The following is a 115,343-nucleotide window of genomic DNA, read 5'->3' on the forward strand; positions in this document are numbered from 1 at the left end:
GCCAGCACGCCCACGACCGAACAGGCCACGATGACCTGCCGCTTGACCTTCGCGCGCTTGGCCTGGCGCTCGCGCTCCAGACGCAGCCGCTCACGGGCCGCCGTCTTCGCCGCCTGGCTGTTCCGCTTGCTCATGTTCGTGATCTCCATGGGGACGCGCACACCGTCGTGTGCGGAAACGTAAAGGGGGACTGCTCGGTGCTCGGGTGCCTTTCAGGGGAAGGCGACGGGGCACGGCGGTCCACGACGTCCCAGGGAGTGCACGAGGATTCTGTCGCGCACGGCGGTCGGACGGCCGCCGGGATGCGCGGGTCGGCGCACCACCGGGGTGTCTCGGACCGTCACCGCGGCGACCGCCAGCAGCAGCGGCCGGAAGGTGGTCGCGGCCATCGCGCCCAGCACCTGGGCCAGCGCCCGTTCGCCGCGGCGCAGCCAGGCGGCAGCGAGGAGTCCGACCCCCACGTGCGCGCCGAGCAGCAGCCAGGCGACGCCCGGGTCGGCATGCGCCACAAGGGCCGCGATCCGGTCGGTGTCGGTGTCGGTGCCGGTCACCCGGGACAGCGGGGTGCCGACGTCGGTGCCGCCGGCGCACAGCACGTCGAAGCCGACCGAGCGCAGGGGGCCCGCGACCGGGCCGCCCGCCTTGCCGTAACAGACGTGCTGGCCGGTGGTGAAGACCGTGTCGGCCGCCAGCTCCAGTGGGATCAGCAGGGCGGCGATCCGCCCGAAGCCGCGCTCGCGTCCGGCGAGCGCGTAGGCGACGACGAACACGGCGACGGCGATCGCCGCCACCGTGTTCAGCGGCAGGGGAGCCCGGGACAGCAGCACGTGCGCGGCGGAGCTGAGCGTCACGACGACCGCCGTGAACAGCGCCGCGCGGAGCGCTCGCAGCTGGGTCCCGGATATGTCCATAGCAGGAGAGAGTCTGTCACGTGTGCCGGTAAGAGACTCTTAAAGGGTCCCTGTGAGAGGCCGGACCGTGACCAGACCGACAGCGGACCGTCAAAGACCCGGGATCCGGCCGTTGCGGAACAGGTCCACGAAGATCTGGTGGTCGGCACGCGCGCGTGCGCCGTAGGTGTGGGCGAAGTCGACCAGCAGCTGCGCGAAGCCCTCCTCGTCGGCGGCGATCGCCGCGTCGATGGCGCGCTCGGTGGAGAAGGGCACCAGCGACTCGCCGGAGGTGTCGTCCGCCGCCGCGTGCATGGTGGCGGTGGCGCGGCCCAGGTCGGCGACGACCGCGGCGATCTCCTCCGGGTCGTCGATGTCGCCCCAGTCGAGGTCCACCGCGTACGGCGACACCTCGGCGACCAGCTGGCCCGTGCCGCTCAGTTCGGTCCAGCCCAGCCACGGGTCGGCGTGCGCCTGCAGGGCGCGCTGCGAGATGACCGTGCGGTGGCCCTCGTGCTGGAAGTAGTCGCGGATCGCCGGGTCCGTGATGTGGCGGGAGACCGCGGGGGTCTGGGCCTGCTTGATGTAGATCACGACATCGTTCTCCAGGGCGTCGCTGTGGCCCTCCAGGAGGATGTTGTACGACGGCAGACCCGCCGAGCCGATGCCGATGCCGCGCCGGCCCACCACGTCCTTCACCCGGTACGAGTCCGGGCGGGACAGGGAGCTCTCCGGCAGCGTCTCCAGATAGCCGTCGAAGGCCGCGAGCACCTTGTAGCGCGTGGCCGCGTCCAGCTCGATGGAGCCGCCGCCGGGCGCGAAGCGGCGCTCGAAGTCACGGATCTCCGTCATCGAGTCGAGCAGCCCGAAGCGGGTGAGGGAGCGCGCGTCGCGCAGGGCGTCCAGGAGCGGGCCCTGGGCGGTGTCCAGGGTGAAGGGCGGCACCTCGTCCCGCTTGGCGCCGGCGGCCAGGGCGTGGACCCGCTCGCGGTACGCGCCCGCGTACACCTTCACCAGCTCGGTGATCTGGTCGTCGCCGAGCGCCTTCGCGTACCCCACGAGTGCGATCGAGGCGGAGAAGCGCTTGAGGTCCCAGGTGAAGGGACCGACGTACGCCTCGTCGAAGTCGTTGACGTTGAAGATCAGCCGGCCGTTGGCGTCCATGTACGTGCCGAAGTTCTCCGCGTGCAGGTCGCCGTGGATCCACACGCGCGAGGTGCGGTCGTCCAGATACGGGCCACTGAGTACCCTCCCACCGCCCCGCCCTGCGTTCTCGGCGTCCAGGTCGTGATAGAAGAGGCACGCCGTCCCCCGGTAGAAGGCGAACGCCGAGGCCGCCATCTTCCGGAACTTGACGCGGAACGCTGCCGGGTCGGCGGCCAGGAGCTCGCCGAAGGCGGTGTCGAAGACGGCGAGGATCTCCGCGCCGCGCTGCTCGTCGTTGAGCTGGGGTACCGACATCGCTGGGTGCCTCCTGGTGCATGACATGTACGACAGCGTTTCTGCCGTCTCCAACGTCCGAAGGTACGTGGGAGTGCCCGCCCGGTGTCAGTCCCGCGGCATAGACTTCGACGCTGACCCCCGGACTGTCCGCCCACCCGTCGTCGAGCGTTTCCCTTGGAGGCCACGCCGTGTCGAAGCCGCCGTTCACGCACCTGCACGTCCACACCCAGTACTCGCTGCTGGACGGTGCCGCGCGGCTCAAGGACATGTTCGACGCGTGCAACGAGATGGGCATGACCCATATCGCCATGTCCGACCACGGCAACCTCCACGGGGCGTACGACTTCTTCCACTCCGCGACGAAGGCCGGAATCACCCCGATCATCGGTATCGAGGCGTATGTCGCGCCCGAGTCGCGGCGCAACAAGCGCAAGATCCAGTGGGGTCAGCCGCACCAGAAGCGCGACGACGTGTCAGGTTCCGGTGGTTACACGCACAAGACGATCTGGGCGGCCGACGCGACCGGTCTGCACAACCTCTTCCGGCTCTCCTCGGACGCGTACGCCGAGGGCTGGCTCCAGAAGTGGCCCCGGATGGACAAGGAGACCATCTCCCAGTGGTCGCAGGGGCTCATCGCCTCCACCGGCTGCCCCTCCGGTGAACTCCAGACCCGGCTGCGCCTCGGCCAGTTCGACGAGGCCCTGAAGGCGGCCGCCGACTACCAGGACATCTTCGGCAAGGACCGCTACTTCCTGGAACTGATGGACCACGGCATCGACATCGAGCACCGGGTCCGCGACGGCCTCCTCGACATCGGCAAGAAGCTCGGCATCCCCCCGCTGGTCACCAACGACTCGCACTACACGTACGCGCACGAGGCGGGCGCCCACGACGCGCTGCTGTGCATCCAGACCGGCAAGAACCTCTCCGACCCGGACCGCTTCAAGTTCGACGGCACCGGCTACTACCTCAAGTCCACGGACGAGATGTACGCCATCGACTCCTCGGACGCCTGGCAGGAGGGCTGCCGCAACACCCTCCTGGTGGCCGAGCAGATCGACACCACGGGCATGTTCGAGAAGCGCGACCTCATGCCCAAGTTCGACATCCCGGAGGGCTACACCGAGGTCAGCTGGTTCCGCGAGGAGACCCTGCGGGGCATGCACCGCCGGTTCCCGAACGGCATCCCGGACGACCGCATGAAGCAGGTCGAGTACGAGATGGACACCATCATCTCGATGGGTTTCCCGGGCTACTTCCTCGTCGTCGCCGACTTCATCATGTGGGCCAAGAAGCAGGGCATCGCGGTCGGCCCCGGGCGTGGCTCCGCGGCCGGTTCGATCGTCGCGTACGCCCTCGGCATCACCGACCTCGACCCGATCCCGCACGGCCTGATCTTCGAGCGGTTCCTCAACCCCGAGCGCATCTCGATGCCCGATGTCGACATCGACTTCGACGAGCGCCGGCGCGTCGAGGTCATCCGGTACGTGACGGAGAAGTACGGCGCCGACAAGGTCGCCATGATCGGCACGTACGGCACCATCAAGGCCAAGAACGCGATCAAGGACTCCGCGCGCGTGCTGGGCTACCCGTACGCGATGGGCGACCGCATCACCAAGGCCATGCCCGCCGACGTCCTCGGCAAGGGCATCCCGCTGTCCGGCATCACCGACCCGCAGCACCCGCGCTACAGCGAGGCCGGCGAGGTCCGCGGGATGTACGAGAACGAGCCGGACGTGAAGAAGGTCATCGACACCGCGCGCGGTGTGGAGGGCCTGGTCCGGCAGATGGGCGTCCACGCCGCCGGCGTGATCATGTCCAGCGAGACCATCACCGAGCACGTCCCGGTCTGGGTCAGGCACACCGACGGCGTGACCATCACGCAGTGGGACTACCCGAGCTGTGAGTCGCTCGGCCTGCTGAAGATGGACTTCCTGGGCCTGCGCAACCTCACGATCATGGACGACGCCGTCAAGATGGTGAAGGCCAACAAGGGCGTCGACATCGACCTCCTGGGCCTCGCGCTCGACGACCCCACGACCTTCGAACTGCTCCAGCGCGGCGACACCCTCGGCGTCTTCCAGTTCGACGGCGGCCCCATGCGCTCGCTGCTGCGGCTGATGAAGCCCGACAACTTCGAAGACATCTCCGCCGTGTCGGCCCTGTACCGCCCGGGCCCGATGGGCATGAACTCCCACACGAACTACGCGCTCCGCAAGAACGCGCAGCAGGAGATCACGCCCATCCACAAGGAGCTCGAAGAGCCCCTCAAGGAGGTCCTGGACGTCACCTACGGCCTGATCGTCTACCAGGAGCAGGTGCAGAAGGCCGCCCAGATCATCGCGGGCTACTCGCTCGGCGAGGCCGACATCCTCCGCCGCGTCATGGGCAAGAAGAAGCCCGACGAACTGGCCAAGAACTTCACCATCTTCCAGGCCGGCGCCCAGAAGAACGGCTACAGCGACGAAGCGATCCAGGCCCTGTGGGACGTGCTGGTCCCGTTCGCCGGATACGCGTTCAACAAGGCGCACTCGGCCGCGTACGGGCTCGTGTCGTACTGGACCGCCTATCTGAAGGCGAACTACCCCGCCGAGTACATGGCCGCCCTGCTCACCTCGGTCAAGGACGACAAGGACAAGTCGGCCGTCTACCTCAACGAGTGCCGGCGCATGGGCATCAAGGTGCTCCCACCGAACGTCAACGAGTCGGAGTCGAACTTCGCCGCCCAGGGCGACGACGTGATCCTCTTCGGCCTCTCCGCCGTCCGCAACGTCGGCACGAACGTCGTCGAGGCGATCATCCGGTGCCGCAAGGCCAAGGGGAAGTACGCCTCCTTCCCCGACTACCTCGACAAGGTCGAGGCCGTGGTCTGCAACAAGCGGACGACGGAGTCGCTGATCAAGGCCGGTGCCTTCGACTCCATGGGGCACACCCGCAAGGGCCTCACCGCGCAGTACGAACCGATGATCGACAACGTGGTCGCCGTGAAGCGCAAGGAGGCCGAGGGCCAGTTCGACCTCTTCGGCGGCATGGGCGAGGAGGAGACCAGCGAGCCCGGCTTCGGACTCGACGTCACCTTCACCGACGATGAATGGGACAAGACGTATCTGCTCGCCCAGGAGCGGGAGATGCTCGGTCTGTACGTCTCCGACCACCCGCTCTTCGGTCTGGAGCACGTGCTGTCCGACAAGGCGGACGCGGGCATCGCCCAGCTCACCGGAGGTGAGCACGCGGACGGCGCCGTGGTGACCATCGGCGGCATCATCTCCGGTCTCCAGCGCAAGATGACCAAGCAGGGCAACGCCTGGGCCATCGCCACGGTCGAGGACCTCGCCGGCTCCATCGAGTGCATGTTCTTCCCGGCGACGTACCAGCTGGTGTCGACCCAACTCGTCGAGGACGCCGTGGTGTTCGTCAAGGGCCGTCTCGACAAGCGCGAGGACGTACCCCGCCTCGTCGCGATGGAGCTGATGGTCCCCGACCTCTCCAGCGCCGGCACCAACGCGCCCGTGATCCTCACCATCCCGGCCACCCGGGTCACGCCGCCGATGGTCAGCCGTCTCGGCGAGATCCTCAGCCACCACAAGGGCGACAGCGAGGTCCGGATCAAGCTCCAGGGGCCCACCAGCACGACGGTGCTGCGCCTCGACCGCCACCGGGTGAAGCCGGACCCGGCACTCTTCGGCGACCTGAAGGTCCTGCTCGGGCCGTCCTGCCTGGCCGGTTGAGCAACTGACGGTCACATATGGCGAGTGAGCCGAAGGGGCGCGTCGGTGTCGAGGGTCCGAGCGCGCGGAGGCCCGAAGGGCTGAGCACGGTCGGACCCTCGACACCGGCTCTGGCGCCCCGGAGGCGAACCGAGCCCCAAAAAGAAGGGGGGCGCACCTGGTACCCGGTGCGCCCCTCGGTGTGTCGGGGCTTCAACAGCCCTGGGGGCTCACCAGCCCCTTGCGCAGCTGATCAGTTGTGACCGAAGCGCTTGTGCCGGTCCTTGCGGGCCATGGCCATGTCGCCGGGCGTCACCTGCGGGGCGCGGTGCTCGGCCGGCGGCTCCAGCGTGGTCGTGGACTGCTGTGTCTGCTGCCGGCCACGCTCGGACTTCGGCTGCTTGCGCTCACGGTTCTTGTTCTTGGCCATGGGTTCTGCCTCCTGTTGGGGGTCTAGGGGCCAGGGCCGCGACCAGATTCACATAGGCTGACAACGAGTGCATTTCGGATAATTACCGTGCGTGACGGTCTATGTCGGGGAGCGAGATCCCGAAACGCCACGCCGAAGATCGAGTTCGGGCCGTTAACCCCCGCGTGGTCGGGCAGACTCGAAGCAAGCCCGAAGCAAACCTCCCGGAAAGTGGGTGGATCGCGTGGACCGCTGCATCGTCCTGGTGGACGCCGGGTATCTGCTGGGGGCTGCCGCCAGTCTTCTCGCCGGGGAGCCCTCACGCTCCCGGATCACCGTCGACCACGCCGCCCTCATCCAGGGGCTGCGCGAGCGGGCCGAGTCCGACACGGAACGCCCCCTGCTGCGCATCTACTGGTTCGACGGCGCCCCCGACCGCGTTCCGCAGCCCGAGCACCGCAGGCTGCGGGTGATGCCCCGGGTCACCGTCCGGCTCGGCGCCCTGACCCGCAGCGACGGCCGCTGGGCCCAGAAGGGCGTGGACGCCGCGATGCACGCCGAGCTGACCGAGCTGGCCCGCAACCGTGCCTGCTCCGACGTCGTCCTGGTCACCGGCGACGGCGATCTGCTGCCGGGCATGATGGCCGCCAAGGAGCACGGTGTCGCCGTCCATCTGTGGGCCGTACAGGCCGCCGACGGGGACTACAACCAGTCGGAGGACCTGGTCGCCGAGGCGGACGAGCGGCGCGTGCTCGACCGTACCTGGATCACCAAGGCCGTACGGGCCAAGGAACTCGGCGGGGTGTGCGCTCCGCCGCCCGTGCCGCGGCCGGAGATCGCCGCGATCCTGTCCGCGCCGCTGCCCGACTCCGCGCTCGCCCCGCCCGCCGAGCGGCCCGCCGGCGAGGGGGAGCACGCCGCCGCCCGCGCCGCCTCGGACAACGGCACCCAGGAGCGCGTGCCTGCACCCAAGGGCGTACCCACCCCGAAGGACCTTGCGGCCCTGCGCGCCCCCGGGGTACAGCCCGCGCAGCACCCCGCCACCGCCACCCTGCGCTGGTCCTCCGACAAGGGCTGGGTGGACCGCCCGGGGGTCGCGGCGGAGCCCGCCGAGGCCGCCTCGATGCCGACGCTCGCCCAGCTGACCACCGCCGAACAGCGCTGGGCCGACCGCGAGGAGGACATCACCACGGTCGGCGGCGACCCCTACGAGGTCGGGCAGGTCTTCGCGCGGCGGTGGATGGAACGGCTCGGGGACCTGAGCCATCTGCAGAAGCTGTCCGGGATGTATCCGCGCATCCCGCACCGGATCGACGGCGAGCTGCTGCGGTACGCCGCCCGGTTCGGGCTGCTCGCGCACAAGGACGACCAGATCGACGAGCACGACCGGTATGCGATCCGGGCCGGGTTCTGGCGGGAGATCGACGTCCGGACGGCGGCGGAGCATGCGCCTGCCGGCGAGTGAGCGGTGTGCGGTGGAGGGGGCACCACCGCGCCGCGTCGTCGGGGTTGACCGCCGTTGCGGGGGACATGTGGTGTGCGGCGGATTCGGGCCCGCCAGGCGCCCCGGGGGCCGGTCGAGCCTCCGGACCCCGTAGGCTCGTGCCTTGTGAGTACGCGCGCGGCACAGGCACTTCGGCACGGTGGGGATGTCGTGTGCGCGGTGCGCGGACTGACCAAGACCTATCCGGCGGTGCGCGCACGGCGCGGCGCCCCGGGAACACCCGAGGTCCGGGCCACCGACGACGTACGGCTGGACATCCGGCGGGGTGAGATCTTCGGGCTGCTCGGGCCGAACGGCGCCGGCAAGTCCACCCTGGTCCGGCAGATCACCGGGCTGATGCGGCCCGACCGGGGCAGCGTCGAGATCCTCGGGCACGACATCACGCGCCATCCCGAGCGGGCCGCGCGGATCCTCGCCTACCTCGGCCAGGAGTCGAGTGCCCTCGACGAACTGACCGTGTCCCTCGCCGCCGAGACCACCGGACGGCTGCGCGGCCTGGACGCACGGCGGGCACGGGCCGAGCGGGACGCCGTCCTCGACGAACTCGGGCTCGCGCCGCTCGCCGGACGGCCCCTGAGGAAGCTGTCCGGGGGCCAGCGCCGTCTCGCCTGCCTCGCCGCCGCGCTGGTCGGGGAGCGACCGCTGCTCGTCCTCGACGAGCCGACCACCGGTATGGACCCGGTGGCCCGGCGGGCGGTGTGGTCAGCGGTCGACCGGCGCCGGGCCGAGCACGGAACGACCGTCCTGCTCGTCACCCACAACGTCATCGAGGCCGAGACCGTCCTGGACCGGGTCGCCGTCCTCGACCGGGGCCGGGTGATCGCCTGCGACAGCCCCTCCGGGCTCAAGGAGCGGGTCGCCGGGGAGGTGCGGGTCGACCTCGTGTGGCGCGAGGCGGCTCCGCTGCACGTCCCGGAGGTCGCCGCGCTGCGTGAGCGGGCCGTGGAGTCCGGCCGCCGCTGGACGCTGCGGCTGGCGCCCGAAGAGGCCCGCGCGGTCGTCGCCACGGTCACCGGCGGGGCCGCCTTCGCCGCACTGGACGACTTCACGCTGGCCACGCCGAGCCTGGAGGACGTGTACCTGGCGCTGGGCGGCGACACACAGGGGCTGGTGAAGGCATGAGCATGTGGGCCGTCGGATCCGTAGGGGACAGGGCGACTGCCGAGGCGAGAAGGAGCTGCGCGACGTGAGTGTCGTACCCGCCGAGGCTCTGCCGGACAATGCCCTGGCCGCCGAGGAGACCGCCGAGCGTCCCGCGGCCGAGCTCGGGCCGCGTGCGCGGCTGTGGCCGTCGCTGGTGGCCGTCTACCGGGCGCAGCTGTCCCGGGCGCGGGTCGCCCGGATCCCGCTGCTGTTCGTGGCCACCTTCCAGTCGATCGGGATCATGGTCCTGATGCGCGGGGTCGTGGACGGCGGGGGAGAGGCCAGGGCCGTGGTGGCCGGGTCCGCGGTCCTCGTCGTGGCCTTCGTCGCGCTGAACCTGCTGGCGCAGTACTTCGGCCAGCTGAGGGCGAACGGCGGGCTCGACCACTACGCGACACTGCCGGTGCCGCCGGCCGCCGTGGTGCTGGGGGCGGCCGGCGCGTACGCGTCCTTCACCGTGCCGGGGACCGTGGTGACCGCGGTGTTCGGCTGTGTGCTGTTCGGGCTGCCGCTGGCACACCTGTGGGTGCTCGCTGCGGTGATCCCGCTGGCAGGCGCCGCGCTGGCCGGGCTGGGCGCCGCGCTCGGACTGCTCGCGCCGCGCCCCGAGCTGGCCACGCTGCTCGGGCAGCTCGGCATGTCCGCAGCACTGCTGCTGGGCGTGCTGCCGGCGGACCGGATGCCCGAGGCCGTACGGTTCGCCCGGGACCTGCTGCCCTCCACCTACGGCGTCGAGGCCCTGGCGCGGACCTTCGGGGCCCGCCCCGACTGGGCCGTCGTGCTCGGTGACCTCGCCGTGTGCGGGTGCGTCGGCGTGGTGTCGCTGGCCGTCGCCACCTGGGCCTACCGTCGGGCAGCCGTCCGGTGACGCGCGGCACAGGCGCGCCTGGCACGATGTCAGGGTGACCGCACCGTTGACTCCGCCACCGCACGAACAGTCCCCGCACGACCCGTGGCAGCCGCCGACTGCCGGGCAGATGAAGCCGGCGCCCCAGGACGCCTGGCTCGGTGGCCAGGGACAGGACGGGCCCGGGAGGAAGGCCGAAGCGCGGGAGGCCGCCGTCATCACGGTGGCTGTGGCGCTCGCCGGGGCCCTGCTGGGAGTGCTGTGGTGGTGGCTGTCGCCGAAGGTGCCGCTCGTCGGTCAGGTGGTGGATCAGAAGTGGGTCGTCTACCTCAAGGACACCGAGGGGGAGCAGGCGATCGGGGTGGACGGAACGTTCACTCTGCTTGCGCTGGCGTTCGGCGTGGTGAGCGCCGTCGTCGTCTTCCTGGTGCGACGGCGCGGGGGGGTGCCGGTGGTGGTGGCGCTGGGGGTCGGAGGGCTGCTGGGCTCGCTGCTGGCGTGGCGGGTCGGGGTGTGGCTCGGGCCCGAGCAGGATGTGATCGCCCATGCGAGGGCCGTGGGCAAGGGGGTTACGTTCTCCGCGCCGTTGAAGCTGGGTGCCAAGGGGGCGTGGCTGGCTTGGTCGATGGCGGCGTTGCTGGTGCATCTCGGGCTGACGGCGTTGTTCGGGCCTCGGGATCCGGAGCCGGAGCACTACGGCGTTCCGCCGCGTCAGTAGGGGCGCGGCGCGTTGTGGTGCGGCGGGGGTGGTCGCCCCCGCCGTCCCTGCCCTTCGGGGGATGGTGCACGTGCGCTCAGAGAGCTCGGAAAGCTGAGAAAGCACCTATGCCGGTCGGTGGCCGTGGTTCGAGCGGCCCTTCTTGATGCGCCACTTGCGTTTCCTGGTTTTCTTCGACATGTCCTCAGACTTAACCGACGAAGCAGACGGCGTCGAGGGGTCACGCACGGCCGATGGGGGCCAGGACCGCTTCCGTGAGCTTCGCCAGGTCGTCGGGGGCGAGCTCGACCTCCAGGCCGCGGCGGCCGGCCGACACGCAGATCGTGGTGTGGGCGGACGCCGAGTCGTCGAGGACCGTGGGGAGCCTCTTGCGCTGGCCGAGGGGCGAGATGCCGCCGCGGACATAGCCCGTGGTGCGTTCCGCCAGAGCCGGGTCGGCCATCGCGGCGCGCTTGCCGCCGACCGCCGCCGCCAGGGCCTTGAGGTCCAGCGAGCCCGCCACCGGGACCACGGCCACCGTCAGCGTCCCGTCGACGTCGGCCACCAGGGTCTTGAAGACCCGCTCCGGTGAGACGCCCATCGCCTCGGCCGCCTCCTCGCCGTACGAGGGGTGGGCGGGGTCGTGGTCGTAGGAGTGGACCGTGTAGGTCACACCGGCGGCCGTGAGGGCCACGGTCGCGGGCGTGCCGCCCGGCTGCTGCTGCTTCTTCGACTTCTTCGCCATCCGGCCTGTACCCCAGAGGTCGTGCGTCAGTTGAGATTCGTCGGGCCGCGCGTCAGGTCCGACGCCGGCAGTGACGGCAGATTACGGATGATCGCGGTCTCCGCGCGAAGCAGTTTGAGTTCGTCGCGCAGCCGGGACGCGGTGTCCGGTGCCTGGAGCAGGCGCTGCTTCGTCGGGGTGTCCAGCATCATCGCGGCGGCCACCAGGTAGGACACCACGGAGGGATCGTCGGGCAGGTCGGCGCCCGTGGACAGGGAGCGTTCGCGCGCCCCGGCCAGCCGCTTCTGGTAGTGGCGGAACGAGCGCAGCACCCCCTCGGCCAGCGCGCCGGCCTCGTCCCCCGCCTCTTCGGGCAGCTCCTCCAGTTCAGCCGTCAGGAACGGGCCCGAGGCGTCGACCGAGGCCAGCCGCGCCCGGGTGGTGCCCGTCGCCAGCACCTCGAAGGTGCCGTCGGCCCGCTCGCGGATCGTCGCGGCGTCCGCCACACAGCCGGTCGCGTAGAACGCCTTGGCGGGGTCGGGGCCGAAGCCTGCCGTGGGTCCGCGCTCCGGGACGGCCGTCGGGTCCGGCATGCCGGGCGCGCTGGGCGCCACCTCGTGGCCGTCGCGGATCGCCACGACGGCGAACCGGCGCGGTTCGTCCTCGGGTGTCTTCAACAGCTCGCGCATCATGGCGCGGTAGCGCTCCTCGAAGATGTTGAGAGGAAGCACGAGCCCCGGGAACAGCACCGAGTTCAGGGGGAAGAGCGGAAGCCGGACGGTGGTCACGGCGCAAAAGCCTAATGGTCGCGGGAGTGTGCACGGACGGTGCGCCCACTTGGTGGATGCCCGGCCGGCCCGGACGGCGGTGTCGACCGGATGTCGGCGCGGACCCGCAGGAACAGACCCAGCGGGTCGTCCGACATCCGGTCCCAGGGGAAGGACGTGGCGTACGGGCCGATCAGACGCAGCTGGACGAGCGCATCGTCCCAGCGTTCCAGCCGTACGAGGACGTACATCAGCTTGTTGCGGATCTCGGCGGGCCAGGGGTCGGCCCCCGGGAAGCGGGCGGAGAGCGCGACGGCGCGGTCGGCCGCCGCGTCCAGCTGCCCGCGCGGCACGTCCGGGCCGCAGCCGTCGCCGAAATAGCCGAGGGCCGCCCGCGCGGGCAGCGCCTGGATGAGCGAGGCCGCCGGAGCGTCCTGCGCGGCCAGCTCGGCGAAGGCGAAGCACTCGCGGTGGGACCCGTGCCAGGAGGACGCCAAATAACGCAGGGCCGCGACATGGCAGCCGTAGTGGTGCGGGGTTCGGCGGACCGCCGCCTCCCACAGCTCCCCGAACCATGCGTGCCCGGCGTGCGTGCCGCGCGCATGGTCCAGGGCGAGCCGCCACGGCACCGGGTCGCGTTCGTTCTCGTGGGCGGCGGCCGTGATCAGCGGGCTCACCTCATGCAGCAGCTCGGCCCGTGCCGGGGACCGCCACGCCCGGTCCACCGCCCGCTGCGCCCTCACGAGCAGCAGGTCCGGGTCGTGCGGGGCGGCGGCGGACCACCGCTCGAACCACTCGTCGCGCGCGTGGGCGAAAGCCGCGAGCCGTCTGACGTACCGGTCGCGGTCCTCCCATTCGGTGCCCTTACGGGTGGCGGCGAGCAGGGCGGCCGCGGGCCCGTACGCGCCCTGCGCTGCCGCGACCAGCGCGGGGCCGAGCCGGTCGTCGGGCGCGTCGAGCACCACCTCGTCGTCCGTGGGGAGGCCGGTGGCACGGTGGGGGGTGGTGTTCCTGGTCATCCGGGCCGTACGGAGGAAGGGGGGCAGCAGAGCCATGGTGCCGACAATTGAAAGTCCGCAGGTCAGGTACGCGCCAGGGGGAACACCCAACCGGTGAAAAGTTGTACGCGGCCCGGTCAAGGGCAGGTAAAACGTGGTGATCCGACGACTGCCGGACCGCCCTGAGCGGATCAGTTCCGCCGCAGCAGCCGTGTCGCCCCCGCCGCCACTGTCGTCGCCAGCACCCAGCCCACCAGGATCATCGCCGCGGCCATCCACTGCCGGACGCCGCTGAGCTGCCACTGGCCGACCTGGCCCAGGTCGATGACCGGCAGCAGCAGGTCCAGGGAGAACAGCGCGGGGTTCCACGAGGGGTGCCCGGTGCCGTTGGCCGGCGGCTCCCCGGCCTGCGCGAAGGCGACCGAGGCCGCCGCCCACAGGACGGCCATCCACACCGCGGCCCGGCCCGGCCGGTACCCGTAGGCGACGATCCAGTCCTGGACGTATCCCCAGAGCTTCGGCGCCAGCGGCAGCGTCTCGCGGCGCCGGCGCTGCTTGCCGAGCAGCACCTCCCGCGCGGCCTCGTCCTCGCCGGAGCCCCGCAGCGCGGTGGCGAGGCGCTCGTACGGCTCCGGGTTGTACTCGGCGGTGGCCGCCGCGACCCAGTCCAGACGCCGGCCCAGGGAGAACGACCCGTACGGCACCAGGTTCTGGTACGAGAAGCCCAGCATCTGCAGCCGCCCGGGACCCGGCCAGCTGTCCGCCCGGTCCACGAGGTTGACGACCCGCGCGCCCGACAGCACCACCCTCCCGCGCTGCGGCTGCTCCCCGAGGAAGCGCAGCTCGAACGTCTGCAGCCGGCGCAGCGCCAGCTCCTGGTCGTCGGTGAGGACGAACCGCGCCCGGTCGAGGTCGACGGCCTCCCCGAACCGTCCGTCGTCGAGCCGCATCCCGCCCTGGCACTCGAACCGCTGGATCCGTGTCCCGCTCGTGGGCGTCGTGCCGGTCAGCAAGGGGCTGCCCAGGCCGGCCGGGGTCAGATACAGGGTGCGCTCGATGGTCAGCTGGGGAGCGTTGAGGGCGAACCGCGTGTACGGGTTGATCAGCCGGGCGCCGCGCAGGCTCAGCGAGACGCCGATCTTCGCGCCGCGCAGACTGATCTCGCCGTGCGACTCCAGCAGCTCGGCCTGGAGGTCCTGGCCCACGGTCAGACCGTCCGCGGCGATCGAGCGTCCGTTGCGGTCCCGGTACACGATCGCCTGGTTGAGCAGCAGATCCGTACCGATACGGGCGTCGGTGAGCCGGACGCCGTTGTGGAAGCGGCAGCGCGGCAGATGCAGATCGCCCTCGCACCGCAGCCGGGCCGCCTCCATGCGCGGCACCGCGCAGTCCATCAGGCGCACGGTGGTGAAGTGGGCCTCCGACAGCACGACCTCTTCGTCGAAACGGCAGCTCCGCAGCTCCACATACGGAGTGATGATGCCGCCCGCCAGGTCCAGGGAGCCGGTGACATGGACGCCGCGGAGCTTCAGGGACGCCACCCTGCCCACCAGCGCGGGCGGTCCGTCGAGCAGCAGCCAGGCGATGACCCGCGCCCGTACGGTCCGCTCCGGCCCCCAGGCCGTCCCGCCGTGCGGATCGTCGACGACCTCGTCCCCGGTCCTCAGGTCGTGGACGGCGCCCATGCGGAAGGCCTGCCACATGCCGGCCTCGGCCGCGGTCAGGTCGTCCGGCAGATCTCCGGTGCGAACGCCGGCCCCCTCGGTCACGCTGGTTCCTTCCTCCCCGACTACTCGCGGGTTCGCCCCGCCGGTACAGCCTTGATGCCCGCTCGGTGACCCGGCGAACGCGGAAAGTGAGGGATGGTTCCCCGGGTTCCGTCCGGGATCCGTATCAACCATTGATACGTGCGGACGGCGTGCGAACCCCGTCTGCGAGAATTGGCTGTGTGATCTCCCGAATCGATCTGCGCGGCGACGCCCTTCCCGAGGGCCCCGCCCTGCGCGACCTGCTGCCCCGAGCCGACTTCGACGTCTCGGCCGCCCTGGAGAAGGTGCGTCCGATCTGCGAGGCCGTGCATCATCGGGGCGACGCGGCGCTGATCGACTTCGCCGAGAAGTTCGACGGCGTCAGGCTCGACCAGGTGCGGGTGCCCGCCGAGGCACTCGAAAAGGCCCTCCAGGAACTCGACCCGGCGGTCCGCGCGGCCCTGGAGGAGTCCGTCCGCCGCGCCCGTCTCGTCCACCGCGAGCAGCGCCGTACCAGCCGCACCACGCAGGTCGTGCCCGGCGGTTCGGTCACCGAGAAGTGGGTGCCGGTCGAGCGGGTCGGGCTGTACGCCCCCGGCGGCCGCTCCGTCTACCCGTCCTCCGTGATCATGAACGTGGTGCCCGCGCAGGAGGCCGGCGTCGGCTCGATCGCCCTCGCCTCCCCGGCCCAGGCCGAGTTCGGCGGGCTTCCGCACCCGACGATCCTCGCCGCGTGCGCACTGCTCGGCGTCGACGAGGTGTACGCGGCCGGCGGCGCCACCGCGGTCGCGATGTTCGCGCACGGCACCGAGTCCTGCCCGCCCGCCAACATGGTCACCGGCCCCGGCAACATCTGGGTCGCCGCGGCCAAGCGCTACTTCACCGGCAAGATCGGCATCGACGCCGAGGCGGGCCCGACCGAGATCGCCGTCCTCGCCGATCACACGGCCGATCCGGTGCACATCGCCTCCGACCTGATCAGCCAGGCCGAGCACGACCCGCTGGCGGCCGCCGTGCTGGTCACGGACTCCGTCGAGCTCGCGGACGCGGTCGAGCAGGAGCTGGAGCCGCAGGTCGCCGCCACCAAGCACATCGAGGACCGGATCGTCCCGGCCCTCAAGGGCAGGCAGTCCGCGATCGTCCTCGTCGACGGTGTCGACGAGGGGCTGAGGGTGGTCGACGCGTACGGCGCCGAGCACCTGGAGATCCAGACGGCCGACGCGGCCGCGGTCGCCGACCGGGTGAAGAACGCGGGCGCGATCTTCATCGGCCCCTGGGCCCCCGTGTCGCTCGGCGACTACGCGGCCGGCTCCAACCATGTCCTGCCCACCGGCGGCTGCGCCTGCCACTCCTCGGGCCTGTCCGTCCAGTCCTTCCTGCGCGGCATCCACATCGTCGACTACACGCAGGACGCGCTGGCCGAGGTCGCCCACCACGTGGTGACGCTGGCGGAGGCGGAGGACCTGCCCGCGCACGGCGCGGCGATCAAGGCGAGGTTCGGCTGGAAGGTACCGACGAGCAAGTGAACTTCGGAATCGACGATCTTCCCGTACGGGACGAGCTGCGCGGCAAGTCCCCCTATGGCGCGCCCCAGCTCGACGTTCCCGTACGGCTGAACACCAACGAGAACCCGTACCCGCTGCCCGAGCCGCTGGTCGAGCGGATCGCCGAGCGGGTGCGCGAGGCGGCCCGGAACCTCAACCGCTACCCCGACCGGGACGCCGTGGAGCTGCGCACACAGCTCGCCAAGTACCTGACCGACACATCCGGTTACGCCGTCGGCCCGGCCAACGTGTGGGCGGCCAACGGCTCCAACGAGGTCATCCAGCAACTGCTGCAGACCTTCGGCGGACCGGGCCGCACCGCGATCGGCTTCGAGCCGTCGTACTCGATGCACGGCCTCATCGCGCGCGGTACCGGAACGGGATGGATCTCGGGCCCCCGCAACGAGGACTTCACCATCGACCTGGCGGCGGCCGGCCGGGCCATCGCCGGGCACCGCCCCGACGTCGTCTTCGTCACCACGCCCAACAACCCCACGGGCACCGCGGTCCCGGCCGAGACGGTCCTCGCGCTGTACGAGGCCGCCCAGGCGGCCAAGCCGTCGATGGTGATCGTGGACGAGGCGTACGTCGAGTTCAGCCACGGCGACTCGCTGCTGCCGCTGCTGCAGGGCCGGCCGAACCTCGTCGTCTCCCGGACGATGTCGAAGGCCTTCGGCGCGGCGGGCCTGCGCCTCGGCTACCTCGCCGCGCACCCGGCCGTCGTCGACGCCGTCCAGCTCGTACGGCTGCCGTACCACCTGTCGGCCGTCACCCAGGCGACCGCCCTGGCCGCCCTGGAGCACACCGACACGCTGCTGAAGTACGTCGAGCAGCTGAAGAAGGAACGGGACCGGCTGGTCACCGAACTGCTGGCGCTGGGCTACGAGGTCACGGCGTCGGACGCCAACTTCGTGCAGTTCGGGCGCTTCGAGGACTCCCACGTCACCTGGCAGAAGATCCTCGACCGGGGCGTCCTGGTCCGGGACAACGGCGTACCGGGATGGCTGCGGGTGACCGCCGGAACCCCCCAGGAGAACGACGCGTTCCTCGACGCGGTCCGTGAACTGAAGAAGGAGCAGAGCGCATGAGCCGCGTGGGACGCGTGGAACGCGTGACGAAGGAGACCTCGGTCCTCGTCGAGATCGACCTCGACGGGTCCGGCAAGGTCGATGTGTCGACCGGCGTCGGCTTCTACGACCACATGCTCGACCAGCTCGGCCGGCACGGTCTGTTCGACCTGACCGTGAAGACCGAGGGCGACCTGCACATCGACTCGCACCACACCATCGAGGACACTGCCCTCGCGCTCGGCGCCGCCTTCAAGCAGGCGCTCGGCGACAAGGTGGGGATTTATCGATTCGGCAACTGCACGGTCCCGCTGGACGAGTCGCTCGCCCAGGTCACCGTCGATCTGTCCGGCCGTCCGTACCTCGTGCACACCGAGCCCGAGAACATGGCGCCGATGATCGGCGAGTACGACACCACCATGACCCGGCACATACTGGAGTCCTTCGTCGCCCAGGCCCGGATCGCGCTGCATGTGCACGTGCCCTACGGACGCAACGCGCACCACATCGTGGAGTGCCAGTTCAAGGCGCTGGCGCGGGCCCTGCGCTACGCCAGCGAGCGCGACCCGCGCGCTGCCGGCATCCTCCCGTCCACGAAGGGCGCGCTGTAAACCATGAACGGTCTGTCCACCGTCCTGATCGTCGTCGGACTCTTCCTCGTCGGCGGCATCATCTCCTTCGTCAAGCAGAAGATGCCGACGAGCCTGATCGTGCTGCTCTCGATCGGCGCGGCGATGTGCCTGGTCGCGGGCGTGATGCGGCTGGAGGTATGGAACTGATGAGCGCGCCGAAGAAGGTCGTGGTCTTCGACTACGGCTTCGGCAACGTCCGCTCCGCCGAGCGCGCCCTCGCCCGCACCGGGGCCGAGGTCGAGATCACGCGCGACTTCGACACGGCCATGAACGCCGACGGTCTGCTGGTGCCGGGCGTCGGTGCCTTCGCCGCCTGTATGCAGGGCCTGCGCGCGGCCCGCGGTGACTGGATCATCGACCGCCGGCTGTCCGGGGGCCGCCCGGTGATGGGCATCTGCGTCGGCATGCAGATCCTGTTCGCGCGCGGCATCGAGCACGGCGTCGAGACCGAGGGCATGGACGAGTGGCCGGGCTCCGTCGAGCCGCTCCAGGCCGACATCGTGCCCCACATGGGCTGGAACACCGTCGAGGCACCGGCCGGCTCCGAGCTGTTCGCCGGGCTGGACGCGGACGCGCGCTTCTACTTCGTGCACTCCTACGCCGTCCACGAATGGACCCTGGAGACCGCCAACCCGACGATGCGCGCCCCGCTGGTCACCTGGGCGACGCACGGCAAGCCCTTCGTGGCCGCCGTCGAGAACGGCGCCCTGTGGGCCACGCAGTTCCACCCCGAGAAGTCCGGCGACGCCGGAGCCCAGCTCCTCACCAACTGGATCGGAACCCTGTGAGCAAGCTCGAACTCCTCCCCGCCGTCGACGTCCGCGACGGCCAGGCCGTCCGCCTGGTGCACGGCGAGTCCGGCACGGAAACGTCCTACGGCTCCCCGCTGGAGGCCGCCCTCGCCTGGCAGCGGGCCGGCGCGGAGTGGCTGCACCTGGTCGACCTGGACGCCGCGTTCGGGACCGGCGACAACCGGGAGCTGATCGCCGAGGTCGCCCGGGCCATGGACATCAAGGTGGAGCTGTCGGGCGGCATCCGCGACGACGCCTCCCTGGCCGCCGCGCTCGCCACCGGCTGCACCCGGGTGAACCTCGGCACGGCCGCGCTGGAGACCCCTCAGTGGGTCGCCAAGGTCATCGCCGAGCACGGTGACAAGATCGCCGTCGGTCTCGACGTCCGCGGCACCACCCTGCGCGGCCGCGGCTGGACCCGCGACGGCGGCGACCTCTACGAGACGCTGGAGCGCCTCAACCAGGAGGGCTGCGCCCGCTACGTGGTGACGGACATCGCCAAGGACGGCACCCTCCAGGGCCCCAACCTGGAGCTGCTGCGCAATGTCTGCGCGGCGACCGACCGTCCGGTGGTGGCCTCCGGCGGCGTGTCCTCGCTCGACGACCTGCGGGCCATCGCCGAGCTGGTGCCGCTCGGTGTCGAGGGCTCCATCGTCGGGAAGGCCCTGTACGCGAAGGCGTTCACTCTGGAAGAGGCCCTGGAGGCGGTAGCCCAGTGAGCGATGTACGACGCGTCACGACCGGCGCGCCCTGGGAGGAGACCTTCGGTTACTCCCGCGCGGTCGAGCTGCCGAACGGCATGGTGCTGGTCTCCGGCTGCACCTCGATAGTGGACGGCCAGATCGCCGGAGGCGGTCCGTACGAACAGGCGGTCAACGCATTCAACGTCGCGCTCGCGGCACTGGGCCAACTGGGGCTCGGCCGTGACGACGTCGTGCGTACGCGCATGTACATCACCCATGCCCGGGACGTGGACGACGTCGGACGCGCCCACAAGGAGCTGTTCGACTCCGTCCGGCCCGCCGCGTCCATGATCATCGTCTCCGGCCTCGTGGACCCGAGTCTGGTCGTCGAGGTCGAGGTGGAGGCGTACCGCCCCGGCGGAGAACACGGAGTGTCCGCATGACCCTGGCCGTACGAGTGATCCCCTGCCTGGACGTGGACAACGGCCGGGTCGTCAAGGGCGTCAACTTCCAGAACCTGCGCGACGCGGGCGACCCCGTCGAGATGGCCAAGGTGTATGACGCCGAAGGCGCCGACGAGCTGACGTTCCTGGACATCACCGCCTCCTCGGGCAACCGGGAGACGACCTACGACGTGGTGCGCCGCACCGCCGAGCAGGTGTTCATCCCGCTGACCGTCGGCGGCGGCGTCCGCACTGCCGAGGACGTGGACAAGCTGCTGCGGGCGGGCGCGGACAAGGTCGGCGTCAACACCGCCGCCATCGCCCGCCCGGAGCTCATCCGCGAGATCGCGGAGCGCTTCGGCCGACAGGTGCTGGTGCTCTCGGTGGACGCGCGGCGCACCCCGTCCGGGAGCTTCGAGGTGACCACGCACGGCGGCCGCAAGGGCACCGGCCTCGACGCCGTCGAGTGGGCGCACCGGGCCGCCGAGCTCGGCGCGGGTGAGATCCTGCTGAACTCGATGGACGCCGACGGGACGAAGGACGGCTACGACCTGGAGATGATCGCGGCCGTCCGCAAGCACGTCACGGTCCCGGTGATCGCCTCCGGCGGTGCGGGACGGCTCGCGGACTTCCCGCCGGCGATCGAGGCGGGCGCGGACGCGGTGCTGGCCGCCTCCGTCTTCCACTTCGGCGATCTGCGGATCGGCGAGGTGAAGCAGGCGCTCAGGGAGGCGGGCCACCCCGTCCGATGACGACGGCGCTCCACAGGCTCTCAGATACCGAGCTGCTTCGTCTCCTGCAGCCGGGCGATCGCGTCCTTCTCGCCCTCCAGCTCCACGTTCGCGGCGTTCTGCCGGCCGTAGAGGAACAGCAGCAGCTCCGACGGCTCGCCCGTCGCGGTGACGACCGGAGTGCCGCGGCGGGCGACCGCCGTCTGGCCGTCGGGGCGGCGCAGCACCAGCCCCGTCGCGGCGCCCCGCCCCATCAGGCGCGAGGTGCGCTCCAGCCGTGACCACAGGGCGTCCTGGAAGACCTGGTCGAGCTCGCGCGGCGTCCAGTCGGGCCGGGCCCGGCGGACGTCCTCGGTGTGCACGTAGAACTCGATGGTGTTCGACATCTCGTCGACCTGCTTGAGGGAGAACGGCGAGAAGCGCGGCGGGCCGGTACGGATCAGCTGGATCAGCTCCTCGTACGGCTTCGCGGCGAACTCCGCCATCACCCGCTCCAGCCGGGGCTGGAGCTGCTTGATCAGGATGCCGCCGGCGGCATCGGGCCGGCGCTCGCGCACCACCACGTGCGCGGCGAGGTCACGGGTCAGCCAGTTCTCGCAGAGGGTCGGGGCCTCGGGGCCCTCGGCCTCCAACAGGTCGGCCAGAAGAAGTCGTTCACGCTTGGCGAATGTCGACATGAGTGCCAGCCTACGACCGCCCCGCAGGTCCGCCCACCCGTCGCCCGGCCTCCACCCCTCACCGAGGCGCTTCGCGTCGCTGTTTTCAATGGGTGGACGACCGCCGGGCGCATGTCGTCACGCGCGGCACAATGGCACACATGACCAGCACGCCCCTGCCCAGCAGCCTGGACCCCGAGATCGCCGCGCGCCTCAAGCGCAGCGCCGACGGGCTCGTCCCCGCCATCGCCCAGCAGTACGACACCGGGGAGGTGCTGATGCTCGGCTGGATGGACGACGAGGCGCTGCACCGCACGCTCACCACCGGCCGCTGCACCTACTGGTCGCGCAGCCGCGGGGAGTACTGGGTCAAGGGCGACACCTCCGGTCACGTCCAGTGGGTCAAGTCCGTCGCCCTCGACTGCGACGCCGACACCGTGCTCGTCAAGGTCGACCAGGTCGGAGCCGCCTGCCACACCGGCGCGCGTACCTGCTTCGACGCCGACGTGCTGCTCAAGAACGCCGATTCCGGCGTGTCGTCAGTGGATCAGTAAGGTCAGCCGCCATGGACCTCGAGACGTTCCGCAAGCTGGCCACCGACCGCCGTGTCATTCCGGTCACCCGCAAGCTCCTCGCCGACGGCGACACCCCGGTCGCGCTCTACCGCAAGCTCGCCGCCGAGCGCCCCGGCACGTTCCTGCTGGAGTCCGCGGAGAACGGCCGCGCCGCGTATCAATGGTCCCGCTACTCCTTCGTGGGAGTGCGCTCGGACGCGACCCTCACCGTGCGGGACGGTCAGGCCCACTGGCTCGGCTCCCCGCCCGTCGGCGTCCCCGTCGACGGCGACCCGCTCGCCGCGCTGCGCGCCACCATCGAGGCCCTCCACACGCCCCACCAGGAGGGCCTGCCGCCCTTCACCGGCGGCATGGTCGGCTATCTCGGCTACGACATCGTGCGCCGGCTGGAGAAGATCGGCCCCGGGGAACGGGACGACCTGCAGCTGCCCGAGCTGACCATGCTGCTCACCAGCGATCTCGCGGTCATGGACCACTGGGAGGGCTCGGTCCTGCTGATCGCCAACGCGATCAACCACAACGACCTCGACACCGGCGTCGACGAGGCGTACGCCGACGCGGTGGCCCGCCTGGACGCGATGGAGGCGGACCTGTCCCGCGCGGTCGCCCAGCCGCCCGCGGTCCTTCCGCCGTCCGAGCTCCCCGAGTACACGGCCCTGTGGGGCGGCCCCGACTTCCAGGACGCCGTCGAGGACATCAAGGAGCGCATCCGGGCGGGCGAGGCCTTCCAGGTCGTACCGTCGCAGCGCTTCGAAACACCGTGCGCGGCGAGCGCGTTGGACGTCTACCGGGTGCTGCGGGCGACGAACCCGTCGCCGTACATGTACCTGCTCCGCTTCGACGGTTTCGACATCGTCGGCTCGTCCCCGGAGGCCCTCGTCAAGGTCGAGGACCGGCAGGCGATGGTCCACCCCATCGCCGGGACCCGGCCCCGTGGCGCCACCCCGCAGGAGGACCAGGCCCTCGCCGACGAACTGCTCGCCGACCCCAAGGAGCGCGCCGAGCACCTCATGCTCGTCGACCTCGGCCGCAACGACCTCGGACGGGTCTGCGAGCCCGGCTCCGTCGAGGTCGTCGACTTCATGTCCGTCGAGCGGTACTCGCATGTGATGCACATCGTCTCGACGGTGACCGGAAAGGTGGCCGAGGGGCGTACCGCCTTCGACGTCCTGACGGCCTGCTTCCCGGCCGGCACGCTCTCCGGCGCGCCCAAGCCGCGCGCGATGCAGATCATCGACGAACTCGAGCCGTCCCGGCGCGGGTTGTACGGCGGCTGCGTCGGCTACCTCGACTTCGCGGGCGACTCCGACACCGCCATCGCCATCCGTACGGCCCTGCTGCGCGACGGCACCGCGTACGTCCAGGCGGGTGCCGGAATCGTCGCCGACTCCCAGCCCGTCGCCGAGGACCAGGAGTGCCGCAACAAGGCCGCGGCGGTCCTGCGGGCGGTGCACACGGCGAACCGGCTGGGCCGACAGGGCGTTTCTCACCGGAAGGCCGACCCGGACCCCGAGTGACGGTTCGCCCGCGGTCCGGGTGATAGTGGAGTACGTGACTGCCGTACCTCACCCCCGTTCCGAAGCCGCAGGACCCGCAAGGGCCGGCCGCCTCAGCCTCGCCCTGGCCCTGCTGTCCGGGGCGCTCGGCGCGGCCGTGGCGCTGCTGGCCACCCGCCAGCGGTGGTCGCAGGGCACCGCGACGGTGGCCGGCGGCGACTTCCCGCTGACCGCCAAGGGCAGTGATGTCACGGGCGTCCCCGCGTCCCTCGCCATAGTGGGCCTCGCCGCGCTCGTCGCCGTCTTCGCCGTCCGCAGGGCCGGCCGAGTGCTGGTCGCGGGCCTGCTCGCGCTGTCCGGCGCGGGCACGATCGCCGCCTCGCTGTTCGGCGCCTCCGACAGCTCCGCGCTCGACGAGAAGGCCGCGCAGGCCACCGGCGACACCGCGGCCACCGTCGACACGCTCACCCACACCGCCTGGCCGTATGCCGCGGCGGCCGGCGGCATCCTGATCCTCCTCGCCGGACTGCTCGCCCTGCGCTACGGCCGCGGGTGGCCCGCGATGTCCGGCCGCTACGAGCGCGCCGGAGCCCCCCGTCCGCGCCGCAAGGCGCCCACCGCCGACCCCGACCGCCCCGAGGACATCTGGAAGGCGCTCGACCGGGGCGAGGACCCGACCGGCGCATAGCCACGAGGTCCGCCGCGGCGTGGTGCGACCCCCGAGGACCGCACGCGTGCGCGTGCGGGACAATGGACCTTGAGCGTCCGGCTCAGACACGAATACAGCAACGAGGAGCAAGTCATGGCGGGCAGCAGCCACGGTCACACCCCGGCCGCCTGGACCGGTGTCACAATCGCCTTCATCGGTTTCTGCGTCGCGGGCGCCTTCATGGTGATGGCCCAGCCGGCGGGCTTCTGGGCCGGTATGGCAATGGTGATCCTCGGCGGTGTGGTCGGCTGGGTCATGAGCAACATGGGCCTGGGCATGCCGAAGGACGCCCAGGCGCACCGGACCGCGGAGCAGCGCGAGCCCGCGAGCGTCGAGAGCTGACGTCCGCGGGGAGTCCTCCGTACGGGAGTCACTGCGGGACTTGGTGAGGGGCGGCCCGGCAGGAATGCCGGAGCCGCCCCTCACGCGCGCGTGGGGGCCGTGCGGGGCACAATGCAAGGCGTGACCGACAGTCAGAGGGCGACACCGTCCGCCGCCCGGGCCGCGGCGGGGCGTCTGGCGGTGCCCGCGGGGGTGCTCGGGGCGGTCGCCGCGGCCTTCGCCTACGTCGGGGCCGTGGACCCCAACGAGCCTGGGCACTACCCGGCCTGCCCGCTCCTGCGCTTCACCGGCATCTACTGCCCGGGCTGCGGCGGACTGCGCAGCGCGCACGCCTTCGTGCACGGGGATCTCACCGGAGCGCTCGCGGACAATGCCCTGGCCGTCGCGGGATACCTCGCCTTCGCGGTGCTGTGGGCCGTCTGGGTGGTCCGCTCGCTGCGCGGGCGGCCGCTGAGGATCGATCTCGGGCCGGTGCACCTGTGGAGTCTCGGCGCGTTGCTGCTGGTCTTCACGGTTGTCCGGAACCTGCCGTTCGGTGGCTGGCTGCATCCTTGATCAACCGAGGAATGTCCAGGTAGTGGGACCGGCGTCAACCGGATGCGAGGGCTCTGCCCTCCTCCGGATACCATCGCAGTGACCATCGGTTTTCGTCATCGAGCCGGTCCGACGAAGGCCGGCCGGTGGCGCAGCCCGACCGCTGAACAGTCAACCGTCTGGAAGGGGGCCGCTCGCGTGAGTGTGCTCGACGAGATCATCGACGGAGTCCGTGCCGACCTCGCGGAACGGCAGGCGCGCGTCAGCCTCGAAGAGCTCAAGGAGCGCGCGGCGAAGGCTCCCGCGGCCAAGGACGGGGTCGCCGCGCTGCGCGGTGACGGCGTCAAGGTGATCTGCGAGGTCAAGCGCTCCAGCCCGTCGAAGGGCGCGCTGGCCGCGATCGCCGACCCGGCCGGACTCGCCGCGGACTACGAGGCGGGCGGTGCGGCCGTCATCTCCGTGCTGACCGAGCAGCGCCGCTTCGGCGGCTCGCTGGCGGACCTGGAGGCGGTCCGCGCGCGCGTGGACATCCCCGTACTGCGCAAGGACTTCATCGTCACCTCGTACCAGCTGTGGGAGGCCCGGGCGTACGGCGCCGACCTCGCGCTGCTCATCGTCGCCGCCCTGGACCAGCCCGCGCTGGAGAGCCTGATCGAGCGCGCCGAGTCCATCGGGCTCACGCCGCTCGTCGAGGTGCACGACGAGGAGGAGGTCGAGCGCGCGGTGGACGCCGGAGCGAAGATCATCGGCGTCAACGCGCGCAACCTGAAGACCCTGGAGGTCGACCGCGGGACGTTCGAGCGGGTGGCCCCGGAGATCCCCGCCCGCATCGTCAAGGTCGCCGAGTCGGGGGTGCGCGGACCGCACGACCTGATCGCCTACGCCAACGCCGGCGCCGACGCGGTCCTGGTCGGCGAGTCCCTGGTGACCGGCCGTGACCCGAAGTCGGCCGTGTCCGACCTGGTGGCGGCGGGCGAGCACCCCGCACTGCGGCACGGCCGGGGCTGATCTCCCGGTAGAGTTGGCACCGATGACTCTCTCGCTCACCGTGACGACCGTGGATCGGTACGCCCGCCTCGCGCGCGGCTGCCGCCCCCGCGGCTGCCGCGCACCCGCCCGCCGGGTACACGGCCGCAGGGTCCGGTACGTCATCGGGGACGAGCCGGGGCAGGTCAACGGCATGCGATGGCAGCGACCGACCTGAGGGGCGCGGGGAACTGCGCGAGCAGCCACAACGCTCCCGCAGCCGACTGACAATCCCCGCCCCCACGGCGATCAGTGCTGTTCACACACCACTCACCGTGAGGTTTCCGCATGCCCAGCGACTTCTTCATCCCCGACCCGCAGGGTCACCTCCCCAGCGCCGAGGGCTACTTCGGCGCATTCGGCGGCAAGTTCATCCCGGAGGCCCTCGTCGCCGCCGTGGACGAGGTGGCCGTCGAGTACGACAAGGCCAAGAACGACCCCGAGTTCGCCCGAGAGCTCGACGACTTGCTGGTGCACTACACCGGCCGCCCCAGCTCCCTGACCGAAGTCCCCCGTTTCGCGGCGGAAGCGGGCGGCGCCCGCGTGTTCCTCAAGCGCGAGGACCTCAACCACACCGGCTCGCACAAGATCAACAATGTGCTCGGCCAGGCCCTCCTCACCCGGCGGATGGGCAAGACGCGCGTCATCGCGGAGACCGGCGCCGGCCAGCACGGCGTCGCCACCGCCACCGCCTGCGCCCTGTTCGGCCTCGACTGCACCATCTACATGGGCGAGGTCGACACCAAGCGCCAGGCCCTGAACGTGGCCCGGATGCGCATGCTCGGCGCCGAGGTCGTCGCCGTGAAGTCCGGCAGTCGTACGCTCAAGGACGCGATCAACGAGGCCTTCCGCGACTGGGTCGCCAACGTCGACCACACCCACTATCTGTTCGGGACCGTGGCCGGCCCGCACCCCTTCCCGGCCATGGTGCGCGACTTCCACCGCGTCATCGGCGTCGAGGCGCGCCGCCAGCTCCTGGAGCGCGCCGGACGCCTCCCCGACGCCGCCATCGCCTGCGTCGGCGGCGGCTCCAACGCCATCGGCCTCTTCCACGCCTTCATCCCGGACCCGGACGTACGCCTCATCGGCTGCGAGCCCGCCGGACACGGCGTCGAGACCGGTGAGCACGCGGCGACCCTGACCGCGGGCGAGCCCGGCATCCTGCACGGCTCCCGGTCCTACGTCCTTCAGGACGACGAGGGCCAGATCACCGAGCCGTACTCGATCTCGGCCGGACTGGACTACCCCGGCATCGGGCCCGAACACTCCTACCTCAAGGACAGCGGCCGCGCGGAGTACCGGGCCGTCACCGACGACGCGGCCATGCAGGCCCTGCGTCTGCTGTCGCGCACCGAGGGCATCATCCCGGCCATCGAGAGCGCCCACGCGCTCGCCGGTGCCCTGGAGGTCGGCAGGGAGCTGGGCAAGGACGGGCTGATCGTGGTCAACCTGTCCGGCCGCGGCGACAAGGACATGGACACGGCCGCCCGCTACTTCGGGCTGTACGACACCGACGCCGAGGTCGCCGCCGACGCGGACGGCGAGATCGCCGAGATCGAGGGGGACGCCAAGTGAGCGGGAACATTCAGCTGCTGAGCGACACCCTCGCCGCCGCCAGGGCGGAAGAGCGCTCCGCCCTCATCGCCTACCTCCCGGCCGGGTTCCCGACCGTGGACGGCGGCATCGAGGCGATCAAGGCCGTGCTCGACGGGGGCGCCGACATCGTCGAGGTCGGGCTGCCGCACAGTGACCCCGTCCTCGACGGTCCGGTCATCCAGACCGCCGACGACATCGCCCTGCGCGGCGGCGTCAGGATCGCCGACGTCATGCGGACGGTCCGGGAGGCGTCCGGGGCGACCGCGAAGCCCGTGCTCGTCATGACGTACTGGAACCCCATCGACCGCTACGGCGTCGAGCGCTTCACCGCCGAGCTCGCCGAGGCCGGCGGTGCGGGCTGCATCCTGCCCGACCTGCCCGTCCAGGAGTCGGCGCTGTGGCGGGAGCACGCCGACAAGCACGGGCTCGCCACGGTCTTCGTGGTCGCGCCCAGCAGCAAGGACGAACGGCTCGCCAAGATCACAGAGGCGGGCAGCGGCTTCGTCTACGCCGCCTCGCTGATGGGCGTCACCGGCACCCGCGAGTCCGTGGGCGCGCAGGCCCAGGACCTGGTGGAGCGCACCCGGGCCACGGGCACCGCACTGCCGGTCTGCGTCGGGCTCGGTGTCTCCGACGCCGGGCAGGCGGCCGAAGTGGCCGGCTTCGCCGACGGTGTGATCGTCGGCTCGGCCTTCGTGAAGCGGATGCTGGACGCGCCGGACCACGCGGCCGGTGTCGAGGCGGTCCGGGACCTTGCCGCCGACCTCGCGAAGGGCGTGCGCGGACAGGCGTAGGGCCGAGGACATCGTCCTACCGGTCCCTCGTACGGGTGGACCTGCCACCGGGGAGGCGCGCTGCGCCTCCCCGGTTCGTTCTGCGGGGTGTGAGCGAGAAGAACCGTGACGGAAAGCGCACCGCCCGGGAGCGGCTGGCGGCGGAGCGTGAGAAGCAGAGGGCCGCTGAGAAGCGACGCCGTGGCCTGATCGTGGGCGCGAGCGTCGTCTGCGTCCTGGGTCTCGCGGCGGTGATCGGCATCATCGCCGCGAACGCCGGCAAGGACGACGGCGGTGAGGCGACGGGCCCCGCCGTGGCGCCCTCGGGAGCCATCGGCCAGAGCGGCCTGGTGATCCCCGTCGGCAAGCAGAGCGCCAAGTCGACGCTCACCATCTGGGAGGACTTCCGCTGCCCGGCCTGCCAGGCCTTCGAGACGGCGTACCGCTCCACGATCCACGAGCTGGCGGACACCGGCCAGCTCAAGGTGGACTACCGCCTCGCGACGATCATCGACGGCAATGTGGGCGGCAGCGGCTCCGGCAACTCGGCCAACGCGGCGGCCTGCGCCCAGGACGCCGGAAAGTTCACGCCGTACCACGACGTGCTCTACGACAACCAGCCACCGGAGAACGACGACGCCTTCGCCGAGGACAGCAAGCTCATCGAGCTCGCGGGCAAGGTCGAGGGCCTCGACACGCCCGCCTTCCGCACCTGTGTTGAGGACGGCACGCACGACGGCTGGGTCGCTAAGTCCAACCAGGCATTCCAGGACGGCGGTTTCAGCGGCACACCGACCGTGCTGCTGAACGGCAAGAACATCTACCAGGACCAGACGCTGACGCCGGCGAAGCTGAAGCAGATGGTGCAGGAGGCGAACCAGGGGTAAGGGATTCTCACGTCCCCGTTATGGACCCGTAGCCGAGCTGCCTGCCGTGCCCCCCGCCCGGCAGGGTAGCGTCGACCCTGCCATGGAACTTGCCTACATTCCCAGCCCGTCGCGCGGGGTGCTGTACCTCGGCCCCATTCCGCTGCGCGGCTATGCGTTCTGCATCATCATCGGCGTCTTCGTCGCGGTCTGGCTCGGCAACAAGCGCTGGATCGCCCGCGGCGGGCGGGCCGGCACGGTGGCCGACATCGCTGTGTGGGCCGTGCCCTTCGGCCTGATCGGCGGCCGGCTCTACCACGTGATCACGGACTACGAGCTGTACTTCAGCGAGGGCCGTGACTGGGTCGACGCCTTCAAGGTGTGGGAGGGCGGCCTCGGCATCTGGGGCGCGATCGCGCTCGGTGCGCTGGGCGCCTGGATCGGCTGCCGCCGCCGGGGCATCCCGCTGCCCGCGTACGCCGACGCCGTCGCCCCCGGTATCGCCTTCGCGCAGGCCATCGGCCGCTGGGGCAACTGGTTCAACCAGGAGCTGTACGGACGGTCCACGGACCTGCCCTGGGCGCTGAAGATCACGTCGTCGACGGACGGCCGGGTGCCGGGCACCTACCACCCGACGTTCCTGTACGAGTCGCTGTGGTGCATCGGCGTCGCCGTGCTCGTCATCTGGGCCGACCGCCGCTTCAGGCTGGGGCACGGCCGGGCGTTCGCGCTGTACGTCGCCGCGTACTGCGTCGGCCGGTTCTGGATCGAGTACCTGCGGGTGGACGACGCCCACCACATCCTGGGCCTGCGGCTGAACAACTGGACCGCGGTGATCGTGTTCCTGCTCGCGGTGGCGTACATCGTGCTGTCCGCGAAGAAGCGTCCGGGACCGGAAGAGATCGTCGAGCCGGGTGTCTCCGACAGCAGGACCGGGACCGACGGCGAGGACGAGGCCAAGGACGAGGACAGGTCCAAGGACGAGGCCAGGTCCGAGGACACGGCCGACTCCGCGAACGAGGGCGAGAAGGAAGACGCCAAGGACGAGGCGGAGTCCGCGAACAAGAGCTGACGGCAGGTCGTCTGCCTATGGGGCGCCCCGGAAACCCCGGGGCGCCTCGTCGTATGAGGAGAACCGCAGCCCTCAGGGGCGCGGGGAACTGCGCGACCAGCTACGACGGACACCCGACCGACCCGCGCTCACCGCCTGCGTGCCAGCGACAGCGTCCGCTGCGCCGTCGCCACCACCGCCGCATCGACAAACCTCCCGTCGGGCAGCGCCTGGGCGCCCCGCTCCCTGATCGCCGCCTTCACGATCGTCTCCGCCTGTTCGATCTCCCACTCGGTGGGAAGGTAGGACCGCTCGATGACGGGGAGCTGACGGGGATGGATGGCCGCGCGGCCCAGGAAGCCCAGGGCGCGGCCATGGGCACAGGAGGCCGCCAGGCCCTCCAGATCGCGGATGTCGGGGTGGACCGACTGGGACGGCGGTGCGAGACCCGCCGCCCGCGCGGCCACCACGATCCGGGAGCGTGACCAGTCGAGGCCCGCGTCCTCACGTACGCCCAGATCGGCCCGCAGGTCCGCCTCTCCGAGCGCGATGCCGCACAACGCCCCGTGCGCGGCGGCGATCGCATGGGCGTTCTCGACGCCCCGGGCGGACTCCAGCAGGGCGTACAGCGGGGGCGTGCCCGGGCCTGCCGCGCCCGCCGCGGCCGTGCGCTGCGCGACGCGGACCACCTGCTCGGGCGACGTCACCTTCGGCAGGCGCAGTCCGGACACGCCCGGGAGGGCGGCCACCGCCCGCAGGTCGGTGTCGGCGAGCGGCCCGTCGAGGGCGTTCACCCGGACGTGGACCGGGACGGGCTGCGGCTCGGCGAGGAGTTCGGCGGTGGCCGCGCGGGCGTACTCCTTGCGGTCGGGGGCGACCGCGTCCTCCAGGTCGATCACGACGACATCGGCCCCGGCGAGCAGGGCCTTGGCGACGACGGACGGGCGGTCGCCGGGGGCGTACAGCCAGGTGAGGGGCGCCGTGGTCACAGGGCTCCCTCCGTGCGCAGGGCGGTCAGTTCGGCCGGGGTCAGTCCGAGTTCGGTCAGGACCGTGTCCGTGTCCGCGCCGTGCGGGCGCCCGGCCCAGCGGATCGCGCCGGGTGTGGCGGAGAGGCGGAAGAGCACGTTCTGCATGCGCAGGGGGCCCAGTTCGGGGTCGTCGACGGTGGTGACGGTGCCGAGGGCCTGGTACTGAGGGTCCGTCATCACATCCCGTACGTCCTGGATCGGGGCCACCGCCGCCTCCGCCTTCTCGAACGCCGCGAGGACCTCCTCGCGGGTGCGCTCGGCGATCCAGGCGCCGACCGCCTCGTCGAGGACGTCCGAGTGGCGGGCCCGGTCGGCGCCCGTCGCGAACCACGGTTCGTCGATCAGCTCCGGGCGGCCCACCAGACGCATCACGCGTTCCGCCACCGACTGGGCGGACGTGGAGACGGCGACCCAGGTGCCGTCCGCGGTGCGGTAGGTGTTGCGCGGGGCGTTGTTCTGGGAGCGGTTGCCGGTACGCGGCTGGACATGGCCGAGCTGGTCGTACCAGAGGGGCTGCGGGCCGAGCACCATCAGGATCGGCTCGATGATCGCCATGTCGACGACCTGGCCCTCACCGGTGCGGTCACGTGCCGCGAGCGCGGTCATCACGGCGTACGCGGTGGCCAGCGCGGCGATGGAGTCGGCGAGGCCGAAGGGCGGGAGCGTCGGGGGAGCGTCCGGTTCGCCGGTGATCGCCGCGAAGCCGCTCATCGCCTCGGCGAGGGTGCCGAAGCCGGGGCGACGGGCGTACGGGCCGAACTGGCCGAAGCCGGTGACCCGGGCGAGGACCAGTCGCGGGTTGGCGGCCGACAGTTCCTCCCAGCCGAGGTCCCACTTCTCCAGGGTTCCGGGGCGGAAGTTCTCGATGATCACATCGGCCGTGGCCGCGAGGCGGAGCAGGGTCGTGCGGCCGCCCGGTTTCGACAGGTCGAGGGTGATGGTGCGCTTGTTGCGGCCCAGGAGTTTCCACCACAGACCCACACCGTCCTTCGAGGGGCCGTGGCCGCGGGAGGGGTCCGGTTTCGCCGGGTGCTCGATCTTGACGACCTCGGCGCCGTAGTCGCCGAGCAGCGTGGCGGCGAGGGGCCCGGCGAAGAGGGTGGCGAGGTCGAGGACGCGCACACCGGTCAGGGGCCCGGTCGGGGGAGCCGTGGTCATACGGTGAACCGCGCCTCGATCTCGGACCGGTACGGCATCGACGCCGACGCGCCCTCCCGCTGGACCGACAGCGCTGCCGCCGTGGCCGCCCACGCCAGGGCCTCGGGCATCGGGCGTTCCTCGCCCAGCGCCACCGCGAGCGCCCCCACGAACGTGTCACCCGCGCCGGTCGAGTCCACGGCGGTGACCCGGGGCGCGGGGACGCTGAGCGGTTCGCTGCCCCGGGCCGCGTACAGGCTGCCCGCCGCGCCCAGGGTGACGACCACCGCCGGCACCCGGTCGAGCAGGGCCGTGGCCGCGCCCTGCGGGTCGGTGATGCCGGTGAGCGCCGCGGCCTCGTGCTCGTTGGGGACCAGCAGGTCGGTGGCGGCGAGGAGTTCGGGCGGGAGCGGCTGGGCGGGGGCGGGGGTGAGGACCGTACGGACGCCGTGGGCGCGGGCGGTCCGGGCGCCCGCGACGACCGCAGGCAGGGGGATCTCCAGCTGGAGGAGCAGTGCGTCGGCGGCGGCGATGAGGCCCTCGTCGCCGGGGGCGAGATGGTCGACGGTGCCGTTGGCGCCGGGGATCACGACGATCGCGTTGCCGCCCTCGTCGTCCACGACGATGTGCGCGGTACCGGAGGGACCCTCGGTGGTGCGCAGATGGTCGGTGTTCACGCCGGAGAGTTCGAGGGTGGAGCGCAGACGGGTGCCGAAGGCGTCGTTGCCGACCGCGCCGATCACCGAGACGGTGGCGCCCGCGCGGGCCGCGGCGACCGCCTGGTTGGCGCCCTTGCCGCCGGGGATCGTACGGAACTCCCGCCCCGTCGCGGTCTCCCCGCGCTGCGGGGCCTTCTCGACATAGGCGACGAGGTCCATGTTCGTGCTGCCGAGCACGACGATGTGCGTCATGGGCGCGGTGCCTCCAGGGAGGTGAGCTCGTGGGTGAGGTGGGCCAGGGTGTCGAAACCGATGCCGTTGAAGTCGCCGACCGTGGTGGACAGACGGTTCTTGAGGGGGGCCGTCCAGCGCTCGGGGAGTGCGCCGGGGCCGCCCGCGAGAAGCCCGGCGATGCCGCCGGCGGTGGCGCCGTTGGAGTCGGTGTCCCAGCCGCCGGAGACGGCACGGCAGATGGAGCCCGTGAAATCGCCGTCCGCGTGGGTCAGGGCGGCGGCGATCAGGGCCGTGTTGGGGACGGCGTGGACCCAGTGGTGGGTGCGGCCGTGGGCGGTGTGCAGCTGGTCGACGACCGTGTCGAAGTCCTCGTGGGACTCGGCCAGCCGGACGGCGTGACGGACCGCGCGGGCGAGGCGGGAGGCCGGGGGGACGACCGTGAGTCCGGTGCGCAGACAGGTGTGGACGTCGGGGGAACCGGTGGCCGCGGTGGCGATGACGGCGGCCGTGAACATCGCCGCGTAGACGCCGTTGGCGGTGTGGCTGAGGGTGGCGTCCCGGTGGGCCTGCTCCGCGGCTGCCGCCGGGTCTGCGGGGTGCGTCCAGCCGTGGATGTCGGCGCGGATCAGGGCGCCGATCCACTCCCGGAAGGGGTTGCGGTGGCGTGCGGTGCGCGGGGGTTCCAGGCCGGTGAGGAGGTTGCGGTAGGCGATGCGTTCGGCGGTGAACGTACGCCCGGCGGGGAGTTCGTCGAGCCAGAGTTGCGCCACGTCATGGGTGGTGAAGTGGGCGCCGTGGCGTTGGAGCAGGAGGAGATTGAGGAGGGGGTAGTTGAGGTCGTCGTCCTCGGGCATGCCGTCGATGTTCTCGGCGAGGGAGGTGGGCGCGGAGCGGCGGTTCCAGGGGTATGCGGTGAGGAGGTCGTCGGGGACGCCGCGGGCGGTGAAGTAGCTGTTGAGGGGCCAGTTGCCGGTGGTCTTGGCGAGCTCGCGGATGCCGGTCAGAGGGAGCTTCTCGACGGGCTTGCCCAGCAGGCAGCCGACGGCTCGGCCGAGCCAGGCGGCTTCCAGGCGGGCGGGCTTTGTGGGCGCCGCCTCCGCGGCACGCAGGTCCGCAGCCGGGCGGGCCGGCCAGTTCGGGCACAAGGCCTTGATCCTGGGCAGGTCCGTCGGCTCGCTGTCCGCCAACCTGCTGGGCAGGTCCGCCAGTTCGTCCAGCAAGTCCTCCGCCAGCAGGCGCAGGTACCTCGACGCCGGTTCCGGTGATGCGCCCGCGCGGAGCGGGGCGTCCGGGCCGCCCGCCGCTCGCCATCTCGCCGCGATCGCCGAGGGCTCACGCCCGTCCAGTGCCGCCTGGCGCAGTTCGTGGCCCAGGAGGTCCTCCGGCTGGACCCAGGTCAGGCGGAGCATCTCGGGCCTCCGAGCTCGGCGAACGCCGCCTCGTGGGCCCGGCGGCGGCGGACGTCCCGTTCGAAGATCTCCCGGGTGACCTCGGTGAGCGTCGCCGCCGGTTCCCACAGGTCCAGGCGGCTGGCCTCCGCGACCGTCTTCGCCCAGTCCTCGGGAGCGGGCGAGCCCAGGGCGCCGGCCAGCGCTCCCGCCATCGTGGCGATCGAGTCGCAGTCGCGGCCGTAGTTCACCGCGCCCAGCACCGTGTGGCGGTAGTCGCCGTGGGCGACCAGCAACATGCCGAGGGCGACGGGGAGTTCCTCGATCGTGTGCAGGCGGGAGGGGCGGCGGGCGGCCAGGGAGGGGGCTCGGTAGTCGGGGCCGACCGTGTCGTACGGTGCCACCGCCTCCCGGAGCGGGCCGAGTGCCGACTCGAAGTCCGAGTACCGGCCGGCCGCGTCGCAGACCGTCTCGATCGCCGCCCTCGTGCCGTCCTTCGCGAGGCCGAGGCAGGCGGTCACCACCGAGTCCGGGGTGGCGCCCGGTGTGCTCGCCGCCGCCACCGCCGCCGCGAAGACGGCGGCCGCCTCACGGCCGTACGACGACTGGTGGGCGCCGGCGACATCCAGGGCCTCGGCGTACGCGCCCGCCGGGTTGGCCGCGTTGACCAGGCCGACCGGGGCCATGTACATCGCGGCACCGCAGTTGACGATGTTGCCGACGCCGGCCTCGCGGGGGTCGGCATGGCCGTAGTGGAGCTTCGCGACCAGCCATTTCTCCGCCAGGAAGATCCGCTGCAACGGGAGGGCCTCCGCCTGCAGTTCCGGGATCCAGCGGGGGTTCGTCATCAGGTCCGGGACCAGGCGGTCGGCGATCGCGTAGGCGTCGAGGTGGTCGCGGACCTGTGCGTACACCCGTACCAGCGCATGCGTCATCAAGGTGTCGTCGGTGACGTGGCCGTCGCCCTTGTGGTATGGGGCGATGGGCCGGGCCGTGCGCCAGGCGTCGCCGTTCCAGGGCCCGACGATGCCGTGGACGCGGCCGCCGTGGCGTTCGAGGATCTGCTCGGGGGAGTAGCCCTCGACGGGGCCGCCCAGGGCGTCGCCGACGGCGGCTCCGACGAGCGCTCCGGTGATCCGCTCCTCCAGGCTTCCCGCTCGGTTTTCATCTCCTTTGGGCGTCATGCCCCGAATCATCCTCCTGGTGGGGCCGGTTGTGCGGCTTCCAGGAGTTCGGCGAGTTCCACCAGGTCAGTGCCGGTGAGCCGGGGGAGTACACAGCCGGAGAGGGTGCGGCAGGTGTCCCGCCAGGACTCGGGGACGGCCGCGCCGCCGCCGACCGCGCCGGTCAGGGCGCCGACCAGGGCCGGGGCGGAGTCCGCGACCCGGGACAGGCAGGCGGCCGCGGGGACCGCCTCCGTGATCCGGCCGGCGGCCGCGGTGGCCAGGGCCAGGGCGATCGGGACCGTCTCGGCGGCCGCGATGCCGTAGCTGTAGACGTGGTCGACGATCCGGTGCTCCAGCGCCGGGACCGCGGCGAAGGCGCTCTCCGCGTCGAGGGCCAGCTTCAGCGCGTCGCGGGCGTTGCGGCCGATCTCGGTCTCCTCGGGGAGCTCCGCGAGTGCGGCCCCCACGCACTCCTCCACCTTCGCGCCGGCGAGGGCCCGGGCGACGGCCGCCGCCATGGCGCGGGCACCGTGCACCCCGTCGCCGTCCTGGGTGTAGCGGGCGTCGAACTCGGCGAGGGCGGCGGCGAGCCGGGGGTCGCCCGGGTGGGCGACGGCGAGGACACAGGCCCGTACGCAGGCGGCGTCGTCGAAGTAGTGCGGGTTGTCGTGGCCGGTGGCGGGCGGGCGGAGGCCCGCGGCAAGGTTGCCGAGTCCGGCCCGGACGGAGATGCGGGCGCGCAGCGGCAGCACGGCCGACTCGATCTCGGGGGCGCGTTCCGCTGCCGCGGCCACCTCGCTCGCCAGGGCGTTCCAGGTCAGGTCGATGGCTGCCCGGGTACGGCGCTCCCGGCTCAGGTCTCCGAGCACGCTGTCGTCGCCGGCCCTGAGGACGGCCTCCGCCGCGAACGCCGCCCACTCGGCGTCGTCCGAGGGGCCGAGACGCAGCGGTTCCGGCGGCTGGTTCAGCGCGACGGGCACGGGAAGGGTGGTCGTCGCGTTCTGCTCGGCGAAGGTGTCCAGCTCCCGGGTGAGCCGCCGGGTCCACTCGGGCATCCGGGCCGCACGATGCCGAGCGGCCGGCCACCCGACGGCATCACCCGCGGCGAGCCCCAGCAACAACCCCTCGATCCGGCGGGGCCTCATGGCTGCACCTCGTCTTCGGGGGAGGGGCCGGGTACGGATCGGCCGTGCAGGCAGGGGAGTTCGCGGGCGGGTTTGTCGTCTGCGGTGGGCCTCGGCGGCTTCCGGGTGGGGCGGGTTTTCATGGTTGCCCCTCGTGGTCGGGTGTGGGGGTCAAGGGGACGACGGGGTCGGGTGCGGGTCCGCCGCCTTGTCGTCGGAGTTCGCGGGTGGGCCCCTGGCCCCGCTTCACGCTCGCCGTGCGGCACAGCCGCGGCCCCTTGGCGCGGCGCGGCCTCACGGTCGTACCTCTTCCTCGTCCGCCGCCAGGACGTACGCCGTCTGTTCGGGTGGTGGGCCGCCGTCGCGGTGTACGAGATCGCCGACGAGGCCCTCGACGACCTCCTCCACGAGGATGTCCGCGCCCCACTTCCCCGTCTCGTCCGGTGTCAGGAGTTCCGCGAGGTCCAGGATGTGGTGGCCGGCCATGGACGGCAGGCATCTGCCGCGGACCGGGCCGATGGCCGAGGCCCACTCGGCCGGGATCGCCGAGGCCTTCTGGGTCGCGCCGGCCAGTGCGCCCGCCACCGCCGCCGTGGTGTCGGCGTCGCGGCCCATGTTCACGGCGGTGAGGACGGCCTCCCTGAAGTCGCCGTCGGCTGCGGCGTACGCGCCGAAGGCGAGGGCGACGGCCTCGGGGGCGAGGTCGGTCCATGGATAGCCGCCGATGACCACGGCGGAGCGGACCGCGCGTTCGCCGCCGTGGGCGACCGCGACGGCCCGGCGCAGCGAGCGGGCCGTCCAGGAGTCCTCGGGGACGACCGCGAGGGCGGCGGCCACGACCGCGACCGTGGGGGCACCGGCCATCGCCGCGGCGACGCCCGCCGCGACCGCCTGGCCGCCGTAGATGCCCTCGCCGTCGTGGCTCACCGAGCCGTCGATGGCGACCAGCCGGGCCGCTTCGGCGGGGCGGCCCGCCGCGAACACTCCGAACGGCGCGGCACGCATGGCCAGGCCGTCGCTCCAGGCGTGCCGGTGCTGGGCCGAGATGGGGGCGGCCAGTCCCCGGCGCAGGTTCTCCAGCGTGCCGCGCTCGCTGAAGCCCGCCCCGCGGAAGGGGCCTTCGGCGCGGTCCGCGATCCACTCGTGCCAGGCCGCCTCCGCATGGGCCGTGGTCAGCGCGGAGCCGTGCCGGGCCAGTAGCAGGCCCGAGAAGATCGCGTACTCGGTGTCGTCGGTGCCCGCGGGGTGCTCGGCGACGTACCCGGTGATACGGCCCCAGCGGGTGCGGATCTCGGAGGGCTTCAGGTTCTCGGCCGGCGCCCCGAGGGCGTCCCCGACGGCGAGGCCGAGCAGCGCGCCGCGCGCCCGTTCGCGGAGTTCGGCGGCGTTCCCGGGCGCCGGGACGGAGGGAATGCAGGCGATCGATGCCATACGCGGCCTCTCCTCTCAAGGGCGCGGATTCCTCGCGGATCCCTTTGCGGAACTGTCCCCCGGCACGGTGTTCACCGCAGCCTCATGGGCCCCGGAGTCACCCGGTCGACATTTGCGCGCGGGTCGCAACGGATGAGCGGAGAAGGGTAAAAGCGCAGGTTAGCCCAGCCTTTCCTTGCTGGCGGAAGGGAATGTCACGGCGTACGGTGAGCATTGTCGAAAAGTAGAAACTGTCCAAACTTAGCTTTGGCTAAGCTCTCCTGGGGGACCGCATGGCGATCATCGACACCGAGGCCTCGCTGCACGAGGCGCACCGCGACAACCACACCCACCGGGATGTGAACGGCGGCTGGCTGCGCCCCGCCGTCTTCGGTGCGATGGACGGTCTGGTCTCCAACCTCGCCCTCATGACCGGTGTCGCGGGCGGCTCCGTCGGCCGTCAGGCCATCATTCTGACCGGCCTCGCGGGGCTCGCGGCCGGCGCCTTCTCCATGGCCGCCGGCGAGTACACCTCCGTGGCCTCGCAGCGCGAGCTGGTCGAGGCCGAACTGGATGTGGAGCGGCACGAGCTGAGGAAGCACCCCAAGGACGAGGAGGCCGAGCTCGCCGCGCTCTACGCATCCCGGGGTGTCGAGCCCGCGCTCGCCCGGGAAGTGGCCCGCCAGCTGTCGAAGGACCCCGAGCAGGCCCTGGAGATACACGCGCGCGAGGAGCTCGGCATCGATCCCGGCGATCTGCCCTCGCCGCTGGTCGCGGCCGTGTCGTCGTTCGGCGCCTTCGGGCTCGGCGCCCTGCTGCCCGTGCTGCCGTATCTCCTGGGAGCCGTCGCGCTGTGGCCCGCCGTGCTGCTGGCGCTCGCGGGGCTGTTCGGGTGCGGTGCGGTGGTGGCCAGGGTGACGGCGCGGAGCTGGTGGTTCAGCGGTCTGCGGCAGCTCGCTCTCGGTGGCGCGGCGGCCGGTGTGACGTACGCCCTGGGCAGCTTGTTCGGAACGGCCGTAGGATAGGCCGTCCGGAACTTATGCGTGGGACCGCATAAGTAGCCGTTACTCACTGGTTTCGAACGATTAACCACTGGGCATGAGCCGTAAGCGCTGTGGGCAATGAGGCCTGCCGCGCATCCGTGGGATGGGCGACGACGCTCCCCCTGCCACCGGTCCGACGGACACCGATCTGTCCGCCTCGGTCCCCATAGCTTTCACCGCCCCGTGCGGTACCCCGCCGTCACCCCGCGGCGTCCGCATGTTGGAACGGAGTATCCGCTTCCCGAGAACCGCTCCATGATGTAACCTGCACGAAATTTCTCACCATACGCAGAGGGCCAACGTCGTCCCTCGGCACTTGCATATGCCAGATGACGACGACGGGAGAGCCGATGCGTACGCCGCGCCAGCCGTCCCAGCACTCCACGAATGGCCAGAACTGGTCGTTCATGGATGCTCGCCCTGCTGCGCAGGGTATGTACGACCCCCGCAACGAGCACGACGCCTGTGGCGTCGGCTTCGTGGCCACCCTCACCGGCGAGGCGAGCCACGCGCTGGTCGAGCAGGCGCTCACGGTTCTGCGCAACCTGGAGCATCGCGGTGCCACCGGCTCCGAGCCCGACTCGGGCGACGGCGCGGGCATCCTGTCCCAGGTGCCGGACGCCTTCTTCCGTGAGGTGGCCGGTTTTGAACTGCCTCAGGCGGGTGCGTACGCCGTCGGCATCGCCTTCCTGCCCGAGGACGCCACCGCCGACGCCGTCTCACGGATCGAGACGATTGCCGCGGACGAGGGCCTGACCGTCCTCGGCTGGCGCGAGGTTCCGGTCGCCCCCGAACTGCTCGGCGCCACCGCCCGTTCGACGATGCCCGCCTTCCGTCAGATCTTCGTGACCGACGGCGTCAGCGAGGGCATCGACCTGGACCGCAAGGCCTTCGTGCTGCGCAAGCGCGCCGAGCGTGAGGCCGGCGTCTACTTCCCGTCGCTGTCCGCGCGGACCATCGTCTACAAGGGCATGCTGACCACGGGTCAGCTGGAGCCCTTCTTCCCGGACCTGTCCGACCGCCGTTTCGCCTCCGCGATCGCGCTCGTGCACTCCCGGTTCTCCACGAACACCTTCCCCTCGTGGCCGCTCGCCCACCCGTACCGGTTCATCGCGCACAACGGCGAGATCAACACGGTCAAGGGCAACCGCAACTGGATGCGCGCCCGCGAGTCCCAGCTCGTCTCCGATCTGTTCGGCTCCGACGAGAAGGCCATCGAGCGGATCTTCCCGGTCTGCACGCCCGACGCCTCCGACTCGGCGTCCTTCGACGAGGTGCTCGAACTCCTGCACCTGGGCGGCCGTTCGCTGCCGCACTCCGTGCTGATGATGATCCCGGAGGCGTGGGAGAACCACGACTCGATGGACCCGGCCCGGCGCGCCTTCTACCAGTTCCACTCCACGATGATGGAGCCCTGGGACGGCCCGGCCTGTGTCACCTTCACCGATGGCACCCAGGTCGGTGCGGTCCTCGACCGCAACGGCCTGCGCCCCGGCCGCTACTGGGTCACCGACGAGGGCCTGGTCGTCCTCGGTTCCGAGGTCGGCGTCCTCGACATCGACCCCTCCAGGGTCGTCCGCAAGGGCCGCCTCCAGCCCGGCAGGATGTTCCTCGTCGACACCGCCGAGCACCGCATCATCGAGGACGACGAGATCAAGGCCCAGCTCGCCGCCGAGAAGCCGTACGCGGAATGGCTGGAGGCCGGCGAGATCGAGCTCTCCGACCTTCCCGAGCGCGAGCACATCGTGCACACGCACGCCTCGGTCACCCGCCGCCAGCAGACCTTCGGCTACACCGAGGAGGAGCTGCGCGTCATCCTGGCGCCGATGGCCAAGGCCGCCGCCGAGCCGATCGGTTCGATGGGCACCGACTCGCCGATCGCCGCGCTGTCCGAGCGCCCGCGGCTGCTCTTCGACTACTTCACCCAGCTGTTCGCGCAGGTCACCAACCCGCCGCTGGACGCCATCCGCGAGGAACTCGTGACCTCGCTGAACTCCTCCCTCGGCCCGGAGGGCAACCTGCTGGAGCCGACGGCCGCCTCCTGCCGCAGCGTCACCCTGCCCTTCCCGGTCATCGACAACGACGAGCTGGCCAAGCTCATCCACATCAACGCCGACGGCGACATGCCGGGCTTCAAGGCCGCGACCCTGTCGGGTCTGTACCGGGTGTCCGGCAGCGGTGACGCCCTCGCCGCGCGCATCGAGGAGATCTGCGCCGAGGCCGACGCCGCCATCGAGAACGGCGCCCGGCTGATCGTCCTGTCGGACCGCCACTCGGACGCCGAGCACGCGCCGATCCCCTCGCTGCTGCTCACCGCGGCCGTTCACCACCACCTCATCCGCACCAAGCAGCGCACCGAGGTGGGCCTGCTGGTCGAGGCGGGCGATGTCCGCGAGGTCCACCACGTGGCCCTGCTCATCGGCTTCGGCGCCGCGGCCGTGAACCCGTATCTGGCGATGGAGTCGGTCGAGGACCTGGTCCGCGCCGGCACCTTCCTGCCGGGCATCGAGCCCGAGAAGGCCATCCGCAACCTGATCTACGCGCTCGGCAAGGGCGTCCTGAAGGTCATGTCCAAGATGGGCATCTCGACCGTCGCCTCCTACCGCGGCGCCCAGGTCTTCGAGGCCGTCGGCCTCGACGAGGCCTTCGTCGAGAAGTACTTCGACGGCACCGCCTCCAAGATCGGCGGCGTCGGAATCGACGTCATCGCCAAGGAGGTCGCCGCCCGCCATGCGAAGGCGTACCCGGCGAGCGGCATCGCGCCCGCCCACCGTGCGCTGGAGATCGGTGGCGAGTACCAGTGGCGCCGCGAGGGCGAGCCGCACCTGTTCGACCCGGAGACGGTCTTCCGCCTCCAGCACTCGACGCGCACCGCCCGCTACGACGTCTTCAAGCAGTACACCGGGCGCGTGAACGAGCAGTCCGAGCGGCTGATGACGCTGCGCGGCCTGTTCGGCTTCAAGTCCGGTGAGCCGGGGCGTCCCTCGATCCCCGTCGATGAGGTCGAGCCGGTCTCCGAGATCGTCAAGCGCTTCTCCACCGGCGCCATGTCGTACGGCTCCATCTCCAAGGAGGCGCACGAGACCCTCGCCATCGCCATGAACCAGCTGGGTGCCAAGTCCAACACCGGTGAGGGCGGCGAGGACCCGGAGCGCCTGTACGACCCGGCGCGCCGCTCGTCGATCAAGCAGGTGGCCTCCGGCCGCTTCGGTGTGACCTCCGAGTACCTGGTCAACGCGGACGACATCCAGATCAAGATGGCCCAGGGCGCCAAGCCCGGTGAGGGCGGCCAGCTGCCCGGCCACAAGGTGTACCCGTGGGTGGCGAAGACCCGGCACTCGACGCCGGGCGTGGGGCTCATCTCCCCGCCGCCGCACCACGACATCTACTCCATCGAGGACCTGGCCCAGCTGATCCACGACCTCAAGAACGCGAACCCGGCCGCACGCGTCCACGTGAAGCTGGTGTCGGAGGTCGGCGTCGGCACGGTCGCCGCCGGTGTGTCCAAGGCCCACGCGGACGTCGTCCTCATCTCGGGCCACGACGGCGGTACCGGTGCCTCCCCGCTGACCTCGCTGAAGCACGCGGGCGGTCCCTGGGAGCTCGGCCTCGCCGAGACCCAGCAGACGCTGCTGCTCAACGGCCTGCGCGACCGGATCGTCGTGCAGACCGACGGCCAGCTGAAGACCGGCCGTGATGTCGTCATCGCCGCGCTGCTCGGCGCCGAGGAGTTCGGTTTCGCGACCGCGCCGCTCGTCGTCTCCGGCTGCGTCATGATGCGCGTCTGCCACCTGGACACCTGCCCGGTCGGCATCGCCACCCAGAACCCGACCCTGCGGGAGCGGTTCGCCGGCAAGGCCGAGTACATCGTCAACTTCTTCCAGTTCATCGCCGAAGAGGTCCGCGAGATCCTCGCCGAGCTGGGCTTCCGCTCCATCGAGGAGGCCGTCGGCCACGCCGAGGTGCTCGACGTCACCCGTGCCGTCGACCACTGGAAGGCGCAGGGCCTGGACCTGGAGCCGCTGTTCCATGTGCCCGAGCTGCCCGAGGGCGCGGTGCGCCACCAGGTGATCGCGCAGGACCACGGTCTGGAGAAGGCGCTCGACAACGAGCTGATCAAGCTCGCCGCCGACGCCCTGGCCGCGGACTCCGCGAACGACGCCCAGCCGGTCCGCGCCCAGGTCGCCATCCGCAACATCAACCGCACGGTCGGCACCATGCTCGGCCACGAGGTGACGAAGAAGTTCGGCGGTGCGGGCCTGCCCGACGACACCATCGACATCACCTTCACGGGCTCGGCGGGACAGTCCTTCGGTGCCTTCCTGCCGCGCGGTGTCACGCTGCGCCTGGAGGGCGACGCCAACGACTACGTCGGCAAGGGCCTCTCCGGCGGCCGGGTCGTCGTCCGCCCCGACCGGGGCGCCGACCACCTCGCCGAGTACTCGACGATCGCGGGCAACACCATCGCCTACGGCGCGACCGGCGGTGAGCTGTTTCTGCGCGGGCGGACCGGTGAGCGGTTCTGCGTCCGCAACTCCGGTGCCCTGGTGGTCTCGGAGGGCGTGGGCGACCACGGCTGCGAGTACATGACCGGCGGTCACGCGGTCGTCCTCGGCGAGACGGGCCGCAACTTCGCGGCCGGTATGTCGGGCGGCATCGCCTACGTGATCGACCTCGACCGCGACAACGTCAACGTCGGCAACCTCGACGCGGTCGAGGCGCTGGACGAGACGGACAAGCAGTGGCTGCACGACGTGGTGCGCCGCCACGCCGAGGAGACCGGCTCCACCGTCGCCGAGAAGCTCCTGGCCGGGTGGGACGAGGCCGTGAACCGCTTCAGCAAGATCATCCCCAGCACGTACAAGGCAGTGCTCGCCGCCAAGGACGCCGCCGAGCGAGCCGGTCTCTCCGAGACCGAGATCACCGAGAAGATGATGGAGGCGGCGACCCATGGCTGATCCCAAGGGCTTTCTCAACCACGGCCGCGAGGTCGCCACGTCCCGCCCGGTCGAGGTGCGCCTCAAGGACTGGAACGAGGTCTACGTCCCCGGCTCCCTGCTGCCGATCATCAGCAAGCAGGCCAGCCGGTGCATGGACTGCGGCATCCCGTTCTGCCACAACGGCTGTCCGCTGGGGAACCTGATCCCCGAGTGGAACGACTACGCCTACCGCGAGGACTGGGGGGCCGCCTCCGAGCGGCTGCACGCCACCAACAACTTCCCGGAGTTCACCGGCCGCCTGTGCCCCGCTCCCTGTGAGTCGGCGTGTGTGCTCGGCATCAACCAGCCGGCCGTCACCATCAAGAACGTCGAGGTCTCGATCATCGACAAGGCGTGGGAGACCGGTGACGTCGCCCCGCAGGCCCCGGAGCGCCTGTCCGGCAAGACGGTCGCGGTCATCGGCTCGGGCCCGGCGGGCCTGGCCGCCGCGCAGCAGCTCACGCGGGCCGGCCACACGGTCGCGGTGTACGAGCGCGCGGACCGCGTCGGCGGCCTCCTGCGCTACGGCATCCCCGAGTTCAAGATGGAGAAGCGGCACATCAACCGCCGTATCGAGCAGATGCGCGCGGAGGGCACCCGCTTCCGCACCGGCATCGAGATCGGCCGCGACCTCAAGGCGACCGACCTGAAGAAGCGGTACGACGCGGTCGTCATCGCCGCCGGTGCAACGACCGCCCGTGACCTCCCGGCCCCCGGGCGTGAGCTGACCGGCATCTACCAGGCCATGGAGTACCTGCCGCTGGCCAACAAGGTCCAGGAGGGCGACTACGTCACCGCTCCGATCTCGGCCGAGGGCAAGCATGTCGTGGTCATCGGCGGCGGCGACACCGGCGCGGACTGCGTGGGCACCGCCCACCGCCAGGGCGCTGCCTCGGTCACGCAGCTGGAGATCATGCCCCGCCCGAACGACGAGCGGAACCCCGTCGCCCAGCCCTGGCCGACCTTCCCGATGCTCTACAAGGTGACGAGCGCGCACGAGGAGGGCGGCGAGCGGGTCTACTCCGTCTCCACCACCCACTTCGAGGGCGACGAGGACGGCAACGTCCAGTGGCTGCACCTGGTCGAGGTCGAGTTCGTCGACGGCAAGCTGACCCAGAAGCCGGGCACGGAGCGCAAGATCCCCGCCCAGCTGGTCACCCTGGCCATGGGCTTCACCGGCACGGACCGGGAGAACGGCATGGTGGACCAGTTCGGCCTGGACCTCGACGAGCGTGGCAACATCGCCCGCGACACCGACTTCCAGACCAATGTGCCGGGTGTCTTCGTCGCCGGTGACGCCGGCCGCGGCCAGTCCCTCATCGTGTGGGCGATCGCGGAGGGCCGCTCGGCCGCCCGTGGCGTCGACCGCTTCCTGACCGGCGCCAGCGATCTGCCGGCCCCGATCCGCCCGACGGACCGCTCGCTGATGGTCTGACGGCACCTCAAGAACGTCCCGTACAAAGGCGTACGGAACACAGACGGCGCCTGCCCACAGTCCCCGACCGGACTGGGCAGGCGCCGCCGCCTTTCAGCGCGCACTCGCCTTCAGCCCCTCGAAATTCACGGACGCGTCCTCGGTGTACGCCCCCACCTTCCCCGCCGTGTACGGCCGTTCGGTGTCCGTGAAGGTCACCAGCCGCTTCCCGTCCACCCGGACGACGAGCACCGCACCCCGCTGCTCCACCCGCACCGCGTACCATCGGCCGACCGGATACGTCTCGTGCCCCGTCGCCAGGAAGCGCTGGCCGCCCGGATACGCCGGGTCCCGTTTGCCGAGTTCCCAGCCGTTGGGCTTCAGGGTGATGTAGTAGAAGTGCTCCGGGTCGGTGTACGCCCAGACCAGCCAGGGCACTTCCCAGGGGTTCGGGTCGGGGTCGCGCAGCTGCCGTTCGGTCCGCATCCGGGCGTCGTAGCGCAGGTCTGCGTACGAGGCGGTGCTCACCACCAGCCCGGCGTGGGTGGTGCCCGGGTCCTCGGCCCGCCTCGGCGACAGGGTCAGCGCGTCGTCGTCGCCCGCGTTGGTGCCGTGGCCGTTGAACACCGAGAACCAGCGGCCGTGCGTCGAACCGTCGGCCCAGGGCCTGAGCGGTGGGGCCTTCTCCGACTGGCACCGGCTCAGCGTGCCCGCCAGGACGGCGGTCAGCGCGAGAGCCAGTGCCACGGCGGCAAGGGCCCGGCCCCTGCGCCCCCGCGGAACCGGAGGGATCCGTCTGCGGGGGCGCAGGAGTGGCGGTGTCATGCAGTCGAGTATGGCCCGGGGGCGCTCACGGTGACCGGCACATCGGCGGCGAAGTCCTCGGCCAGCTGGGCCAGGACGCGTGCGGCGGCCCGCCCGTCGCCGAACGGGTTGCCCGCGCCCGCCATCCGCCGGTACTGGGCCGCGTCGTCGAGCAGTTCCCCGGCGGCGTCCACGATGGTCTCCGGATCGGTGCCGATCAGCCGGGCGGCACCGGCCTCGACCGCCTCGGGGCGCTCGGTGGTGGTGCGCAGGACCAGCGCCGGCTTGCTCAGGCTCGGTGCCTCCTCCTGGATGCCGCCGGAGTCGGTGAGGACGAGGTCGCACTCTGCGAGCGTGGCCGCGAAGTCCACGTACCCGAGCGGTTCGACCAGCGAAATGCCCTGGTGGCCTTCGAGTTCGGGCAGCAGCGCCTCCCGGACGGCCGGGCTCTTGTGCAGGGGCAGCACGATCTCCACGTCCCCGCGCCCGGCGAGCCGGCGCAGCGCCCGGCCCATGCCGCGCATCCGCTCGCCCTGGTTCTCCCGGCGGTGCAGGGTGACCAGGATGCGCCGGGCGCCGGTGCGGAACGCGGAGTTGCCGGTGCCCTCGGCCAGCACCCACAGCAGGTTGTCGATCACCGTGTTGCCGGTGGTGAAGACCTGCTCCTGCGGAACACCCTCGTCCGTCAGATGCCGGGCCGCACGCGGTGTCGGGGCGAAGTGCCAGCGTGCGATGCGCCCGATCAGGCTGCGGTTGAGCTCCTCCGGGAAGGGGTTGTCGATGACGCCGGTGCGCAGTCCGGCCTCGACATGGGCGACCGGGATCTTCTCGTAGAAGGCGGCCAGGGCGCCGGCCAGCGCGGTGGTCGTGTCCCCCTGCACCACGACCAGGTCGGGCCGCTGCTCGCGCATCACCTCGCCGAGGTCGGCCACCAGACGGGCGGTCAGGTCCGACAACTCCTGGCGGCTGCGCATCACGTCGAGCGAGACCCGGACGTCGACGCCCAGCAGGTCCAGCATCTGGTGCAGCATCTCGCGGTGCTGGCCGGTGGTGACGACGAGCGGCTCGAACTGGGTGCCGGTCGCCATCGCCCGCGCCACCGGCGCCAGTTTGATCGCTTCCGGCCGGGTCCCGAGCACCAGCATGGCGCGTACGGGCACGACTGACGTGTGAGTGGACATGGTGCCCCCCTTGGGCATGCGCGGTCCCCCCGGACCGCGTGAAGATGAGAAGTGAAGATGAGAAGTAAGGAGAGATACGAGGCGCACGTACGACACGGAGGCGGGCGTGGTACGCCCGCGGAGACCTCAGGTGCGCGCGGTCTTCAGCCAGGTGCGCCTGCCGGTGAGCATCCGCGCGAAGCCCCACCAGCCGGCGGCGAACCAGATGTAGCCGTAGAAGACGAAGACATGCGCGAGCAGCACCGAGCGCACCAGACCGAGGTCCCGCTCCCGCTTGGCGTACACGAAGCCGTACGCGTAGGCGGCCGTGAACGAGAGCAGATACGGGCCGAGCAGCCACATGGGCGAGACGAGCGGGTGTCCCACCTGGACGGAGGCCACGGTGGTGGCGCCCAGGGCGACGAGGAAGGACACGGGCAGCAGCGAGGTGAGCAGGATGAGCACCGGGCTGGAGAGATGGTAGAGGAGGTCGAGCGCTGCCCGGGCCGGCACGTCCCGCAGGATGAGCGGGACGAGACCGGCCGACTGCAGATGGCCCTGGAACCAGCGGGATCGCTGGCGGACCAGGCGCCGCAGGCTGAGCACGGCCTGCTGGGAGACCGCGGCGGTGGTGCAGTGCTGGTTGGTCCAGCCCTTGGAAATCAGCCGCACTCCGAGGTCGAGGTCCTCGGTGAGGCTGTCGCTCCATGGGCCGGCGCCATCCATGGCGTTCAGCGTGTTGAGCGCCGACAGCCTCATGAACTGCCCGTTGCCGCCCATGCCCACGCTGCCGATGAAGCGGCGCGCGCTCTGGAACACGTCGCCGTAGACGACGAACTCCATGTCCTGCATACGGGCGAGCAGTCCCAGGTGCCGGTTGTACATACGGACGCAGACCTGGACCGCGCCCGTACGCGGGTCGTCGAAGAAGGGGTCGACCGACTGCACGATGTGCGGGTCGAGCCGCCCGTCCGCGTCGACGACGCAGAGGATCACATCGGCGGGATCGCGGCCGGTGAGCAGCCCGGACTCCCTGAGGTGCCGCACCCCGTCGTTCAGTGCGGCGCCCTTGCCCCGGCGCGCGTTCGGCGGGGTGCGCCGGTGCACCCGGACCAGCCGTGGGTCGGCTGCCAGCGCGATCTCGGCGGTGCGGTCGTCCGACCCGTCGTCGATGACCAGCGCCATGAAATTCCCGGCGGGCAGCGAGGTGATACGCGCCAGGCTTTCGGAGAGCACTTTCTCCTCATTGAGACACGCCAGCAGGAATACGTAGAAGCGTTCCCGGCGCTCCGTTCTGGAACGCCGAATTCTGCGTCGGGAGAGCAGGAACAGGCTTGTGTTGTAACAGCCGGCCATGACGATCAAGGTGATGCTCGACCAGAGGAGCAGCTCAATGATCATGGCCGCTCCCGGATCTGACCTGCGCGTTCGCCGGAACTCCGGGTGCGCGCCGCCGTATCCGGGTCCGGGCCAGCAGTATCAGACAGGCCGTCAGGCAGTAGAGCAGGAATCCGGCTCCGGCCGTTGCCTGCAGGGCTTTGGCCAAAGGTAGACCCGGCACTGCTTCCGGCGCGGCCATCGCCCCTGCCAGGGGCAGAAGGGCCCCCAGAGCGGGTCGTCCGTACATTGTCCCCCCACACTTTTCACCGCGCGTCCCCATCGCGCGAAGGTGAACCTAGCAGACCCCCGGGCCGGCTCAGAAGAGGATCCGGAAAACGGATAAGTGTGATCATCTGATGGGGTTGATGGGGCGCATTCGGCAATCCCGGAATTCACCCTGCGCCCCGTTGACACCCTTCTTGATCGCCCACAAGAATCAGTGCCTTCTTGCTGGCAAAAGCCTTTGTCAATGATTGGCAAAGTGGGGGGAAACATTGTGAGACCAGTGACCCGTCCTCGGGGCCGAGGAATCCCGAGGCTTTCCATTCTGCTGCTGCTCGTCGCGGCCCTGTTCAGCGGCACGTTCCTCGCCGCGGGCGCCCAGGCCGCCGGGGGTGACCACCGGCACCCGGGCGAAACCGTCGGCACCCGGTCCGGATTGAACCGCGTCGACCTCAAGGGCTGGGCCAAGGCCCAGCTCAAGGCCGACCGGGCGCGCCACGACCGGCCGCGCGCCGCAGTGAGCACCGTGGTCGCGGCGACCGACACCCTGCTGGGCGCGGCCACGTCCCGGCCCGCCTCCGCCGCGGCGGTGACCCGTCAGGCGAACCTGCCGGCCCCGGCCGACGTGGCCGCCGCGGCCGACCCGAGCGCGCTCGTGCTCTACGACACGGCAGGCCCCTACGGCCACCTGGGCGAGCTCTACGCGATGGCCGCGGCCAACCTGGCCGGCCACTTCGGCACCGTGACGGCCAAGCCCGTCTCGCAGTACACCGCGGGCATGCTCAACTCGTACACGGCCGTGGTCTACATCGGCTCGACCTACTACTGCTGCGACGTCCCGGACGCGGTCCCGGCCGCCTTCTACCAGGACGCGCTGGCCACCACCAAGCCCGTGACCTGGATGGGAGCCAACATCTGGAACATGGCGAACGCCGTCGGCGTAGCCCAGTTCACCCAGAAGTACGGCTGGGACCCCACGACGTCGTACTACGAGGACGGCGGGTCGGTCGGCACCGTGACGCAGGTGACGTACAAGAACCAGACGCTCACCCGGAAGATTCCGGCCGGACAGGACGGCGGTGTGCTGCGCCCCAACGTCCTGACGGGGCCCGGATATCCGGCCGTCACCCGGCTCGCGGAGGGACTGGACTCCTCCAACGGGCACACCTTCGGCTGGGCGGTGCGCTCGTCCAACCTCACCTACATCGGTGAGATCCCGTTCGCCTACGTCTCCGAGAGCGACCGCGTCATCGTCTTCGAGGACCTGCTCTTCGACGCCCTGGCCCCGGCCACCGCCGAACGGCACCGTGCGATCGTGCGCCTGGAGGACATCAGCCCCAACTCGGATCCCGCCGAGCTGCGGTCCATCGCCGACTACCTCTTCTCGCAGCAGATCCCGTACGGCATCAACGTGATCCCGGTCTACACGGACCCCAACGGCGCCTACAACAACGGCGTCCCGGAGACGATCACGCTCGCGCAGCGGCCCCAGCTGGTCAACGCGCTGAAGTACATGCTGACCAGGGGCGCGGTGCTGATGAACCACGGCTACACGCACCAGTACGGCAACGTGGCCAACCCCTACAACGGGGTGACCGGTGACGACTTCGAGTTCTACCGCGCGCACGTGGACGCCTCGAACAACGTCGTCTACGACGGCCCGGTCCCCGGCGACTCCGCCGCCCTGGCCCAGAGCCGGGTCACCAGCGCGCTCGCCGTGTTCACGGCGGCGGGCCTGCCGAAGCCGGCGCTGTGGACCACCCCGCATTACGCGGGAACGGCCACCGACTACAAGGTATTCAGTTCGAATTTCTCGGCCCGGCTCGAACGCTCGCTGTATTTCGCGGGAACCCTCAGCGGCGCCTCGGCGGATCCGAACCGTTTCATCGGACAGTTCTTCCCGTATGTGGTGCGTGATGTGTACGGGACGAAAGTACTTCCCGAAAACATCGGGAATTACGAGCCGGAGGAATACAACAATCATCCGCCGCGCCTGCCGGCCGATCTCGTCGCCTCGGCCAAGGCCAATCTCGCCGTCCGGGACGGGGTCGCCAGCTTCTTCTACCACCCGTATTTCCCGGTCCAGCCGTTGAAGGACACGATCGACGGCATCAAGGCGCTGGGCTACACCTTCGTCAGCCCGACGAGCCTGTGAGGGTCCGGAGCATGAGCAGGGGGACCGTCGCCACCATGGCGGCGGTCCTCCTCGCCGTCACCGGCTGCATGACCGACGGCACGGCGCGGGGCCATGACGACGGCACCAGCGCGTCGCGCCCCGGCGGCCCCGCCGCGGGAACTTCGCAGATGCGCGGCATCACCCTGCCCTCCTGGTCCCGCACCGACTACGACAGCCCCGCCGCCGGCCGCTATCTCCGGGACATCAGGGCGACCGGGGCACGCTGGGTCACCTTCACCCCGACCTGGTACCAGAAGCGGCGCACGGACACCGCCCTGCACCGCACCGAGGAGACGGCCGGCGACACGAGCCTCAGACGCATCGTGCGCCGCGCGCACTCGGCCGGCCTGAAGGTGATGCTCAAGCCGCATGTGGACCTGCCCGGCGACGCCGACCGCGCCGAGATCCGCCCCCGGGACCGGGACGCCTGGTTCGGCACGTACCGGCGGTTCATCACCCACTACGCGGACCTCGCGGCGGACACCGGCGTCGAACAGTTCGCGGTGGGCACCGAACTCGCGGGCGTCTCCGGCGACCACGCCCGCTGGACCCGGGTCATCAAGGCGGTCCGCGACCACTACGACGGTCCGCTGACCTACGCCGCCAACTACGACGAGTACGAGGGGATCCCCTTCTGGAAGGAACTCGACCTCATCGGCATCGACGCCTACTGGCCCCTGTCCGCAACGGCCACGCACGACACCGCCCGGCTGCGCCGCGCCTGGGAACCGATCCGCGAGGAACTGGCCGCCTACGCCCGGCGCGAGGACCGGCGGATCCTGTTCACCGAGGCGGGCTATGTCAGCCAGCAGGGCGCGACGACCGCCCCGTACGCCTGGCACATCAGCCGGCGCACCGGCAACGCGGAACAGGCCGCCGCCTACCGGGCGCTCCTGGAATCCTTCACGGGCAGGCGCTGGTGGGCCGGGGTGTGCTGGTGGATGTGGGACGACTGGCCGGACAGCGGGGAGACACCGGCGAAGCTCGCCTACACCCCGCACGGGAAGCCGGCGGAGGAGGTGCTGCGGAAGAAGTGGGGCGGGCGCTGAGGATGCTCAGCCCGTCAGCCCCGTGACCTTGCCGACGGACAGGACCGCCAACAGCACCAGCAGACCTACGCACGCCGCGGCCTGGACCAGGTCGCGGCGCCGGTCCCGGGGTGCGTACGCGTACGCCAGCGTCACCACCCCGCCGGCCAGCAGACCGCCGAGGTGCCCTTCCCAGGAGGTGGCCCACGCGGAGATCACCAGCCACAGCAGCAAGCCCGCCATGAAGCGGTTGACCGAGTTCATGTCGCCGCCGAGGCGACGGGCCATGACCCAGTACGCGGCACCCAGGCCGAAGATCGCGCCGGACGCGCCGACGGTGTGGTCCTCGGGCGAGATCAGCAGCACCAGGACCGAGCCGCCGAGCGCCGACAGCAGATACAGCGCGAGGTAGCGGACCCGGCCCAGCTGCGCTTCCACCACCCGGCCCAGGTTCCACAGCACCATCATGTTCATCACGATGTGCAGGATGCCGAACGTGCCCTCGGTGGCGGGCAGATGCAGGAACGCGCCGGTCAGCAGCCGGTACCACTCGCCGGCCACGACGCCTTCCGCGTGGAAGTCCGCGGGATACGACGCCTGCCAGTGGTAGGAGCCACCGTCCGGCCCCACCAGCATCGCCCCCAGCATCTCGAACCGGTCCACGAGCGCCGGACGCACCAGCTCGCCCAGGTACGCGAGCACGTTCAGCCCGATCAGCACATACGTCACGAGGGGCGCCACCGTGATCCGGCCGCCGAACACCGTGCGCGCCTGGCGCACCGACCGCGCCCCCTCCTTCACACACTCCACGCACTGGTGGCCCACGGCCGCCTCACGCATGCAGTCCGGGCAGATGTACCGGTCGCAGCGGGTGCAGCGGACATACGACTCCACCTTGGGGTGGCGGTAGCAGGTGGTGACGGTGGACTCGGACTCCACGGCCGGCTCCTCGCGGGGGACGGGACGAATGGTGAGCCGGCTGGGGACGGCGGCGAACAAAATAGCGAACGCCTATGGGAGGAGCGGGAGGTGGGGCAGGAGTGACGTACTCTCGGCGGCAGTTCCGTCGCCGGTGAACCAGGGGGAGTCCAGATGGCCGCGATCAGTCTCAGCAAGGTCGAGGAGACCGCGCCCGCGCTGGTGAACCTCTACAAGACCGCCGGGGTGTCCCTCACGAAGCACGGGCTGGACGGGCAGCGGGCCGCCGTCTATCTCGTGGTCGACTACTCGGGGTCCATGAAGCCCTACTACCAGAACGGCAGTGTGCAGGCGCTCGCCGACCGGGTGCTCGGGCTGTCCGCGCACTTCGACGACGACGGGACCGTCCCGGCGGTGTTCTTCTCCACCGACGTCGACGCCGTCACCGAGATCGCCCTCGCCGGCCACCGGGGGCGGATCGACCGGATCGTGGCCGGGCTCGGGCACATGGGCAGGACCAGCTACCACCTGGCGATGGACGCCGTCATCGACCACTACCTCGACAGCGGGTCCACGGACCCCGCCCTCGTCGTCTTCCAGACCGACGGCGGGCCGATCAACAAGCTCGCCGCGGAACGGTTCCTGTGCAAGGCGGCAAAGCTGCCGCTGTTCTGGCAGTTCATCGGATTCGGGGACCCGGGCAGCAAGCAGTTCGACTTCCTGCGCAAGCTCGACGAGCTGGCGGTGCCCGGCAAGCGGGCCGTCGACAACGCCGGGTTCTTCCACGCCGGCGCCGATCCGCGGAAGGTCTCCGACGCCGAGCTGTACGACCGGCTGGTGGGCGAGTTCCCGCAGTGGCTGGCGGCCGCGCGGGCGCAGGGCATCGTGCGGCCGTAGACCGTGCCGGCCCCGTTGGCTCAGCCGTACCGCCGTGTCACCCTGAGGGTGATCCGACGGGGAGGCGACGACGTATGGACGGCGCACGACCGGGGAACACCGCAGGGGCTTCCGCGCGCAGGGACCCGCCCGCCGCGGGCGAGAGGATCGCCGACTGGGCGGACGGACGGCTCGGCCTGTACCGGCTGGCCAAGGCCAATATGCGCAAGGTCTTCCCGGACCACTGGTCCTTCATGCTGGGCGAGGTCTGCCTCTACAGCTTCCTCATCCTGATCCTCACCGGCGTCTACCTCACGCTGTTCTTCGAGCCGAGCGGAACCGAGGTCGTCTACCACGGCTCCTACGAGCCGCTCAACGGCGTCATCATGACCAGGGCGTACGAGTCCACGCTCGACATCAGCTTCGATGTGCGCGGCGGGCTGCTGATCCGCCAGATCCACCACTGGGCGGCGCTGGTCTTCGTCGCCGGCATGCTGGTTCACATGATGCGGGTGTTCTTCACCGGCGCGTTCCGCAAGCCCCGCGAACTCAACTGGCTGTTCGGCTGGACCCTGCTGATGCTCGGCATCATCACCGGCCTGACCGGCTACTCGCTCCCCGACGACCTGCTCTCCGGCACCGGCATCCGCTTCGCCCAGGGCGCGATCCTGTCCGTCCCGATCGTCGGGACGTACCTGTCCTTCTTCCTGTTCGGCGGCGAGTTCCCGGGGCACGACATCATCCCGCGGCTCTTCCCGATCCATGTCCTGCTGCTGCCGGGGATCATGCTGGGCCTGGTGGTCGCCCATCTGATCCTGGTCTTCTACCACAAGCACACCCAGTACCCCGGGCCCGGCCGCGACGAGAAGTCCGTGGTCGGCATGCCCTTCCTGCCGGTCTACATGGCCAAGGCCGGCGGCTTCTTCTTCCTCGTCTTCGGTGTGCTGGCGATGATGGGCGGCCTCGCCAGCATCAACCCCGTGTGGGCCTTCGGGCCCTACCGTCCGGACCTGGTGACGACGGGCGCCCAGCCCGACTGGTACCTCGGCTTCTCCGAGGGCCTGATCCGGGTGATGCCGGGATGGGAGATCAACGCCTGGGGCCACACCCTGGCACTGGGCGTCTTCATTCCCTTCTCGCTCTTCCCGCTGATCCTGCTCGCGCTCGGCCTCTACCCTTTCCTGGAGGCATGGATCACCGGCGACAAACGTGAGCACCACATCCTGGACCGGCCGCGCAACGCGCCCGTCCGCACCGGTCTCGGCGTCGCCTGGCTGAGCCTGTACGCGGTGCTGCTGATCGGCGGCGGCAACGACATCGTCGCCACGCATCTGCATCTGTCGATCAATGTGATCACCTGGTTCGTGCGGGTCGCCGTGTTCGTGCTGCCGGTGCTGGCCTTCTGGGTCACCAAACGCATCTGCCTCGGGCTGCAGCGCCGTGACCGGGACAAGGTGCTGCACGGCAGGGAGACCGGCACCGTCAAACGGCTCCCGAACGGCGAGTACGTCGAGCAGCACGAACCCCTTCCGCAGAGCCGGCTGTTCACTCTGACCCAGCACGAGCAGAACCCGCCGTACGAGATCGGGCCGCTCGTCGACGCGAACGGTGTACGGCGGCGGGTCAGGACCTCGCAGCGGGTGCGCGCGCGGCTGGCGCGGGCCATGTTCGGATCCGGCGCGCGGATCGCCAAGCCGTCGGCGGAGGAGTACCGGGAGATCACCAGCGGCGACTCGCGTCACTGAGGACGAGGGCCCGGGCCGACCGGGGATCGCCCCAGGCGGTGCGCAGCGCGCGGGCCTTGCCCAGCCAGAGCGAGAGGTCGTACTCCGCGGTGTAGCCGATCGCGCCGTGCAGTTGGAGAGCCGTGCGGGCGGTGGCATACGCCGCCTCGCAGGCCGTGAGCCGGGCGGCCGCGACGTCGGCCGGAGCCATCGTCAGCGCGGCACCGAAGATCAGGGGGCGCGCGAACTCCAGGGCGATCTTCGCATCGGCGAGCCGGTGTTTGACGGCCTGGAAGGAGCCGACGGGAACCCCGAACTGCGTTCGCTGCTTGACATACGCGACCGTCCTGTCGAGCAGCGCCTGCCCGACCCCGAGCGCCTGAGCGGCACCGGCGAGCCCGCCCCAGATGAGGGCGAGACGGTGAGCAACGGCGACTTGAGGGCCGACGGCGAGCACGTCCCCGCCGGACGGCAGGAGGAAGAGCCGACGGGCGGGGTCCAGGGAGGGGCGGGGGGCGCCGGCCGGGGCGGACGCGAGGCGCAGTTCGGCAGGCCCGGCTGGGGTTTCCGGCTCCGCCGGATTGCGCGGTCGTGTCGACGCGTGTGAATCGGCCGCACTGTGCGGGCCTGTCGGGACGTGCCCTCCTGCGGGGGCGTGCGGTGCGGCCGGGTGGTCCGGTTCGGCGGGGGCGTGCGGTGCGGCCGGGTGGTCCGGTTCGGCGGGGGCGTGCGGTGCGGCCGGGTGGTCCGGTTCGGCGGGGGCGTGCGGTGCGGCCGGGTGGTCCGGTTCGGCGGGGGCGTGCGGTCCGGCCGGGTGGTCCCGTTCGGCGGGGGCGTGTGGTTCCGTCGGGTGGTCGGGGCCTGTTGGGGCCTGCTGTCCGGCCGGGCTGTGCGGTTCGGCCGGGGTGTGCCCTCCTGCGGGGGCGTGGGGTTTTGTCCGGTGGCCCGGTCGCGCAGGGGCAGTCGGTCCGGTGGGGCTGTGCGGTTCGGCGGGGGCGTGTGGTGTCGCCGGGTGGTCGGGGCCTGTTGGGGCCTGCTGTCCGGCCGGGCTGTGCGGTTCGGCCGGGGTGTGCCCTCCTGCGGGGGCGTGCGGTTTTGTCCGGTGGTCCGGTCGCGCAGGGGCAGTCGGTCCGGTGGGGCTGTGCGGTTCGGCGGGGGCGTGTGGTGTCGCCGGGTGCTCCGGTGCTGCGGGGGCGTGCGGTGTCGTCGGGTGGTCCGGGCCTGCCGGGGCGTGCGGGCTGTGCGGTTCGGCCGGGGCGCTCCCCCCTGCCGGGGCATGTGGTGTCGTCGGGCGGTCCGGTCCTCTCGGGGCACGCGGTCCGGCCGGGGTGTGCGGTCGCGCCGTGCCCTCGGGTGCCGGCGTGCCCTCCGGTCCCGCCGTGCCGTCCGGGACCGTCCCGGCGCCCGGATCTGACACCACAAGCCGGACGGCCGCCACATCCGCGTCCACGGCGTACGCGCCCATCGGCAGCGTGGCCCACCACTCGCCCGAGGCCAGGGCGGGCAGCAGGCGCTTGGCCGGGCCCGTGTCGTCCAAGGCGGTGAGCAGGGCCGCTGCGGCGATCGTTTCCGTCAACGGGCCCGGTACCGCGTGCCGGCCCAGTTCCACGAAAGCCGCTGCCAGGTCGACGGGGCGGGGGCCCAGGCCCTCGTACGCTTCCGGAACGGCCAGCGCGAACACTCCCGCGTCCGCCAGTCGGGACCACAGCGCACGGCCGCTCGTGTGCTCGCCGCGGCTCCAGTCCCGTACGACGGACGGGGTGTCCGCCGCCGTCAGCAGCGCGTCCAGCGAACCGGCGAACGCGCGCTGTTCGGCGTCGAGGAGGAAGCGCATCAGCGGCGTCCCTTCGGCAGGCCGAGCAGGCGCTCGGCGACGATGTCGCGCTGGATCTCGTTCGTCCCGGCGTAGAGGGGCCCGGCGAGCGCGAAGACGTACCCCTCGGCCCAGTCGGAGTCCGCCCGTTCGCCCTCCGCGCCCAGCAGGTCGAGGGCGGTCTCGTGCAGCGCGATGTCGTACTCGGACCAGAAGACCTTGTTCAGGCTGGACTCCGGGCCCGGCGTCCCGCCCTCCAGGAAGCGGGAGGCGGCCGCGTAGGTGAAGAGCTGGTAGGCGCGGGCGCCGATCAGCGCGTCGGCCACCCGGTCGCGGGCCCAGTCCGGGCAGCCCCGCTCCCGCCACAGCCGGTGGAGCCGGTCGGCGGCGGCCAGGAAACGGCCGGGGGAGCGGAGGGTGAGCCCGCGCTCGTTGCCCGCCGTCGCCATCGCCACGCGCCAGCCCTCGCCCGGCCCGCCGATCACGTCCTCGTCCGGCACGAACACCTCGTCCAGGAACAGCTCGGCGAACGCCGGTTTCCCGTCGAGGCGGCCGATCGGGCGGACCGTGACGCCGGGGGCGCGCAGGTCGAACATGAGGTAGGTCAGGCCCTGGTGCGGCTTCGGCGTCCCCGGCTCGCTGCGGAACAGGCCGAACGCACGGTCGGCGAACGCCGCCCGTGACGACCAGGTCTTCTGGCCGCTCAGCAGCCAGCCGCCCGCCGTGCGCACGGCCCTGGACCGCAGCGACGCCAGGTCGGAGCCCGCTTCCGGCTCCGACCACGCCTGCGCCCAGATCACCTCGCCCCGGGCCATGGGAGGCAACACGCGGGCCCGCTGTTCCTCGGTGCCGTGGTCGAAGAGGGCCGGGGCGAGCAGGCCGATGCCGTTCTGGCTGACCCGGCCCGGCGCGCCCGCCGCGTAGTACTCCTCCTCGAAGACCAGCCACCGCATCAGCCCCGCCCCCCGGCCGCCGTACTCCTCGGGCCAGGACACCACCGACCAGCGGTCCGCGGCCAGTTCGCCCTCCCAGGCCCGGTGCGCCGCGAAGCCTTCTTCCGTCTCCAGGGAGGGCAGCGGTACGGCGGGCACATGCGCGCGCAGCCAGGCGCGGGCCTCGGCGCGGAACTCCTCGTCGGCCGGGGAATGGGTGAGGTCCACGGTCACCGTCCTTCCCTAACAAGTGTTTGGTAGGTTAGCGTGGCCCCATGACAGGCGTCGAGAGTCCGGCGTACGTGCCCGGACACGGGCTGCTGAAGGGGCGCACCGCCGTCATCACCGCGGCGGCCGGAGCGGGGATCGGCGGGGCGACCGCGCGCCGCTTCCTGGAGGAGGGCGCACGCGTCCTGATCAGCGACGCGCACACACGCCGGCTCAAGGAGCACGAGGCCGAGCTGAGCCGGGAGTTCCCCGGATCGGTGACGGCCCAGCCCTGTGACGTCACCGACGAAACCCAGGTGCGGGCCCTGCTCGACAGAGCCGAGCGGGAGCACGGGCGGCTGGACGTCATGGTCAACAACGCGGGCCTCGGCGGGACTTCCGCCCTCGTCGACATGACCGACGAGCAATGGACCCGCGTCCTGGACGTGACCCTGAACGGCACCTTCCGCTGCACCCGGGCGGCCCTGCGCGCGATGCGGCGATCCGGGTCCGGTGTGATCGTCAACAACGCCTCCGTCGTCGGCTGGCGTGCCCAGACCGGCCAGGCGCACTACGCCGCCGCGAAGGCCGGGGTGATGGCGCTGACCCGGTGCGCGGCGGTCGAGGCGGCTGAGTACGGCGTACGGGTCAACGCGGTCGCGCCGAGCCTCGCCCTGCATCCGCACCTCGCGAAGGTGACCTCGGCCGCACTGCTCGAGGAGCTGACCGCGCACGAGGCCTTCGGGCGGTACGCCGAGCCCTGGGAGGTGGCCAATGTGATCGTGTTCCTGGCGTCCGGCTACTCCTCGTACATGACGGGAGAGGTCGTCTCCGTCAGCAGCCGGCATCCCTGACGGCCGGGCGGATCACAATGGAACCGTGCCGACCAAGAAGAAGCCCCAGGTGACCGCTGCTCCCGAGCGCCGCCGCGAACTCCTCGGCACCGCCGCCGAGGTGTTCGCCGAGCAGGGCTACAACGCCACCACCGTACGCAAGATCGCGGACCATGCCGGCATGCTCGCCGGCAGCCTCTACTACCACTTCGACTCCAAGGAGTCGATGCTCGAGGAGATCCTGAGCACCTTCCTCGACGAGCTCTGGGACGGCTACGACGCCGTCCTGGAGGCCGAGCTCGGGCCGCGCGAGACCCTCGAAGCCCTGGTCACCGAGTCGTTCCGGGAGATCGACCGGCACCGGGCCGCCGTCGCGATCTACCAGAAGGAGTCCAAGCAGCTGGTAGCGCAGGAGCGGTTCGCGTTCCTCGCCGAGTCCCAGCGCAAGTTCGAGAAGGCGTGGCTGTCCACGCTGGAGCGCGGGGTCGCGGCCCGGGTCTTCCGTGCCGACCTCGACGTCCGGCTCACCTACCGGTTCGTGCGCGACACGGTGTGGGTCGCCGCGTCCTGGTACCGGCCCGGCGGACACCACAGCCCGGAGGAGATCGCCCGGCAGTACCTGTCGATGGTGCTGGACGGGATCGCCGTACGTACGTAACTCACGTAACTCATCGCGGAGTCTGGGGAGTTGCCATGGCCGAGGCCTACATCGTCGAAGCGGTCCGTACGCCTGTGGGGCGGCGCGGGGGAGGACTGAGCGGGGTCCACCCGGCCGACCTGGGCGCGCACGTGCTGAAGGAACTCGTCTCGCGGGCGGGCGTGGACCCGGCCGCCGTCGAGGATGTCGTCCTCGGCTGTCTCGACACCGTGGGCCCGCAGGCCGGGGACATCGCGCGGACCTGCTGGCTGGCGGCGGGGCTGCCCGAGGAGGTGCCCGGTGTGACGGTGGACCGGCAGTGCGGGTCCTCCCAGCAGGCCGTGCACTTCGCGGCGCAGGGCGTGCTGTCCGGGACGCAGGATCTGGTGGTCGCGGGCGGTGTGCAGAACATGTCGCAGATACCGATCGCCTTCGCCACCCGGCAGGCCGCCGAGCCCCTGGGCTTCACCCAGGGCCCGTTCGCGGGCAGCGAGGGCTGGCGTGCCCGGTACGGGGACCGGCCGGTGAACCAGTTCGTCGGGGCGGAGATGATCGCCTCGAAGTGGGGGATCACCCGGCAGGACCAGGAGGAGTTCGCGCTGCGCTCGCACCGCAGGGCCCTGCGGGCCATCGACGAGGGGCGCTTCGAGCGGGAGACCGTGGCCTACGGCCAGGTCGCCGTCGACGAGGGCCCCCGCCGCGACACCTCCCTGGAGAAGATGGCGGGCCTCGAGCCGGTTCTCGACGGCGGCACGGTCACCGCCGCCTGCTCCTCACAGGTCTCCGACGGAGCGGCGGCCCTGCTGCTGGCCTCGGAGCGTGCCGTGCGCGAGCACGGGCTGACACCCCGCGCGCGCGTCCACCATCTCTCCGTCCGCGGCGAGGACCCCATCCGCATGCTGACCGCGCCGATCCCGGCCACCGCCCACGCCCTGAAGAAGACCGGCCTGACCGTCGACGACATCGACCTCGTCGAGATCAACGAGGCCTTCGCCCCGGTCGTCCTGGCCTGGCTGAAGGAGACCGGAGCGGACCCCGGCAAGGTCAACGTCAACGGCGGCGCCATCGCCCTCGGCCACCCCCTGGGCGCCACCGGAGCCAAACTGATGACGACGCTGCTGCACGAACTGGAGCGCACCGGCGGGCGGTTCGGACTCCAGACGATGTGCGAGGGCGGCGGCCAGGCCAATGTGACGATCATCGAGAGGCTGTGAGCCTCGCGCGCGTCCCGTCCGCCTCCTTCATGATCCGCTGCACCAGCTCCGCGCACGACGGCAGGTCGTCGATCACCCCGGCGACCTGCCCGGACGCCATCACGCCGAGGTCCGTCCTGCCGTCCACCATCGCGGACTTCAGCAGCATCGGCGTGTTCGCGGCGAGCAGCACCTGGCTCCAGGACAGATCCTTGCCGTGCTTCAGGGCGAGGCCGTCCCGGACCAGCTGCCGCCAGGTCAGCCCGGACAGCGTTCGAAAGCCGGCCGCACGGCGCACTGCCTGGAACAAGGCCCTCGCGCGGCCCGCGTTCTCCAGGGACGCCACCAGGTCGGTGCGCAGCATCCGGTGAGGCAGGCCGTCGACCGCCCGCGTCACCGTCACGTCCTTCACCGTCGCCGCCAGATACCGCGCCTTCACCACGTCCGGCACCGTCGACTCCGATGTGAGCAGGAACCGCGTGCCCATCGCCACACCCGCCGCCCCGTACGCCAGCGCCGCGACCAGGCCGCGCCCGTCGAAGAAGCCGCCCGCCGCCACGACCGGTATCCGGACCGCGTCCACCACCTGCGGCAGCAGCACCGTCGTCGCGACCTCGCCGGTGTGCCCGCCACCCTCTCCGCCCTGCACGATCACCGCGTCCGCGCCCCACGCGGCGACCTTCTCGGCATGCCGACGGGCCCCTATGGAGGGGATGACAACGACGCCCGCCTCCTTGAGCCCCGCGATCAGCTCCGGGGACGGGGCGAGCGCGAACGACGCCACCCGCACACCCTCCTCGATCATGATGCTCACCCGGTCCCCGGCGTCCGCCGCGTCCGCCCGCAGATTCACCCCGAACGGCGCCCGGGTACGGGACTTGACCTCGCGTATCGCCTCACGCAGCCGGTCGGGGGTCATCGTCGCGGAGGCCAGGATGCCGAGCGCGCCCGCGTTCGCCGTCGCCGAGACGAGACGGGGGCCCGCCACCCATCCCATCCCGGTCTGCACGATCGGATGGCGGACTCCGACCAGCCGGGTCAGCGCGGTCTCCATCAGCCGGCGACCTCCCGTGAACGGGTGTCCGCGGGATCGATGACCTCGCGGATCAGGCGCAGCTCCGCCGCGGTCGGGTCCCGGGTGTACGGCACCTCGTCCGGCACGGCGAGCGGGAAGGCCGTGGCCTCCCGGACCTCCTCGACCGTCACTCCCGGGTGCAGCGACGCGAGCCGCATGGAGCGGTCGGGGGTGGCGAAGTCGAAGACACCGAGACCGGAGACGACCCGCGCGAGGTGATGGAAGGGGGCTCCGCCGGCCCGGTCGTTCCCCACTCCGCACACCATGTCGACCTTCTCCACGAACACCCGCCGGGAGTGCTTCGGGATCCAGTAACTCGTGGCGTGGTTCAGTGTGTTGACGGGCGCTCCGCGCACCCCGAGCAGCTGCCGGGCGGGTCGTGCCCAGTCGCCGATGCAGGAGATGTTCTGGTTGCCGTACCGGTCGATCTGGCTCGCGCCCATCATCACGTGCCGCCGGCCGCCCGCGGCAAGGGTGAGGTGCTGCCGGTAGGGCAGCCAGCCCTCGACGGTGCCGTCCGGGCCCACGAGCAGCGCCTCGCCGTCGGTCAGCAGCAGATCCGGTGAGAACGTGCACCTGGCGAGGCGGGCCCCGATCGAGGGGATCAGCCCCATGGGACTGGCGAGAATCTCCCCGGCGTCGCGCCAGGCCTCGGCGCAGGCGATCACGCAGTACTCGGCGCGGGTGGGCGGGAGAAGGGGTGTGCGGGTGGGCGGGAGAAGGGGTGTGCGGGTGGGCGGGGGAAGAGGGGCACCGGTGATGTCACTCATGAGCCGCCTCCTCGTGCCAGTCCCGGACGGCCGACTGATAGGCGTGCTCGTCCCCGTCGAGGAACCGTCCGGCGAACTCGGCCCACGACGTGGTCGCGTACTGCTTCTGGAAAGCCTCGTCCCGCCCGTAGTCGGGCACGCAGGACGTGAAGTGCGCGCCGCGCGGGGACTCCACCACGCCCGCCACCGTGTGCCGTTTGATCAGCAGGGTCTGCGGCGCCGTCTCCTTGGTCAGCTCGGCCGTGTCCACGATCCGCTCACAGGAGACGTACGCCGCCTCGGCCGCCTCGCAGAACAGGTCGTCGAAGTACGGGTCGGGACCGAGGTACTGGCCGTTGCCCCGCCCATCCGCGCGGCTGACGTGCACCAGGGCCGCGTCCAGCCGCAGGGCGGGCATGGCGACGAGCGTCTCACCGTCCTCGTACGGCGAAGTCACCGTCCGCAGCCCGGGGTTGACCCGCATCACATCCGAACCGAGGCCCGCCCGCACCGGCATGAAGGGCAGCCGGTTCGCGGCGGCGCGCAGTCCCCACAAAAACATCGCCTCGTCGATCTCCATCAGCTCCAGGGCCCCTCGTTCGCGCGCCGCCCGGTAGTGCGGTTCGAGCGGGATCGAGTCGAGGGTGGCGAAGGCGGCGACCAGTGTGCGGATCCGCCCCGCTGCGGCGAGCATGCCGATGTCCGGGCCGCCGCACGAGACGACCGTCAGATCGGTGACCCGGGACCGCAGCAGCGCTCTGACCAGGGACATCGGTTTGCGGCGCGAGCCCCAGCCGCCGATGCCGAGGGTCATGCCGCTCTCAAGGCGGGAGACGACCTCGTCGGCGGACATCGTCTTGTCGGTCCTGTCACTCACGTGACGCACCCTCCTTCCCGAAGGTGTCACGGACCCGGTCGCCGGCCCCGCTCAGGCCCGCCTCGAAGGTGAAGCCCTGCTCGAAGCGGTAGCTGCGGCGCACATCCACCGGGTCGATGCCGTTGAGCGCGGCCTTCGCCAGACGGATCAGCTCCCTGTCCTTGGCCGCGATCTCGCGGGCCGTTTCCAGCGCGGCCGCGCGCAGTTCCTCGCGCGGCACCACCCGCCACACCGAGCCGTGCGCGTGCAGCTCGGCCGCGGTGGCCCTTCGCGCGGTGTAGTACAGCGCGCGCATCAGATGCTGCGGGACCAGCCGGGCCAGATGCGTGGCCGCGCCCAGCGCCCCGCGGTCCAGCTCGGGCAGCCCGAACGCGGCGTCCTCGCTCGCCACGATCACGTCCGCGTTCCCCACCAGGCCGATGCCGCCGCCCAGACAGAAGCCCTGCACCGCCGCCACCACCGGGACCTCGCACTCGTACACCGCCGCGAAGGCCTCGAAGCAGCCGCGGTTGGCGCCCACCAGCGCCCCCTGCCCCTGTGCCTGTATCTCCTTGATGTCCACGCCCGCGTTGAAGCCCCGGCCCTCGGCGGCCAGCACCACGCACCGCACCCCGGGGTCGCGGCCGGCCGCGCGCACGGCGTCGGCCAGGGCGAACCAGCCGCGCACCGGCAGCGCGTTCACCGGAGGGAAGTCGACCGTGACGACGGACATCCCCTTTTCCGGGGACGAGGTGGAGACACCCATGGCCGCATCAGCTACCTTTCCACCAAACGTTTGTTAGGTGGAGGGTAGCGGCGAATGCAGCTGAACGGGAAGGTCGCGGTCGTCACCGGCGGCACCCGGGGCGTCGGGGCCGGGATCACCAGGGCCTTCGCCGAAGCCGGGGCCCAGGTGGTCACCGTCGCGCGCAGGCCGCCCGAGGAACCCGTCAAGGGCGTCGAGTTCATGCCCGTCGACCTGCGCGACCGGGACGCCGTGCACGCATTCTTCGGCGTGCTGCCCCGCCTCGACGTCCTGGTCAACAACGCGGGCGGCACCCCCTACCGGCGGCTGGCCGACGCGGAGGCCGAGCGGCATGCCCGTGTCGTCGAGCTGAACCTCCTCGCACCGCTGACGGCCTCCCTCGCCGCGTACCCGCACCTGAAGCGGAGCGGGGGATCCATCGTCATGACCGGCAGTGTGAGCGGGGGCCGTCCGTCGCCCGGTTCCGCGGCATACGGGGCGGCCAAGGCCGGACTGGAGAACCTCGCGCGCTCCATGGCCGTCGAATGGGCGCCGGAGGTCCGCGTCAACACACTCGTCCTCGGCATGGTCCGCACCGAGCTGTCCCACCTCCACTACGGCGGCGAGGAAGGCATCGCGGCGGTCTCCCGCACGGTCCCGCTCGGCCGCCTCGCCGACCCCTCCGACATCGGTGCGGCCGCCGTGTTCCTCGCCTCCGACGCCGCCGCCTACATCACCGGGGCCTCGCTGCTCGTGCACGGCGGCGGGGAGCGGCCCGCTTTCCTGGACGCAGCAACTGCCAACAAGGAGACGTGACATGAGCGGAATCTGCGACGGACGGGTCGTCGTCGTCACCGGCGCGGGCCGGGGCCTGGGCCGGGCCCACGCCCTCGCCTTCGCCGCGGAAGGCGCCCGGCTCGTCGTCAACGACCTCGGCGTCGGCCTCGACGGCACACCCGGTCCCGGCAGTCCGGCCGTCCGGGTCGCCGAGGAGATCCGCGCCGCGGGCGGCGAGGCGGTGGCCCACGGCGGCGACATCGCCACGAGCGACGGCGCCGCGTCCCTGGTGGCGACCGCCCTGGAGACCTACGGCCGGCTCGACACCCTCGTCAACAACGCGGGTTTCCTGCGCGACCGGATGCTCGTCAACCTCGACGAGGGCGACTGGGACGACGTACTGCGCGTCCACCTCAAAGGCCACTTCCTCCCCCTGAAGCACGCCGCCGCGCACTGGCGCACCGAGGCCAAGGCCGGCCGCACCCCGGCCGCCCGGATCGTCAACACCAGCAGCGGGGCGGGACTGCTCGGTTCGGTCGGACAGGGCAACTACAGCGCAGCGAAGGCCGGGATCGTCGCGCTGACGCTGGTCGCGGCGGCCGAACTGGGCCGCTACGGCGTCCAGGTCAACGCGATCGCCCCCGCGGCCCGGACCCGCATGACGGAACGCACCTTCGCGGAGACCATGACGGCACCGGCAGCCGGCTTCGACGCGATGGCCCCGGAGAACGTCTCCCCCCTGGTCGTCTGGCTCGGCTCACCCGCGAGCGCGGGCGTCACCGGCCGCGTCTTCGAGACGGAGGGCGGCCGGATCACGGTCATGGAGGGCTGGCACAGGGGCCCGACCGCCGACAAGGGGGGACGGTGGAGCGCGGGGGAGGCGGGGGAGGCGGCACTGAAGCTGCTGGGGGAGGCGGAGGTGCCGGGGGCGGTGTACGGGGCGTAGGGCGACGTTCCGGGATCCCGTCCGGGCTTGACTTACGAGCGCCGGTCACGGCATTTCCAGCCCGTCCGGCGTGTGAGGACGAGGCCGCAAGGCCGAAGCGGGGGCTGGGGCGGCAGCCCCCAGCGAGGCCCACACCAGCGCCGGATGAGACACAGACCTACGTATCACACTCCAGCACCGTCCGGCACAACGCACACCGCGCCCGCACCCGCCCCCGGACCGGCACCCTGATCCGCTGATGACAGGTCGGACACGGGAAGGACACCCGCAGCCGCCCCCCGCCGTCGGGCGTGAAGGTGTAGGGAACACCGGGCTGCGGCCCGGGCGCGTGCCGCCGGTCACGGGCGTACCGGTGCCGCCCCGCCCAGCCGGCGGCCGTCAGCGGCGGCTGCTGCTCGTCGAGACGGGCCTGAACCATGCCCTTCTCGTACGCCGTATAGGCCTGCGGACTGGTGAACCAGACCGACGGATCCTCGCCGAAGACCAGCGACCGCTTGGCAAGGACATAGCCGAACTCCTCCGGCGTCAGATAGCCCAGCTTCTGCGACGAGTCCGCGTCCTCGCGGTACGCGTCCAGAAGCAGCCAGCCCGCGCCCAGATACGTCGTCGCCGTGTCCGTGAGGATCTCGTTGTCACGGGTGCCGGTGAAGGACAGGTCGAGACGGTGCAGATACACATGCATCACCTCGTGCGCGAGGGCCGCGCCGATGTCCCGGCGATGGGTGCGGAACCGGTCGTTCAGCTCGACGAAGTACTCGGGGCCCGCGGCGAGTTCGACATTGGCCGCGTACCGCATCTCCCGGAAGCTGACGATCATACGGGCGTCCGGCAGACGGTAGTGGCGCACCAGCTCGCGGGCCACCCGCTGCGCGCCCAGATACAGGTCGTCGGTGTCGCAGAACGCCACGTCGGCGGGGGCCACGCTGGTCGCGAACGTCTGGATGGTGTCGTAGGACAGCCGCCGGTAGAGCGCGGTGATCGCGGCCCGCACCGTGTCCAGATGTGGGTAGCCGTGCACCACCGGTCCGTCGCTCGCCACGCCCGTACCCCCAAGACGCCGTGAACCCGGTTCCACTGTACGAGGGCGGGGGCGGAATCTCCCCGGCTGGATTTCGCCGATCCCGCCGATTCCGGCGGTCGGGGCCGCGGGCCGGTTGCCGCAGGCCACGTAGGGTGGTCGCCCATGACCACCAGCAACACCGGAAGCGGTGACGCCGACCCCGCCGTGCGCGAGGAGCTGGCCCGGCTGCGCGACAGCATCGACAACATCGACGCGGCCGTCGTCCATATGCTCGCCGAGCGCTTCAAGGCCACCCAGCAGGTCGGGCACCTCAAGGCAAAGCACCAGCTGCCGCCCGCCGACCCGGCCCGCGAGGCCCGGCAGATCGCCCGCCTGCGCGCCCTCGCCGAGAGCGCCAAACTCGATCCGGCGTTCGCCGAGAAGTTCCTGAACTTCATCATCGGCGAGGTGATCCGCCACCACGAGCGCATCGCCGAGGACACGGTGAACGACTCGGCAAACCTGGCGAATTGACCCAGGGCGTGTGCCCCCGGGAGGTGACACGACACCCCCCGGAGGGGCATGCTGCGCTGTGCACTCCTTGTCAGCTGACGAGCACACCCCGTCAGCGCCTCGGACATAAGCTGTGCTGTCCACGAGGAAGGGACCGGGCCATGCCGTCGGATGCCAGGATCCTCATCGTCGACGATCACGAGGACACGCTGTACGCCCTGGAAAGCGCCCTGGCTCCGCTGGGCTACCGGCTGGCCCGCGCCACCAGCGGCGACGAGGCGCTCAAGCAGGTGCTCCGCGGCCAGGTCGGCCTTCTCCTGCTCGATGTGCGCATGCCCGGCGTCAGCGGCCTCGACGTGGTCCACTACATGCGGCGCGTGGAGCAGACCCAGCACATCCCCGTCGTCCTGCTCACCGGCTTCGGCCCCGACAGCGAACTGACCTCCACCGCCTTCGGGCTCGGCGTCGCCGACCTCGTCATGAAACCCATCGACCCCTGGGCCCTGCGCACCAAGGTCCGCTACCTCTTCGACGCCCACCAGCGCCATCTCGCGCTGGAGGAGGAGGTGCGCGAGCTGCGCGCGCTGGTGAAGGACCACACCGAGTCCACCGGGGAACACCCCGTACGCCCCGCCCTGCGCCGCCCGGGAGCCCTGGTGCCGACGCAGCGGGCACAAGGGGCGCGCACCGGGGAGTTCGAACAGGGCCGGACATAGGCCACGAACCGATCCGCCTCTGTGCGTCGCCAGAGCCATCGGGCAGCATGTCGTCCATGTCCGTACTCTCGCGCGACGAAGCGCAGACCCGTGCCAAGCTCCTCGACGTCCACCGCTACACGATCGACCTCGATCTGACCACCGGTGACGAGACGTTCGACTCCCGCACCGTCATCAGGTTCACGGCCCGTACGGACGCCGACACCTTCGTCGAGCTCAAGCCGGCCCTGCTGCGCTCCGTCACCCTCGACGGGCAGCTTCTCGACCCGGAGTGCCTGGACGAGAACCGGCTGCCCCTGAAGGACCTCACGGCCGGCGAGCACGAGCTGCGCATCGATGCCGCCATGCGCTACTCCCGCACCGGGGAGGGCATGCACCGCTTCACCGACCCCACGGACGGCGAGACCTACCTCTACACCCAGCTGTTCATGGACGATGTGCAGCGTGTCTTCGCCGCCTTCGACCAGCCCGACCTCAAGGCCGTCTTCGAACTGACCGTCAAGGCCCCCGAGGGCTGGACCGTCCTCGCCAACGGCCTCACCGAGCACCTCGGCGAGGGCCGCTGGCAGGCCGCGGCCACCCCGCTGATCTCCACCTACCTCGTCGCCGTCGCCGCCGGCCCCTGGCACTCCGTGCGCACCGAGCACCGCGGCCTGCCCTTCGCCATCCACTGCCGCCGCTCCCTCGCCCCCTACCTGGACGCGGACGCCGACGAAATCCTCGAGATCACCAAGCAGTGCTACGACCGCTACCACGAGAAGTTCGAGGAGCCCTACCCCTTCGACTCCTACGACCAGGCGTTCGTCCCCGAGTTCAACGCCGGCGCCATGGAGAACCCGGGCCTGGTCACCTTCCGTGACGATTTCGTCTACCGCTCCGCCGTCACCGACACCGAACGCCAGACCCGCGCCATGGTCATCGCCCACGAGATGGCCCACATGTGGTTCGGCGACCTCGTCACCCTGCGCTGGTGGGACGACATCTGGCTGAACGAGTCCTTCGCCGAGTACATGGGCTACCAGACCCTCACCGAGGCCACCCGCTTCACCGACACCTGGACGGACTTCGGCGTCGCCCGCAAGTCCTGGGGCTACGACGCCGACCAGCGCCCCTCCACCCACCCCGTCGCCCCGGAAGCCGTCGAGGACACGGCCTCCGCCCTGCTCAACTTCGACGGCATCTCCTACGCCAAGGGCGCCTCCGCCCTGCGCCAGCTGGTCGCCTGGCTCGGCGAGAAGGACTTCCTGGCCGGCATCAACACCCACTTCGCCCGCCACAGGTTCGCCAACGCCACCCTCGCCGACTTCATCGACTCCCTCGCCGGCGCCACCGAACGCGACGTCCACGCCTGGGCCGACGCCTGGCTGCGCACCACCGGCGTCGACACCCTCACCCCGCGTGTCGCCCCGGCCGCCGACGGCACCTGCACCCTCACCGTCGAGCACACCGGCCGCCGCCCGCACCGCATCGCCGTCGGCCTGTACGACCTCGACGTCGCCGACGAGGGCCGCCATCTCGTGCTGCGTGAACGCCTCGGCCTCGACGTCCCGCAGAGCGCCGCCCAGCCCATCGGCAAGCGGCCCGCGCTGCTGCTCCTCAACGACGGCGACCTGACCTACGCCAAGGTCCGCTTCGACCCCGGCTCCTTCGAGACCGTCCGCGCCGCACTGTCCGGCCTGCCCCGGCCGCTCACCCGCGCGGTCGTGTGGAACGCCCTCAGGGACACCGTCCGCGACGGCGAACTGGCCGCCTCCGCCTATCTGGAGGCCGCCCGCACCCACCTCCCGCACGAGACGGACCTCGCCCTCGTCCAGGGCGTCCTCGCCTTCGCCACCACCCAGGTCACCAACCGCTACCTCACCTCCGAGGAGCGGCCCGCCGCCCTGGCCACCCTCGCCTCCCTGTGCCGCGACCTCATCCGCCGCACCGAGGACGGCGACAACCCCGGCCTGCGCCTGATCGCCGTACGCCACTTCATCGACGTGGCCGCGCACCCCGACACCATCGCCGCCTGGCTCGCCGACGGCACCGTGCCCGGCGGACCCGAACTCGACCCCGAGCTGCGCTGGCGGGTCCTCGGCCGGCTCGCCGTCCTCGGCGCCACCGACGAGGACACCATCGCCGCCGAGCTGGACCGCGACCCGAGCGCCACCGGCCGGGAGGGCGCCGCCCGCTGCCGGGCCGCCCTGCCCGACCCGCAGGCCAAGGCGAAGGCCTGGGACGCGATGTTCAGCGGCGACGACCTCTCCAACTACCTGTTCACCGCCACCGCCCAGGGCTTCTGGCAGCCCGAACAGGCCGATCTGGTACGGGAGTACGTGCAGCGCTACTACGAGGACGCGGTCGCCGTCGCCGCCCGCCGCGGCCCGGCCATCGCGGACGCCGCCGGCCGCTGGGCCTTCCCCGTCCACGCCGTCGACGCCGAGACCCTGCGCCTCGGCGAGCAGTGCCTGCGCGACGCCGACCCGATCCCCGCCCTGCGCCGCAAACTCGTCGACCAGCTCGACGACCTGGCACGCGCGTTGCGGGTCAGGCAGGCGTAGGACCCGGGCCCCGCGGGCCCGGGACCACGCGGACGCCTTCGGGGCTCACCGCGGAGGGGGAAGCGGCACCGGCACACCGTCCCCGCACGGACGTACGTCCTCCTTTCAGGTTGTGATCGCCGGACTTCCGGGCGCGCGCTCACGCATCGGCGTACAAGCTGGAACTCCCTCTGCCCGCGCCCGGGAGGACCCATGAGCACGCCGTCCCTCGCCTCAGGCCCCGAAGGCCCCGACGCCCTGCGGCCGTTGCTCGGCACCGTGCTCGACGCGCTGGGCGCCGGCGGGCGGGCACGCGGGGGACCGCTGCCCGCGGGCGGGCCGGACGCGGTCGCCGCGCGGCTGAGGGACGCCGTCGGGGACGTACTGCCGAAGGACGGCGACCCGGACGCGCTGCGCACCCTCGTCCACGCGCTCGCCGAAGGCTCCGCCGATCCCGCCCACCCGCTGTGCGCCGCGCATCTGCACTGCCCGCCGCTGGCCGTCGCCACCGCCGCCGACCTGGCCGCCTCCGCCCTCAACCCGTCCCTCGACTCCTGGGACCAGGCCCCGGCCGCCTCCGAACTGGAGGCCCTGGTGACCCGGGCCCTCGCACGGGAGACCGGCGCGGCGGACGCCTTGGTGACCACGGGCGGCACCGAGTCCAACCAGCTCGCCCTCCTCCTGGCCCGCGAGGCGCACGGCGCCGGCCTCCGGCTGGTCCACGGCGCCAACGCCCACCATTCGCTGGCCCGCGCCGCCTGGCTGCTCGGGCTGCCCGACCCGGTCGTCGTCCCCGCCCCGGCCGGCACCCTCGACCCCGCCGCCCTCGACCGGGTTCTCACCGGGAGCGGCGATCACCGGGCCTTGCTGGTCGCCGCCACCGCGGGCACCACCGACGCGGGCCTCATCGACCCCCTCCCCGAGATCGCCGCCCTGTGCGCGGCCCACGGCGCCCGGCTGCACATCGACGCCGCCTACGGCGGAGGGCTCCTGTTCAGCGACCGCCACCGCGGCAGACTCGCCGGCCTCGACCAGGCCGACACCGTCACCCTCGATCTGCACAAACTCGGCTGGCAGCCGGTCGCCGCCGGCCTCCTCACCGTCCGCCGCCCGCAGGACCTCACCGCGCTCCGGCAGCAGGCCGACTACCTCAACGCCGACGACGACACCGAGGCCGGACTGCCCGACCTCCTCGGCCGCTCCCTGCGCACCACCCGCCGCCCCGACGTCCTCAAGATCGCCGTCACCCTCAAGACCCTCGGCCGCACCGGCCTCGGCCGGCTCGTCGACCAGGTCTGCGACCACGCCCGCGAGTTCGCCGCCCTCGTCCACGCCCACCCCGGCTTCGAACTCCACGCCCCGCCCACCATCAGCACGGTCCTGTTCCGGCCCGTCCACGCCACCGACGACACCGTCGCCGCCGTACGCCGAAAGCTCCTCACCGACGGACGTGCCGTCCTCGGCCGGGCCCTGATCGACGGCCGGCTCTGGCTCAAGGCGACCCTCCTCAACCCCCACACCCGGCCCGGTGACCTGGCCGCCCTCCTCACGCTCGTGGAAGAACTCGTGGAAGGACACCCCCCTCGATGAGCACGACCCCCCGGCCGCCCCGCCACGAGTCCGACGCACCCCGCGACCTGGTCGGCATCGGCATCGGCCCGTTCAACCTCTCCCTCGCCGCCCTCGCCCAGCCCCTCACCGGACTCGACACCGTCTTCTACGAACAGCGTCCCGCCTTCGCCTGGCACCCCGGACTCCTCATCGACGGCGCCACCGTGCAAGTGCCCTTCCTCGCCGACCTGGTGACGCTCGCCGACCCCGCGAGTCCCTGGTCCTTCCTCAGCCACCTCAAGGCCCGCGACCGCCTCTTCCCCTTCTACTTCGCCGAGCGTTTCCACATCCAGCGCACCGAGTACGACGCCTACTGCCGCTGGGTCGCCGAGAACCTCCCCGGACTCCACTTCTCCCACCAGGCCGACGCCGTCCGCTTCAACCCCGAACGCGAGGTCTTCGAGGTCGACTTCACCCGGCTCGGCCCGGACGGGGAGGCCGCCGAGCTGGGCCGTACGTACACCAGGAACGTCGTCCTCGGCATCGGCACCGCGCCCCATGTCCCCGAACCGCTCAGACCCCTCGTCGAGGCCCCCGGCGTACCCGTCGTCCACGCCGCCGACTACCTCGCCCACCGCGAGACCTTCCTCGCCGCCGGACATGTCACCGTCGTCGGCTCGGGGCAGTCCGGCGCCGAGGTCTTCCTCGACCTGCTGCGCCACCGGCCCGCCGGCCGCGAGCGGCTCCGGTGGATCGGCCGCACCGAGGCCTTCGCGCCGATGGAGTACTCGAAACTCGGCCTGGAGCACTTCACCCCGGACTACACCCGCTACTTCCACGGTCTCGCCGAACCCGTCCGCGACCGTCTCGTCACCGCGCAGTGGCAGCTGCACCAGGGCATCGACGCCGGCACCGTCGCCGCCATCCACGACGAGCTCTACCACCGCACCCTGAACGGCGGCTGGCCCGACGCCGTGCTCACCCCCGGCGTCAGCGTCCGCACCGCGGGCCGTATCGCCACCGCCAAGATCGAACTCCATGTCGAGCACCTGCAGCAGAACACCCGCTCCCGCCTCACCACCGACGCCGTCGTCCTCGCCACCGGCTACCGCGAACGCTCCCTCGACCCCCTCCTCGCCGGCCTCGACTCCTTTCTGCGCCGCGACAGCCACGAACGCCCGCGGGTCGACGAACACTTCCGGCTCGTCCTCGACCCGTCCGTCACGGGCGCCGGCTGCCATGTCTACGTCCAGAACGCGGAACGCCACACCCACGGCGTCGGCGCCCCCGACCTCGGACTCGCCGCCTGGCGCAGCGCCACCATCCTCAACTCCCTGACCGGCAAGGAGACCTACCCGCTGCCCGCACGGACGGCCTTCACCACGTTCGGCCTCCCGCAGCGGTCACCCGTCCCGCCCGCCCGACAGGCCCCTCGGCCCGTCGGACAGTCCCTGCACTGAGGCCGTGCCGGGGCATCGCGCCTCAGCCGTTCGCCAGCCACGCCCGGTACCAGGCGAGCGTGGCGTCCACCGTCTGCGTGAGCGGTGTCGGCGCCGTCCCGAAGGCCCGCTCGAAGGCGGACGAGTCCACGATCTGGGGCTCGGTGTGCTGGTAGAACATCTCGGCGTACTCGGCCATGAACTCCTCGTCGAACGGGCCGAAGGGGCGGGCCTCCGGCAGGACGGTGACGTTCAGGGGGGTGCCCAGACGCTTCTCGATCATGAGGTGGATCTCGCGGGTGCTGACGGCGGGCGCGGTCGGCAGATGCCAGACCCGGCCGTCGCCCTCGGGGTGCTCACCGAGGGTCGCGAGGCCCGCGGCGACGTCCTCGATGTTCGTGTAGCTGTGCGGCAGGCCGATGTCACCGAGGCCCAGCACCACGCCACCGGTGAGCACACCCGGGAACACGGCCGCCCCCAGGGACGAGTTGAGCACCCCGGGGCCGACGAAATCGGCGGAGCGGCCCAGCACCACCCGGGCGCGGCCCTCACGGTGCGCGGTGAGGTACCTCTCGTCGAGCTCGGCGCGCATCCGGCCCTTCCGGCTTGTCGCCCGCCAGGGCGTCTCCTCGGTCATCGCCTCTCCCCGCGTCTCGCCGTACGGGTAGAGCGTGTCGAGCACCACCAGCCGTGCCCCGGACTCCTCGACGGCGCCCAGGACGGCCTCCTGGATCCGGGGCATCATCTCGACCTGCAGGTGGTAGCCGACGTTCACGCAGTGGTACACCACGGCCGCGTCGGCGGTCGCCGCCCGCGCGCCCTCCGCGGTGCCGACATCGGCGGCGAACCGCTCCACGCCGTCCAGCGCGGGACCGTCGGCCCGGCGGTGGACGAGGCGTACGGCGTGACCCCGGCGCACCAGCTCCCGGGCGAGCGTGGTCCCGGCGGGGCCCGACCCGAGTACGGCGTGCAGCGTCCGGGTCTCACGGGCTTCGGTGGACATGGCGGTCCTCTTCTCTCTGGGGTGTGTCTCGGTCTCGGCCGTGCGCTTATGAACACTCGCAACAGTTAGAGACTGTAACTCTTACGATGGAGCCTAGCAAGAGTGGGTCGCTCGATCCTTGGTTAAGGTGTGTCGCAAAGACGAGAGAGGGGTCGCCCATGACCGGCACCGCCCGCAGCCCGAGGGCCCGGTACCGCGAGCAGACACGCGCGGAGATCAAGGAGATCGCGCTCCGGCAACTGGCCGAGGGCGGTACGGCGGCCGTTGCCCTCACCCGTATCGCCAAGGAGGTCGGGCTGTCGGGCCCGGCCCTGTACCGGTACTTCGACAGCCGGGACGCGCTGCTCACCGACCTGATCCGCGACGCGTACGCCGACCTGGCCGCGGCCGTCGGCAGGGCCGCCGACGCCCTGGTGCCGGACACCGGACCGCGCGCGCGGCTGCAGGCCCTTGCCGCCGCCGTCCGCGCCTGGGCGGTCGCGGAGCCGCACCGGTATCTGCTGATCCAGGGCACTCCGGTGCCCGGATACACCGCGCCCCCCGACACGCTGGACAGTGCGCGGGGCGTCCTCGGGCCGTTCCTGCCGGCGTTCGCCGACGGCCGGCCGTCGGCGGCGGTGCGGCCGGTGGCCGCCCAGATGACGGGGTGGGCCGAGCGGGACGCGGCCGTGGCGGAGTGGGTCCGCCGTCATGTGCCCGCCGGTGCCGAGGGGGCGGCGCTGGCCGGCGCCGTGCTCGCCTGGAGCCATCTGCACGGGGCGATCGGGCTGGAGGTGTCCGGGCAGTTCGAGGGCATGGGGCACGAAGGGGCGACCCTGCTGGCGGCCCAGATCGACTCGCTCGCGGACACGTTCGGCCTCGCCTGACGGCACGACCTTTTCTCGACGGAGATCGATCAAAAAAGAAGATTCATGAAGGAGATCGAAAAAAGGCGCCACCAGAATATGCCATACCCCTCACCCCTACCTGTGCGCCCTGATACGGTCGCCCCATGTCGCTGCAACGGGGGCGTCTTGTCTGGGCGATATTGCTTTTCGGGGGAATCCTTCTCCTGATCTATTTCCCGGCGGACCAGGGAATTTTTCGGCTGGCGATCGATCTACTGGCATTGATAGCCATGGGAATGCTGTGCCTGGCGGTGCGTACGCGGGCGCAGCAATCAGCAGGAGTTCCGGTGCCGTTATCGGCACCGGCCGCTCCGTACGGCGACGCGGGGGCGCCCGTACGGCAGGAACAGGCGGGGCGCCCTTGGCCGGCCGCTCCGCGCAACGGGGTGCCCGTGGTGGACGGGTGGCAACGCCCCGCTCCCACAGGCCCCGCTCCCCTGGGCCCGGCTCTCACGGGCCCGGCTCCCACGGGCCACGCAGCCCACTCCAGGGCCCCGGCGGCCGATGCGGTGCCGCGCTTCGGAGCGGGGTCGAAGGCCCAGCGTTTCCCCTGGCTGCTGCCGGTGCGGCCGGCCGCCTCCGGCGTCGCCGCCGACGAAGCACGGCTCGGCGACCTCGCCGTACGCGCCGCCTCGCTCGTCGGCCCGGGACACCGCTGCCAGGAACCGGCCACGGCCCGCCAGGACGCCTACCGCCTGGCCCGCGACGCCACCGGCGACCATCTGCTGCTGGCCGTGGCCGACGGCGTCTCCAGCAGTGCCCATGCCGAACTCGGCGCCACCGTGGCGGCCAGCACCGCCGTCAACCACCTCAGACGCCGGCTCGACGAGCCCCACGGAGCAGCCCGGCTGTCGGCCGCGGAACTCTTCGAGGAGACCGCGACCGCGATGCGCAGGGAGGCGGCCCGACGCGGCCTCGACCCCTCCGACGTGTGCGCGGTGCTGTTCACCGCGGTGATCCCCACCCGTCCGTCCACCCCGACCGGCGCGCGCACCATGTGGGCCGCCTGGCTCGGCGACGCCTCCCTGTGGCGGCTCGACCAGGACCGCTGGCGCTACGCCGCCGGCGACCGCAAGAGCACAAGCGGCGGCTACGACTCCAACGCCGTCCAGGACACCCTGCCCGCCGATCCGCACGCGGTCCGCGAGACCCTGCTCGACCTGCGTCCCGGCGACGTGGTGTCACTCGTCTCCGACGGCGTCGGCGACGGCCTCGCCACCATCGAGGAACTCAACGCCTACCTCGCGGACCGCTGGCGTACGCCGTTGCCCGTCGCCGCCTACCTCAGCGACGTCGGCTTCGACGCCGAACGGTTCCTGGACGACCGTACGTCCGTCACCGTCTGGGTCGACCCCGACGCCAGGTCCCGGCCGCCCGGCCGGGGCATCGCACCGGCCTCTGAGCGGTTCGGCGGCCCGGGCGGGTGGCCGGCGTGACCGCACACCCCTCGGCGCGGGCCCTGCCACCGGTGACCGAGCTGGCCGCGCTGGGTGCGCGCGGCGAACAGATCGCCACCAACAACGGCCAGAGCTCCGAGGTGACCCGCCTCACCGGCCACGGCCCCGGCCCCGACCTGCTGTTCAAGCGCTACAAGAAACCCCTGGACGACACCGACGCGCACCGCCTGGACCGGCTCGTCGCATTCGGCCGCTCCGACGCCGACGCCGGCCGCCCGGCCCGCGACCTGCTGCTCGGCCGCACCTCCTGGCCCGTGGCCCGCGTCACCGACCACACCGCCGCCACCGTCGGCTGCCTCATCCCCATGGCCCCGGACACCTACCGCTCACCCGGCGGCGGATTCCGGGAGATCGACACTCTGGCCCGCCCCGACCGGCGGATGGCCCGCAACGGCACCCCGCCGACACCCGAGCAGCGGATCACCGCCTGCCAGAGCCTCGTCGGCATCGCCGCCGCACTGGAGCAGCGCAGGCTCGTCTACTCCGACTGGAACTACGCCAACGCCTTCTGGAGCCCGGCCGGTTACTCCGTCTACCTCATCGACATGGACGGCTGCGCCGAGGGCACCGGCCCCGACATCCACCAGCCCGGCTGGGAGGACCCACTGGCCCGGCAGGGGACGCCCGCGGACCCGTACACCGACCGCTACCGGGTCGCGCTGCTGACCGCACGCTGCCTGACCGGCACCCGCACCCTTCCGGACGTGCTGCACACGCTCGACGACCCACCGCCCGGCGTCCCGCGCGACGTGGCCCAGCTGCTGCTCGACATGCTCTGGGCCCGCGACCGCGAGGCCAGACCCCGCAGTTCGGTACTGCTCGCCGCCCTGAACGACGGGCTCCTGGTCCGCTTCGCCGTCGCCCGCTCCCCGCTGCCCGCGCGACCCGCGGCACCCAAGAGCGACACGGCACAGCCGCTGCAGTCCGCCATCACCAGGCCCGCCCAGCCCATCAAGCCGCCCCTGCCCACGGTGCCGGCCGGGCAGCCCACGGACCGCTACGCCACGGTCTGGGCGCTCGTCGCCCTGTTCGCCGTCGTCGCGGTGATCGTGATCGCCGCGGTGCTCGCCGGCTGAAGCCGGACCTCGAAACGAACCGCGCATGGCGAACAGCGCTTTGCGCACAGCAAAAGAGGAATGCCCATGAACATCTACGACGACGCGGTACCCGGCCACGACGCCGCCGTCTACCAGCTCCGCCAGAAATGCCTGCCGACCTATCTCGTCATCGACGCGTCCAGTTCGATGCAGCCGCACCAGAACACGCTCAACCACACCCTCGCACAGCTGCACGCGACCATTTCCGAGAGCCCCCGGGTCTCAGAATTCGCGCACATGTCCCTGATCGCCTTTTCCACGGACGCACACCTGATCATCGAAATGACCGACCTCGACCGCATCCAGGCGATGCCCGAAGTCGTGTGCAACGGGCTCACCAACTACTCCGCGGCCTTCGACCTCGTACGCAACCGCATCGAAACCGACGTGGACGACCTGCGCAGCATGGGCATGGCCGTACTGCGCCCCGTGATGTTCCTCCTCACCGACGGCGCCCCCACCGACCAGGGCTGGCACGACGCGTTCCGCCGCCTCGTCAACCGGTCCTGGCCCCGCTACCCGCACGTCATCAGCTACGGCTTCGGCGCCGCCAACCCCGATGTGCTCGGCAAGGTCGCCACCAAGGCCGCCTTCCTCGCCGAAGCGGGCATCGACCAGGACCGCGCCCTCCTCGAAGCACTGGGCAGCCTCCTCAACTCCCTGGTCGCCTCCTCGAAAGCGGGGGAGATGCAGATCCCGCGCTCCGCCCCCGGCTTCACCGAGCAGCCGGTGAGCGAGGAGTACCTGACCGTCTCCGCGGAGTACATGGACTGACCGCCGTGCCCGCCGTCCCGCACCACCCCGACCCCGAGGAGCGACCGTGACCGCCCGCCATCACACCGCAAGGTCACCCAACCGGCTCCTGCTCACCGCGACCGTCCTGGTGGCCACTGCCGCCCTGCTGCGCCTGCTGTCCCCGGACGGCGAGGCCGACGCGGGACCCCGGCCCAAGAGCGGCTCACCCCACAGCAGCTCACCCAACCGCTGCTCTGCCCACGACCCGGCAACCGGTGTCTCGCCGCCCTTCCGGCAGCAGCCCACGGACCCCGTGCTGCCCCTCCCCGGGTACTGCGCGGACGCCGGCCGCCGATGACCCGCCACCACCCCACCGCACGCTCCCGCGTGCCGAGCGGAAACAGACGACCATGACCACTTCGACCCTGCACTGCCCGCGCTGCGGAGCCGCCAACGACCGCAACTACACCGCCTGCACCAGCTGCGGCGCCGTACGCGTCATCAACCCGCTGGACGGGGCGAGCCCGGCCGGCCCGCACACCAAGGCCGCACCGACACCGCCCCCCTTCACCCCACCACCCACCCTCACCACCCACCCGACCGTCACGGCTCACCCGACCGTCACCGCCCACCCCACCGTCCCCGCACCGGCCGCCGCCGCCGGCCTCCCGTCGCAGGCACCCGCCCCGGCACCCCGCTTCGCCCGCGACGTCACCCGCTATCTGTGCACCGCAGTCCACACCGACACGAGGTTCGCCCGCCAGGCAGTCGAACAGATCGTGGAAGAACCCCGCCGCGCCGTCGCCTCCTCACCCGGCGTCGACCTCGGCTGCGTGCTCCGCCACGCGCTCGCGGCCCGCCGCCGTCAGGTACGGCGCGACATCGTCCTCGCCGTGCTGCTCGTGGTCGTCCTGATCACCGTGCCGATCACCGTCGGCCTCACAGCCTTCCTGGGCTTCTTCGTGGCCTGGATCATCGTCGCCATCGAATCCCTCTCGGTGCACTACGGAGTCGTCGCCGGACAGCTCAAACGGGAGAACTTCGCCCCCGACCAGGCCCCCCAGCCGCTCAGCTCGCAGAATCGGCGGCGGATCGAGGCGATCGAGAGACGCGACCGCGGCAACGTCGTGGTCTTCTCCCAGTACGCCCCCTTCATCGGATACGGGCCGGCGACCAGCACCTGGTCGTTCGCGCTCGACACCTCCCGGCCCGAAGAGGGCAAGCAGGTCGTGCCCTTCACCGTCCACGAACTCAACGACCACCTCGCCGCCCGCGTCGGAGACCTGAAGCTGCCCGGCGTCCACGTCGAGAACCTCCTGCTCGTCAACGGCGAGGACCTGCTGTACGCAGTGGACGACCGGACACGGTCCGCGCTGCTGCCCGACACCGCAGGACCGCCCAAGGAGAGGGTCGCGCCGGACCTCCTGCGCGAACTGCGCGAGGACGGCAAAGGCCGCGCCCGCCCCTATCTGGCCGTCCGGGTCACAGGCTGGAGCGGAGAACTGGCCACCACCCTCTTCCTGCGCTGCGCGCTGCTGTCCGACCGCAAGATGCTCTTCATCGAGGGCAGCAGCTCCCTGCTCGCCCCGGTGCGCGAGCAGTACCGCATCGCGGACCAACTGCTCGGCACCCCCACCTTCCGCCAGTGGTGCACCCTGGTGGGACTCGCCGGCGTCCGCGCGCCGGCCCTGCTGCTCGGAGCGCCCCTCTCCGTGATCGCGGGCCTGTTCTCACCCCTCATCGAACACCGCAAACAGCGCCGCCAGGCACGGGAGATCCGCCACCGCTCGTTCAACTACGGAGCGTCCTTCAGCATCCGCGACGCGGCCGGCGACCAGCTCTACTACCGCTACTTCCAGCAACTGGACAGGGAGCTGTACGCCAAGACGGTCGAACACCGCGTACTGGACGCGCTGGTGGAGTTCATGGAGGACCACAACATCGACTCCGGCGAGCTGATCCAGCGGCAGACCACCATCAACAACACCGGCCTGTACGCGGGCGGAAACGTGACCCTCAACAGCTCCGCCGTAGGCATCGGCGGCAGCATCGCCGGAATCTTCCGCCGCACCCCGCAGCCACCACGCGGCGCGCCCGTGACACCGGGAGCCGGCGGACCTCCCGCCACCAACCCGCTCGTACGACCCAGGAACCGAGGAAGGTGACGCCATGCCGGCACACGACGGCGGAAGCAACAGCGGCATCAGCGCGGGCGGAGACGTCCGCATCGACGCCAGCACGGTCGCCCTCAACCACTCCACCGCGATCACCGAAGCCCCGGCCGAGACCGACCGCGAGGCCGCCATCGCCGAACTGCGCACCGCGGTCCGCCTGCTGACCGAGCAACTGCGCAGCAGCCAGGACCGGTACGAGGACGGCGCGGAACTCGTCGAGGCCGCCGAACACGTCGAGGCGGAGCTCACCCGAGAGGAGCCCCGCCGCAACGCCCTGCTGCGCTGGCTGGGATTCATCGCCCCCGGCGTCCAGACCACGGCCGCGGTCGCCGCCGACGTGGCCGCCATCCAGAGCAGCGTGACCAGCCTGCTGTGACACCCCGACGAGCCAGTGCCCCTCCAGGCACTAAGCGCTCCGCTGGAAGTGCCGCGATGCGTCGTCGGCCGTCTGCGGCGCCATCGTGGCCGGTCGCGCAGTTCTCCGCGCCCCTTCAGGGCGCTGCCGAACCGTAGCGGACTCAGCCCGACCTGCTTAGAAAACGGGCGTGCCGTTCCGCGTGAGCTTCCAGTCCACCGACGCGAAGTCCGCCGGGTTCAGGACACCCTTCGCGGTCACCCACTCCGCGATCCGCGTCCGGATCTCCGTCGACTCCGACCACAGCTCGGTGGCGGAAGCCACGTGCGGGAACGCACCCCCGCCATTGGCCCGGTAGTTGTTCACCGCCAGCACGAACTTCTGCGCGTCGTCCAGCGCCGCACCGTTGTACAACAGGTTCTTGATCCGCGAACCCGCCGCCTGCGCGACGTCGATGTCGTACGACAGCCCCGACACATAGTCGTAGTTGTAGTCCGGACGGCCGTTCGCGTTCGTCAGCTTGTCCACCTCGACCGGCGCACCGGCCGCCGTCTGCACGAAGTACTCCGCCGAGTACTCCAAGTACGCCCGGATCTGCGCACCCGTCATCAGCTTCGCGACCAGCGTGTTGTCGTACACATACAGACTCGACAGATCCCGGATCGTCACATCCCCGGCCGGGATCTCGGACGTCCGCGAGAACGGCGACGCCTGCGCCATCACCGGCACCGAGGCGTACTCCGTGCCCGCCAGCGCCGCCTTGACCACATCCTCCTGAACCTTGGTGATCAGGTCGATGATCGGGGCGTCCTTGTAACGGGCCTCCACCGTCGTCAGCGTCTCCGTCGCCGTGCCGACGACCTGGTTGACGTACTCCACGACGATGTCGTGGTCGGCCTTCAGCAACTTGGTGATCTTCGGGTCGTCCGCGACGGCGTTGGAGTTGAGCACCTCGGACGAGACGGACTCGACGGCCCATCTGCCCCTGGCGAAGACCAGCTCGATGTCGAAGAGGGACAGCCGCTCCGCATAGGCCAGCGGCTCGGACAGCACCACCGTCCGGCCCGTCCTGTCGTTGGTGACCTTCAGCTCCGGGATCTCCACATGCGCGTGCCCGACGAGGATCGCGTCGATGTCCGGCACCTGCCGGGCCACATTGGCGGCCGCGTTCTCCACATACGGCAGCTGGTCACCGTACGAGGAAGTGCCGGAGGAACCGGAGTGAGCCGAGACGACCACGACATCCGCGCCCATCGACTTCAGCTTCGGCACCCACTTCGCCGCCTGCTCCTCCAGACCCGGGAACACCAGCCTGCCCTGGACATACGCCTTGTCCCAGATCGCGATACCCGGGTTCGTCAGCCCCAGCACGGCGACCCTCACCGGCGGCGCGCCCGGCACCCGGAACGTCTTGATGAAGTACGGCGGGAAGGCCGGCTTCAGCGTCTTCGCGTCCACCGCGTTCGCACCCAGCAGCGGAAAGCGGCACTGCTCCTCGAACTTCCGCAGTGTCTCGATCCCGTAGTTGAACTCGTGGTTCCCGAGCGCCACCGCGTCATAGCCGATCGCGTTCATCGCCTGCGCCATCGGGTGCACCGGACCGCCCGGGGCGGTGATCGGGTCCACCTTCGCGTAGTAGTACGTCAGCGGAGTGCCCTGGATCGTGTCACCCGCGTCCAGCAGCAGCGTGTTGCAGCGGCCCTTCTCCTCGCGGACCTGGTTCACCAGCGTCGAGATACGCGCCAGACCCTGCGCGTTGCCCGCCTTGTCGGTGTACTCCGCGTCCTTGAAGTAGTCCCAGTTGAAGATGTGGCCGTGCAGGTCCGTCGTGCCCATCACCGTCAGGGAGTACCGCTTCGCCGGCCTCGCGGGCCTGCTGTCCGCCTCCGCCGCCTCGGCCGCCGGAGCCGCCGCGGCACCGGCCAGCGCCACCCCCGCTCCGGTCACTGCGGACTTCTTCAGGAACTTCCGACGGTTCAACGGCATGTCAGGTTCTCCTCGGCGAGTGATTGATGACGCGCGTAGATTCTGACCTGGTCATGACCGACGGCAACAGGTCCAGGAGGTTTCGATCCGGTGACCGAACCCATGAACCACGAGGCCCCCACCAGGTAAGACATGACAGAGTGGGACGTATGGACCCCGCTTCCCCGCAAGACCCCCGACCCGCCCTCCCCTACGGCACCGCCGACGCACCCCGCGTCGCCGTCCGCGGCGAAGCACACCTCGAAGTCGACCCCGAGATCGCCCGCATCGGCATCACCGTCGCCTCCCGCGGCAAGGACCGCCGCAGCGCACTCGACGACCTCACCCGCCGCAACGCCGCCGCCCTCGACCTCATCAAGTCCTACGGCGACGCCGTCGAACGCCTCGAAACCGGCGCCTTCTCCATCACCCCCGAACTCAAGGAACGAGGCCGCGGCGAACGCATCCACGCCCACCACGGCCGCGTCCACATCACCGCCGAACTCACCGACTTCACCGCCCTCGGCGAACTCACCACCCGCCTCGCCGACTTGGAACTCACCCGCGTGGACGGCCCCTGGTGGACCCTGCGCCCCGACTCACCCGCCCACCGCGAAGCCCGCCGGCAAGCCGTAAAGGAAGCCGTCCAGCGCGCCCGGGAATACGCCGACGCACTCGGCACCACACTCGCAGCCCTCGTGGAACTCGCCGACATCGGAGCCGAAGCCCCCCAGCCCTACCCGCAGACCGCCGGCGCCCGAATGCGCTCCATGGCCTACGCCGCGGAGGCCGAGGACACCGCGGCGCCCCTCGACCTCGAACCCCAACGCCAGCACGTCCACGCCCAGGTCAACGCCCGCTTTACCATGACGCCGCCGCGGCTGTAGCAGAAGGGGCTCCCGACCGACCCCCATTGCTCATCGGAGCACCCGGCCGCACAATTCAACCCTTGTCAATAGCACTTCACCCAAAGGTTGTTGAGTAGTCACGCCCGGCCAATTACCTACCAGCCGGTAAGTCATAGGCTCGAACCATGCGCCGAGCAAAGATCGTCTGTACCCTGGGCCCCGCCACCGACTCGTACGACCAGATCAAAGCGCTGGTCGACGCCGGAATGGACGTAGCCCGATTCAACCTCAGCCACGGCACCCACGCCGAGCACGAAATGCGCTACGACCACGTACGAAAGGCCTCCGACGAGACCGGCCGCAGCGTCGGAATGCTCGCCGACCTTCAAGGCCCGAAGATCCGCCTCGGCCGGTTCACCGAAGGCCCCGTACTCCTTGAACGCGGCGACACCTTCACCATCACCGTGGAAGAAAACGCCGAGGGAGACCGCCAAAGCTGCGGAACCACCTACACCGGCCTCGCCACCGACGTCACCCCCGGCGAACGCATCCTCGTCGACGACGGCAAGGTGTGCCTGGAGGTCACCGCCGTCGACGGCCCCCGCGTCCACACCACCGTCGTCGAAGGCGGCATGGTCTCCGACCACAAGGGCCTCAACCTGCCCGGAGTCGCCGTCTCCGTCCCCGCCCTCTCCGACAAGGACGAAGCGGACCTGCGATGGGCCCTGCGCGCCGGCTTCGACGTGATCGCGCTGTCCTTCGTCCGCAGCGGCCGCGACATCAAGGACGTCCACCGCATCATGGACGAGGAAGGCCGCCGCCTGCCCGTCATCGCCAAAGTGGAAAAGCCCCAGGCGGTCGACGCCATCGACGACATCGTCGCCGCCTTCGACGGCATCATGGTCGCCCGCGGCGACCTGGGCGTGGAAATGCCGCTGGAGCAGGTGCCCATCGTCCAGAAGCGTGCGATCAAACTCGCCAGGCGCAACGCCAAACCCGTCATCGTCGCCACACAGATGCTCGACTCCATGATCGACAACTCGCGTCCGACACGGGCGGAAGCCTCCGACGTCGCCAACGCGGTGATCGACGGCACCGACGCGGTGATGCTCTCCGGCGAGACCAGCGTCGGCAAATACGCCATCGAAACCGTCCGCACCATGGCGAAGATCGTCGAAGCCGCCGAGGAAGACATCCTCGCGAAGGGCCTCCCACCACTGACCGAAAGCAACAAGCCCCGCACCCAGGGCGGAGCGGTCGCCCGTGCGGCGGCCGAGATGGGCGACTTCCTCGGGGCGCGATTCCTCGTCGCCTTCACCCAGTCCGGCGACACCGCCCGCCGCCTGTCCCGCTACCGCTCCCCGATCCCCGTACTCGCCTTCACCCCCGAACAGGCCACGCGCTCCCAGCTGAGCCTGACATGGGGAGTGGAGACGTTCCTCGGCCCGAGCGTCGCATCGACGGACGCGATGGTCGACCAGGTCGACGAAGCGCTGCTCAAGTACGGCCGCTGCGAAAAGGGCGACGTCGTCATCATCACGGCCGGCTCCCCACCCGGCGTCCCCGGCTCGACCAACCTCGTCCGGGTACACCACATCGGCGAGGACGACAGCCCCAAGTAGGCGGTGGGGGTCAGTGTTTGGGGCCCACGTGGGCGTCGAGGAGAGCGACGGAGGCTTTCCGGGCGACGGAGATGTTGTACGGGTTGCCGTTCCGGGTGCAGTGCGTCCACTTGATGCCGAGCTTGTCGAGGGTGTCGGTGTAGAGCTGCCGGATGTCGTCCGACTTGTTGGTGAAGAAGTACCGGGGGTACTCGTAGCGCTTGCGCTCACCGCCGATGAGGCGGGTGGTCCAGTTGGTGATACGGCAGCCGTCGGAGTGGATGAGCCCGCGGATGAAGTCCCAGGGGTGGGCGTCGACGATCTCCTGCTGCCAGGGTTCGAGGGCGATGGTGCGCTCGTGCTTCATGCCGGGGCCGTGCTGGGGGAACAGGCACCACAAGTGCATGGAGTAGATCTTCACCTCCCAGCAGCCCTTTCGTCGGACCTTGCAGACCGAGTTGCCTGGGAACACGGAGCGCATGGCTCTCTCGCACTCGTCCATGAGTCCGGGGTGCGCCTCGGCGCAGGCGATGGACAGACTGGGTGACCGCATGGCGCGGTTCTTGATGATGTGACCGTCGCCGAGGTAGAGACCGAGCAGATAGGCGTAGGCGGGCGAGTCCAGCGTGCCGTCGCATCGTGGGCAGGGTGGTGGCGTGCGGCCGGGGCACTCGCCCCGTTTCGCTCGGTCCATGTGCTTCCAGTAGCTGACCGTTCCCAGCGGGACGTTCAGCTTCCGGGCGACGTCCGCGTTCCGCGTGCCGTTGCGCAGCAGCGTGACGGCCTTCTGTCGTACTTCAGTGCCGTGAAAATTCATGCGACCACTCTGCGTTACTGATCGTGACCACACGCAGCAAAAGACGGATGTTCACGAGAACGTGAACATCCGCTTCTGAAGTGCCCGGTGTGGGATTCGAACCCACATGCCCTAAGGCACGGTGGTTTGAGCACCGCGAGTCTGACCAGATTCCTCCAACCGGGCAGGCCGTGGAACTGCTGGGAAGTGTACCGGGTGACCGCGTGATGCTGCAGCTAGGTAGGCTCTAGGGCAGCAGCACTGCCCGGCCCGCAACAAGGAGCCCCCGTGACCGCCCCCGAGTCGCCCCAGCCCGTAGACGCGCCCGACGACGACAAGTCGCACGTGCCTCCGCTGACGACCCGCGTCGTCATCGCCGAGGACGAGGCCCTGATCCGGCTCGACCTCAAAGAGATGCTGGAGGAGGAGGGCTACACGGTCGTGGGCGAGGCCGGTGACGGTGAGCAGGCCATCGAGCTGGCCCGCGAGCACCGGCCGGACCTGGTGATTCTCGATGTGAAGATGCCCAAGCTGGACGGCATCTCCGCCGCGGAGAAGATCGCCGAGGAGCGTATCGCCCCCGTCCTGATGCTGACGGCCTTCTCTCAGCGTGACCTGGTCGAGCGGGCTCGGGACGCCGGTGCGATGGCGTATCTCGTGAAGCCGTTCAGCAAGAGTGATGTGGTTCCGGCGATCGAGATGGCCGTGTCCCGGTTCACGGAGCTGAAGGAGCTGGAGAACGAGGTCGCCGATCTCACCCAGCGTCTGGAGACCCGCAAGCTGGTGGACCGTGCGAAGTCGATCCTGCAGACGGAGTACGGCCTGACGGAGCCGGCCGCGTTCCGGTGGATCCAGAAGACGTCGATGGACCGTCGGCTGTCGATGCAGCAGGTCGCCGAGGCGGTCATTCAGGACGCCGATGAGAAGAAGGCGTCCAAGGGCTGACATCTCAGCTCCACAGCCCCACAGCCCCACCCGATCATCACGTACGAGCGAGGCCCGCGCCCCGGGACAGGGGGCGCGGGCCTCGTCGTACTGCGAAGGGTGTCGCTCAGTCCTCGCCGAGGTACGCCTTGCGTACGGACTCGTCGTGCAGCAGGTCCTGCCCGCTGCCGGAGAGGACGATGTTGCCGACCTCCATGACGTGTCCGTGGTCGGCGAGCGAGAGGGCCGCCTGGGCGTTCTGCTCGACGAGGAGGATGGTCACGCCCTGGGACTTGAGCTCGACGATGGTCGCCATGATCTTCTGCATCATGATCGGCGAGAGGCCCATGGAGGGTTCGTCGAGCATGAGCAGTTTGGGCTGGGACATGAGTGCGCGTCCCATGGCGAGCATCTGCTGCTCTCCGCCGGAGAGGGTGCCTGCGGCCTGCTTGCGGCGCTCTCCCAGGATCGGGAAGAGGTCGTAGGCGCGCTGGATGTCCTTGGCGATGCCTGCGCTGTCGCTGCGGAGGAAGGCGCCGAGGCGGAGGTTGTCCTCGATCGTCATGCGCGGGAAGATGTGCCGCCCCTCGGGGGAGTGGGCGAGGCCGAGCGAGACGATCTGGTGGGCGGGGTACTTCTTCAGCGATTTGCCGTTGAACTTGATCTGGCCGCCGACGGGCTTGAGCAGGCCGGAGAGGGTGCGCAGGGTGGTGGTCTTGCCGGCGCCGTTGGTGCCGATGAGGGTGACGACTTCGCCGGCTTCGACCTTGAAGGAGATGCCCTTGACGGCTTCGATCTTGCCGTAGGCGACGCGGAGGTCCTCGACCTCGAGGAGTGCGGTCATCGGTCGTTCTCCTTGCCGGGCGCGGCCTCGGCGGCTTCTACTTCGGCGACTTCTTCGCCGCCGGGTTCGTTTGCGAAGGGTTCGCCGAGGTAGGCGGCGATGACTCGCTCGTCGCCCTGGACGGTCGCGCTGTCGCCCTCGACGAGCTTTTCGCCCTGGACGAGGACGGAGACGCGGTCGCAGAGGTTGAAGATGAACCGCATGTCGTGCTCGATGACGAGGACGGCGATGCCCTTGTCGCGGATGGCGAAGACGAGTTCCTCGGTGGCCCGTGTCTCCTGCGGGTTCATGCCGGCGGTGGGCTCGTCGAGGAGCAGCAGGCCGGGTTCGCTGGCGAGGGCGCGTGCGATTTCGAGCTTGCGCTGCTCGCCGTAGGGGAGGTTGCGGGCGAGGTGGTCGGCCTTCTTGTCGAGGCCCACGAACTGGAGGAGTTCCATGGCGCGTTCGCGGGAGGCGCCTTCGGCTCTGTGGAAGCTGGGGAGGCGCAGGACGGCCGACCAGAAGCCTTCCTTGGTGCGGGTGTGGTGGCCGACGAGGACGTTTTCCAGGACCGTCATGTTGGCGAACAGGCGGATGTTCTGGAAGGTGCGTGCGATGCCGGCGGCGGTGACCTTGAAGGACTTGGGCGGCAGGATGTTGCCCTTGTAGCGGACTTCGCCCTCGGTGGGGATGTACAGGCCGGTGAGGCAGTTGAAGAAGGTTGTCTTGCCGGCGCCGTTGGGGCCGATGAGGCCGACGATTTCGCCGGCGTTCACGGTGAAGTCCACGTTGCGTACGGCGGTGAGGCCGCCGAAGCGCATGGTCACGCCGCGGGCGTCGAGGATGGCCTGGCCGGTGCTCGTGGTGATGGTGTCTGTCGTCATGGTGGGTCAGGCCCCCGTCTTGGTGAGCACTGTGGGCGGTTCCGCGTCTTCGTGGAACTCGAGCTGGCGGCGCCGGTTGGGGATCAGACCCTCCGGGCGGAAGCGCATCAGCAGGATGAGCGCGACGCCGAAGGCGAGGAGCTGGTAGTCGCCGAGGAACTGGAGCTTGTTGGGGATCAGGAACAGCAGGGCCGCGCCGACGAGCGGGCCGCTGATGGTGCCCATGCCGCCGAGGACGACCGCGGCGAGGAGGAAGGCGGAGTTGGGCGGGATCACTCCGGCGAAGAGGTACTGCTCCGGTGTCACGGTGTAGGTGACGTGGGCCTGGACCGTGCCGGCGAGTCCGGCGAGGGAGGCGCCGACGGCGAATGCGATGAGCTTGACGCGGAAGCCGTTGATGCCCATGGCGAGGGCGGCGGTCTCGTCCTCGCGGATGGCGACCCAGGCGCGGCCGATGCGGGAGTCGCTGCTGCGCCGGAAGACCGTGACGACGACGGCGGTGACGATCAGCATCAGGAAGAAGTAGTTCGCGAAGCGGCCGATGGTGAAGCCGCCGAAGGTGTGCACGGCTCCGAAGTCGAACCCGAGGATGTTGAGGTTCGGGATGGAGGAGATGCCGTTGGAGCCGTTGGTGAGGTCGGGGCCGGAGGTGCCGTCGAGGTTGTTGGCGGTGATCCGGAAGATCTCACCGAAGCCGAGGGTCACGATGGCCAGGTAGTCGCCGCGCAGCCGCAGGGTCGGGGCGCCGATGAGGACGCCGAAGACGAGGGAGGCGCCGGCGCCGACGAGGACGGCGGCCCAGAAGGGGAAGTGCACGTCGAACGGGGAGCTGGGGGAGCCGGAGACCAGGGCGGCGGCGTAGGCGCCGACGCCGAGGAAGGCGACGTAACCGAGGTCGAGGAGGCCGGCGAGGCCGACGACGATGTTCAGGCCGAGGGCGACGGTGGCGAAGATCAGGATGTAGACGCCGATCGTCGCGTACTGGTCGTCGGTCTGGGTGAAGGGGAACAGTGCCGCCGCGGTGAATGCGCCGCAGATGGTGATGTTCTGGTGCCGTGCGGTGATCTGGGAGGCCTGGGCGATGAGGCCGGCCTTGCTGAGGGCGGCGAAGCCGAGGCCGGCCGTGATCAGGAAGCCGATGAACAGTTCGTCGTACTCGGTGCCGATGCCGTAGGTGAAGACGGTCAGGCCGAGGGCCATGATGGCGACGATGATGAGGATCTCGACGTACGAGGGGAGCTTGCCGACGCGGCGGGGGGTGCCGGTGGCGAAGGCTGCCTTGAAGGTCGTCCACTTGTAGCCGGCCTTGTGCTTGAACAGCTCCCAGCCGGTGTCGTCGGGGTCGTACGGGTCGGGCTCGGGCCGTTCGAAGGGCAGCGCGAAGGCGCCGAGGAGGGCGGCCAGGCTGCCGATGGCGGCGAGGTAGCCGCCGGGCTCGAGGTTGACTACGCCGCCGAGGTCGAAGCTGATCGCGAGGACCGTGTACCAGGCGGTGGCGAAGGTGGCGATGGTGGCGAGCTTGATGGCTGCGTCGGGGCCGGCGGGCACGAGCCAGCCGAGGCCCTTCACGCCGTAGGCGGCCAGGCAGAAGAGGGTGGACAGGATGCCGCCGATGAGTACGAGGACCTGCAGGCCGCCCGGGTAGCCGTAGACGGTGAGGTCGCCGGGGAAGGCGGAGGTCCAGGTCCAGGCCATGAACGTGGAGATGATGGTGAGGACGCTGCCGCCGAGGGCGAGCGCGAGGCCGGCCTTCGGGGGGATGCCGATCAGGCCGGCGTGCTTGCCGGAGGTGGCGGTGGCGGTGTCGGTTGCGGTGGTCTGTGTGGTCATCGGTGTCACGCCCTGTCCGCGACGCGCTCGCCGAGCAGACCCTGTGGCCTGAACAGCAGTACGAGGATGAGGAGTACGAAGGCCCAGACGTCGGCCCAGGACTGGCTGCCGAACTGGTCCATGCCGGGGATGTCGGCGATGTAGGCGGTGGCCAGGGTCTCGGCGACACCGAGGACCAGGCCGCCGATCATGGCTCCGTAGATGTTGCCGATGCCGCCGAGGACGGCTGCGGTGAAGGCCTTCAGACCGAGGATGAAGCCCATGCGGAAGTCGATCTGGCCGTACTTCAGGCCGTACGCGACGCCGCCGATGGCGGCGAAGATCGCGCCGAGGGCGAAGGCGACCACGATGATGCGGTCGGTGTTGATGCCCATGAGCTTCGCGGTGTCCGGGTCCTGCGCGGTGGCCTGCATGCCGCGGCCGGTGCGGGTCTTCATGACGAAGTAGGCGAGGACGCCCATGCTGATGGGGGCGACGACCAGCAGGAAGATGTCACCGGTCTGGATGGTGACGTCGCCGATGTGGAAGGGGCCGCCCGGGATCTCGGGGAAGGTGAGAGCGGACTTGGCATGGGGGTACCAGGCCCATACCGCCTGCTGCAGCGCGAGGGACAGACCGATGGCGGTGATGAGGGGGGCGAGGCGTGGGGCGTTGCGGAGGGGGCGGTAGGCGAATCGTTCCGCTCCCACGGCGATGGTGGTGGAGACCAGGGCGGCGCCGATGAGCATCAGCGGCAGGGCGATCCACATGGACGTGCCATTGGGCAGGATGTACAGGTAGACCGTCAGAGCGCCGAACGCTCCGGTCATGAAGATCTCGCCGTGGGCGAAGTTGATGAGCTGGACGATGCCATAGACCATGGTGTAGCCGATGGCGACCAGGCCGTACATGGATCCTAGGAGCAGGCCGTTGACCAGCTGCTGCGGCAGTTCGTTCACCGCATGTCCTCCGAGACGGTTTCGGATGTTTCGACGGGTGGGGCCGGATGCGAGTCCGCGCGGGGCGCCAGTGGAACAGCGCCCCGCGCGGCTCAGGAGTGGTGCGGGTGTGGGTCAGCCGGTGTACGTACCGGACTTGACCGCCTTCCAGTCGCCGTTCTCGACGGCGTAGACGGTGAGCTGCTTGTTGGTGGCGTCACCGTACTCGTCGAAGGAGACCTTGCCGGTCACACCGTCGAACGAGACACCCTGCATCGCGGCCGCGACCTGGGCGCGAGCGTCGTCCGGGAGCTTGCCGTCGTTGTCCTCGACGACCTTCTTCACGGCCTCGATGATCGCCCAGGTGGAGTCGTAGGAGTAGCCGCCGTACGCCTCGTAGGCCTCCTTGTAGCCGGCGTTCTTGTAGTTGGCCACGAACTCCTTGGCGGAGGCGAGCTCCTCGACCGGGGCACCGACCGAGGTGGCCAGGTCACCGCCACCGCTGGCGCCGGCCAGCTTGATGAAGTCGGCGCTGTAGATGCCGTCACCGCCGACCAGCGGGACCTTGGCTCCGGCGGCCTTGATCTGCTTGCTGAGCGGGCCGGCCTGCGGGTACTCGCCGCCGTAGTAGACGACGTCCGCGCCGGAGTTCTTCACCTTGGTGGCGACCGCGGAGAAGTCCTTGGTGTCGGGGTTGATGTGCTCGGTGCCGACGACCGTGCCGCCGAGCTTCTTGAACTCGTCGGTGAAGGTGGCGGCCAGGCCGGCGCCGTAGGTCTTCTTGTCGTCGATGACGAAGACCTTCTTCTTCTTGGAGTCGTTGTACACGTACTGCGCGGCGAACGGGCCCTGGATGGCGTCCGTGGTCGAGGTGCGGAAGTACGACTTGTACGGGCGAGCCTTGGACGTCTGCCAGTCGGTGCCCTGGGTCAGCGCCGGGTTGGTGTTGGCCGGGGAGACCTCGACCAGCTTGGCGTCGTCGAAGACCTTCTGCATGGACTCGGCGACCGAGGAGTTCAGCGGGCCGACGACGCCGAGGACGTTCTTGTCGGCGACGAACTTGGTGGCGTTCTGCTGGCCCGAGGACGGCTGGGCCTGGTCGTCGAGCGCCTCGACCTTGAAGGTGACGCCGTCGACGACCTTCTCCTTGTTGGCCGTCTTGGCGGCGAGGTCGGCGGAGTTCTTGATGCCGAGACCCAGCGCGGAGAGGTCACCGGTCAGCGGAGCGTCGACGCCGATGGTGACGGTGGTGCCGCCGCTACCGGAGTCCGAGCCGCCGTCCTCGTCGCGCGAGCCGCAGGCGGTGAGGGTGAGCGCTCCCGCCGCCAGAGCGGCGGTGATGGCGATGAGTGAGCGTTGACGCACGATCAGTCCTTTCCCTGGCGACCCTTCCCCCTGGAAGAGGCCGAGTCTGCGCACTGGGCCGAAGTGACATTTCGGTGGCGCGGTGACTGGGCGTGACTCTAAGCGTGTGTGGGGAACATGGAGGAGGGTCTGACGGAGGCTGTGACGCTCTTGTTATGACACGTCGTAATGCAGAGCGGTGCTCGGTGGGCGGAACAGCGGAATTCAGACCGATTCGCCCTGTCCGAATAGTGAGAACTCCCAGGACCCAACCTGGGCGGATCAGGTGTGTCAGGTGTTTTGCTAATTACCCCGTGTCGTTGCTGCAGGCGACTTGTAGGGCTTCTGACAGGTCCTGTGCATAGCGCGCGCCGAGGATGTAACTCTGCACTTGTATTGCGCGACTATTACGCAGGGTTACGTCAAGGAAAGGGAGCCCCGCACTCTTCGGTGTTTTCCCGCAATCCGTCACGCGCATCGTGACAACGATCTTGCGGCTGGAGCCCGCCTTCGTGGGGAACGGGGCCTGCGGCGCCGACGTCACGGACACCCCGGCGTAGGGCTGGGCAATCCGTGTCACGGTGACCGGCGGGCCGGACGCCACGCTCAGTACCACCGCGAAGCTGAAGGTCCTCGGCCGCACTCCCATGGGCGTGGCCACCTGTTCCAGATAGGTCACGTCGACCACCTGAGCGGGGTAGGGCGCGGCGGGCGGCGGCGGCTCCTGCGGGCGGGTCGCGTAGAGGTAGCCGCCGCCGGCCAGCAGGACGGCCGCTGTCGCGGTCGTGAGGGCCGCGCGCCGGTGCAGGGAGTACCAGAGGGCGAGACGCTCGCGCGAGCGCCGTGGCGGGGGAGGGGCGCCCGGCTCGTCGGTGTCCCACGCGCGCGTGCCCTCGCCCGGCTCGACCGGGCCCACTCCGCTCACTGCCACGGCCCAGCGGTCGGAGCGCCGGTGCGGTACAGCTCCGCGCAGCCCTCACGGACCCGGCGGTCGATCAGCTCGTCCGCCGCCGCGGCTCCCCGGCGCTTCTTCTCGGCCCGTGCGGCGTCGACGACGTCCCGCAGGATCTCGTACTGCCCGTTGGACAGGCCCATCGACTGGTAGTCCCCGTAGGTGTTCTGGTCCAGCACCTCGCGTGACCAGTGGACGACGATCCGCGTGCACAGGTCCTGCGGGGGTGTGGCCGACGCGGAGGCGGAGGCGGTGGTCCCGGTGGTGGAGGCGCCCGTCGTGCCGGACTCCCCGCATCCGGCGACCAAGGTGCCCGTCACGAGCATCAGCACGAGCCCGAATCCGAGCACGGCCCCCGGCCGGGGGGCGCTTCCCGTTTCCATGACCACGACGCTAGGGCCTGCGCGGCTGATCGGGCCAGAGGCGGCACGCGTCGGCACGGGTCACAGCGGGTTGTGCGCTGCCCCTGGCGGGGGTGCTTGGAGTTTCCGCGGGCGAGGTGGACGGGAGAGGCCCGCGTGCGCCCGCCCCCGCCCGTCGGTGTTCGGTCAGCCCGCCGCGCGTACCCGCTCCTCGTCGGCCGGGCCCACGTCCCGCAGGAGGCAGGTGAGCCGGGCGCTGCACACGCGTCGGCCCTGCTCGTCGCTGACCACGATCTCGTACGTCGCCGTGGACCGCCCCCGGTGCAGGGGCGTGGCCACCCCGGTGACAAGGCCGGAGCGCACCCCGCGGTGGTGGGTGCAGTTCAGGTCGACCCCGACGGCGATCTTGGAGCTGCCTCCGTGCAGCATCGAGCCGATCGAGCCGAGCGTCTCCGCCAGCACCGCGGAGGCCCCTCCGTGCAGCAGCCCGTACGGCTGGGTGTTGCCCTCCACCGGCATCGTGCCGACGACCCGGTCCGCGGAGGCCTCCACGATCTGCACGCCCATGCGGGTCCCGAGGTGGCCCGCGGAGAACAGGCCCAGGAGGTCGACGCCGAGCGCGGCGTACTCGTCGATGACCTCTTGCGGGAACTTCACGTGCTGCTGCTCGCCCATGCGCCGGGGCTCCGTTCGTCTTGACCAGTACGACTCCTGGCTGAGCAAACGCTCAGTCGGCAGCCGATTGTTCCAGACGCACCACGACGGACTTGCTGGCCGGGGTGTTGCTGGTGTCGGCCGTGGCGTCCAGAGGAACCAGCACATTGGTCTCCGGGTAGTACGCGGCCGCGCAGCCCCGCGCCGTCGGATAGAACACCACCCGGAAACCGGGTGCCCGCCGCTCCACGCCGTCCTTCCACTCGCCGACCAGGTCGACGTACGAGCCGTCGGCGACCTTGAGCGTCCTCGCGTCCTCGGGGTTCACCAGGACCACCCGGCGGCCGTTCCTGATGCCCCGGTAGCGGTCGTCGAGGCCGTAGATCGTGGTGTTGTACTGGTCGTGCGAGCGCAGCGTCTGCAGGAGGAGGCGGCCTTCGGGCAGCGTGGGGTACTCGACCGCTGCGGCGGTGAAGTTCGCCTTGCCGGTGGCCGTCGGGAAGCGGCGCTCGTCGCGTGGGGCGTGCGGCAGGGTGAAGCCGCCGGGGCGGCCCACGCGTGCGTTGAAGTCCTCGAACCCGGGGATCACGCGCGCGATGCGGTCACGGATCGCCGCGTAGTCCTGCTCGAACTCCTCCCAGGGGACCTTGCTGTCCTCGCCGAGCACCCGCCGGGCCAGTCGGCAGACGATGGCCGGCTCGGACAGCAGCTGCGCGCTCGCGGGCTCCAGACGGCCGCGGGAGGCGTGCACCATGCCCATGGAGTCCTCGACCGTCACGAACTGCTCCGTGCTGCTCCCGTTCGGGCCGGCCTGCACGTCGCGCTCCGTGCGGCCGAGGGTCGGCAGGATCAGCGCACGCGCGCCCGTGACGGCGTGCGAGCGGTTGAGCTTCGTCGACACATGCACGGTCAGCCTGGCCCGCCGCATGGCCGCCTCGGTGACCTCCGTGTCGGGGGAGGCGGAGACGAAGTTGCCGCCCATGGCGAAGAAGACCTTCGCCTCGCCGTCGCGCAGGGCGCGGATGGCCTGCACGACGTCGTAGCCGTGCTCGCGCGGGGGAGCGAAGCCGAACTCCTTCTCCAGGGCGTCCAGGAACGCGGGGGCGGGCCGCTCGAAGATGCCCATCGTGCGGTCGCCCTGCACGTTGGAGTGGCCGCGCACCGGGCACACGCCCGCGCCCGGACGGCCGATGTTGCCGCGCAGGAGAAGGAAGTTGACCACCTCGCGGATGGTCGGCACGGAGTGCTTGTGCTGGGTCAGGCCCATCGCCCAGCACACGATGGTGCGCTGCGAGGCGAGGACCATCCGCAGGGCTTCCTCGATCTGCCGCCGGGACAGACCGGTCGCCGTGAGCGTCTCGTCCCAGTCGGCCGCGCGGGCGGCCGCCGCGAACTCCTCGTAGCCATGGGTGTGTTCGCGGACGAACTCCTCGTCGACCGCGCCCTCCGTCTCCAGGACCAGCTTGTTCAGGAGGCGGAAGAGAGCCTGGTCGCCGCCGATGCGGATCTGCAGGAACAGGTCGGTCAGCGCGGCACCGGCGGTGAGGCCCTTGGGGGTCTGCGGGTTCTTGAAGCGCTCCAGGCCCGCCTCGGGGAGCGGGTTGACGCTGATGATCCGCGCCCCGTTCGCCTTGGCCTTCTCCAGCGCGGAGAGCATCCGCGGATGGTTGGTGCCGGGGTTCTGACCGGCGACGATGATCAGGTCGGCCTTGTAGAGGTCCTCCAGCAGCACGCTGCCCTTGCCGATGCCGATCGTCTCCGACAGGGCCGAGCCGGACGACTCGTGGCACATGTTCGAGCAGTCGGGCAGGTTGTTGGTGCCCAGCTCGCGCGCGAACAGCTGATAGAGGAAGGCGGCCTCGTTGCTGGTGCGTCCGGAGGTGTAGAAGACGGCCTCGTCGGGGGAGCCGAGGGCGGCGATCTCCTCGGCGACGATGTCGAAGGCACGCTCCCAGCTCACCGGCTCGTAGTGCTCCGCCCCCTCGGGGAGGTACACGGGGTGCGTCAGCCGGCCCTGCTGGCCCAGCCAGTAGCCGCTGCGGCCGGCAAGGCCCGCCACGGAGTGCTCGGCGAAGAACTCCGGGGTCACCCGGCGCAGGGTCGCCTCCTCGGCGACCGCCTTGGCGCCGTTCTCGCAGAACTCCGCCGCGTGCCGGTGGTCCGGCTCCGGCCAGGCGCAGCCCGGGCAGTCGAAGCCGTCCTTCTGGTTGACCCGCAGCAGGGTCAGCGCGGTGCGCTTCACACCCATCTGCTGGTGGGCCATGCGCAGGCTGTGTCCGATGGCCGTGAGCCCGGCGGCCGCGTGCTTGGGTCCGGCGACCTGCGGCGCGTCCTGAACCGGATCGCCCTTGGGCGGCTTCGTTGCCATGCCCAGCTCCCCTTCCACTGCCTGTGCGCTGTGTGCTGTGTGCTCCGGGGACACCCGCGGCCCCGGCGTCTTCGATCCTCGCACGCGGCTGTGACAACGATCGAGGCCGGGAGCGAGCCGCGGTTCTTTCCACCACGGTGTGGGCCGACCGTGGCGGCGGAGTCCGGCGGTGCCGAAGCGACCGGGACCCCGGCTGTCAGTGGCACGTGGCAGGATCGGGGTCGTGGCAGAGACAGCATCGAAGAAGACCAACACCCCCGGCGACGGCCGCCCGCGGCTGATGCTCATGGACGGGCACTCGCTTGCCTACCGCGCGTTCTTCGCGCTGCCCGCGGAGAACTTCACGACCGCGACGGGCCAGCCGACGAACGCGATCTACGGCTTCGCGTCGATGCTGGCCAACACGCTGCGCGACGAGTCGCCCACGCACTTCGCGGTGGCCTTCGACGTGTCCCGCAAGACGTGGCGCTCCGAGGAGTTCACGGAGTACAAGGCCAACCGCTCCAAGACCCCGGACGAGTTCAAGGGCCAGGTCGAGCTGATCGGCGAACTCCTCGACGCGATGCACGTCTCCCGCTTCGCCGTCGACGGCTACGAGGCGGACGACGTCATCGCCACCCTCGCCACCCAGGCCGAGGCCGCGGGCTTCGAGGTGCTGATCGTCACCGGCGACCGGGACTCCTTCCAGCTGGTGTCCGAGCACACCACGGTGCTGTACCCGACCAAGGGTGTCTCGGAGCTGACCCGGTTCACCCCGGAGAAGGTCTTCGAGAAGTACGGGTTGACGCCCGCCCAGTACCCCGACTTCGCGGCGCTGCGCGGCGACCCGTCCGACAACCTCCCGGGCATCCCCGGCGTCGGCGAGAAGACGGCCGCGAAGTGGATCAACCAGTTCGGGTCGTTCGCGGACCTCGTCGAGCGCGTCGACGAGGTCAAGGGCAAAGCCGGGCAGAACCTGCGCGACCACCTGGAGGCCGTCAAGCTCAACCGGCGGCTGACCGAACTGGAGCGGCAGGTGGAGCTGCCCCGGACGGTCGCGGACCTGGGGCGCGCCGCGTACGACCGCAAGGGCGTCGCGATGGTCCTCGACACCCTGGAGATCAGGAACCCCTCGCTGCGCGAGCGGCTGTTCGCGGTCGACCCCGGCGCCGAACAGGCCGAGGAGACCCCGGTCGTCGCGGACGGCATCGAACTGGACGGCCGCGTGCTCGGCACCGGCGAGCTGGCCCCCTGGCTCGCCGAGCACGGCACGCAGGTCCTCGGCGTCGCCACCGTCGACTCCTGGGCGCTCGGCACGGGCTCGGTGGCCGAGGTCGCCCTCGCCGCGGCCGGCGGAGCCGCCGCCTGGTTCGACCCCGCCGAACTGGACGAGGCCGACGAGAAGGCGTTCGCGGCCTGGCTGGCCGACGAGAACAAGCCGAAGGTGCTGCACAACGCCAAGGGCGTGATGCGGGTCGCCCCCGAGCACGGCTGGAGCGTCGCCGGCGTCACCATGGACACCGCGCTCGCCGCCTACCTGGTCAAGCCCGGCCGCCGTTCCTTCGACCTGGACGCGCTGTCGCTGGAGTATCTGCACCGCGAGCTGGCCCCCGCCGCCGCGGCCGACGGCCAGCTCGCCTTCGGCGCCGACGACGGCGCGGAGGCCGAGGCCCTGATGATCCAGGCCCGGGCCGTGCTCGACCTGGGCCAGGCCTTCGAGGGCCGCCTCCAGGAAGTCGGCGCGGCGGACCTGCTGCGCGACGTGGAACTGCCCACCTCCGCCCTGCTGGCCCGGATGGAGCGGCCCGGCATCGCGGCCGACAGGAACCACCTGGAGGCCATGGAGCAGATGTTCGCGGGCGCCGTCCAGCAGGCGGTGAAGGAGGCCCACGCGGCGGCAGGGCGCGATTTCAACCTGGGCTCGCCCAAGCAGCTCCAGGAGGTCCTGTTCGGCGAGCTGGCCCTGCCCAGGACGAAGAAGACCAAGACGGGGTACACGACCGACGCCGACGCCCTGGCCTGGCTGGCCGGCCAGACCGACAACGAACTGCCGGTCATCATGCTCCGCCACCGTGAGCAGGCGAAGCTGCGCGTCACCGTCGAGGGTCTGATCAAGACCATCGCGGCGGACGGCCGTATCCACACCACGTTCAACCAGACCGTCGCCGCGACCGGCCGTCTGTCCTCGACCGACCCCAACCTGCAGAACATCCCCGTCCGCACGGACGAGGGACGGGCCATCCGCCGCGGCTTCGTGGTGGGCGAGGGCTTCGAATCCCTGATGACGGCGGACTACAGCCAGATCGAACTGCGGGTGATGGCCCACCTGTCCGAGGACGCGGGCCTGATCGAGGCGTTCACCTCCGGCGAGGACCTGCACACCACGGCGGCCTCCCAGGTGTTCGCGGTCGAGCCGTCAGCCGTGGACGCGGAGATGCGGCGCAAGATCAAGGCGATGTCGTACGGCCTGGCCTACGGTCTGTCGGCCTTCGGCCTCTCCCAGCAGCTGAACATCGAGGCGGCCGAGGCCCGCGCCCTGATGGACGCCTACTTCGAGCGCTTCGGCGGAGTCCGGGACTATCTGCGCCGGGCCGTCGACGAGGCACGGGCGACGGGCTACACGGCGACGCTGTTCGGCCGCCGCCGCTATCTCCCCGACCTCAACAGCGACAACCGCCAGCGTCGCGAGGCGGCCGAGCGCATGGCTCTCAACGCTCCCATCCAGGGCACGGCGGCGGACATCGTCAAGATCGCCATGCTCAAGGTGGACCGTGCGCTGCGGGAGGCGGACCTGAAGTCCCGGATGCTCCTCCAGGTCCACGACGAAATCGTCCTGGAGATCGCCCCCGGCGAGCGCGCGGCCACGGAGGAACTGGTCCGCCGGGAAATGACCAACGCGGTCCACCTGCGAGCTCCCTTGGACGTGTCCGTGGGCTCGGGCCGGGACTGGGAGTCAGCAGCACACTAGCCAACGGCGGTCAGGCGGGGGGCGTGCGTGGAGCCCACGGCGCCACAGGACGCCCTCCGCCGCAAGATCGTGCAACGGCAAGCAACGACCACGGTGCCATTGCCGATGCCGGCACCTGCTTCCGCCGCAACGGCGAGCAACCGCCACGGTGTGCTCCAGCGCCGAACCAGCCGGAACCCCGACTCCCGACTCCCGACCTCGACTCCCGCCCCGGCCCTCCCCGGGCCACACCCCGCCCAACCCCCGCCCGCCCCCCACCCCCCGGAGGGCCCCTCACTCGCGTGGCCCCCGCCAACACGCGCCCCGCCCCCGCAGCCCGTAAGGATGCGGGCATGGGTATACGCATGCTCCACCGCCGGACGGCCCCCGTACGGGCGCAAGCGCAGTCGAGCACCACGGCGACCCGCTCCACGCCGCTCCCGGCCTTCGCCATCGACGCGAGCCACGCCCGCACCCCCGGAGGAACTCGCACCCGCATCCGGCGATTCACGACGGTCAACTCGGCTCAAATGCGCTGCACCCGCATGATCGGGCGCTGTCGCGACTACCTCGCCCGCCTCGTCACCCGGCTCCCACACCCCCGCCGCCACCGAGCCCCTTGCACAGGCCACCCCCGTCAGTGAGCCGCCGAAGGGTCTCCGCCATCGTCGGTGAGCCGCTGGATGGCATCCGCGTCCCCGCCGGTGAGCCACCGAAGGGTCTCCGCCATCGTCGGTGAGCCGCTGGATGCCATCCGCGTCCCCGCCGGTGAGCCGCTGGAGGTCTCCGCCCCAATTGCCGTCAGTGCGCGCCGGACGGTCTCCACCCCCGTCAGTGAACCGCCGGACGGCTACCGCTGCGCTCCCGGTCCGCTTCCGTCGAAGTGCTGCCTGCCCGGGCCGGACGCCACACCCTGACCCCCACGGCGTACAGCACCCCGCCCAGCACCAGACCCGCGCCCGCCCCGAAGCACAGCGTCGGTATCAGCTCCCAGGGCCTGGCCCTGGACCCCCAGTACTCCCACCACCGCGACGCCCGCTCCACGGCCCCGACCACCACGCAGCCGCCGATCACGGCACCGGCCGGCCACCGGTCCCGTACCGACAACTCCGCGACCCCCGCGGGGTCCGCCGCGGGCGCCCGCCGCAGTGCGCGCATCACGAACACGGCGATGACGACAGCGGCGACCGCGGAACTGCCGTACTGCAGGTACCAGTACAGAGGGGAGCCCGCCACCGTCTGGCCGAGGACGGGGAACACCCGCATGCCCCACCGGTCGAGATGTGTGAACGCGTCCCACACGACGTGTGTCAACGCGCCGAGCGCGGCGGAGACATACCACCAGGCCACCGAGGACAGCCGCACGCGCGCGCGTGGCGCCCCGCAGCGCAAGAGCGCGGCCGGACGCCCCTGCCGGGCCCGCGGCAACAGCGCGACCAGCGGTTCGCGCACCAGCAGCCACAGTCCCACCAGCGCCCAGGCGACGAGCACATCGACGGTGAACACGCCGGTGAACGAGTGCGTGAAGTCCCCGAACTCCATCGCCCCGGACAGGACGCTCGCCGCGAAGTAGGTCATGTCGGGCGAGAAGGAACCCGCCACGAGCGCGGTCGGTACCAGCCGGCCCCGGCCGGTTCCGTCGGTGCGCACGCCGGGCAGCACAGCCGCCGCATGGCTGAGGGTGAACGGCAAAAGGGCTCCTCGTCGCGGACGTCGGCCGGACGGTCGGCCGGGTGATCGGATCGGTTCAGTATGCAGGGACGCCGTCCAGTCCAACGAGACATGGCCGACCGGTGAAATCCGGACGCGAACAGGTGCCCGTGCCAACGTAGTTGTCGTGGTTGTCGTAGGGTCACTTGGGTGCCCGCGCTGGGCAGTGCGTCGAACAGACGAACAAAGCACTCAAATGAACCGCGAGGGCAACCAGCACCGCGAGCCGATCGTCACAACGGGCGAGCACAGCAGACAGAGACGGGCGCTCGGGCGTCCACGGGGAGGGGTTCACTCTATGGCGGCGCAATTCGGCGGCAGGCTGCGCAAGGGAGCGGCGACCACCGCCGTGGCCGCAGCCGCGGTCGCGGCCCTGTCGGCGTCCCAGGCTCCCGGAGTGACGGTCGACGACAGCGGCAGACAGGCCGGCGGCGCCCGGTCCGCCTCCGAGGCGATCCCCGAGGACAGCGGAGCGACCGGCAACTCGCCGTACTACACGGACCTGCCGCCCCTCAGCAGCCCGAACCCCTCGCCGTCCGCCGGCACCTCCGTCTCCCAGTCCGACGCCGAGGCGGGCATCCCCGCGACGGTCCTCGACGCCTACAAGAAGGCCGAGTCGGCGATGCGGGAGGCGAAGCCCGGCTGCAACCTGCCCTGGGAGCTCCTCGCCGCCATCGGCAACGTCGAGTCCGGCCAGGCCCGCGGCGGCCGCGTCGACGCGAATGGCACGACGCTCACCCCGATCCTCGGCCCGCAGCTCGACGGCAACGGCTTCGCCCTCATCAAGGACACCGACAACGGCGCCTACGACGGCAACAGCACATACGACCAGGCCGTCGGGCCCATGCAGTTCATCCCCTCCACCTGGAGGTGGGCGGGCCGCGACGGCAACGACGACGGCGAGAAGGACCCCAACAACGTCTACGACGCCGCCCTCGCCGCCGCCCACTACCTTTGCCGCTACGACTGGGACCTGTCCACCCAGGCCGACCTCGACCGGGCGATCCTCAGCTACAACAACTCCCAGGACTACCTGAACACCGTCCTGAGGTGGCTGGAGTACTACCGCAAGGGCACCCACGAGATCCCGGACGGCACCGGCACCATCCCCTCGGGCCGCAGCGACGACGACGCGGGCGCGAGCCCCGACCCATCGTCCCCGCCCTCGGACAAGCCCCGCCACCACAAGCCCGGCGGCGGTCCCGACACCCCGAGCCCGAAGCCGCCCAGCTCCCCGGGCACACCGCAGGCGCCGCAGACTCCCACCGACACGGTGGACCACCTGGAGGACGCGGGCACCGCGAAGCTCACGGCGACGGCGGGCGACACCTTCGCCAAGAAGATCAGCACCCGCGCCGAGACCAAGGCCGGCAGGACCGTCGCCAAGGTCAGGCTCCGCTTCACCATCGTCGGCGACACCGACACCACCTTCGCCGGTGGCGAGAGCGTCGCCACGGTCGTCACCAACGGCTCCGGCGTGGCCGTGGCACCCGCACTGCAGGCCGGTGAGAAGACGGGCGACTTCACCGTCCGCGTCAGCGTCGCCGGCCGTACGGTCAAGGGACTCGACTACGCCGCCACCGTCACCGAGCGTGTCGCGGACGCCCTCGCCCGTACCAGCGAGACCGCGCTGACCTGCACCCCGGGCGGCGAGTTCGCGGACCCGGTCGAGGTGAAGGCCACCTACCAGGGCGCCGTCGCGGACAAGGTCGCGGCCTCCGCCACGCTCGTCAAGTCGGCCGACGACGCGACCGAGAACGACAAGGGCCCCTACTTCAAGGACGCGGACGGCAAGGCCGTACGCACCCTGACGGGTCTGGTGACGGACGCGAACGGCCTGCTGAAGCTGCCGAAGCTGTACGCCGACGACACCACCGGCACGTTCCTGCTCCGCATCACCACCGCGGGCGGCGCGACGCTGACGGTCGAACTGACCGTGGCCGCGGCCCCGATGCCGTCGCCCAGCGCGTCGTCCAGCCCCAGCACGTCGCCCAGCCCCACCGCCTAGTACCCGCGGTTTCCGTACGACAACGGCGGCGCTCCTCCCCGGCTGCACGGGAGAGGAGCGCCGCCGTTGTGTGCGCGACGTGTTCTCATCTCGCCCGCCCGTTGCTACGGTGCCGGATCTGACGCCCCATCAGTACGCCCCGTCGGGAGGCCGGCATGCGCGCCCTGATCGCCGCCGCGACCGGACTCGCTCTCGCGTTCGCTCTGGTCCTCACGCTCACCGCCCTCGGGACACCGACGGGAAAGACGTCTCCGAAGCCACTGCTGACGACGGTGCCCGCACATCCGTGACCGCCCGTCAGGTCCGCCCGGGAAGGAGGTCGAGATGCGCCGCAAGGTCAGTCTGATCCTGCTCGCCTTCGCCGTGTTCTTCGCCACGCTGTCCCCGCTGCTGCGCTGGTACGCCTTCCCGCGCCTCGTCAAGATCCCCGCCAACCAGTACCAGGACATGGTCCTGGAGGCGAAGGACGCCACCCTCCTCGACTACGGCACGATGAAGGCGGAAAAGGTCTCCAAGATCACCATCGTGCAGACCCTCAAGGGCAATGTGGAGGCCTCCGAGCAGATCGAGAAGACCGCGGGCCGGGACGTGGTGGTCTGGGACAGCCTGTCCTACGCCCAGGGCCCCGACGGCAAGATGGTCGCCAGTATCCCCGAGCGCTACATCTTCGACGCCCACACCCAGGAGCCCGTCCACGCCAAGGGCGAGATGGTCGACGGCGACGCGGTCGAACGGCAGGGCATCGAGTTCAAGTGGCCCTTCCTGACGGAGAAACGGGACTACGAGTACTTCGACGCGCAGGCGCGCGTGACGGCCCCCATCCACTACAAGGGCACCCAGGACTTCCGCGGTATCGAGGTCTACTACTTCGAGCAGACCATCGACTGGACCAAGGTCCCGTTCCCCAGGACCATGCCCGTCGAGGGCATCACCCGCGAGTCCGTCGCCAGGACCGGCACCACCCGCTGGTACACCACGGTCCGCAAGTTCTGGGTCGAACCGGTCACCGGTGCCCCGGTCTACGGCGAGGAGATCCACAAGGAGGAGCTGCGCGGCGGCTCGCTGCTCGGCGGCCGCGAGAAGGTGACGGCGTTCGCCGGCCACGCGAAGATGCGCGAGGACTACGTCGAACACACCGTGGCCCTGGTCGAGTCGAACCGCACCCTGGTCCTGCTGATGACGTCCTACCTGCCGTGGGGCTTCCTGGCCCTGGGCATCCTGCTGCTGTCCCTCTCCCTCTACCTGGAGGCGCGCGGCCGCCCCGGCGACCCGGCTCCCGCGCGGACGACGACGGAACCCGATCCGGTCACCGCCTGAGGCGGGCGTTGGTGTGCCGCGTCGGCTCGGCGCCGGCCGGGTCCTCGGGCCACGGATGCTTCGGATACCGGCCGCGCAGCTCGGCCCGTACGTCCTTGTAGCCGGCCCGCCAGAAGGAGGCGAGGTCGGAGGTCACGGCGACGGGACGGCCGGCGGGGGAGAGGAGATGGACGAGGACGGGCACCCCCGCCACGGCCGGTGACTCGTGCAGCCCGAACAGCTCCTGCAACTTGACCGCGAGAACGGGCTGTTCGGGGTTGGAGTAGTCGATCCGGATTCTGGACCCACTGGGTACGGTGATCCGCTCGGGCGCCAGTTCGTCGAGCCGGACCGCCTCCCCCGAGGCCCACGGCAGCAGCCGGGCCAGCCCCTCACCGGCGTCGATCCGCGCGAGGTCGGCGCGCCGCCGGGACCGTCCGAGCTCGGGCTCCAGCCACTCGTCCACGCGCGCGTGGAGGGCTTCCTCGGACACATCGGGCCAGGGATCGCCGAGGCGCATCCGCAGAAAGGCGAGCCGCTTCCGCAGTACGCCCGCCTCGGCCGACCACCGCAGCAGCCGGAGTCCCTCCTGCCGCAGCCCGTCGAGAAGGGCATCGCGTACGAGGGCGGGGTCGGCGTCCTTGAGCGGCCGCACCCCCAGTTCCACCGCCCCGAGCCGCTCCACCCGCCGCGCGACGACGTCCCCGCCGGCCCAGTGGACCTCGTCCCGCTCCTCCAGCAGTGCCCCGGCCGCATTCCGCGCGACCTCCTCGTCGACGACCGCCCCGAGCTGCACACGCGCGTGCCCCTTCCCGACGGGCCGGTCGGCCGCGGCGACCGCGATCCAGGGCGCACCGAGCAGCCCCGTGCCCTCGCGGACCTCGGCGCGGGTCCCGGAGACCATCAGATAGGAACCGCCGTCGGCTCTGGCGAGTCGCTCGGGGAAGGCGAGGGCGGCGACGAGCCCGACGACGCCTTCGTCGCGCTCGCGGCCACGGGCGGGCGGGTGGGACATCTCCGTTGCGACGGCCCGCAGGCGCCGAACTTCCGCCCGCCACCGCCCCGCATAGGCGTCGCCTCCACGCCGCGCGGCCCGCCAGCAGGCCGCCAGGTCATCCCCGTACTCCCGCGGTACCTCTTCACTCAACAGCGCGACAACCTCCGCGGCGCGGTCCGCACCGACCAACGACGCCGCATCCAGCAAGGCCCGCCCCAGCCGAGGATGCAGCCCCGACCTCGCGAGACGCACCCCCCGTTCCGTGGCCCGCCCGACGGAGTCGACCGCCCCGATCGCCGACAGCACCTCCCGTGCCGCCGCCATCGCCCCGCCCGGCGGCGGATCCAGCAGCGCCAGGCCGGACGCCTCCGGATCGCCCCAGCACGCCGTCTGCAGGGCGAACGCCGTCAGATCGGCCACCTTGATCTCCGGGGCCGGGAAACGCGGCAGACGAGGGTCCTCGGCCTCCGCCCAGCACCGGTACACCACACCCGGCGCCTCACGCCCCGCCCGCCCGGCGCGTTGCCGCCCCGCCGCCTGCGAGGCCCGTACCGTCGTCAGCGCGCTCAGCCCGCGCGCGTGGTCGACCCGAGGCTCCCTGGCGAGCCCCGAGTCCACCACGATGCGCACCCCCGGCACGGTCAGCGACGACTCGGCCACCGAGGTCGCCAGCACCACCCGCCGCCGCTCCCCGGGGGCGAGCACCGCGTCCTGCACGGCCGCCGGCGCCCGCCCGTGGACCTGGAGCACGTCCACATCCCCGAGATCCCCCATCTGCCCGGCGACCCGGGCGATCTCACCCACGCCCGGAAGGAAACAGAGCACGTCCCCGTCGTGCCCGGCCAGGGCCCGCCGTACCACCGACGCCACATGGGTCAGCAGCACGGGGTCCACGCGCATACCGTGCGGCGGCCGTACCGGACGGGCGGGTGGCGCCCAGACCACCTCGACGTCGTACGAGGCCCCCTGCGCCTCGACCACGGGCGCGCCGCCGAGCAGCCGCGCCCACCCCTGGGCGTCGGTCGTCGCCGACGCGGCCACGAGCCGCAGCTCGGGGCGCAGCGTCTCGCGCACGTCCCACAGGAACGCGGCCACCGTGTCCGCGTCCAGATGACGCTCGTGGCACTCGTCGAGCACCGCCACGTCGACACCCGAGAGCTCCTGGTCGCGCTGGAGCCGTTGCAGCAGCACACCGGTGGTGACGACCTCCACGCGCGCGTGCCGCCCGACGACACGCTCACCCCGCACGGTGTAGCCGACGCTCTCGCCGGGCTTCTCGCCGAGCAGCCACGCCATCCGCCGGGCAGCCGCCCGCGCCGCGATCCGCCGCGGCTCGGCCACCACCACCCGCCGTGCCGGACCCTCGCCCAGCAGACCGGCCAGCGCAAGCGGCACGAGGGTCGTCTTGCCCGTGCCCGGCGGCGCCACGAGGACCGCAGTGCCGTGTCCCTCCAGCGCGGCGCTCAGAGCGGGCAGCGCACCTCGTACGGGCAGGGAGTCCAGGGCGTCGTAACGGATCACGCCCCCAGTGTCGTACGACGGCGAGAACGGCCCTAAGTGCGCGTGCCTCAGTCCCGTTCACACACGAAGACGGCCGTTCCCGGGATCAGGTTCCCCCGCAGCGGCGACCAGCCGCCCCACTCCGCGGTGTTCCAGGCCGGCCACTCCGGCTCGACCAGGTCCACGAGTGCGAAGCCCGCCGCGACGATGTCCCGGACACGGTCGCCGATCGTCCTGTGGTGCTCGACGTACACCGCGCGGCCGTCCTCGTCCTGCTCGACGTACGGCGTGCGGTCGAAGTACGAGGCGGCCACCGACAGCCCCTCCGGGCCCGGCTCGTCCGGGAACGCCCAGCGGATCGGATGCGTCACGGAGAACACGAAGCGGCCGCCCGGCCGCAGCACGCGGCGCACCTCCCGCAGGACATGCACCGGGTCCGCGACGAAGGGCAGCGCACCGTACGCCGAGCACGCCAGGTCGAAGGAGCCGTCCGCGAACGGCAGGGCGCCCGCGTCCGCCTGGACGAGCGGGAAGGCGCCCCCGATGCGCAGGGCGTGCTGGAGCTGACGGTGGGAGAGGTCCAGGGCGACCGGGCGGGCGCCCTGGCCGGCCAGCCAGCGCGAGCACTGGGCCGCACCGGCGCCGATCTCCAGGACGTCCTTCCCCTTCAGCTCCTCGGGCGGGCCGAGCAGCTCGGCCTCCACCTCGTCGAGGCCCTCGGGACCCCACACAAAACGGTCGTCGCCGAGGAACGTGCCGTGCTCGACCTGGTACTCGTCCGCGTTGCGGTCCCACCAGCCCCGGTTGGCCCGGGCGCTCTCCGCGACACCTGCGTCGCGTCGGGTGGCTTCCGGTTCGAACGCTTCGGACTCTTGGATGATCGGCTCCCTCGTCGTACTCTTCCGTCACCTCTCCGGTGGCCGCCCCGGCGGCGTCACTGAAGGGGTGGCTCAGGCTTGCGTGGCCTGGTGAGACTTGTTTTGTGCCGGGTATGCGGCGATCCGCCCCGGGTGTGCGCCTTCGCGCATTGACCCTGTCCGGCTGCCCCCGTATGCTACAAGTTGCGCTGCGGGCCTGCGCTCCTCAGACGTAGCAGGCTGCGCTCGCATCTGTTGTATGTCCCCTCGGTTGTCGAGGCGCCATCACCAGTCTCTGGTGGGGCGCTTCCTTGGCTGTCCGGCTTCTGCAGAGCGAAACGGGCTCCCGGCGTAAGCAGTGCCTACGACTTCAATGTCCGTACCGGAGCCCTTTCCCACATGACGAGCAGCACCGAGACCACCGCCACCACCCCGCAGGTAGCGGTCAACGACATCGGTAACGAGGAAGCCTTCCTCGCCGCGATCGACGAGACGATCAAGTACTTCAACGACGGCGACATCGTCGACGGCGTCATCGTGAAGGTCGACCGGGACGAGGTCCTGCTCGACATCGGTTACAAGACCGAAGGTGTCATCCCGAGCCGCGAGCTCTCGATCAAGCACGACGTCGACCCCAACGAGGTCGTCGCCGTCGGTGACGAGATCGAGGCCCTGGTCCTCCAGAAGGAGGACAAGGAAGGCCGCCTGATCCTCTCGAAGAAGCGCGCCCAGTACGAGCGTGCCTGGGGCACCATCGAGAAGATCAAGGAAGAGGACGGCATCGTCACCGGTACCGTCATCGAGGTCGTCAAGGGTGGTCTCATCCTCGACATCGGCCTCCGTGGCTTCCTCCCGGCCTCCCTGGTCGAGATGCGCCGCGTCCGCGACCTCCAGCCCTACGTGGGCAAGGAGCTCGAGGCCAAGATCATCGAGCTGGACAAGAACCGCAACAACGTGGTCCTGTCCCGCCGCGCCTGGCTGGAGCAGACCCAGTCCGAGGTCCGCCAGACGTTCCTCACGACCCTTCAGAAGGGTCAGGTCCGCTCCGGCGTCGTCTCCTCGATCGTCAACTTCGGTGCCTTCGTGGACCTGGGTGGCGTCGACGGTCTGGTCCACGTCTCCGAGCTGTCCTGGAAGCACATCGACCACCCGTCCGAGGTTGTCGAGGTCGGCCAGGAGGTCACCGTCGAGGTTCTCGACGTCGACATGGACCGCGAGCGTGTCTCCCTGTCGCTGAAGGCGACCCAGGAAGACCCGTGGCAGCAGTTCGCCCGCACCCACCAGATCGGCCAGGTCGTCCCCGGCAAGGTCACCAAGCTGGTTCCGTTCGGTGCGTTCGTCCGCGTCGACGAGGGCATCGAGGGTCTGGTCCACATCTCCGAGCTGGCCGAGCGCCACGTGGAGATCCCGGAGCAGGTCGTCCAGGTCAACGACGAGATCTTCGTCAAGGTCATCGACATCGACCTCGAGCGTCGCCGGATCTCGCTGTCCCTCAAGCAGGCCAACGAGTCCTTCGGTGCCGACCCGGCGTCGGTCGAGTTCGACCCGACCCTGTACGGCATGGCCGCGTCCTACGACGACCAGGGCAACTACATCTACCCCGAGGGCTTCGACCCCGAGACCAACGACTGGCTCGAGGGCTACGAGAAGCAGCGCGAGGAGTGGGAGCGCCAGTACGCCGAGGCGCAGCAGCGCTTCGAGCAGCACCAGCAGCAGGTCATCAAGTCCCGCGAGGCCGATGCTGCCGCTGCCGCCGAGGGTGGCGAGGCCGCCGCTCCGGCCGCGAACGGCGGTTCGTACTCCTCCGAGGGCCCGGACAACTCCGGTGCGCTGGCCTCGGACGAGGCGCTCGCGGCGCTGCGCGAGAAGCTGGCGGGCGGCCAGAGCTGAACGCCTGCCGCTGAGGCTTAGTCGGTAACTGAGGGGCCGTACCTTTCGAGGTGCGGCCCCTCAGCTGTGCCCTGACACGTCGTTCGGCCGCGGGCCGTGGGGGCCGGTCACGCAGTTCCCCGAGCCCCTGAAGGGCGCCGTTCCCGCCCCTGTCGCCCCTGTTCGATGGCTCTGCCGATCTTGGCCTGGGACGGGAATGTGCCCGCTCGCTTGCGCGTTGTGATGTACGAACACGAGGAGGAGCGGTCACAGTGCTTGATCCGCAGGGTTTGTACGCATGGGAGCCGAAGGGCCTGGCCGTCGTCGACATGGCGCTCGCCCAGGAGTCGGCCGGCCTTGTCATGCTCTACCACTTCGACGGATACATCGACGCGGGGGAGACCGGCGACCAGATCGTCGACCGGCTCCTCGACACACTGCCCCACCAAGTCGTGGCGCGCTTCGACCACGACCGGCTCGTGGACTACCGCGCCCGCCGCCCGCTGCTCACCTTCAAACGCGACCGCTGGACGGACTACGAGGAGCCGGGCATCGATGTGCGGCTCGTCCAGGACGCCACCGGGGCGCCCTTCCTGCTGCTGTCCGGCCCCGAGCCGGACGTGGAGTGGGAGCGCTTCGCCGTGGCCGTCCAGCAGATCGTGGAGCGGCTCGGCGTACGTCTGTCCGTGAACTTCCACGGCATCCCCATGGGCGTCCCGCACACCCGCCCCGTGGGCCTCACCCCGCACGGCAACCGCCATGACCTGATCCCCGGCCACCGCAGCCCCTTCGACGAGGCACAGGTGCCCGGCAGCGCCGAGTCGCTGCTCGAGTACCGGCTGATGGAGGCCGGACACGACGTCCTCGGTGTCGCCGCGCATGTGCCGCACTACATCGCCCGCTCCCCCTACCCGGACGCGGCGCTGACCGTCCTGGAGGCCATCACCGCGGCGACCGGGCTGGTCCTGCCGGGCGTCGCGCACACCCTGCGCACGGACGCCCACCGCACCCAGACCGAGATCGACCGGCAGATCCGGGAGGGCGACGAGGAACTCGTAGCCCTGGTCCAGGGCCTGGAGCACCAGTACGACGCCGCCGCGGGCTCCGAGACCCGGGGCAACATGCTCGCCGAGCCGGTCGACATCCCGTCGGCCGACGAGATCGGCCTGCAGTTCGAGCGGTTCCTGGCGGAACGCGAGGGCGACACCTGAGACCCGCCCGGCAGGCCCTAAGCTTCCGCTCATGCTGAAGGTGGGCCTGACCGGCGGGATCGGTGCCGGCAAGAGTGAGGTGTCGCGGCTGCTCGTCGAGCGCGGTGCCGTACTGATCGACGCGGACCGCATCGCGCGCGAGGTCGTCGCGCCGGGGACGCCGGGCCTCGCCGCCGTGTCCGAGGCGTTCGGTGCGGGCGTCCTCGCGGCGGACGGCAGTCTGGACCGCCCCAGGCTGGGGGCGATCGTGTTCGCCGACCCGGACAAGCTCGCCGTCCTGAACTCGATCGTGCACCCCCTGGTCGGTGCGCGCTCGCGTGAGCTGGAGGCGTCCGCCGCCGAGGACGCGGTCGTCGTCCACGACGTCCCACTACTCGCGGAGAACGCCCTGGCACCGCTGTACGACGTCGTGATCGTCGTCGACGCGAGCCCCGAGACCCAGCTCGACCGGCTCGTACGACTGCGCGGCATGACCGAGGAGGACGCACGCGCGCGCATGTCCGCCCAGGCAACCCGCGAAAAGCGCCTGGAGATCGCGGACATCGTCATCCACAACGACGTACCCCTGGCGGAGCTGGAGCGGCGCGTGGCGGACGTATGGGCCGACCTCGTCCGCAGAGCGCACGCCACCCGGGAGCAGCCGTCCCGGCAGCCTCAGGAATAGCGATCTGCGGGCAGGGCGTTGAACCCGCCCGGAGAGGGAAGGAGTTCGCGGTGCCCGAGACCAGCGGTTCGACCGGACCTACCCCGGAGACGCATGTCATCGACTTCCGTGCCGCAGAGCATCTGCTGGCCGCGCGGGACCCACGGGGAGCGGTGAAGCTGCTCGACGGAGTCGTCGCCGCGCACCCGGAGAACACCGCGGCGCGCCTGCTGCGCGCGCGTGCCTTCTTCGCGGGGGCTCAACTGCGCCCGGCCGAGCTGGAGTTCAGCATCGTCCTGGAGCGCGAGCCGGACAACGCGTTCGCGCACTTCGGACTCGGCCGGACCTATGAGCGTCAGGGGCGGCCGGACCAGGCCAAGCGCCACTTCCGGCTCGCCGCCGCACTGGACCCCAACCCCGAGTACCTCAGGGCGGCGCGCTTCGACTCGTGAGCGCGGGTCCGTCTCAGGGGTGGCGGTGCTCCGGAGGCCGGCGGAGCGGTGGGCGGCGCACCGGTGGCCGGTCGTCCACGGGCCGGTACGGCGGGATGTCTCGGCCGGGCTGGTAGTGCGGGCCCTGGCGGATGTGCCTGAGGATCATGGCCATGTCGACGGTGATGATCAGCCACAGCACACCACAGGCGGCGGCCCACCCGGGGCGCCCGGCGAGCGCGAACGCGGCCGTTCCGAAGATCGCCCAGATCAACCCCCACACGGTCAGCCAGAACCGCGCCCGCAGAGCACTGCGCGCGGTCGTCGGTTCACTGCCCGTACGCATGGGGGATCACCACTCCTACTGTGCAACGTACTCTTCGGCGCGGGCCTTCTCCAGCGCCACTCGAACGAGTGAACAAAGTGCAGGTGGGAACGGGTGCGCGGGCGTGGTCCGTTCGACGGGCATGGGACTGAACATGCGAGCGGGACATCCGAGCGGGACATCGGGGGAGGGGACCGGGGCCATCACACCGAGAGGAAGAGACGCGTGCGAAATCCTGTCGGACGGCGATGAGTTCCGGAGCGCGTGTCGGTCTGCCTCTGTGCCGGCACCACGGACCACTTCACCCAGGAGACCCCCATGTCCGAGACCACCGTTCCCGTCACCTCCGCCGCACCCGTTGCCTCCGTCGGCCGCCGCGGCCGTGCCCGTGTCGCCCTGCGCGCCCTGCAAGTCGTGATCGCCCTGTTCTTCGGCTTCGCGAGCGCGCTGCCCAAGCTGATCGCGCACCCGTCGGCCACCGACGCCTTCGACGAGATGGGCTGGGGCAGCGCGGGCATGTACACCATCGGTGTGCTCGAACTGGCAGGAGCGGTGGCCCTGTTGATCCCCGCGCTGCAATCGGTGGCCGCCGTGGCTCTGAGCGCGCTGATGGTGGGCGCGTTCGTCGTCCAGCTCACCGTCTTCGACGGGGAGAACGCGGCGACCCCGCTCATCCTGATGGTGCCGCTCGCCCTCATAGCCTGGGCACGGCGCGGCCACAACGCGGACCTGCTGCGGTTGATACGGCGACGGGCGTGACGCGATCCCTGGGGGACCCATTACTCCCTGGGGGACTCATTACTGGGGGACCTATCACTGTGGGTCC

Annotated in this window: 102 protein-coding genes, 1 tRNA gene and 2 pseudogenes (1 of these 105 running past the window's edge); 60 read left to right on the forward strand and 45 right to left on the reverse strand. The window is 70.9% G+C overall.

The window, feature by feature from the left end; translation table 11 throughout:
* The 3 genes from F7R91_RS17985 to F7R91_RS17995 form a co-directional block, all read right to left on the reverse strand.
* On the reverse strand, positions 1-134 hold the 5' end (the start) of the coding sequence (locus tag F7R91_RS17985; protein WP_150949981.1) for a thioredoxin domain-containing protein. 706 nt of this gene lie to the left of the window's left edge; the window shows 134 of its 840 coding nt (coding positions 1-134); the start codon lies at positions 132-134; its stop codon lies beyond the left edge, outside the window.
* Positions 135-212: 78 nt separating this feature from the next.
* Entirely contained in the window at positions 213-911 is a 699-nt protein-coding gene (locus tag F7R91_RS17990; RefSeq protein ID WP_150949982.1) for a hypothetical protein, read from the reverse strand.
* 90 nt (positions 912-1,001) lie between these two features.
* Complete coding sequence (locus tag F7R91_RS17995; RefSeq protein ID WP_150949984.1) at positions 1,002-2,351, reverse strand: DUF2252 domain-containing protein; 1,350 nt, start codon at positions 2,349-2,351, stop codon at positions 1,002-1,004.
* A 170-nt stretch (positions 2,352-2,521) separates the two neighbouring features.
* On the opposite strand from F7R91_RS17995, the gene dnaE reads away from it, so the two are divergent.
* A complete protein-coding gene (dnaE, locus tag F7R91_RS18000; RefSeq protein WP_150949986.1) occupies positions 2,522-6,061 on the forward strand; it encodes a DNA polymerase III subunit alpha in 3,540 nt (1,179 codons plus the stop codon).
* Positions 6,062-6,293: 232 nt separating this feature from the next.
* Here dnaE and F7R91_RS42065 read toward each other — a convergent pair whose 3' ends face one another.
* Positions 6,294-6,470: a hypothetical protein gene (locus F7R91_RS42065; protein WP_191971537.1), complete on the reverse strand. Its 177-nt coding sequence runs from the start codon at positions 6,468-6,470 to the stop codon at positions 6,294-6,296.
* A gap of 223 nt (positions 6,471-6,693) precedes the next feature.
* Between F7R91_RS42065 and F7R91_RS18005 the strand changes: the two genes are divergently transcribed.
* The 4 genes from F7R91_RS18005 to F7R91_RS18020 all read left to right on the forward strand — a co-directional run bounded on the left by F7R91_RS18005 (position 6,694) and on the right by F7R91_RS18020 (position 10,661).
* A complete protein-coding gene (locus tag F7R91_RS18005; protein ID WP_150949988.1) occupies positions 6,694-7,914 on the forward strand; it encodes an NYN domain-containing protein in 1,221 nt (406 codons plus the stop codon).
* Between the two features lie 189 nt (positions 7,915-8,103).
* Complete coding sequence (locus F7R91_RS18010) at positions 8,104-9,075, forward strand: ABC transporter ATP-binding protein (RefSeq protein ID WP_150950180.1); 972 nt, start codon at positions 8,104-8,106, stop codon at positions 9,073-9,075.
* Between the two features lie 64 nt (positions 9,076-9,139).
* Positions 9,140-9,964 (forward strand): ABC transporter permease, encoded by an 825-nt coding sequence (locus tag F7R91_RS18015; RefSeq protein WP_150949990.1) that lies wholly within the window; start codon positions 9,140-9,142, stop codon positions 9,962-9,964.
* A gap of 34 nt (positions 9,965-9,998) precedes the next feature.
* Positions 9,999-10,661, forward strand: a complete 663-nt coding sequence (locus tag F7R91_RS18020; RefSeq protein WP_150949992.1) for a DUF2567 domain-containing protein — start codon at positions 9,999-10,001, stop codon at positions 10,659-10,661.
* Between the two features lie 220 nt (positions 10,662-10,881).
* Here the strand turns inward: F7R91_RS18020 and ybaK are convergent, their stop codons facing one another.
* The 4 genes from ybaK to F7R91_RS18040 all read right to left on the reverse strand — a co-directional run bounded on the left by ybaK (position 10,882) and on the right by F7R91_RS18040 (position 14,898).
* A complete protein-coding gene (gene ybaK, locus F7R91_RS18025) occupies positions 10,882-11,385 on the reverse strand; it encodes a Cys-tRNA(Pro) deacylase (RefSeq protein ID WP_150949994.1) in 504 nt (167 codons plus the stop codon).
* Between the two features lie 26 nt (positions 11,386-11,411).
* Complete coding sequence (locus tag F7R91_RS18030; RefSeq protein ID WP_150949996.1) at positions 11,412-12,152, reverse strand: LON peptidase substrate-binding domain-containing protein; 741 nt, start codon at positions 12,150-12,152, stop codon at positions 11,412-11,414.
* Positions 12,153-12,163: 11 nt separating this feature from the next.
* Positions 12,164-13,198 (reverse strand): hypothetical protein, encoded by a 1,035-nt coding sequence (locus tag F7R91_RS18035; protein ID WP_150950181.1) that lies wholly within the window; start codon positions 13,196-13,198, stop codon positions 12,164-12,166.
* Positions 13,199-13,320: 122 nt separating this feature from the next.
* Positions 13,321-14,898: an oxidoreductase gene (locus tag F7R91_RS18040; protein ID WP_150949998.1), complete on the reverse strand. Its 1,578-nt coding sequence runs from the start codon at positions 14,896-14,898 to the stop codon at positions 13,321-13,323.
* Between the two features lie 179 nt (positions 14,899-15,077).
* Between F7R91_RS18040 and hisD the strand changes: the two genes are divergently transcribed.
* The 8 genes from hisD to hisF are packed head-to-tail and all read left to right on the forward strand — an operon-like array spanning position 15,078 to position 20,789.
* On the forward strand, positions 15,078-16,403 hold the full coding sequence (hisD, locus tag F7R91_RS18045; RefSeq protein ID WP_150950000.1) for a histidinol dehydrogenase: 1,326 nt from the start codon (positions 15,078-15,080) through the stop codon (positions 16,401-16,403).
* Entirely contained in the window at positions 16,400-17,509 is a 1,110-nt protein-coding gene (locus F7R91_RS18050) for a histidinol-phosphate transaminase (RefSeq protein ID WP_150950002.1), read from the forward strand. Before hisD ends, F7R91_RS18050 begins: the two co-directional genes overlap by 4 nt.
* Positions 17,506-18,099, forward strand: a complete 594-nt coding sequence (hisB, locus tag F7R91_RS18055; protein WP_108013415.1) for an imidazoleglycerol-phosphate dehydratase HisB — start codon at positions 17,506-17,508, stop codon at positions 18,097-18,099. Before F7R91_RS18050 ends, hisB begins: the two co-directional genes overlap by 4 nt.
* A 3-nt stretch (positions 18,100-18,102) precedes the next feature.
* Positions 18,103-18,267, forward strand: coding sequence for a hypothetical protein (locus F7R91_RS42070; RefSeq protein ID WP_046729563.1), 165 nt, complete (start codon positions 18,103-18,105; stop codon positions 18,265-18,267).
* Positions 18,267-18,908, forward strand: a complete 642-nt coding sequence (hisH, locus tag F7R91_RS18060; RefSeq protein ID WP_150950004.1) for an imidazole glycerol phosphate synthase subunit HisH — start codon at positions 18,267-18,269, stop codon at positions 18,906-18,908. The genes F7R91_RS42070 and hisH overlap by 1 nt, the downstream gene beginning before the upstream one ends.
* Positions 18,905-19,630, forward strand: a complete 726-nt coding sequence (gene priA / locus F7R91_RS18065; RefSeq protein WP_150950006.1) for a bifunctional 1-(5-phosphoribosyl)-5-((5-phosphoribosylamino)methylideneamino)imidazole-4-carboxamide isomerase/phosphoribosylanthranilate isomerase PriA — start codon at positions 18,905-18,907, stop codon at positions 19,628-19,630. Before hisH ends, priA begins: the two co-directional genes overlap by 4 nt.
* The gene (locus F7R91_RS18070) at positions 19,627-20,037 is read left to right on the forward strand and encodes a RidA family protein (protein WP_150950008.1); all 411 of its coding nucleotides are present in this window, start codon (positions 19,627-19,629) and stop codon (positions 20,035-20,037) included. The genes priA and F7R91_RS18070 overlap by 4 nt, the downstream gene beginning before the upstream one ends.
* On the forward strand, positions 20,034-20,789 hold the full coding sequence (hisF, locus tag F7R91_RS18075; RefSeq protein WP_150950010.1) for an imidazole glycerol phosphate synthase subunit HisF: 756 nt from the start codon (positions 20,034-20,036) through the stop codon (positions 20,787-20,789). Before F7R91_RS18070 ends, hisF begins: the two co-directional genes overlap by 4 nt.
* A gap of 20 nt (positions 20,790-20,809) precedes the next feature.
* Here hisF and F7R91_RS18080 read toward each other — a convergent pair whose 3' ends face one another.
* Positions 20,810-21,445, reverse strand: coding sequence for a TIGR03085 family metal-binding protein (locus F7R91_RS18080; protein WP_150950013.1), 636 nt, complete (start codon positions 21,443-21,445; stop codon positions 20,810-20,812).
* Between the two features lie 140 nt (positions 21,446-21,585).
* Between F7R91_RS18080 and hisI the strand changes: the two genes are divergently transcribed.
* The 11 genes from hisI (at position 21,586) to lgt (ending at position 30,413) form a co-directional block, all read left to right on the forward strand.
* Positions 21,586-21,978: a phosphoribosyl-AMP cyclohydrolase gene (gene hisI, locus F7R91_RS18085; RefSeq protein ID WP_150950015.1), complete on the forward strand. Its 393-nt coding sequence runs from the start codon at positions 21,586-21,588 to the stop codon at positions 21,976-21,978.
* 11 nt (positions 21,979-21,989) lie between these two features.
* Positions 21,990-23,516, forward strand: a complete 1,527-nt coding sequence (locus tag F7R91_RS18090; protein WP_150950017.1) for an anthranilate synthase component I — start codon at positions 21,990-21,992, stop codon at positions 23,514-23,516.
* 25 nt (positions 23,517-23,541) lie between these two features.
* Positions 23,542-24,183 (forward strand): TIGR02234 family membrane protein, encoded by a 642-nt coding sequence (locus F7R91_RS18095; protein ID WP_150950019.1) that lies wholly within the window; start codon positions 23,542-23,544, stop codon positions 24,181-24,183.
* 114 nt (positions 24,184-24,297) lie between these two features.
* Positions 24,298-24,546, forward strand: coding sequence for an HGxxPAAW family protein (locus F7R91_RS18100; RefSeq protein WP_150950021.1), 249 nt, complete (start codon positions 24,298-24,300; stop codon positions 24,544-24,546).
* Between the two features lie 111 nt (positions 24,547-24,657).
* Positions 24,658-25,101, forward strand: a complete 444-nt coding sequence (locus F7R91_RS18105) for a DUF2752 domain-containing protein (protein WP_150950023.1) — start codon at positions 24,658-24,660, stop codon at positions 25,099-25,101.
* Between the two features lie 177 nt (positions 25,102-25,278).
* Positions 25,279-26,088 (forward strand): indole-3-glycerol phosphate synthase TrpC, encoded by an 810-nt coding sequence (gene trpC, locus F7R91_RS18110; protein WP_150950025.1) that lies wholly within the window; start codon positions 25,279-25,281, stop codon positions 26,086-26,088.
* 22 nt (positions 26,089-26,110) lie between these two features.
* Entirely contained in the window at positions 26,111-26,284 is a 174-nt protein-coding gene (gene trpM / locus F7R91_RS18115; protein WP_150950027.1) for a tryptophan biosynthesis modulator TrpM, read from the forward strand.
* A gap of 110 nt (positions 26,285-26,394) precedes the next feature.
* Positions 26,395-27,681 carry a tryptophan synthase subunit beta gene (gene trpB / locus F7R91_RS18120; RefSeq protein WP_150950029.1) on the forward strand — a complete coding sequence of 429 codons (1,287 nt, stop codon included), beginning with the start codon at positions 26,395-26,397 and terminating at the stop codon, positions 27,679-27,681.
* Positions 27,678-28,496 carry a tryptophan synthase subunit alpha gene (gene trpA / locus F7R91_RS18125; RefSeq protein WP_150950031.1) on the forward strand — a complete coding sequence of 273 codons (819 nt, stop codon included), beginning with the start codon at positions 27,678-27,680 and terminating at the stop codon, positions 28,494-28,496. Before trpB ends, trpA begins: the two co-directional genes overlap by 4 nt.
* Before the next feature lie 89 nt (positions 28,497-28,585).
* The gene (locus F7R91_RS18130) at positions 28,586-29,362 is read left to right on the forward strand and encodes a DsbA family protein (RefSeq protein ID WP_191971538.1); all 777 of its coding nucleotides are present in this window, start codon (positions 28,586-28,588) and stop codon (positions 29,360-29,362) included.
* A gap of 82 nt (positions 29,363-29,444) precedes the next feature.
* Positions 29,445-30,413: a prolipoprotein diacylglyceryl transferase gene (gene lgt, locus F7R91_RS18135; RefSeq protein WP_150950034.1), complete on the forward strand. Its 969-nt coding sequence runs from the start codon at positions 29,445-29,447 to the stop codon at positions 30,411-30,413.
* Between the two features lie 128 nt (positions 30,414-30,541).
* On the opposite strand, the gene F7R91_RS18140 is transcribed toward lgt, so the two are convergent.
* From F7R91_RS18140 to F7R91_RS18170, 7 genes are all read right to left on the reverse strand, one after another.
* Positions 30,542-31,381: an HpcH/HpaI aldolase/citrate lyase family protein gene (locus F7R91_RS18140; protein WP_150950036.1), complete on the reverse strand. Its 840-nt coding sequence runs from the start codon at positions 31,379-31,381 to the stop codon at positions 30,542-30,544.
* Positions 31,378-32,580 (reverse strand): CaiB/BaiF CoA transferase family protein, encoded by a 1,203-nt coding sequence (locus tag F7R91_RS18145; protein WP_150950037.1) that lies wholly within the window; start codon positions 32,578-32,580, stop codon positions 31,378-31,380. Before F7R91_RS18145 ends, F7R91_RS18140 begins: the two co-directional genes overlap by 4 nt.
* Positions 32,577-33,470 (reverse strand): ribokinase, encoded by an 894-nt coding sequence (gene rbsK, locus F7R91_RS18150; protein WP_150950039.1) that lies wholly within the window; start codon positions 33,468-33,470, stop codon positions 32,577-32,579. The genes F7R91_RS18145 and rbsK overlap by 4 nt, the downstream gene beginning before the upstream one ends.
* On the reverse strand, positions 33,467-34,861 hold the full coding sequence (locus F7R91_RS18155) for an ADP-ribosylglycohydrolase family protein (protein ID WP_150950042.1): 1,395 nt from the start codon (positions 34,859-34,861) through the stop codon (positions 33,467-33,469). The genes rbsK and F7R91_RS18155 overlap by 4 nt, the downstream gene beginning before the upstream one ends.
* On the reverse strand, positions 34,849-36,024 hold the full coding sequence (locus F7R91_RS18160; RefSeq protein WP_150950044.1) for an ADP-ribosylglycohydrolase family protein: 1,176 nt from the start codon (positions 36,022-36,024) through the stop codon (positions 34,849-34,851). Before F7R91_RS18160 ends, F7R91_RS18155 begins: the two co-directional genes overlap by 13 nt.
* Positions 36,025-36,032: 8 nt before the next feature.
* Positions 36,033-37,151: an ADP-ribosylglycohydrolase family protein gene (locus tag F7R91_RS18165; protein ID WP_150950045.1), complete on the reverse strand. Its 1,119-nt coding sequence runs from the start codon at positions 37,149-37,151 to the stop codon at positions 36,033-36,035.
* A gap of 273 nt (positions 37,152-37,424) precedes the next feature.
* Positions 37,425-38,561, reverse strand: coding sequence for an ADP-ribosylglycohydrolase family protein (locus tag F7R91_RS18170; RefSeq protein ID WP_150950047.1), 1,137 nt, complete (start codon positions 38,559-38,561; stop codon positions 37,425-37,427).
* Positions 38,562-38,833: 272 nt separating this feature from the next.
* Between F7R91_RS18170 and F7R91_RS18175 the strand changes: the two genes are divergently transcribed.
* The 3 genes from F7R91_RS18175 to F7R91_RS18185 all read left to right on the forward strand — a co-directional run bounded on the left by F7R91_RS18175 (position 38,834) and on the right by F7R91_RS18185 (position 45,997).
* Positions 38,834-39,565 (forward strand): VIT1/CCC1 transporter family protein, encoded by a 732-nt coding sequence (locus F7R91_RS18175; RefSeq protein WP_150950050.1) that lies wholly within the window; start codon positions 38,834-38,836, stop codon positions 39,563-39,565.
* Positions 39,566-39,933: 368 nt separating this feature from the next.
* Positions 39,934-44,541 carry a glutamate synthase large subunit gene (gene gltB, locus F7R91_RS18180; protein WP_150950182.1) on the forward strand — a complete coding sequence of 1,536 codons (4,608 nt, stop codon included), beginning with the start codon at positions 39,934-39,936 and terminating at the stop codon, positions 44,539-44,541.
* On the forward strand, positions 44,534-45,997 hold the full coding sequence (locus tag F7R91_RS18185; RefSeq protein WP_150950052.1) for a glutamate synthase subunit beta: 1,464 nt from the start codon (positions 44,534-44,536) through the stop codon (positions 45,995-45,997). The genes gltB and F7R91_RS18185 overlap by 8 nt, the downstream gene beginning before the upstream one ends.
* 93 nt (positions 45,998-46,090) lie before the next feature.
* On the opposite strand, the gene F7R91_RS18190 is transcribed toward F7R91_RS18185, so the two are convergent.
* From F7R91_RS18190 to F7R91_RS18200, 3 genes are all read right to left on the reverse strand, one after another.
* Complete coding sequence (locus F7R91_RS18190; protein ID WP_225320687.1) at positions 46,091-46,801, reverse strand: DUF1080 domain-containing protein; 711 nt, start codon at positions 46,799-46,801, stop codon at positions 46,091-46,093.
* A complete protein-coding gene (gene wecB / locus F7R91_RS18195) occupies positions 46,798-47,961 on the reverse strand; it encodes a non-hydrolyzing UDP-N-acetylglucosamine 2-epimerase (protein ID WP_150950054.1) in 1,164 nt (387 codons plus the stop codon). The genes F7R91_RS18190 and wecB overlap by 4 nt, the downstream gene beginning before the upstream one ends.
* A gap of 126 nt (positions 47,962-48,087) precedes the next feature.
* Positions 48,088-49,341 (reverse strand): glycosyltransferase family 2 protein, encoded by a 1,254-nt coding sequence (locus tag F7R91_RS18200; protein WP_150950056.1) that lies wholly within the window; start codon positions 49,339-49,341, stop codon positions 48,088-48,090.
* A gap of 484 nt (positions 49,342-49,825) precedes the next feature.
* Here F7R91_RS18200 and F7R91_RS18205 point away from each other — a divergent pair, with 484 nt between their 5' ends.
* Positions 49,826-51,697: a DUF2334 domain-containing protein gene (locus tag F7R91_RS18205; protein ID WP_150950058.1), complete on the forward strand. Its 1,872-nt coding sequence runs from the start codon at positions 49,826-49,828 to the stop codon at positions 51,695-51,697.
* A gap of 11 nt (positions 51,698-51,708) precedes the next feature.
* Positions 51,709-52,767, forward strand: coding sequence for a glycoside hydrolase family 113 (locus tag F7R91_RS18210; RefSeq protein WP_150950060.1), 1,059 nt, complete (start codon positions 51,709-51,711; stop codon positions 52,765-52,767).
* 6 nt (positions 52,768-52,773) lie between these two features.
* Here the strand turns inward: F7R91_RS18210 and F7R91_RS18215 are convergent, their stop codons facing one another.
* The gene (locus F7R91_RS18215) at positions 52,774-53,685 is read right to left on the reverse strand and encodes a rhomboid family intramembrane serine protease (protein WP_150950062.1); all 912 of its coding nucleotides are present in this window, start codon (positions 53,683-53,685) and stop codon (positions 52,774-52,776) included.
* A 153-nt stretch (positions 53,686-53,838) separates the two neighbouring features.
* On the opposite strand from F7R91_RS18215, the gene F7R91_RS18220 reads away from it, so the two are divergent.
* Both F7R91_RS18220 and qcrB read left to right on the forward strand, forming a co-directional pair.
* Positions 53,839-54,561, forward strand: a complete 723-nt coding sequence (locus tag F7R91_RS18220; protein ID WP_150950064.1) for a vWA domain-containing protein — start codon at positions 53,839-53,841, stop codon at positions 54,559-54,561.
* A gap of 74 nt (positions 54,562-54,635) precedes the next feature.
* Complete coding sequence (gene qcrB / locus F7R91_RS18225) at positions 54,636-56,285, forward strand: cytochrome bc1 complex cytochrome b subunit (protein WP_150950066.1); 1,650 nt, start codon at positions 54,636-54,638, stop codon at positions 56,283-56,285.
* Here qcrB and F7R91_RS18230 read toward each other — a convergent pair.
* The 3 genes and pseudogenes from F7R91_RS18230 to F7R91_RS18250 all read right to left on the reverse strand — a co-directional run.
* Positions 56,260-56,811, reverse strand: a pseudogene (locus tag F7R91_RS18230) (acyl-CoA dehydrogenase family protein); the annotation flags it as partial. The gene qcrB and the pseudogene F7R91_RS18230 overlap by 26 nt on opposite strands.
* A gap of 849 nt (positions 56,812-57,660) precedes the next feature.
* Positions 57,661-58,098 (reverse strand): annotated as a pseudogene (locus F7R91_RS18245) (acyl-CoA dehydrogenase family protein); the annotation flags it as partial.
* Positions 58,098-59,237 (reverse strand): acyl-CoA dehydrogenase family protein, encoded by a 1,140-nt coding sequence (locus F7R91_RS18250; RefSeq protein WP_150950184.1) that lies wholly within the window; start codon positions 59,235-59,237, stop codon positions 58,098-58,100. The pseudogene F7R91_RS18245 and the gene F7R91_RS18250, both read right to left, overlap by 1 nt.
* Before the next feature lie 47 nt (positions 59,238-59,284).
* On the opposite strand from F7R91_RS18250, the gene F7R91_RS18255 reads away from it, so the two are divergent.
* Genes F7R91_RS18255 through F7R91_RS18265 form a run of 3 tightly spaced genes read left to right on the forward strand, consistent with a single transcriptional unit; the run spans position 59,285 to position 61,900 of the window.
* Positions 59,285-60,070: an SDR family oxidoreductase gene (locus F7R91_RS18255; RefSeq protein WP_150950067.1), complete on the forward strand. Its 786-nt coding sequence runs from the start codon at positions 59,285-59,287 to the stop codon at positions 60,068-60,070.
* Positions 60,071-60,095: 25 nt separating this feature from the next.
* Positions 60,096-60,707, forward strand: coding sequence for a TetR/AcrR family transcriptional regulator (locus F7R91_RS18260; RefSeq protein WP_150950069.1), 612 nt, complete (start codon positions 60,096-60,098; stop codon positions 60,705-60,707).
* Between the two features lie 35 nt (positions 60,708-60,742).
* Positions 60,743-61,900 carry an acetyl-CoA C-acetyltransferase gene (locus F7R91_RS18265; protein WP_150950071.1) on the forward strand — a complete coding sequence of 386 codons (1,158 nt, stop codon included), beginning with the start codon at positions 60,743-60,745 and terminating at the stop codon, positions 61,898-61,900.
* Here the strand turns inward: F7R91_RS18265 and F7R91_RS18270 are convergent.
* Genes F7R91_RS18270 through F7R91_RS18285 form a run of 4 tightly spaced genes read right to left on the reverse strand, consistent with a single transcriptional unit; the run spans position 61,884 to position 65,325 of the window.
* Positions 61,884-62,933: an NAD(P)H-dependent flavin oxidoreductase gene (locus F7R91_RS18270; protein WP_150950073.1), complete on the reverse strand. Its 1,050-nt coding sequence runs from the start codon at positions 62,931-62,933 to the stop codon at positions 61,884-61,886. The genes F7R91_RS18265 and F7R91_RS18270 overlap by 17 nt on opposite strands.
* Entirely contained in the window at positions 62,933-63,724 is a 792-nt protein-coding gene (locus F7R91_RS18275; protein WP_150950075.1) for a CoA-transferase subunit beta, read from the reverse strand. The genes F7R91_RS18270 and F7R91_RS18275 overlap by 1 nt, the downstream gene beginning before the upstream one ends.
* Positions 63,717-64,556, reverse strand: a complete 840-nt coding sequence (locus F7R91_RS18280; protein ID WP_150950185.1) for a CoA transferase subunit A — start codon at positions 64,554-64,556, stop codon at positions 63,717-63,719. The genes F7R91_RS18275 and F7R91_RS18280 overlap by 8 nt, the downstream gene beginning before the upstream one ends.
* Positions 64,557-64,572: 16 nt before the next feature.
* Positions 64,573-65,325, reverse strand: a complete 753-nt coding sequence (locus F7R91_RS18285) for an enoyl-CoA hydratase family protein (protein ID WP_150950077.1) — start codon at positions 65,323-65,325, stop codon at positions 64,573-64,575.
* A gap of 54 nt (positions 65,326-65,379) precedes the next feature.
* Here F7R91_RS18285 and F7R91_RS18290 point away from each other — a divergent pair, with 54 nt between their 5' ends.
* Complete coding sequence (locus F7R91_RS18290) at positions 65,380-66,120, forward strand: SDR family oxidoreductase (RefSeq protein WP_150950079.1); 741 nt, start codon at positions 65,380-65,382, stop codon at positions 66,118-66,120.
* A gap of 1 nt (position 66,121) precedes the next feature.
* Complete coding sequence (locus F7R91_RS18295) at positions 66,122-67,027, forward strand: SDR family oxidoreductase (protein ID WP_150950081.1); 906 nt, start codon at positions 66,122-66,124, stop codon at positions 67,025-67,027.
* A gap of 157 nt (positions 67,028-67,184) precedes the next feature.
* Here the strand turns inward: F7R91_RS18295 and F7R91_RS18300 are convergent, their stop codons facing one another.
* Positions 67,185-68,066 carry a hypothetical protein gene (locus F7R91_RS18300; protein WP_150950083.1) on the reverse strand — a complete coding sequence of 294 codons (882 nt, stop codon included), beginning with the start codon at positions 68,064-68,066 and terminating at the stop codon, positions 67,185-67,187.
* A gap of 144 nt (positions 68,067-68,210) precedes the next feature.
* On the opposite strand from F7R91_RS18300, the gene F7R91_RS18305 reads away from it, so the two are divergent.
* From F7R91_RS18305 to F7R91_RS18325, 5 genes are all read left to right on the forward strand, one after another.
* Positions 68,211-68,561, forward strand: coding sequence for a chorismate mutase (locus F7R91_RS18305; RefSeq protein ID WP_150950085.1), 351 nt, complete (start codon positions 68,211-68,213; stop codon positions 68,559-68,561).
* Between the two features lie 140 nt (positions 68,562-68,701).
* Positions 68,702-69,256, forward strand: coding sequence for a response regulator (locus F7R91_RS18310; RefSeq protein WP_150950088.1), 555 nt, complete (start codon positions 68,702-68,704; stop codon positions 69,254-69,256).
* Positions 69,257-69,312: 56 nt separating this feature from the next.
* The gene (pepN, locus tag F7R91_RS18315; protein WP_150950090.1) at positions 69,313-71,799 is read left to right on the forward strand and encodes an aminopeptidase N; all 2,487 of its coding nucleotides are present in this window, start codon (positions 69,313-69,315) and stop codon (positions 71,797-71,799) included.
* Between the two features lie 192 nt (positions 71,800-71,991).
* Positions 71,992-73,368 carry a pyridoxal phosphate-dependent decarboxylase family protein gene (locus F7R91_RS18320; RefSeq protein ID WP_150950092.1) on the forward strand — a complete coding sequence of 459 codons (1,377 nt, stop codon included), beginning with the start codon at positions 71,992-71,994 and terminating at the stop codon, positions 73,366-73,368.
* Positions 73,365-74,789: a lysine N(6)-hydroxylase/L-ornithine N(5)-oxygenase family protein gene (locus F7R91_RS18325; protein WP_150950094.1), complete on the forward strand. Its 1,425-nt coding sequence runs from the start codon at positions 73,365-73,367 to the stop codon at positions 74,787-74,789. The genes F7R91_RS18320 and F7R91_RS18325 overlap by 4 nt, the downstream gene beginning before the upstream one ends.
* 22 nt (positions 74,790-74,811) lie before the next feature.
* Here the strand turns inward: F7R91_RS18325 and F7R91_RS18330 are convergent, their stop codons facing one another.
* On the reverse strand, positions 74,812-75,771 hold the full coding sequence (locus F7R91_RS18330; RefSeq protein WP_150950096.1) for an NAD-dependent epimerase/dehydratase family protein: 960 nt from the start codon (positions 75,769-75,771) through the stop codon (positions 74,812-74,814).
* Positions 75,772-75,929: 158 nt separating this feature from the next.
* Here F7R91_RS18330 and F7R91_RS18335 point away from each other — a divergent pair, with 158 nt between their 5' ends.
* The 7 genes from F7R91_RS18335 to F7R91_RS18365 all read left to right on the forward strand — a co-directional run bounded on the left by F7R91_RS18335 (position 75,930) and on the right by F7R91_RS18365 (position 82,497).
* On the forward strand, positions 75,930-76,637 hold the full coding sequence (locus F7R91_RS18335; RefSeq protein ID WP_150950098.1) for a TetR/AcrR family transcriptional regulator: 708 nt from the start codon (positions 75,930-75,932) through the stop codon (positions 76,635-76,637).
* Between the two features lie 308 nt (positions 76,638-76,945).
* Positions 76,946-78,094, forward strand: coding sequence for a protein phosphatase 2C domain-containing protein (locus tag F7R91_RS18340; RefSeq protein ID WP_191971540.1), 1,149 nt, complete (start codon positions 76,946-76,948; stop codon positions 78,092-78,094).
* Positions 78,091-79,191 carry a serine/threonine-protein kinase gene (locus F7R91_RS18345; RefSeq protein ID WP_150950101.1) on the forward strand — a complete coding sequence of 367 codons (1,101 nt, stop codon included), beginning with the start codon at positions 78,091-78,093 and terminating at the stop codon, positions 79,189-79,191. The genes F7R91_RS18340 and F7R91_RS18345 overlap by 4 nt, the downstream gene beginning before the upstream one ends.
* 66 nt (positions 79,192-79,257) lie before the next feature.
* A complete protein-coding gene (locus F7R91_RS18350; protein WP_150950103.1) occupies positions 79,258-79,986 on the forward strand; it encodes a vWA domain-containing protein in 729 nt (242 codons plus the stop codon).
* A gap of 46 nt (positions 79,987-80,032) precedes the next feature.
* On the forward strand, positions 80,033-80,305 hold the full coding sequence (locus tag F7R91_RS18355) for a hypothetical protein (protein ID WP_150950105.1): 273 nt from the start codon (positions 80,033-80,035) through the stop codon (positions 80,303-80,305).
* 52 nt (positions 80,306-80,357) lie between these two features.
* Positions 80,358-82,112 (forward strand): hypothetical protein, encoded by a 1,755-nt coding sequence (locus tag F7R91_RS18360; RefSeq protein ID WP_150950107.1) that lies wholly within the window; start codon positions 80,358-80,360, stop codon positions 82,110-82,112.
* Positions 82,113-82,116: 4 nt separating this feature from the next.
* On the forward strand, positions 82,117-82,497 hold the full coding sequence (locus F7R91_RS18365) for a hypothetical protein (RefSeq protein WP_150950109.1): 381 nt from the start codon (positions 82,117-82,119) through the stop codon (positions 82,495-82,497).
* Between the two features lie 156 nt (positions 82,498-82,653).
* Here F7R91_RS18365 and F7R91_RS18370 read toward each other — a convergent pair whose 3' ends face one another.
* Positions 82,654-84,462, reverse strand: coding sequence for a bifunctional metallophosphatase/5'-nucleotidase (locus F7R91_RS18370; RefSeq protein ID WP_150950111.1), 1,809 nt, complete (start codon positions 84,460-84,462; stop codon positions 82,654-82,656).
* Positions 84,463-84,611: 149 nt separating this feature from the next.
* Between F7R91_RS18370 and F7R91_RS18375 the strand changes: the two genes are divergently transcribed.
* Both F7R91_RS18375 and pyk read left to right on the forward strand, forming a co-directional pair.
* Positions 84,612-85,328 (forward strand): SIMPL domain-containing protein, encoded by a 717-nt coding sequence (locus tag F7R91_RS18375; protein WP_150950113.1) that lies wholly within the window; start codon positions 84,612-84,614, stop codon positions 85,326-85,328.
* 146 nt (positions 85,329-85,474) lie between these two features.
* Complete coding sequence (gene pyk / locus F7R91_RS18380; protein ID WP_150950115.1) at positions 85,475-86,911, forward strand: pyruvate kinase; 1,437 nt, start codon at positions 85,475-85,477, stop codon at positions 86,909-86,911.
* 10 nt (positions 86,912-86,921) lie between these two features.
* Here pyk and F7R91_RS18385 read toward each other — a convergent pair whose 3' ends face one another.
* Positions 86,922-87,707, reverse strand: a complete 786-nt coding sequence (locus F7R91_RS18385; RefSeq protein ID WP_150950117.1) for a helix-turn-helix domain-containing protein — start codon at positions 87,705-87,707, stop codon at positions 86,922-86,924.
* Between the two features lie 81 nt (positions 87,708-87,788).
* Positions 87,789-87,872, reverse strand: a tRNA-Leu gene (locus F7R91_RS18390).
* Between the two features lie 102 nt (positions 87,873-87,974).
* Between F7R91_RS18390 and F7R91_RS18395 the strand changes: the two genes are divergently transcribed.
* Positions 87,975-88,631, forward strand: a complete 657-nt coding sequence (locus F7R91_RS18395; protein ID WP_150950119.1) for an ANTAR domain-containing response regulator — start codon at positions 87,975-87,977, stop codon at positions 88,629-88,631.
* Between the two features lie 106 nt (positions 88,632-88,737).
* Here the strand turns inward: F7R91_RS18395 and F7R91_RS18400 are convergent, their stop codons facing one another.
* From F7R91_RS18400 to F7R91_RS18440, 9 genes are all read right to left on the reverse strand, one after another.
* Positions 88,738-89,454 carry an ABC transporter ATP-binding protein gene (locus tag F7R91_RS18400; RefSeq protein ID WP_150950121.1) on the reverse strand — a complete coding sequence of 239 codons (717 nt, stop codon included), beginning with the start codon at positions 89,452-89,454 and terminating at the stop codon, positions 88,738-88,740.
* Positions 89,451-90,317, reverse strand: a complete 867-nt coding sequence (locus tag F7R91_RS18405; RefSeq protein ID WP_150950123.1) for an ABC transporter ATP-binding protein — start codon at positions 90,315-90,317, stop codon at positions 89,451-89,453. The genes F7R91_RS18400 and F7R91_RS18405 overlap by 4 nt, the downstream gene beginning before the upstream one ends.
* 6 nt (positions 90,318-90,323) lie before the next feature.
* Complete coding sequence (locus F7R91_RS18410; protein WP_150950125.1) at positions 90,324-92,147, reverse strand: branched-chain amino acid ABC transporter permease; 1,824 nt, start codon at positions 92,145-92,147, stop codon at positions 90,324-90,326.
* A 5-nt stretch (positions 92,148-92,152) separates the two neighbouring features.
* Positions 92,153-93,085, reverse strand: coding sequence for a branched-chain amino acid ABC transporter permease (locus tag F7R91_RS18415; protein WP_150950127.1), 933 nt, complete (start codon positions 93,083-93,085; stop codon positions 92,153-92,155).
* Positions 93,086-93,199: 114 nt separating this feature from the next.
* Entirely contained in the window at positions 93,200-94,429 is a 1,230-nt protein-coding gene (locus tag F7R91_RS18420) for a branched-chain amino acid ABC transporter substrate-binding protein (protein WP_150950129.1), read from the reverse strand.
* Between the two features lie 286 nt (positions 94,430-94,715).
* Entirely contained in the window at positions 94,716-95,333 is a 618-nt protein-coding gene (locus tag F7R91_RS18425; protein WP_150950186.1) for a Tat pathway signal sequence domain protein, read from the reverse strand.
* The gene (locus tag F7R91_RS18430) at positions 95,330-95,743 is read right to left on the reverse strand and encodes a hypothetical protein (RefSeq protein WP_150950131.1); all 414 of its coding nucleotides are present in this window, start codon (positions 95,741-95,743) and stop codon (positions 95,330-95,332) included. The genes F7R91_RS18425 and F7R91_RS18430 overlap by 4 nt, the downstream gene beginning before the upstream one ends.
* Before the next feature lie 165 nt (positions 95,744-95,908).
* Positions 95,909-96,397 carry a hotdog fold thioesterase gene (locus tag F7R91_RS18435; protein ID WP_150950133.1) on the reverse strand — a complete coding sequence of 163 codons (489 nt, stop codon included), beginning with the start codon at positions 96,395-96,397 and terminating at the stop codon, positions 95,909-95,911.
* 52 nt (positions 96,398-96,449) lie between these two features.
* On the reverse strand, positions 96,450-98,744 hold the full coding sequence (locus tag F7R91_RS18440; protein WP_150950135.1) for an FdhF/YdeP family oxidoreductase: 2,295 nt from the start codon (positions 98,742-98,744) through the stop codon (positions 96,450-96,452).
* 223 nt (positions 98,745-98,967) lie between these two features.
* On the opposite strand from F7R91_RS18440, the gene polA reads away from it, so the two are divergent.
* Positions 98,968-101,691: a DNA polymerase I gene (gene polA / locus F7R91_RS18445; protein ID WP_150950136.1), complete on the forward strand. Its 2,724-nt coding sequence runs from the start codon at positions 98,968-98,970 to the stop codon at positions 101,689-101,691.
* Positions 101,692-102,501: 810 nt separating this feature from the next.
* On the opposite strand, the gene F7R91_RS18450 is transcribed toward polA, so the two are convergent.
* A complete protein-coding gene (locus F7R91_RS18450; protein ID WP_150950137.1) occupies positions 102,502-103,362 on the reverse strand; it encodes a DUF4184 family protein in 861 nt (286 codons plus the stop codon).
* Between the two features lie 316 nt (positions 103,363-103,678).
* Here F7R91_RS18450 and F7R91_RS18455 point away from each other — a divergent pair, with 316 nt between their 5' ends.
* The 3 genes from F7R91_RS18455 (at position 103,679) to F7R91_RS18465 (ending at position 106,705) form a co-directional block, all read left to right on the forward strand.
* Complete coding sequence (locus tag F7R91_RS18455) at positions 103,679-105,388, forward strand: lytic transglycosylase domain-containing protein (protein ID WP_150950138.1); 1,710 nt, start codon at positions 103,679-103,681, stop codon at positions 105,386-105,388.
* Between the two features lie 155 nt (positions 105,389-105,543).
* A complete protein-coding gene (locus F7R91_RS18460) occupies positions 105,544-105,678 on the forward strand; it encodes an SPW_0924 family protein (protein ID WP_106968376.1) in 135 nt (44 codons plus the stop codon).
* 34 nt (positions 105,679-105,712) lie between these two features.
* Positions 105,713-106,705, forward strand: coding sequence for a DUF3068 domain-containing protein (locus F7R91_RS18465; protein WP_150950139.1), 993 nt, complete (start codon positions 105,713-105,715; stop codon positions 106,703-106,705).
* Here F7R91_RS18465 and hrpB read toward each other — a convergent pair.
* Both hrpB and F7R91_RS18475 read right to left on the reverse strand, forming a co-directional pair.
* Positions 106,695-109,202 (reverse strand): ATP-dependent helicase HrpB, encoded by a 2,508-nt coding sequence (gene hrpB / locus F7R91_RS18470; protein ID WP_150950140.1) that lies wholly within the window; start codon positions 109,200-109,202, stop codon positions 106,695-106,697. The genes F7R91_RS18465 and hrpB overlap by 11 nt on opposite strands.
* 47 nt (positions 109,203-109,249) lie before the next feature.
* Positions 109,250-110,062 (reverse strand): class I SAM-dependent methyltransferase, encoded by an 813-nt coding sequence (locus F7R91_RS18475; protein WP_150950141.1) that lies wholly within the window; start codon positions 110,060-110,062, stop codon positions 109,250-109,252.
* 375 nt (positions 110,063-110,437) lie between these two features.
* On the opposite strand from F7R91_RS18475, the gene rpsA reads away from it, so the two are divergent.
* From rpsA to F7R91_RS18495, 4 genes are all read left to right on the forward strand, one after another.
* Entirely contained in the window at positions 110,438-111,928 is a 1,491-nt protein-coding gene (gene rpsA / locus F7R91_RS18480) for a 30S ribosomal protein S1 (protein WP_150950142.1), read from the forward strand.
* A 251-nt stretch (positions 111,929-112,179) separates the two neighbouring features.
* Entirely contained in the window at positions 112,180-113,118 is a 939-nt protein-coding gene (locus F7R91_RS18485) for a PAC2 family protein (RefSeq protein ID WP_150950143.1), read from the forward strand.
* 31 nt (positions 113,119-113,149) lie between these two features.
* Entirely contained in the window at positions 113,150-113,782 is a 633-nt protein-coding gene (gene coaE, locus F7R91_RS18490) for a dephospho-CoA kinase (protein WP_150950144.1), read from the forward strand.
* A 50-nt stretch (positions 113,783-113,832) separates the two neighbouring features.
* Complete coding sequence (locus tag F7R91_RS18495) at positions 113,833-114,213, forward strand: tetratricopeptide repeat protein (RefSeq protein WP_150950145.1); 381 nt, start codon at positions 113,833-113,835, stop codon at positions 114,211-114,213.
* 13 nt (positions 114,214-114,226) lie between these two features.
* On the opposite strand, the gene F7R91_RS18500 is transcribed toward F7R91_RS18495, so the two are convergent.
* The gene (locus tag F7R91_RS18500) at positions 114,227-114,538 is read right to left on the reverse strand and encodes a DUF6343 family protein (protein ID WP_150950146.1); all 312 of its coding nucleotides are present in this window, start codon (positions 114,536-114,538) and stop codon (positions 114,227-114,229) included.
* A gap of 297 nt (positions 114,539-114,835) precedes the next feature.
* Here F7R91_RS18500 and F7R91_RS18505 point away from each other — a divergent pair, with 297 nt between their 5' ends.
* The gene (locus F7R91_RS18505) at positions 114,836-115,276 is read left to right on the forward strand and encodes a DoxX family protein (protein ID WP_150950147.1); all 441 of its coding nucleotides are present in this window, start codon (positions 114,836-114,838) and stop codon (positions 115,274-115,276) included.
* Positions 115,277-115,343: the final 67 nt, after the last annotated feature.

This window comes from Streptomyces luteolifulvus (assembly GCF_008806595.1).
GTDB lineage: Bacteria > Actinomycetota > Actinomycetes > Streptomycetales > Streptomycetaceae > Streptomyces > Streptomyces luteolifulvus.

Bases quoted from the DNA above. Each gene is read 5' to 3' on its own strand.
- F7R91_RS18440 (WP_150950135.1), bottom strand. From the start codon at position 98,744: ATGGCAACGAAGCCGCCCAAGGGCGATCCGGTTCAGGACGCGCCGCAG.
- F7R91_RS18310 (WP_150950088.1), top strand. From the start codon at position 68,702: ATGCCGTCGGATGCCAGGATCCTCATCGTCGACGATCACGAGGACACG.
- F7R91_RS18255 (WP_150950067.1), top strand. From the start codon at position 59,285: ATGACAGGCGTCGAGAGTCCGGCGTACGTGCCCGGACACGGGCTGCTG.
- F7R91_RS18145 (WP_150950037.1), bottom strand. From the start codon at position 32,580: ATGACCACGGCTCCCCCGACCGGGCCCCTGACCGGTGTGCGCGTCCTC.
- F7R91_RS18270 (WP_150950073.1), bottom strand. From the start codon at position 62,933: ATGGAGACCGCGCTGACCCGGCTGGTCGGAGTCCGCCATCCGATCGTG.
- wecB (WP_150950054.1), bottom strand. From the start codon at position 47,961: ATGTCCACTCACACGTCAGTCGTGCCCGTACGCGCCATGCTGGTGCTC.
- F7R91_RS18400 (WP_150950121.1), bottom strand. From the start codon at position 89,454: ATGACCGCACTCCTCGAGGTCGAGGACCTCCGCGTCGCCTACGGCAAG.
- lgt (WP_150950034.1), top strand. From the start codon at position 29,445: ATGGAACTTGCCTACATTCCCAGCCCGTCGCGCGGGGTGCTGTACCTC.
- F7R91_RS18200 (WP_150950056.1), bottom strand. From the start codon at position 49,341: ATGATCATTGAGCTGCTCCTCTGGTCGAGCATCACCTTGATCGTCATG.
- F7R91_RS18460 (WP_106968376.1), top strand. From the start codon at position 105,544: ATGCGCGCCCTGATCGCCGCCGCGACCGGACTCGCTCTCGCGTTCGCT.
- F7R91_RS18435 (WP_150950133.1), bottom strand. From the start codon at position 96,397: ATGGGCGAGCAGCAGCACGTGAAGTTCCCGCAAGAGGTCATCGACGAG.
- pepN (WP_150950090.1), top strand. From the start codon at position 69,313: ATGTCCGTACTCTCGCGCGACGAAGCGCAGACCCGTGCCAAGCTCCTC.
- hisB (WP_108013415.1), top strand. From the start codon at position 17,506: ATGAGCCGCGTGGGACGCGTGGAACGCGTGACGAAGGAGACCTCGGTC.
- trpM (WP_150950027.1), top strand. From the start codon at position 26,111: ATGACTCTCTCGCTCACCGTGACGACCGTGGATCGGTACGCCCGCCTC.
- hisF (WP_150950010.1), top strand. From the start codon at position 20,034: ATGACCCTGGCCGTACGAGTGATCCCCTGCCTGGACGTGGACAACGGC.
- F7R91_RS18155 (WP_150950042.1), bottom strand. From the start codon at position 34,861: ATGCTCCGCCTGACCTGGGTCCAGCCGGAGGACCTCCTGGGCCACGAA.
- F7R91_RS18100 (WP_150950021.1), top strand. From the start codon at position 24,298: ATGGCGGGCAGCAGCCACGGTCACACCCCGGCCGCCTGGACCGGTGTC.
- F7R91_RS18160 (WP_150950044.1), bottom strand. From the start codon at position 36,024: ATGACGCCCAAAGGAGATGAAAACCGAGCGGGAAGCCTGGAGGAGCGG.
- F7R91_RS18210 (WP_150950060.1), top strand. From the start codon at position 51,709: ATGAGCAGGGGGACCGTCGCCACCATGGCGGCGGTCCTCCTCGCCGTC.
- F7R91_RS42065 (WP_191971537.1), bottom strand. From the start codon at position 6,470: ATGGCCAAGAACAAGAACCGTGAGCGCAAGCAGCCGAAGTCCGAGCGT.
- F7R91_RS18080 (WP_150950013.1), bottom strand. From the start codon at position 21,445: ATGTCGACATTCGCCAAGCGTGAACGACTTCTTCTGGCCGACCTGTTG.
- F7R91_RS18280 (WP_150950185.1), bottom strand. From the start codon at position 64,556: ATGTCCGCCGACGAGGTCGTCTCCCGCCTTGAGAGCGGCATGACCCTC.
- pyk (WP_150950115.1), top strand. From the start codon at position 85,475: ATGCGCCGAGCAAAGATCGTCTGTACCCTGGGCCCCGCCACCGACTCG.
- gltB (WP_150950182.1), top strand. From the start codon at position 39,934: ATGCGTACGCCGCGCCAGCCGTCCCAGCACTCCACGAATGGCCAGAAC.
- F7R91_RS42070 (WP_046729563.1), top strand. From the start codon at position 18,103: ATGAACGGTCTGTCCACCGTCCTGATCGTCGTCGGACTCTTCCTCGTC.
- qcrB (WP_150950066.1), top strand. From the start codon at position 54,636: ATGGACGGCGCACGACCGGGGAACACCGCAGGGGCTTCCGCGCGCAGG.
- trpB (WP_150950029.1), top strand. From the start codon at position 26,395: ATGCCCAGCGACTTCTTCATCCCCGACCCGCAGGGTCACCTCCCCAGC.
- F7R91_RS18220 (WP_150950064.1), top strand. From the start codon at position 53,839: ATGGCCGCGATCAGTCTCAGCAAGGTCGAGGAGACCGCGCCCGCGCTG.
- F7R91_RS18325 (WP_150950094.1), top strand. From the start codon at position 73,365: ATGAGCACGACCCCCCGGCCGCCCCGCCACGAGTCCGACGCACCCCGC.
- hisH (WP_150950004.1), top strand. From the start codon at position 18,267: ATGAGCGCGCCGAAGAAGGTCGTGGTCTTCGACTACGGCTTCGGCAAC.
- F7R91_RS17990 (WP_150949982.1), bottom strand. From the start codon at position 911: ATGGACATATCCGGGACCCAGCTGCGAGCGCTCCGCGCGGCGCTGTTC.
- F7R91_RS18175 (WP_150950050.1), top strand. From the start codon at position 38,834: ATGGCGATCATCGACACCGAGGCCTCGCTGCACGAGGCGCACCGCGAC.
- F7R91_RS18500 (WP_150950146.1), bottom strand. From the start codon at position 114,538: ATGCGTACGGGCAGTGAACCGACGACCGCGCGCAGTGCTCTGCGGGCG.
- F7R91_RS18275 (WP_150950075.1), bottom strand. From the start codon at position 63,724: ATGAGTGACATCACCGGTGCCCCTCTTCCCCCGCCCACCCGCACACCC.
- F7R91_RS18375 (WP_150950113.1), top strand. From the start codon at position 84,612: ATGGACCCCGCTTCCCCGCAAGACCCCCGACCCGCCCTCCCCTACGGC.
- rbsK (WP_150950039.1), bottom strand. From the start codon at position 33,470: ATGACGCACATCGTCGTGCTCGGCAGCACGAACATGGACCTCGTCGCC.
- F7R91_RS18370 (WP_150950111.1), bottom strand. From the start codon at position 84,462: ATGCCGTTGAACCGTCGGAAGTTCCTGAAGAAGTCCGCAGTGACCGGA.
- ybaK (WP_150949994.1), bottom strand. From the start codon at position 11,385: ATGGCGAAGAAGTCGAAGAAGCAGCAGCAGCCGGGCGGCACGCCCGCG.
- F7R91_RS18295 (WP_150950081.1), top strand. From the start codon at position 66,122: ATGAGCGGAATCTGCGACGGACGGGTCGTCGTCGTCACCGGCGCGGGC.
- F7R91_RS18105 (WP_150950023.1), top strand. From the start codon at position 24,658: ATGCAAGGCGTGACCGACAGTCAGAGGGCGACACCGTCCGCCGCCCGG.
- F7R91_RS18285 (WP_150950077.1), bottom strand. From the start codon at position 65,325: ATGGGTGTCTCCACCTCGTCCCCGGAAAAGGGGATGTCCGTCGTCACG.
- F7R91_RS18350 (WP_150950103.1), top strand. From the start codon at position 79,258: ATGAACATCTACGACGACGCGGTACCCGGCCACGACGCCGCCGTCTAC.
- coaE (WP_150950144.1), top strand. From the start codon at position 113,150: ATGCTGAAGGTGGGCCTGACCGGCGGGATCGGTGCCGGCAAGAGTGAG.
- F7R91_RS18170 (WP_150950047.1), bottom strand. From the start codon at position 38,561: ATGGCATCGATCGCCTGCATTCCCTCCGTCCCGGCGCCCGGGAACGCC.
- F7R91_RS18330 (WP_150950096.1), bottom strand. From the start codon at position 75,771: ATGTCCACCGAAGCCCGTGAGACCCGGACGCTGCACGCCGTACTCGGG.
- F7R91_RS18265 (WP_150950071.1), top strand. From the start codon at position 60,743: ATGGCCGAGGCCTACATCGTCGAAGCGGTCCGTACGCCTGTGGGGCGG.
- F7R91_RS18305 (WP_150950085.1), top strand. From the start codon at position 68,211: ATGACCACCAGCAACACCGGAAGCGGTGACGCCGACCCCGCCGTGCGC.
- rpsA (WP_150950142.1), top strand. From the start codon at position 110,438: ATGACGAGCAGCACCGAGACCACCGCCACCACCCCGCAGGTAGCGGTC.
- F7R91_RS18465 (WP_150950139.1), top strand. From the start codon at position 105,713: ATGCGCCGCAAGGTCAGTCTGATCCTGCTCGCCTTCGCCGTGTTCTTC.
- F7R91_RS18405 (WP_150950123.1), bottom strand. From the start codon at position 90,317: ATGACGACAGACACCATCACCACGAGCACCGGCCAGGCCATCCTCGAC.
- F7R91_RS18410 (WP_150950125.1), bottom strand. From the start codon at position 92,147: ATGACCACACAGACCACCGCAACCGACACCGCCACCGCCACCTCCGGC.
- hisI (WP_150950015.1), top strand. From the start codon at position 21,586: ATGACCAGCACGCCCCTGCCCAGCAGCCTGGACCCCGAGATCGCCGCG.
- F7R91_RS18360 (WP_150950107.1), top strand. From the start codon at position 80,358: ATGACCACTTCGACCCTGCACTGCCCGCGCTGCGGAGCCGCCAACGAC.
- F7R91_RS17995 (WP_150949984.1), bottom strand. From the start codon at position 2,351: ATGTCGGTACCCCAGCTCAACGACGAGCAGCGCGGCGCGGAGATCCTC.
- F7R91_RS18185 (WP_150950052.1), top strand. From the start codon at position 44,534: ATGGCTGATCCCAAGGGCTTTCTCAACCACGGCCGCGAGGTCGCCACG.
- F7R91_RS18320 (WP_150950092.1), top strand. From the start codon at position 71,992: ATGAGCACGCCGTCCCTCGCCTCAGGCCCCGAAGGCCCCGACGCCCTG.
- F7R91_RS18090 (WP_150950017.1), top strand. From the start codon at position 21,990: ATGGACCTCGAGACGTTCCGCAAGCTGGCCACCGACCGCCGTGTCATT.
- F7R91_RS18335 (WP_150950098.1), top strand. From the start codon at position 75,930: ATGACCGGCACCGCCCGCAGCCCGAGGGCCCGGTACCGCGAGCAGACA.
- F7R91_RS18505 (WP_150950147.1), top strand. From the start codon at position 114,836: ATGTCCGAGACCACCGTTCCCGTCACCTCCGCCGCACCCGTTGCCTCC.
- F7R91_RS18455 (WP_150950138.1), top strand. From the start codon at position 103,679: ATGGCGGCGCAATTCGGCGGCAGGCTGCGCAAGGGAGCGGCGACCACC.
- F7R91_RS18165 (WP_150950045.1), bottom strand. From the start codon at position 37,151: ATGAGGCCCCGCCGGATCGAGGGGTTGTTGCTGGGGCTCGCCGCGGGT.
- F7R91_RS18385 (WP_150950117.1), bottom strand. From the start codon at position 87,707: ATGAATTTTCACGGCACTGAAGTACGACAGAAGGCCGTCACGCTGCTG.
- F7R91_RS18190 (WP_225320687.1), bottom strand. From the start codon at position 46,801: ATGACACCGCCACTCCTGCGCCCCCGCAGACGGATCCCTCCGGTTCCG.
- F7R91_RS18365 (WP_150950109.1), top strand. From the start codon at position 82,117: ATGCCGGCACACGACGGCGGAAGCAACAGCGGCATCAGCGCGGGCGGA.
- F7R91_RS18430 (WP_150950131.1), bottom strand. From the start codon at position 95,743: ATGGAAACGGGAAGCGCCCCCCGGCCGGGGGCCGTGCTCGGATTCGGG.
- F7R91_RS18290 (WP_150950079.1), top strand. From the start codon at position 65,380: ATGCAGCTGAACGGGAAGGTCGCGGTCGTCACCGGCGGCACCCGGGGC.